Source organism: Microbacterium sp. AC035, from assembly GCF_979258485.1.
Genome location: NZ_OZ409858.1, coordinates 1131495 through 1245121, shown reverse-complemented (window position 1 = coordinate 1245121; position 113627 = coordinate 1131495). Strand labels below are relative to the sequence as shown.

105 protein-coding genes, 3 tRNA genes and 1 pseudogene (2 of these 109 cut by a window edge) are annotated in these 113627 nt (G+C 66.5%); 85 read left to right on the top strand and 24 right to left on the bottom strand.

Annotation, left to right across the window (positions count from 1 at the left end; all coding sequences use genetic code 11):
- From ACZ0AA_RS06065 to ACZ0AA_RS06000, 14 genes are all read left to right on the top strand, one after another.
- A protein-coding gene (locus ACZ0AA_RS06065; protein WP_463512408.1) for a hypothetical protein crosses the window boundary here: on the top strand, positions 1-373 show its 3' portion. The gene continues 164 nt to the left of window position 1, outside the view; only the last 373 of its 537 coding nucleotides appear in the window; its start codon lies off the left edge, out of view; it ends in the stop codon at positions 371-373.
- A 1-nt stretch (position 374) separates the two neighbouring features.
- Entirely contained in the window at positions 375-1340 is a 966-nt protein-coding gene (locus tag ACZ0AA_RS06060; protein ID WP_463512407.1) for an AAA family ATPase, read from the top strand.
- Complete coding sequence (locus ACZ0AA_RS06055) at positions 1337-2596, top strand: DUF58 domain-containing protein (protein ID WP_463512406.1); 1260 nt, start codon at positions 1337-1339, stop codon at positions 2594-2596. The genes ACZ0AA_RS06060 and ACZ0AA_RS06055 overlap by 4 nt, the downstream gene beginning before the upstream one ends.
- Positions 2593-3117, top strand: a complete 525-nt coding sequence (locus tag ACZ0AA_RS06050; RefSeq protein ID WP_463512405.1) for a hypothetical protein — start codon at positions 2593-2595, stop codon at positions 3115-3117. The genes ACZ0AA_RS06055 and ACZ0AA_RS06050 overlap by 4 nt, the downstream gene beginning before the upstream one ends.
- Before the next feature lie 65 nt (positions 3118-3182).
- On the top strand, positions 3183-6071 hold the full coding sequence (gene uvrA, locus ACZ0AA_RS06045; RefSeq protein ID WP_400859787.1) for an excinuclease ABC subunit UvrA: 2889 nt from the start codon (positions 3183-3185) through the stop codon (positions 6069-6071).
- Complete coding sequence (uvrC, locus tag ACZ0AA_RS06040) at positions 6071-7987, top strand: excinuclease ABC subunit UvrC (RefSeq protein ID WP_463512404.1); 1917 nt, start codon at positions 6071-6073, stop codon at positions 7985-7987. Before uvrA ends, uvrC begins: the two co-directional genes overlap by 1 nt.
- 30 nt (positions 7988-8017) lie before the next feature.
- The gene (rapZ, locus tag ACZ0AA_RS06035) at positions 8018-8890 is read left to right on the top strand and encodes an RNase adapter RapZ (RefSeq protein ID WP_400859790.1); all 873 of its coding nucleotides are present in this window, start codon (positions 8018-8020) and stop codon (positions 8888-8890) included.
- Between the two features lie 68 nt (positions 8891-8958).
- Positions 8959-9936: a DNA-binding protein WhiA gene (gene whiA / locus ACZ0AA_RS06030; RefSeq protein WP_042540784.1), complete on the top strand. Its 978-nt coding sequence runs from the start codon at positions 8959-8961 to the stop codon at positions 9934-9936.
- A gap of 188 nt (positions 9937-10124) precedes the next feature.
- A complete protein-coding gene (locus ACZ0AA_RS06025; RefSeq protein ID WP_311259274.1) occupies positions 10125-10751 on the top strand; it encodes a superoxide dismutase in 627 nt (208 codons plus the stop codon).
- A 115-nt stretch (positions 10752-10866) separates the two neighbouring features.
- Positions 10867-11877, top strand: coding sequence for a type I glyceraldehyde-3-phosphate dehydrogenase (gene gap, locus ACZ0AA_RS06020; protein WP_463512403.1), 1011 nt, complete (start codon positions 10867-10869; stop codon positions 11875-11877).
- Between the two features lie 10 nt (positions 11878-11887).
- Entirely contained in the window at positions 11888-13102 is a 1215-nt protein-coding gene (locus ACZ0AA_RS06015) for a phosphoglycerate kinase (protein WP_463512402.1), read from the top strand.
- Entirely contained in the window at positions 13093-13884 is a 792-nt protein-coding gene (gene tpiA / locus ACZ0AA_RS06010; protein ID WP_363569894.1) for a triose-phosphate isomerase, read from the top strand. The genes ACZ0AA_RS06015 and tpiA overlap by 10 nt, the downstream gene beginning before the upstream one ends.
- An 83-nt stretch (positions 13885-13967) precedes the next feature.
- Complete coding sequence (secG, locus tag ACZ0AA_RS06005) at positions 13968-14216, top strand: preprotein translocase subunit SecG (protein ID WP_042540779.1); 249 nt, start codon at positions 13968-13970, stop codon at positions 14214-14216.
- Positions 14216-14569, top strand: a complete 354-nt coding sequence (locus ACZ0AA_RS06000) for an RNA polymerase-binding protein RbpA (protein WP_042540778.1) — start codon at positions 14216-14218, stop codon at positions 14567-14569. The genes secG and ACZ0AA_RS06000 overlap by 1 nt, the downstream gene beginning before the upstream one ends.
- Positions 14570-14644: 75 nt before the next feature.
- Here the strand turns inward: ACZ0AA_RS06000 and ACZ0AA_RS05995 are convergent, their stop codons facing one another.
- Both ACZ0AA_RS05995 and ACZ0AA_RS05990 read right to left on the bottom strand, forming a co-directional pair.
- Entirely contained in the window at positions 14645-15850 is a 1206-nt protein-coding gene (locus tag ACZ0AA_RS05995; protein WP_463512401.1) for a hypothetical protein, read from the bottom strand.
- Between the two features lie 116 nt (positions 15851-15966).
- Positions 15967-16037 (bottom strand) — tRNA-Gly (locus ACZ0AA_RS05990).
- Between the two features lie 110 nt (positions 16038-16147).
- Between ACZ0AA_RS05990 and ACZ0AA_RS05985 the strand changes: the two genes are divergently transcribed.
- The 11 genes from ACZ0AA_RS05985 to ACZ0AA_RS05935 all read left to right on the top strand — a co-directional run bounded on the left by ACZ0AA_RS05985 (position 16148) and on the right by ACZ0AA_RS05935 (position 26090).
- Positions 16148-16221, top strand: a tRNA-Pro gene (locus tag ACZ0AA_RS05985).
- Between the two features lie 62 nt (positions 16222-16283).
- On the top strand, positions 16284-17810 hold the full coding sequence (tig, locus tag ACZ0AA_RS05980) for a trigger factor (RefSeq protein ID WP_463512400.1): 1527 nt from the start codon (positions 16284-16286) through the stop codon (positions 17808-17810).
- Positions 17811-17891: 81 nt separating this feature from the next.
- Entirely contained in the window at positions 17892-18389 is a 498-nt protein-coding gene (locus ACZ0AA_RS05975) for a tetratricopeptide repeat protein (RefSeq protein WP_463512399.1), read from the top strand.
- Positions 18390-18470: 81 nt separating this feature from the next.
- Positions 18471-19067 (top strand): ATP-dependent Clp protease proteolytic subunit, encoded by a 597-nt coding sequence (locus ACZ0AA_RS05970; protein WP_053096644.1) that lies wholly within the window; start codon positions 18471-18473, stop codon positions 19065-19067.
- Between the two features lie 20 nt (positions 19068-19087).
- Positions 19088-19729: an ATP-dependent Clp protease proteolytic subunit gene (locus tag ACZ0AA_RS05965; RefSeq protein ID WP_215172909.1), complete on the top strand. Its 642-nt coding sequence runs from the start codon at positions 19088-19090 to the stop codon at positions 19727-19729.
- Between the two features lie 155 nt (positions 19730-19884).
- Complete coding sequence (locus ACZ0AA_RS05960) at positions 19885-20820, top strand: sugar-binding transcriptional regulator (protein WP_400859800.1); 936 nt, start codon at positions 19885-19887, stop codon at positions 20818-20820.
- Positions 20817-21818, top strand: coding sequence for a deoxyribose-phosphate aldolase (deoC, locus tag ACZ0AA_RS05955; protein ID WP_079113056.1), 1002 nt, complete (start codon positions 20817-20819; stop codon positions 21816-21818). Before ACZ0AA_RS05960 ends, deoC begins: the two co-directional genes overlap by 4 nt.
- A 10-nt stretch (positions 21819-21828) precedes the next feature.
- Positions 21829-23271, top strand: coding sequence for an aldehyde dehydrogenase family protein (locus tag ACZ0AA_RS05950; protein ID WP_463512398.1), 1443 nt, complete (start codon positions 21829-21831; stop codon positions 23269-23271).
- A complete protein-coding gene (locus ACZ0AA_RS05945; RefSeq protein ID WP_463512397.1) occupies positions 23268-24119 on the top strand; it encodes an aldehyde dehydrogenase family protein in 852 nt (283 codons plus the stop codon). Before ACZ0AA_RS05950 ends, ACZ0AA_RS05945 begins: the two co-directional genes overlap by 4 nt.
- A gap of 169 nt (positions 24120-24288) precedes the next feature.
- Positions 24289-25557 carry an ATP-dependent Clp protease ATP-binding subunit ClpX gene (clpX, locus tag ACZ0AA_RS05940; protein WP_400859807.1) on the top strand — a complete coding sequence of 423 codons (1269 nt, stop codon included), beginning with the start codon at positions 24289-24291 and terminating at the stop codon, positions 25555-25557.
- On the top strand, positions 25554-26090 hold the full coding sequence (locus ACZ0AA_RS05935) for an NUDIX hydrolase (protein ID WP_463512396.1): 537 nt from the start codon (positions 25554-25556) through the stop codon (positions 26088-26090). The genes clpX and ACZ0AA_RS05935 overlap by 4 nt, the downstream gene beginning before the upstream one ends.
- 23 nt (positions 26091-26113) lie before the next feature.
- Here the strand turns inward: ACZ0AA_RS05935 and ACZ0AA_RS05930 are convergent, their stop codons facing one another.
- The gene (locus tag ACZ0AA_RS05930; protein WP_463512395.1) at positions 26114-28165 is read right to left on the bottom strand and encodes a M3 family metallopeptidase; all 2052 of its coding nucleotides are present in this window, start codon (positions 28163-28165) and stop codon (positions 26114-26116) included.
- 115 nt (positions 28166-28280) lie between these two features.
- Between ACZ0AA_RS05930 and ACZ0AA_RS05925 the strand changes: the two genes are divergently transcribed.
- Positions 28281-28904, top strand: coding sequence for an ArsR/SmtB family transcription factor (locus ACZ0AA_RS05925; protein WP_463512394.1), 624 nt, complete (start codon positions 28281-28283; stop codon positions 28902-28904).
- Positions 28901-29119 (top strand): hypothetical protein, encoded by a 219-nt coding sequence (locus ACZ0AA_RS05920; RefSeq protein ID WP_215172920.1) that lies wholly within the window; start codon positions 28901-28903, stop codon positions 29117-29119. The genes ACZ0AA_RS05925 and ACZ0AA_RS05920 overlap by 4 nt, the downstream gene beginning before the upstream one ends.
- A 76-nt stretch (positions 29120-29195) precedes the next feature.
- Here ACZ0AA_RS05920 and ACZ0AA_RS05915 read toward each other — a convergent pair whose 3' ends face one another.
- Both ACZ0AA_RS05915 and valS read right to left on the bottom strand, forming a co-directional pair.
- Positions 29196-29411, bottom strand: coding sequence for a hypothetical protein (locus ACZ0AA_RS05915; RefSeq protein ID WP_463512393.1), 216 nt, complete (start codon positions 29409-29411; stop codon positions 29196-29198).
- Positions 29411-32005 carry a valine--tRNA ligase gene (gene valS, locus ACZ0AA_RS05910; protein WP_463512392.1) on the bottom strand — a complete coding sequence of 865 codons (2595 nt, stop codon included), beginning with the start codon at positions 32003-32005 and terminating at the stop codon, positions 29411-29413. Before valS ends, ACZ0AA_RS05915 begins: the two co-directional genes overlap by 1 nt.
- Before the next feature lie 201 nt (positions 32006-32206).
- On the opposite strand from valS, the gene ACZ0AA_RS05905 reads away from it, so the two are divergent.
- The 5 genes and pseudogenes from ACZ0AA_RS05905 (at position 32207) to ACZ0AA_RS05885 (ending at position 37174) form a co-directional block, all read left to right on the top strand.
- A complete protein-coding gene (locus tag ACZ0AA_RS05905; protein WP_463512391.1) occupies positions 32207-33817 on the top strand; it encodes an ABC transporter substrate-binding protein in 1611 nt (536 codons plus the stop codon).
- A gap of 102 nt (positions 33818-33919) precedes the next feature.
- Positions 33920-34861, top strand: a complete 942-nt coding sequence (locus ACZ0AA_RS05900; RefSeq protein ID WP_463512390.1) for an ABC transporter permease — start codon at positions 33920-33922, stop codon at positions 34859-34861.
- Positions 34858-35670: an ABC transporter permease gene (locus ACZ0AA_RS05895; RefSeq protein WP_463512389.1), complete on the top strand. Its 813-nt coding sequence runs from the start codon at positions 34858-34860 to the stop codon at positions 35668-35670. The genes ACZ0AA_RS05900 and ACZ0AA_RS05895 overlap by 4 nt, the downstream gene beginning before the upstream one ends.
- Positions 35667-36868 (top strand): annotated as a pseudogene (locus tag ACZ0AA_RS05890) (ATP-binding cassette domain-containing protein); the annotation flags it as partial. The gene ACZ0AA_RS05895 and the pseudogene ACZ0AA_RS05890, both read left to right, overlap by 4 nt.
- A gap of 36 nt (positions 36869-36904) precedes the next feature.
- Positions 36905-37174, top strand: a complete 270-nt coding sequence (locus tag ACZ0AA_RS05885) for an ABC transporter ATP-binding protein (protein WP_463513826.1) — start codon at positions 36905-36907, stop codon at positions 37172-37174.
- Here ACZ0AA_RS05885 and ACZ0AA_RS05880 read toward each other — a convergent pair.
- The gene (locus ACZ0AA_RS05880) at positions 37164-37814 is read right to left on the bottom strand and encodes a pentapeptide repeat-containing protein (RefSeq protein WP_463512388.1); all 651 of its coding nucleotides are present in this window, start codon (positions 37812-37814) and stop codon (positions 37164-37166) included. The two genes, ACZ0AA_RS05885 and ACZ0AA_RS05880, sit on opposite strands and share 11 nt — an antisense overlap.
- 348 nt (positions 37815-38162) lie before the next feature.
- Here ACZ0AA_RS05880 and ACZ0AA_RS05875 point away from each other — a divergent pair, with 348 nt between their 5' ends.
- From ACZ0AA_RS05875 to ndk, 5 genes are all read left to right on the top strand, one after another.
- Positions 38163-38984: an endonuclease domain-containing protein gene (locus ACZ0AA_RS05875; protein WP_463512387.1), complete on the top strand. Its 822-nt coding sequence runs from the start codon at positions 38163-38165 to the stop codon at positions 38982-38984.
- A gap of 443 nt (positions 38985-39427) precedes the next feature.
- Positions 39428-42793, top strand: a complete 3366-nt coding sequence (gene ileS, locus ACZ0AA_RS05870) for an isoleucine--tRNA ligase (protein WP_463512386.1) — start codon at positions 39428-39430, stop codon at positions 42791-42793.
- A complete protein-coding gene (locus ACZ0AA_RS05865) occupies positions 42790-44142 on the top strand; it encodes a bifunctional folylpolyglutamate synthase/dihydrofolate synthase (protein WP_400859831.1) in 1353 nt (450 codons plus the stop codon). Before ileS ends, ACZ0AA_RS05865 begins: the two co-directional genes overlap by 4 nt.
- Positions 44139-44552, top strand: coding sequence for a DUF4233 domain-containing protein (locus ACZ0AA_RS05860; RefSeq protein ID WP_400859833.1), 414 nt, complete (start codon positions 44139-44141; stop codon positions 44550-44552). Before ACZ0AA_RS05865 ends, ACZ0AA_RS05860 begins: the two co-directional genes overlap by 4 nt.
- A gap of 1 nt (position 44553) precedes the next feature.
- Complete coding sequence (gene ndk / locus ACZ0AA_RS05855) at positions 44554-44970, top strand: nucleoside-diphosphate kinase (RefSeq protein WP_042537730.1); 417 nt, start codon at positions 44554-44556, stop codon at positions 44968-44970.
- Positions 44971-45042: 72 nt separating this feature from the next.
- On the opposite strand, the gene ACZ0AA_RS05850 is transcribed toward ndk, so the two are convergent.
- Positions 45043-45660, bottom strand: coding sequence for a vitamin K epoxide reductase family protein (locus ACZ0AA_RS05850; protein ID WP_400859835.1), 618 nt, complete (start codon positions 45658-45660; stop codon positions 45043-45045).
- Positions 45661-45941: 281 nt separating this feature from the next.
- Here ACZ0AA_RS05850 and ACZ0AA_RS05845 point away from each other — a divergent pair, with 281 nt between their 5' ends.
- Entirely contained in the window at positions 45942-48545 is a 2604-nt protein-coding gene (locus ACZ0AA_RS05845; protein WP_463512385.1) for an Rne/Rng family ribonuclease, read from the top strand.
- Here the strand turns inward: ACZ0AA_RS05845 and ACZ0AA_RS05840 are convergent.
- On the bottom strand, positions 48510-48776 hold the full coding sequence (locus tag ACZ0AA_RS05840; protein WP_400859838.1) for a DUF4031 domain-containing protein: 267 nt from the start codon (positions 48774-48776) through the stop codon (positions 48510-48512). The two genes, ACZ0AA_RS05845 and ACZ0AA_RS05840, sit on opposite strands and share 36 nt — an antisense overlap.
- 211 nt (positions 48777-48987) lie before the next feature.
- On the opposite strand from ACZ0AA_RS05840, the gene rplU reads away from it, so the two are divergent.
- The 11 genes from rplU to ACZ0AA_RS05785 all read left to right on the top strand — a co-directional run bounded on the left by rplU (position 48988) and on the right by ACZ0AA_RS05785 (position 56766).
- Complete coding sequence (gene rplU, locus ACZ0AA_RS05835) at positions 48988-49296, top strand: 50S ribosomal protein L21 (RefSeq protein WP_072591411.1); 309 nt, start codon at positions 48988-48990, stop codon at positions 49294-49296.
- An 18-nt stretch (positions 49297-49314) separates the two neighbouring features.
- Entirely contained in the window at positions 49315-49572 is a 258-nt protein-coding gene (gene rpmA, locus ACZ0AA_RS05830; RefSeq protein WP_028501603.1) for a 50S ribosomal protein L27, read from the top strand.
- 122 nt (positions 49573-49694) lie between these two features.
- A complete protein-coding gene (gene obgE, locus ACZ0AA_RS05825) occupies positions 49695-51197 on the top strand; it encodes a GTPase ObgE (RefSeq protein ID WP_400859840.1) in 1503 nt (500 codons plus the stop codon).
- Positions 51194-51979, top strand: coding sequence for a glutamate 5-kinase (gene proB, locus ACZ0AA_RS05820; protein ID WP_400859841.1), 786 nt, complete (start codon positions 51194-51196; stop codon positions 51977-51979). The genes obgE and proB overlap by 4 nt, the downstream gene beginning before the upstream one ends.
- Before the next feature lie 9 nt (positions 51980-51988).
- Positions 51989-53242, top strand: a complete 1254-nt coding sequence (locus ACZ0AA_RS05815; RefSeq protein WP_400859843.1) for a glutamate-5-semialdehyde dehydrogenase — start codon at positions 51989-51991, stop codon at positions 53240-53242.
- A gap of 66 nt (positions 53243-53308) precedes the next feature.
- The gene (locus ACZ0AA_RS05810; protein WP_042537709.1) at positions 53309-53533 is read left to right on the top strand and encodes a hypothetical protein; all 225 of its coding nucleotides are present in this window, start codon (positions 53309-53311) and stop codon (positions 53531-53533) included.
- Positions 53534-53539: 6 nt separating this feature from the next.
- Positions 53540-54142 (top strand): nicotinate-nucleotide adenylyltransferase, encoded by a 603-nt coding sequence (nadD, locus tag ACZ0AA_RS05805; protein WP_053096575.1) that lies wholly within the window; start codon positions 53540-53542, stop codon positions 54140-54142.
- Positions 54139-55305 carry a hypothetical protein gene (locus tag ACZ0AA_RS05800; protein ID WP_400859846.1) on the top strand — a complete coding sequence of 389 codons (1167 nt, stop codon included), beginning with the start codon at positions 54139-54141 and terminating at the stop codon, positions 55303-55305. Before nadD ends, ACZ0AA_RS05800 begins: the two co-directional genes overlap by 4 nt.
- Positions 55305-55688 carry a ribosome silencing factor gene (rsfS, locus tag ACZ0AA_RS05795; protein WP_042537705.1) on the top strand — a complete coding sequence of 128 codons (384 nt, stop codon included), beginning with the start codon at positions 55305-55307 and terminating at the stop codon, positions 55686-55688. Before ACZ0AA_RS05800 ends, rsfS begins: the two co-directional genes overlap by 1 nt.
- Before the next feature lies 1 nt (position 55689).
- Positions 55690-56379: an SDR family oxidoreductase gene (locus tag ACZ0AA_RS05790; protein WP_400859847.1), complete on the top strand. Its 690-nt coding sequence runs from the start codon at positions 55690-55692 to the stop codon at positions 56377-56379.
- 129 nt (positions 56380-56508) lie between these two features.
- Positions 56509-56766 (top strand): hypothetical protein, encoded by a 258-nt coding sequence (locus tag ACZ0AA_RS05785; RefSeq protein ID WP_463512384.1) that lies wholly within the window; start codon positions 56509-56511, stop codon positions 56764-56766.
- Between the two features lie 59 nt (positions 56767-56825).
- Here ACZ0AA_RS05785 and ACZ0AA_RS05780 read toward each other — a convergent pair whose 3' ends face one another.
- The 3 genes from ACZ0AA_RS05780 to ACZ0AA_RS05770 form a co-directional block, all read right to left on the bottom strand.
- A complete protein-coding gene (locus tag ACZ0AA_RS05780) occupies positions 56826-57008 on the bottom strand; it encodes a hypothetical protein (RefSeq protein WP_463512383.1) in 183 nt (60 codons plus the stop codon).
- 117 nt (positions 57009-57125) lie between these two features.
- Positions 57126-58268: an AI-2E family transporter gene (locus ACZ0AA_RS05775; RefSeq protein WP_463513825.1), complete on the bottom strand. Its 1143-nt coding sequence runs from the start codon at positions 58266-58268 to the stop codon at positions 57126-57128.
- A gap of 205 nt (positions 58269-58473) precedes the next feature.
- A tRNA-Ala gene (locus tag ACZ0AA_RS05770) sits at positions 58474-58546 on the bottom strand.
- Between the two features lie 108 nt (positions 58547-58654).
- Between ACZ0AA_RS05770 and ACZ0AA_RS05765 the strand changes: the two genes are divergently transcribed.
- The 6 genes from ACZ0AA_RS05765 (at position 58655) to ACZ0AA_RS05740 (ending at position 63476) form a co-directional block, all read left to right on the top strand.
- Entirely contained in the window at positions 58655-59095 is a 441-nt protein-coding gene (locus ACZ0AA_RS05765) for a GNAT family N-acetyltransferase (RefSeq protein WP_400859854.1), read from the top strand.
- 42 nt (positions 59096-59137) lie between these two features.
- Entirely contained in the window at positions 59138-60202 is a 1065-nt protein-coding gene (locus ACZ0AA_RS05760) for an NAD(P)-binding domain-containing protein (protein ID WP_400859856.1), read from the top strand.
- Positions 60203-60266: 64 nt separating this feature from the next.
- A complete protein-coding gene (locus tag ACZ0AA_RS05755) occupies positions 60267-61058 on the top strand; it encodes a hypothetical protein (protein ID WP_400859858.1) in 792 nt (263 codons plus the stop codon).
- Positions 61055-61582: a hypothetical protein gene (locus ACZ0AA_RS05750; RefSeq protein WP_463512382.1), complete on the top strand. Its 528-nt coding sequence runs from the start codon at positions 61055-61057 to the stop codon at positions 61580-61582. The genes ACZ0AA_RS05755 and ACZ0AA_RS05750 overlap by 4 nt, the downstream gene beginning before the upstream one ends.
- A gap of 45 nt (positions 61583-61627) precedes the next feature.
- Positions 61628-62284: an SDR family oxidoreductase gene (locus tag ACZ0AA_RS05745; protein WP_463512381.1), complete on the top strand. Its 657-nt coding sequence runs from the start codon at positions 61628-61630 to the stop codon at positions 62282-62284.
- Positions 62285-62288: 4 nt separating this feature from the next.
- The gene (locus tag ACZ0AA_RS05740; RefSeq protein ID WP_463512380.1) at positions 62289-63476 is read left to right on the top strand and encodes a glycoside hydrolase family 3 N-terminal domain-containing protein; all 1188 of its coding nucleotides are present in this window, start codon (positions 62289-62291) and stop codon (positions 63474-63476) included.
- 4 nt (positions 63477-63480) lie between these two features.
- On the opposite strand, the gene ACZ0AA_RS05735 is transcribed toward ACZ0AA_RS05740, so the two are convergent.
- Genes ACZ0AA_RS05735 through ACZ0AA_RS05725 form a run of 3 tightly spaced genes read right to left on the bottom strand, consistent with a single transcriptional unit; the run spans position 63481 to position 66059 of the window.
- Entirely contained in the window at positions 63481-64356 is an 876-nt protein-coding gene (locus ACZ0AA_RS05735) for a 3-methyladenine DNA glycosylase (RefSeq protein ID WP_463512379.1), read from the bottom strand.
- Position 64357: 1 nt separating this feature from the next.
- Positions 64358-65383 carry an App1 family protein gene (locus tag ACZ0AA_RS05730; RefSeq protein WP_400859863.1) on the bottom strand — a complete coding sequence of 342 codons (1026 nt, stop codon included), beginning with the start codon at positions 65381-65383 and terminating at the stop codon, positions 64358-64360.
- Positions 65384-65387: 4 nt separating this feature from the next.
- A complete protein-coding gene (locus ACZ0AA_RS05725; protein ID WP_400859866.1) occupies positions 65388-66059 on the bottom strand; it encodes a DedA family protein in 672 nt (223 codons plus the stop codon).
- 41 nt (positions 66060-66100) lie between these two features.
- On the opposite strand from ACZ0AA_RS05725, the gene ACZ0AA_RS05720 reads away from it, so the two are divergent.
- The 14 genes from ACZ0AA_RS05720 (at position 66101) to ACZ0AA_RS05655 (ending at position 83830) form a co-directional block, all read left to right on the top strand.
- Positions 66101-67435 carry an anthranilate synthase component I family protein gene (locus tag ACZ0AA_RS05720; RefSeq protein WP_463512378.1) on the top strand — a complete coding sequence of 445 codons (1335 nt, stop codon included), beginning with the start codon at positions 66101-66103 and terminating at the stop codon, positions 67433-67435.
- A gap of 33 nt (positions 67436-67468) precedes the next feature.
- Positions 67469-70045 carry a leucine--tRNA ligase gene (gene leuS, locus ACZ0AA_RS05715; RefSeq protein WP_463512377.1) on the top strand — a complete coding sequence of 859 codons (2577 nt, stop codon included), beginning with the start codon at positions 67469-67471 and terminating at the stop codon, positions 70043-70045.
- 116 nt (positions 70046-70161) lie between these two features.
- Entirely contained in the window at positions 70162-70779 is a 618-nt protein-coding gene (locus ACZ0AA_RS05710; protein ID WP_463512376.1) for a helix-hairpin-helix domain-containing protein, read from the top strand.
- 36 nt (positions 70780-70815) lie between these two features.
- Positions 70816-71169, top strand: a complete 354-nt coding sequence (locus tag ACZ0AA_RS05705) for a ComEC/Rec2 family competence protein (RefSeq protein WP_463512375.1) — start codon at positions 70816-70818, stop codon at positions 71167-71169.
- Between the two features lie 272 nt (positions 71170-71441).
- On the top strand, positions 71442-72227 hold the full coding sequence (locus tag ACZ0AA_RS05700; RefSeq protein ID WP_463512374.1) for a PDZ domain-containing protein: 786 nt from the start codon (positions 71442-71444) through the stop codon (positions 72225-72227).
- A 253-nt stretch (positions 72228-72480) separates the two neighbouring features.
- On the top strand, positions 72481-73524 hold the full coding sequence (locus tag ACZ0AA_RS05695) for a YcaO-like family protein (protein WP_463512373.1): 1044 nt from the start codon (positions 72481-72483) through the stop codon (positions 73522-73524).
- Between the two features lie 32 nt (positions 73525-73556).
- The gene (locus ACZ0AA_RS05690) at positions 73557-74642 is read left to right on the top strand and encodes a hypothetical protein (RefSeq protein ID WP_463512372.1); all 1086 of its coding nucleotides are present in this window, start codon (positions 73557-73559) and stop codon (positions 74640-74642) included.
- Positions 74626-75876 (top strand): MFS transporter, encoded by a 1251-nt coding sequence (locus tag ACZ0AA_RS05685; protein ID WP_463512371.1) that lies wholly within the window; start codon positions 74626-74628, stop codon positions 75874-75876. Before ACZ0AA_RS05690 ends, ACZ0AA_RS05685 begins: the two co-directional genes overlap by 17 nt.
- On the top strand, positions 75873-77381 hold the full coding sequence (locus ACZ0AA_RS05680) for an alpha/beta fold hydrolase (RefSeq protein ID WP_463512370.1): 1509 nt from the start codon (positions 75873-75875) through the stop codon (positions 77379-77381). Before ACZ0AA_RS05685 ends, ACZ0AA_RS05680 begins: the two co-directional genes overlap by 4 nt.
- Positions 77382-77409: 28 nt before the next feature.
- Positions 77410-78306, top strand: coding sequence for a hypothetical protein (locus tag ACZ0AA_RS05675; RefSeq protein ID WP_463512369.1), 897 nt, complete (start codon positions 77410-77412; stop codon positions 78304-78306).
- Positions 78303-78797, top strand: coding sequence for a hypothetical protein (locus ACZ0AA_RS05670; protein WP_463512368.1), 495 nt, complete (start codon positions 78303-78305; stop codon positions 78795-78797). Before ACZ0AA_RS05675 ends, ACZ0AA_RS05670 begins: the two co-directional genes overlap by 4 nt.
- A gap of 73 nt (positions 78798-78870) precedes the next feature.
- Positions 78871-80436 carry an AMP-binding protein gene (locus ACZ0AA_RS05665; protein ID WP_463512367.1) on the top strand — a complete coding sequence of 522 codons (1566 nt, stop codon included), beginning with the start codon at positions 78871-78873 and terminating at the stop codon, positions 80434-80436.
- Between the two features lie 98 nt (positions 80437-80534).
- Positions 80535-83114, top strand: coding sequence for a leucine--tRNA ligase (gene leuS, locus ACZ0AA_RS05660; RefSeq protein ID WP_463512366.1), 2580 nt, complete (start codon positions 80535-80537; stop codon positions 83112-83114).
- Between the two features lie 116 nt (positions 83115-83230).
- On the top strand, positions 83231-83830 hold the full coding sequence (locus tag ACZ0AA_RS05655; protein ID WP_463512365.1) for a ComEA family DNA-binding protein: 600 nt from the start codon (positions 83231-83233) through the stop codon (positions 83828-83830).
- A gap of 68 nt (positions 83831-83898) precedes the next feature.
- Here the strand turns inward: ACZ0AA_RS05655 and ACZ0AA_RS05650 are convergent, their stop codons facing one another.
- Entirely contained in the window at positions 83899-84504 is a 606-nt protein-coding gene (locus ACZ0AA_RS05650) for an adenylyl-sulfate kinase (protein ID WP_463512364.1), read from the bottom strand.
- Between the two features lie 68 nt (positions 84505-84572).
- Complete coding sequence (locus ACZ0AA_RS05645) at positions 84573-85364, bottom strand: NAD-dependent epimerase/dehydratase family protein (RefSeq protein WP_463512363.1); 792 nt, start codon at positions 85362-85364, stop codon at positions 84573-84575.
- A gap of 387 nt (positions 85365-85751) precedes the next feature.
- Here ACZ0AA_RS05645 and ACZ0AA_RS05640 point away from each other — a divergent pair, with 387 nt between their 5' ends.
- Together ACZ0AA_RS05640 and holA are read left to right on the top strand one after the other, a co-directional pair.
- A complete protein-coding gene (locus ACZ0AA_RS05640) occupies positions 85752-88043 on the top strand; it encodes a ComEC/Rec2 family competence protein (RefSeq protein WP_400859878.1) in 2292 nt (763 codons plus the stop codon).
- 40 nt (positions 88044-88083) lie between these two features.
- Positions 88084-89121 carry a DNA polymerase III subunit delta gene (holA, locus tag ACZ0AA_RS05635; RefSeq protein WP_400859880.1) on the top strand — a complete coding sequence of 346 codons (1038 nt, stop codon included), beginning with the start codon at positions 88084-88086 and terminating at the stop codon, positions 89119-89121.
- A 166-nt stretch (positions 89122-89287) separates the two neighbouring features.
- Here holA and rpsT read toward each other — a convergent pair whose 3' ends face one another.
- Entirely contained in the window at positions 89288-89548 is a 261-nt protein-coding gene (gene rpsT / locus ACZ0AA_RS05630; protein ID WP_400784974.1) for a 30S ribosomal protein S20, read from the bottom strand.
- Positions 89549-89799: 251 nt separating this feature from the next.
- On the opposite strand from rpsT, the gene ACZ0AA_RS05625 reads away from it, so the two are divergent.
- Positions 89800-91065 (top strand): MFS transporter, encoded by a 1266-nt coding sequence (locus ACZ0AA_RS05625; RefSeq protein WP_400859882.1) that lies wholly within the window; start codon positions 89800-89802, stop codon positions 91063-91065.
- Here ACZ0AA_RS05625 and ACZ0AA_RS05620 read toward each other — a convergent pair.
- From ACZ0AA_RS05620 to ACZ0AA_RS05600, 5 genes are all read right to left on the bottom strand, one after another.
- Positions 91016-91783 carry an alpha/beta fold hydrolase gene (locus ACZ0AA_RS05620; RefSeq protein ID WP_463512362.1) on the bottom strand — a complete coding sequence of 256 codons (768 nt, stop codon included), beginning with the start codon at positions 91781-91783 and terminating at the stop codon, positions 91016-91018. The genes ACZ0AA_RS05625 and ACZ0AA_RS05620 overlap by 50 nt on opposite strands.
- Before the next feature lie 83 nt (positions 91784-91866).
- Positions 91867-93579, bottom strand: coding sequence for an ABC transporter family substrate-binding protein (locus ACZ0AA_RS05615; protein WP_311259339.1), 1713 nt, complete (start codon positions 93577-93579; stop codon positions 91867-91869).
- Positions 93580-93696: 117 nt separating this feature from the next.
- Positions 93697-95628, bottom strand: coding sequence for an ABC transporter ATP-binding protein (locus tag ACZ0AA_RS05610; protein ID WP_400859887.1), 1932 nt, complete (start codon positions 95626-95628; stop codon positions 93697-93699).
- Entirely contained in the window at positions 95625-96542 is a 918-nt protein-coding gene (locus ACZ0AA_RS05605; protein WP_400859888.1) for an ABC transporter permease, read from the bottom strand. The genes ACZ0AA_RS05610 and ACZ0AA_RS05605 overlap by 4 nt, the downstream gene beginning before the upstream one ends.
- Positions 96542-97525: an ABC transporter permease gene (locus tag ACZ0AA_RS05600; RefSeq protein ID WP_400859889.1), complete on the bottom strand. Its 984-nt coding sequence runs from the start codon at positions 97523-97525 to the stop codon at positions 96542-96544. Before ACZ0AA_RS05600 ends, ACZ0AA_RS05605 begins: the two co-directional genes overlap by 1 nt.
- 240 nt (positions 97526-97765) lie before the next feature.
- Between ACZ0AA_RS05600 and lepA the strand changes: the two genes are divergently transcribed.
- From lepA to hemW, 3 genes are all read left to right on the top strand, one after another.
- Entirely contained in the window at positions 97766-99619 is a 1854-nt protein-coding gene (lepA, locus tag ACZ0AA_RS05595) for a translation elongation factor 4 (RefSeq protein WP_060926148.1), read from the top strand.
- 70 nt (positions 99620-99689) lie between these two features.
- Positions 99690-100343 (top strand): DUF1990 family protein, encoded by a 654-nt coding sequence (locus ACZ0AA_RS05590; RefSeq protein WP_400859891.1) that lies wholly within the window; start codon positions 99690-99692, stop codon positions 100341-100343.
- A 16-nt stretch (positions 100344-100359) separates the two neighbouring features.
- The gene (gene hemW, locus ACZ0AA_RS05585) at positions 100360-101577 is read left to right on the top strand and encodes a radical SAM family heme chaperone HemW (RefSeq protein WP_400859893.1); all 1218 of its coding nucleotides are present in this window, start codon (positions 100360-100362) and stop codon (positions 101575-101577) included.
- Positions 101578-101590: 13 nt separating this feature from the next.
- Here hemW and ACZ0AA_RS05580 read toward each other — a convergent pair whose 3' ends face one another.
- The gene (locus tag ACZ0AA_RS05580; RefSeq protein ID WP_463512361.1) at positions 101591-103006 is read right to left on the bottom strand and encodes a carboxylesterase/lipase family protein; all 1416 of its coding nucleotides are present in this window, start codon (positions 103004-103006) and stop codon (positions 101591-101593) included.
- 90 nt (positions 103007-103096) lie between these two features.
- On the opposite strand from ACZ0AA_RS05580, the gene hrcA reads away from it, so the two are divergent.
- The 9 genes from hrcA (at position 103097) to ACZ0AA_RS05535 (ending at position 111108) form a co-directional block, all read left to right on the top strand.
- Positions 103097-104128 (top strand): heat-inducible transcriptional repressor HrcA, encoded by a 1032-nt coding sequence (gene hrcA / locus ACZ0AA_RS05575; protein WP_400859897.1) that lies wholly within the window; start codon positions 103097-103099, stop codon positions 104126-104128.
- Between the two features lie 39 nt (positions 104129-104167).
- Complete coding sequence (gene dnaJ / locus ACZ0AA_RS05570; protein WP_400859899.1) at positions 104168-105283, top strand: molecular chaperone DnaJ; 1116 nt, start codon at positions 104168-104170, stop codon at positions 105281-105283.
- A 14-nt stretch (positions 105284-105297) separates the two neighbouring features.
- A complete protein-coding gene (locus ACZ0AA_RS05565; protein ID WP_463512360.1) occupies positions 105298-106026 on the top strand; it encodes a 16S rRNA (uracil(1498)-N(3))-methyltransferase in 729 nt (242 codons plus the stop codon).
- Positions 106027-106070: 44 nt separating this feature from the next.
- A complete protein-coding gene (locus ACZ0AA_RS05560) occupies positions 106071-106418 on the top strand; it encodes an HIT domain-containing protein (RefSeq protein ID WP_463512359.1) in 348 nt (115 codons plus the stop codon).
- 64 nt (positions 106419-106482) lie between these two features.
- Positions 106483-107508 (top strand): PhoH family protein, encoded by a 1026-nt coding sequence (locus ACZ0AA_RS05555; RefSeq protein ID WP_400864546.1) that lies wholly within the window; start codon positions 106483-106485, stop codon positions 107506-107508.
- A 16-nt stretch (positions 107509-107524) separates the two neighbouring features.
- The gene (ybeY, locus tag ACZ0AA_RS05550; RefSeq protein WP_042537641.1) at positions 107525-107983 is read left to right on the top strand and encodes an rRNA maturation RNase YbeY; all 459 of its coding nucleotides are present in this window, start codon (positions 107525-107527) and stop codon (positions 107981-107983) included.
- The gene (locus ACZ0AA_RS05545; protein ID WP_400859904.1) at positions 107980-109275 is read left to right on the top strand and encodes a hemolysin family protein; all 1296 of its coding nucleotides are present in this window, start codon (positions 107980-107982) and stop codon (positions 109273-109275) included. The genes ybeY and ACZ0AA_RS05545 overlap by 4 nt, the downstream gene beginning before the upstream one ends.
- On the top strand, positions 109268-110164 hold the full coding sequence (gene era / locus ACZ0AA_RS05540) for a GTPase Era (RefSeq protein WP_463512358.1): 897 nt from the start codon (positions 109268-109270) through the stop codon (positions 110162-110164). The genes ACZ0AA_RS05545 and era overlap by 8 nt, the downstream gene beginning before the upstream one ends.
- Positions 110164-111108, top strand: coding sequence for a quinone oxidoreductase family protein (locus tag ACZ0AA_RS05535; RefSeq protein ID WP_463512357.1), 945 nt, complete (start codon positions 110164-110166; stop codon positions 111106-111108). The genes era and ACZ0AA_RS05535 overlap by 1 nt, the downstream gene beginning before the upstream one ends.
- On the opposite strand, the gene ACZ0AA_RS05530 is transcribed toward ACZ0AA_RS05535, so the two are convergent.
- A complete protein-coding gene (locus ACZ0AA_RS05530; protein WP_463512356.1) occupies positions 111105-111743 on the bottom strand; it encodes a hypothetical protein in 639 nt (212 codons plus the stop codon). The genes ACZ0AA_RS05535 and ACZ0AA_RS05530 overlap by 4 nt on opposite strands.
- A 197-nt stretch (positions 111744-111940) precedes the next feature.
- Here ACZ0AA_RS05530 and leuA point away from each other — a divergent pair, with 197 nt between their 5' ends.
- On the top strand, positions 111941-113627 hold the 5' portion of the coding sequence (gene leuA / locus ACZ0AA_RS05525) for a 2-isopropylmalate synthase (protein WP_400859910.1). 68 nt of this gene lie beyond the right edge of the window; the window shows 1687 of its 1755 coding nt (coding positions 1-1687); it begins with the start codon at positions 111941-111943; its stop codon lies beyond the right edge, outside the window.

Below are 113627 nucleotides of genomic sequence, written 5' to 3'. Positions count from 1 at the left end.
CGCCCCGCGAATAGCGACGGAACCCGATCGCCGCCCGACCGAGATCTCCCGCATGGCGTGGGCCCTGAATACCCACACGGGGATCGCCGGCCAGCAGATCACGCGCCGCGTCACCGGGATCCTGCGCCATCGTCTGCTGCGCCAGGGGATCGATCCGGATGACTCTGAGGACAGGGCGCGTCTCAGCGCGGCGATCGGAGCCGAGCTCTGGGATCGGCTGACCGGGCCCGCCCCGACGATCATCGACATCGAACGGGCCCTGGATGCCGTCGATCGATTGAGCCCCACAAACCCCGGCGAGCTGTCGCTCGCGCCGCACGCCCCGGCCACCGGCCCGGGGCAGCCCTCGCTGTTCCGTCGATCAAGGAGATGACATGACGAGCCCCGCAGAGATCGCCGAGACCGGAGCCAGGATCCTCGACGCGGTGAGGACCGTCGTGGTGGGCATGGACGACCCCGTCGAGATAGCGCTCGCGACGATCCTCGCGGGAGGCCACGTGCTGTTCGAGGACGTGCCCGGACTGGGCAAGACCCTCGCCGCGCGCAGTCTCGCCTCCGCCCTGGGGCTGTCGTTCCGACGGTTGCAGTGCACCCCCGACATGCTCCCGGGCGACGTGACCGGATCGTACGTGTACGCACCGGACTCGGGAGACTTCGTCTTCCGGCCAGGGCCGATCTTCACCGGTCTGCTGCTCGCCGACGAGATCAACAGGACCACGCCGAAGACCCAGTCCGCGATGCTCGAGGCGATGGCGGAGCGACAGGTGACGGTCGAGGGCAACAGCTTCGCGTTGCCAGCGCCGTTCCATGTGATCGCGACGTCGAATCCGATCGAGTACGAAGGCACCTACGCGCTTCCCGAGGCGCAGCTCGACAGATTCATGGTGCGGCTCTCCGTCGGCTATCCCGAGGCGGAGGGCGAGGCGCGGATCCTCGAGAGGCGGGTGAGCAGACGACAGGAGGCGACCCACGTCGCCCCCGTGATCGACGCGGCTCAGCTCGTCGATCTGCAGGACGCGGTCGAGGCTATCCACGTCGATCAGGACATCGCCCGATACTGCGTCGAGATCACCCGCGCCACGCGGAACGCGCCGAACGTCGAGGTCGGAGCGTCGCCACGGGGGTCACTCGGCCTGCTGCTGCTCGGACGAGCACTGGCGGCGCTGGACGGCCGCGACTTCGTGCGCCCGGACGACATCAAGCGGATCGCGGTGCCGGTGCTGGCCCATCGGCTCACCCTCACCCCGCAGGCGTGGGCTCAGGGGGCCTCCGCGGGCGATGTGGTTCGTGCGGTCGTCGGTCAGGTGGCGGTGCCGCCGACCGTCGGGGCGATCGGATGACGGATGCTCGCGTCGCAGGGCGTCGCGGGCCGTCGCTGTCCGTGGCGATCGGCGGCGCCGTCCTCCTCGCCGTGGTCGGCCTCCTGTCGGCCCGTCCCGACGTCGTGGCCATGGGCCTGCCCCTCGCCGTCTGGAGCGTGTTCGCGATCGCGCGCGGCGCCGCCGGAGGCGAGGTTGGCATCACGATCGAGGCGCTGCCGGGACCGGACGGCGAGCTGCTCACCTCGATCACCGTCGAGAGCGATGCGGAAGCCGTCGAGATGGCGATCGTGCAGTCGCAACGTCGCGTCAGACACGTGATCATGCCCGGTGGTGGTTCATCCGTGACTGCATGCAGCAGGGTCCTGCACTCCGGGCCGGCGATTCCCGTCCAAGTGGCGGCGAGAGGGTTCTCGTTCGAGGGAGCAGCGCTCTCGACGACGTCGGAGGTCGTCGCTGCCGGACGCCAGGTGGCGCCGCCCCGTCGCGCACTCGATGCTCTGCCGCTGCCTCGACGACTGATCGGGTCGCACGGCTCCCACGAGGGTCGCCGTCAGGGCCAGGGCGGTGACTTCAGGGACATCCATGCCTTCGCCCCCGGAGACGAGCTCCGCCGCGTGGACTGGCGGGCGACGGCGCGGATGGCCCGCAGGCCAGGGGATCTCCTGGTGCGTCGCACCAACACCCTCAGCGACTCCTCTGTCGTGATCGCGATGGACACCTCAGAGGATCTCGGCGAGGTGGTCTCGTCGTGGGGGAGCGACGACTTCGAACGCAGCGGCGTGACGTCGCTCGACCTCGCGCGGGAGGCCGCGCGAGCGATCGCGGACTCGGCCATCGGCGGGGGCGACCGCGTCGCGCTGCATGTGCTCGTGCACGGAGGGCGATCGCTGCGCAGCGGCAGCGGATCGAGGCACCTCTCCCGCGTGGTGGCGGCCATCGCGTCGACCGGTCAGGCACGAGACGATGCGACCTTCCGTCGGACGCCTCCTGTCCCGCATGGATCCGTCGTGTTCGTGCTGTCGACCTTCTTCGAGGGCGCGGCGGCACGGACGGCGCTGATGTGGAGGGCGAGCGGTCACAGGGTCGTGGCGGTCGACGTGCTCCCACCGCTCGACCGTACGCGCCTCACGCGCGCGCAGCTCATCGGGCTCCGTACCGTCCTCGCCGAGAGGGAGAACGTGTTCGCCGATCTGCACGGTGCAGGAGTCGACGTGGTCTCCTGGGCCGTTGATCCGTCATCGGCGCTGCTCGCGATATCGAGGGCGCGCCGATGAGGGCGAACGACTCGCTGCAGACCGGTCCGGCCGTCTCCTGGCTCGTCGTGCGAGGCGCGCTGGTGGTCGTCGTCGCGGTCGGCTCCGCCGTGCTGTGTCCGCTGATCGGGTGGCAGATCGCCGCGATCGTGCTCGCGGTCGTCGCCGCGGCTGTTCCGCAGACGTTCGCGGCGTGGGGGTCCGTCGGATGCTTCGTGGTCGGGATGCTGATCTCGGAGCCCGATCTGGGGCGCGCGATGCTCGCGGTGCTCGTCGTGCAGCTGATCCACGTGCTGACGTCGCTGTCTCTCGTGATCCCTGCGGGTTCCCGCGTGGTGATCGCCGCCCTCCGGCCCAGTGCGCTGCGGCTGCTCGCCGTCCAGGCGATCGCCCAGCCGGCGACCGTCGCGATCATGCTCCTCGTCGCGGCCTCCGCGCAGGGATCGCCGCCGACCGTGGCGTGGGCCGTCGTCGCAGGAGCGGCAGCCGTCGTCACGCTCGCCGTCACCCTCCTCGTGCGCGCGAATCGTCGCGCATCGTGAGGGCGTTCGCCTTGTCTGTGAGCCCTCACGGAGCCAATGTCGGTAGCCCCTCGTAGACTTGATCAGTGCCTATCGTCCCGGTTGCAACCCCAGGAAAACTCAGTGTGCGCGGTGCCCGCGTCCACAATCTCAAGAACGTCGACATCGACATCCCACGCGACTCGCTCGTCGTGTTCACCGGCCTGTCCGGATCGGGAAAGTCCAGTCTCGCGTTCGACACGATCTTCGCCGAAGGGCAGCGTCGCTACGTCGAGTCGCTGAGCGCCTACGCGCGCCAGTTCCTCGGCCAGGTCGACCGACCAGACGTCGACTTCATCGAGGGGCTCAGCCCCGCGGTGTCGATCGACCAGAAGTCGACCAACCGCAACCCGCGGTCGACGGTCGGAACGATCACCGAGATCTACGACTACATGCGCCTGCTCTGGGCGCGCATCGGCATCCCGCACTGCCCCGAGTGCGGTGAGCGGATCCAGCGACAGACCGTGCAGCAGATCGCCGACCAGCTCATGGAGCTGCCCGAGCGCACGCGCTACCAGATCGTCGCGCCCATCGTCTCCCAGAAGAAGGGCGAGTTCGTCGATCTGTTCCGCGAACTGGGCGCCAAGGGATACTCCCGTGCGATCGTCGACGGCGACCTGATCCAGCTCGCCGAGCCCCCGACGCTCAAGAAGAGCTACAAGCACGACATCGCGGTGGTCGTCGACCGTCTGGTCGCGGCTGATGACATCCTCGGTCGTGTCACCGACTCGGTCGAGACCGCACTGGGACTCGCCGGCGGAGTCGTGCAGGTGAACTTCGTCGATGAAGAGGGTGACGACGCCTGGCAGTCGTTCTCCGAGAAGCTCGCCTGCCCGAATGGGCATGCTCTGTCCCTCACCGAGATCGAGCCACGCACCTTCTCGTTCAACGCGCCGTTCGGCGCCTGCCCCGCCTGCTCGGGTCTCGGCACGCGCATGTCCGTGGACATCGACCTCATGCTCGGCGACGAGGAGCTCTCCATCCGCGAGGGTGCCATCGTGCCCTGGACCACCCAGGGCAAGGGGCTCTTCCAGTACTACGAGCGACTGCTGGAGGGGCTGGCCGACGACCTCAAGTTCTCGCTCGACACTCCGTGGCAGGACCTCAGGGTCGACGTGCAGGATGCGATCCTTCGGGGCGACAACTACAAGGTCACGGTCAAGTTCAAGAATCGGTACGGACGCGAGATGCGCTACGCATCCGGCTTCGAGGGCGTGGTGCCCTACATCGAGCGTCAGTACGCGCAGGCCGAGTCCGACACGCAGCGCTCGCGGTGGGGCGAGTACCTCCGCGAGGTCCCGTGTCCTGTGTGCGACGGCAACCGGCTCAAGCCCGAGGTGCTCGCGGTGCAGGTGCACGGCCACTCGATCGCCGAGGTGTCCCACCTGAGTCTCGCCGACGCGCGCTCGTTCATGGAGACGCTCACTCTCACCGATCGCGAGGCGAAGATCGCGGCCCAGGTGCTGCGCGAGATCCGTCTGCGGCTCGACTTCCTGCTGCAGGTCGGGCTCTCCTATCTCAACCTCAGCCGCTCAGCCGGATCGCTCTCGGGCGGCGAAGCACAGCGCATCCGCCTCGCCACGCAGATCGGCTCCGGTCTCACCGGTGTGCTCTATGTGCTCGACGAGCCTTCGATCGGTCTGCACCAGCGCGACAACCGCCGGCTGATCGACACTCTTCTGAAGCTCCGCGACCTCGGCAACACGCTGATCGTCGTCGAGCATGACGAAGAGACCATCGAATCGGCCGACTGGGTCGTCGACATCGGGCCGGGCGCGGGGGTGAACGGTGGCGAGGTCGTGCATTCCGGCTCGTACTCGGCACTCCTGAACGAGCCGAATTCGATGACGGGACAGTACCTCTCCGGTCGTCGCGAGATCCCCACCCCTGCCAAGCGCCGCAAGCTCGACAAGAAGCGGATGCTCAGCGTCGTCGGAGCCCGCGAGAACAATCTGAAGAACGTCAGCGTGAACTTCCCGCTGGGTGTTCTGACGGCGGTCACCGGGGTGTCCGGCTCGGGCAAGTCGTCGCTGGTCAACGACATCCTGTACCAGGTGCTCGCCTCGCGGCTCAACGGGGCCCGCACGGTCCCCGGAAAGCACACCCGCGTCTCGGGACTCGACAATCTCGACAAGGTCGTGCACGTCGATCAGGCGCCGATCGGCCGCACGCCGCGCTCGAACCCGGCCACCTACACCGGCGTCTTCGACCGCATCCGCTCGCTCTTCAGCGAGACGCCGGAGGCCAAGGTCCGCGGTTACCAGCCGGGACGCTTCAGCTTCAACGTCAAGGGCGGTCGCTGCGAGGCATGCTCGGGCGACGGCACGATCAAGATCGAGATGAACTTCCTCCCGGACGTGTACGTCGACTGCGAGGTCTGCCACGGCAAGCGCTACAACCGCGACACGCTGTCGGTGCACTACAAGGGCAAGAACATCGCCGAGGTCCTCGAGATGCCGATCGCCGAGGCGGCGGAGTTCTTCGAGCCCATCCAGGCGATCCACCGCTACATGAAGACGCTCGTCGACGTGGGCCTCGGCTACGTGCGTCTCGGTCAGTCGGCTACCACCCTGTCCGGCGGCGAGGCGCAGCGCGTCAAGCTCGCCACCGAGCTTCAGCGCCGCAGCAACGGCCGCAGCATCTACGTGCTCGACGAGCCGACCACGGGGTTGCACTTCGAAGACGTGCGCAAGCTCCTCGAGGTGCTGAACGGACTCGTCGACAAGGGCAACACGGTGATCGTCATCGAGCACAACCTCGATGTGATCAAGTCCGCCGACTGGGTGATCGACCTCGGACCGGAGGGTGGGTCCGGCGGTGGTGAGATCCTGGCCACGGGAACCCCCGAGCAGATCGCGCGAGTCGAGGACAGCCACACGGGCCAGTTCCTCGCCGAGATCCTGGGTGAGGGGCGCTCCGCGCGGAAGGCCAGCTGATGGCCGACGTCCTGCCGTACAAGCCGCGGGTTGGTGAGATCCCCACCAACCCCGGCGTGTACCGATTCCGCGACGCCGATGGACGCGTGCTCTACGTCGGCAAGGCGAAGAACCTGCGTCAACGTCTGTCGAACTACTTCGCGCCGTTGCGCACTCTCCACGAACGCACCAGACGCATGGTCACCACGGCGTCTTCCGTCGAATGGACCGTCGTCTCGACCGACGTGGACTCGTTGCAGCTCGAGTACATGTGGATCAAGGAGTTCGATCCGCCGTTCAACGTCCGGTACAAGGATGACAAGTCCTACCCGTTCATGGCCGTGACCCTGGGCGATGAGGCGCCGCGAGTGATCGTCACCCGCAACCACAAGATCCCGGGTGCACGCTACTTCGGTCCCTACCCGAAGGTCTGGGCGGTTCACGAGACGATCGACCTGATGGTGAAGGCGTTCCCCATCCGCACCTGCAGCGACTCCAGCTACAAGCGCGCGATGCAGACGGGGAGACCGTGCTTCCCCGGACAGATCGGCAAGTGCGGCGGACCGTGTTCGATGACGGTCACCATCGAGGAGCATCGTGCCATGGTCGACGACTTCGTCGCGTTCATGGCCGGCGGCGACGAGCGCTTCACCCGAGAGCTGACGAAGCGGATGCTGGCTGCCTCCGCCGCGATGGACTACGAGGCCGCCGCCAGATTCCGTGACAAGCTCACCGCGATCGAGGCGGTGCTCGGCAAGAGCGCGCTGGTGCTCGCGACCGATGAGGATGCCGACCTGTTCGGAATCGCGGAGGACGAGCTCGCCGCGGCCGTGCAGCACTTCGTGATCCGCGGCGGACGCGTACGCGGCGTCCGCGCGATGACGATCGAGAAGGAGATCGACATCTCGACCGCCGACCTGGTCGATCAGGTGCTGCAGCGCGCGTACGGAGATGCCCAGGATGTGCCGCGCCGCATCATCGTGCCGACGCTGCCCGACGACGCAGCCGAGCTCGAGGTGTGGCTCCGTGAGCGGCGAGGCAGGAAGGTAGAGATCGCCGTCGCTCAGCGCGGTCAGCGCGCCGATCTCATGCGCACCGCGACACTCAACGCGCAGCAGTCGTTGATCCGCTACAAGACCCGTCGTACGAGCGACTACATCGCGCGCACGCAGGCTCTGACCGACCTGCAGGAGGCGCTCGGGATGTCGGAGGCGCCACTGCGCATCGAGTGCTTCGACATCTCGCATCTCGGCGGCACGAACGTGGTCGCATCGATGGTGGTCTTCGAAGACGGGCTGCCGCGAAAAGACCAGTACCGTTCGTTCAACATCGCAGAGACCACAGACGACACCGACTCGATGTACCAGGTGCTGCGTCGTCGTCTGGCGTACCTCGATCGCCCCGAGGAGGTCGAAGAGCTCGCAGCGGCCGTGGCGGTTCCCGAAGAGTCGGGAGACGACCTCGAGGAGGTCGTCGTCGAGGTCAAGCGCAAGCCCCGCTTCGCCTACCCGCCGCAGCTGCTGCTGGTCGACGGCGGGCAGCCGCAGGTCGAGGCGGCCGCGCGCGCCCTCCGAGATGCGGGTCACACCGAGATCGCGGTGTGCGGCATCGCGAAGAGACTCGAGGAGATCTGGCTCCCCGGCGATGACTTCCCGGTGATCCTGCCGCGCACCAGCGAGTCGCTCTATCTGCTTCAGCGTCTGAGAGACGAAGCGCACCGATTCGCGATCACGCACCAGCGCAAGCGCCGCCGAAACGACATCACGTCGATCCTCGCCGAGGTGCCGGGGCTCGGTGCGTCGCGCATCAAGGTCCTTCTCAAGCACTTCGGTTCCGTCACCGCGCTCCGCTCAGCTCCTCCTGAGGCGATCCAAGAGGTGCAGGGGATCGGACCCGTGCTCGCTCAGAACATCCATACGCATCTCTCCACTCGCTAGGCTGGGACGAGCGGGGGAGAGGGAGTAACCATGACTGACGGGGACAAAGGCGAGTTCCTCATCGTCACGGGCATGTCGGGCGCGGGGCGCACGACGGTCGCCAACGCACTCGAGGACCTCGGCTGGTACGTCGTCGACAACCTGCCGCCGCAGATCCTGCGTCCGCTTCTCGACCTCACGGACATGGGCGGCGATGCCCTGCCGAAGGTCGCAGCGGTGGTCGACGTGCGAGGTCGCAATCTCTTCGACGACTTCCCCGGCGTGGCGAGGGCGCTGAGATCACGCGGATCCGTGCGCGTGCTGTTCCTGGATGCGTCGGACGATGTGCTCGTTCGGCGGTTCGAGTCGGTGCGCAGGCCGCATCCGCTCCAGGGCGACGGCACGTTGCTCGACGGCATCCGGATCGAGCGCCTCCGACTCGCGCCGATCCGCGAGTCGGCCGACCTCGTGGTCGACACCTCCGCGCTCAACATCCACCAGCTCGCCACCCAGGTGTCGGACCTCTTCTCCGAGGAGGGCGCGGCGCGGCATCGGGTGACGCTCATGAGCTTCGGGTTCAAGTACGGATTGCCGACGGATGTCGACCTCGTCGCCGACATGCGTTTCCTCCCGAACCCGTTCTGGAACGAAGAACTGCGCGGACTCACCGGCAAAGACGAGCCGGTCAGAGACTACGTGCTGTCCCGTGAAGGCGCCGCAGAGTTCCTCGACGCCTATACCGCCGCGCTCGCCCCGGTCCTCGAGGGGTATCAGCGCGAGAACAAGAGCCACTCGACGATCGCGATCGGCTGTACCGGCGGCAAGCACCGCTCCGTCGCCATGGTGGAAGAGCTTGCTCGTCGCCTCGCGTCCGTGCCGGGAGTGGCGGTCAACGTGCGTCATCGGGACCTCGGCAGGGAATAGCAGGAGCCTCCGTCAGAGTAGGCTGGAGGTTTGCGCCGCGATCCGGCGCGTGAGCGTAGAGGAGTGTCGTGGCACTAACCACCGACGTCAAAGCTGAGCTGGTCAGCATCCGTAATGCACCCCCGACGGTGCGTGTCGCGGAGGTCACCTCTATCCTCCGGTTCGCCGGCGGACTGCACTCCATCGCCGGGCGGGTCGCCGTCGAGGCGGAGGTGGATGCCGAGATCCTCGCGCAGCGTGTCGCGCGCGATCTCGCGGAGATCTACGGTGTTCGGCCCGAGATCGCCCAGGTGCAGTCGAGCACCGCGAACGACGGAGCGCGGTGGGCAGTCAGGGTGATCGCGTCAGGGGAGACCCTCGCGCGCCAGACGGGTCTGCTCGATCAGCGTCGTCGCCCGGTTCGAGGACTGCCCAACCGTCTCACCACCGGCTCGCGCGCCGAGGTGGCCGGTCTGTGGCGCGGAGCGTTCCTTGCGGCGGGCACATTGAGCGAGCCGGGCCGCTCGGCCATGCTCGAGGTCGCCTGCCCCTCGTCCGAGGCCGCCATGGCGCTCGTCGGTGCTGCTCACCGCCTCGGAGTGGCCGCGAAGGCGCGCGAGGTGCGCGGCATGCCCCGCGTCGTGGTCCGCGAGGGCGAGGCCATCCGCACGATCCTCAGCGAGATGGGCGCGCAGAAGACCGCTGTGGCCTGGGAAGAGATGCGCCAGCGCCGCGAGGTGCGCGCGGGTGTGAACCGTCTCGTGAACTTCGATGACGCCAATCTGCGTCGTTCTGCGCAGGCCGCGGTCGCCGCCTGCGCCCGTGTGGAGCGCGCTCTCGAGATCCTCGCGGACGAGGTGCCCGACCACCTCAAGGTCGCCGGCGAGCTGCGCCTCGCTCACCGGGATGCGAGCCTCGATGAGCTGGGTCACCATGCGGACCCGCCGATGACGAAGGATGCCGTCGCCGGCCGCATCCGCCGCCTTCTGGCCATGGCCGACAAGCGCGCCCAGCAGGAGGGCATCCCCGGAACCGAGGCCGCCGTGCCCGCAGGGCTCGACGTCTGACCACCACCGGATTCTCCTGAGCGAGGCGGCCCCGATCAGGGGCCGCCTCGCTTCGTCATACGGAGGAAGGATCCAGGACAGTCATGCGTTGTCGTCACTAGGATGAGTTACGTCCGCTCTTCGCCGCACATCGGCGGCGCAGAGGATCGGCAAGCGCCGCGGCGCGGCGCGGATTGGATGAAAGCGACATGGCGACTTATACGCTCCCCGACCTTCCCTACGACTTCGCAGCCCTCGAGCCGCACATCAGCGGCAAGATCATGGAGCTGCACCATGACAAGCACCACGCGACCTACGTCGCGGGCGCCAACACCGCGCTCGAGCAGCTCGCTGAGGCGCGCGACAGCGGCAACCTCGCGAACGTGAACAAGCTCGAGAAGGACCTCGCGTTCAACCTCGGCGGTCACGTCAACCACTCCATCTTCTGGACCAACCTCTCGCCGACCGGTGGCGGACAGCCCGAGGGCGAGCTCAAGGCGGCCATCGACGAGTTCTTCGGCTCGTTCGAGAAGTTCCAGGCGCACTTCACCGCCAACGCACTGGGAATCCAGGGCTCCGGCTGGTCTGTGCTCAGCTGGGACTCGATCGGCCAGCGTCTGATCATCCAGCAGCTGTTCGACCAGCAGTCGAACACCGCGGCCGGCACCGTGCCGCTGTTCCAGCTCGACATGTGGGAGCACGCCTTCTACCTCGACTACCTCAACGTCAAGGCCGACTACGTCAAGGCCGCGTGGAACATCGCCAACTGGGAGAACGTCGCGCAGCGCTTCGAGGTCGCCCGCGAGAAGACGAACGGCCTGCTGGTACTGTCGTAATCGGGTCGCGTCCCGACGGGCCAAGTCTCGTCGGGACGCCATCTCAGCCAAAAACCCCCGCGCATCGCGTAAGCACTTTTGCTGCGCACAGCGCACGAGAAACAGGGAGACCTGAGTGTCTGTCAAGATCGGTATCAACGGCTTCGGCCGCATCGGACGCAACTACTTCCGCGCGGCTCTCGCGCAGGGAGCGGACATCGAGATCGTCGCGGTCAACGACCTCACCGACAACAAGACCCTTGCCCACCTTCTGAAGTACGACTCTGTCGGCGGCGTTCTCGACGCTGACATCAGCTACGACGACGAGAGCATCACGGTCAACGGCAAGACGATCAAGGCGTTCGCCGAGCGCGACCCCGCAGGCCTCCCGTGGGGCGAGCTGGGTGTCGACATCGTCATCGAGTCGACCGGATTCTTTACCAAGGCCGAGCTCGCCAAGAAGCACATCGAGGCCGGCGCCAAGAAGGTGCTCATCTCGGCTCCCGGCTCGGGTGTCGACGGCACGTTCGTGATGGGCGTGAACGAGGACACGTACAACCCGGAGACGGATCACATCATCTCCAACGCCTCCTGCACGACCAACTGCCTCGCGCCGCTGGCCCAGGTCTTCAACGACGCGTTCGGCATCGACCGCGGCTTCATGATGACCGCTCACGCCTACACCGCAGACCAGAACCTGCAGGACGGCCCACACAGCGACCTGCGTCGTGCTCGCGCCGCGGCGATCAACATCACGCCGGCCTCGACGGGCGCCGCCAAGGCGATCGGCGAGGTTCTGCCCGAGCTTCAGGGCAAGCTGAGCGGCTCGTCGTACCGCGTTCCGGTTCCCACCGGATCGATCGTCGACCTGACGCTGATCACGGACCGCGAGAACCTCACGGTCGAAGAGGTCAACGAGGCCTACAAGAAGGCAGCTGCCGACGGTCGCCTCGCCGGCTTCCTGCAGTACAACGAAGACCAGATCGTCTCGAGCGACATCGTGCACAACCCGCACTCGTCGATCTTCGACGCCACGCTGACCAACGTCAGCGGCAACCTGGTCAAGGTCTCCAGCTGGTACGACAACGAGTGGGGCTACTCCAACCGTCTCGTCGACCTGACCGAGTACGTGGCCGAGCGTCTCTGAGACACCTCCCATGACTCTGCGCACCCTGGATTCACTGGGTTCGCTCGAGGGCAAGCGCGTCATCGTCCGTTGTGATCTCAATGTCCCCCTCCGGGACGGGATCATCACGGACGATGGCCGTGTCCGCGCCTCGTTGCCTACCCTCAACGCACTGATCAACGCGGGCGCCCGCGTCGTCGTGTGCTCGCACCTCGGACGCCCCGACGGTGCGCCCGACCCGCAGTACAGCCTCGCGCCGGTCGCCCAGCGACTGTCCGAGCTGCTCGGCAAGCCGGTCGCGTTCGCACGCGACACCGTCGGCGAGTCGGCGCAGGAGGCCGTGGCCTCGCTCGAGGATGGCGGCATCGTCGTCATCGAGAACCTGCGGTTCAACCCGGGGGAGACCTCGAAGGACGACGCAGAGCGCGGCGCCTTCGCGGCTCAGCTCGCTGAACTCGGAGACGTGCTCGTCTCCGACGGATTCGGCGTCGTGCACCGCAAGCAGGCGAGCGTCTACGACCTCGCCGAGCTGCTGCCTTCGGCTGCCGGTCTGCTCATCGCAGCCGAGCTCGACGTGCTCGACCGTCTCACCGAGAACCCGGAGCGCCCGTACGCGGTCGTGCTCGGCGGCTCGAAGGTGAGCGACAAGCTCGGAGTCATCTCGCACCTGCTGCCCCGCGTGGATCGCATCCTCGTCGGCGGCGGGATGCTGTTCACCTTCCTGAAGGCGCAGGGCCACGCCGTGGCATCCAGCCTCCTCGAGGAAGACCAGCTCGAGACGGTCCGTGGCTACATCGCCGAGGCGGAGAAGCGCGGTGTCGAGCTGGTGCTTCCGACCGACGTCGTGGTCGCATCCTCGTTCTCGGCAGACGCCGAGCACGAGGTGACGGCCGCGGACGCCATCGAGAGCACTGCTTTCGGCTCCTCGGGCATCGGTCTGGACATCGGGCCGGAGACCGCCGCACGATTCGCGGAGGTCATCCGCGAGTCGAAGACGGTGTTCTGGAACGGTCCGATGGGCGTGTTCGAGTTCCCGGCGTTCGCCGGTGGGACCAACGCCGTCGCGCAGGCGCTCACCGAGGTCGACGGTCTCAGCGTCGTCGGCGGCGGCGACTCGGCTGCGGCCGTGCGTCAGCTCGGCTTCACCGACGACCAGTTCGGTCACATCTCGACCGGCGGCGGCGCCAGCCTCGAGTTCCTCGAGGGAAAGAAACTACCCGGCCTGGAGGTGCTCGGATGGGCGTGAACACTCGTACCCCGCTGATCGCGGGAAACTGGAAGATGAACCTCGACCACCTGCAGGCGGTCGCGTTCGTGCAGAAGCTGCACTGGACCCTCAAGGACGCCAAGCATGAGGACGGATCGGTCGAGGTCGCGGTATTCCCGCCCTTCACCGACATCCGCAGCGTGCAGACGCTGATCGACGCGGACAAGATCCCGTTCGCGCTGGGCGCGCAGGACATCTCGGCTCACGACTCCGGTGCGTACACCGGCGAGGTGTCCGGTGCGTTCCTGGCGAAGCTCGACGCGAAGTACGTCATCATCGGCCACTCCGAGCGCCGCGAGTACCACGCGGAGTCGGACGACGTCGTGGCGGCCAAGACGAAGGCAGCGCTCAAGCACGGCCTCTCGCCGGTCATCTGCGTCGGCGAGACCGCTGAAGACCTCGAGAAGTTCGGCGCCAGTGCGGTTCCGGCCGGGCAGCTCGAAGCCGCTCTGCAGGGGCTCTCGAAGGATGCCGACATCGTGGTGGCGTACGAGCCGGTCTGGGCCATCGGCTCCGGACAGGCGGCGACGCCTCAGCAAGCGCAGGATGTCTGCGCCGCGCTGCGCAAGGTGATCGCCAAGGTCCTCGGTGACGACGCTGCGGCGCGCACCCGGATCCTCTACGGCGGATCGGTCAAGGCAGCCAACATCGCCAGCTTCATGCGGGAGCCGGATGTCGACGGCGCACTGGTCGGAGGCGCGAGCCTCGTGGTCGACGAGTTCGCTGCGATCATCCGCTTCGAGAAGCACGTCGGCGTGTGAGTGTGTGGCGGGGCTTCGGCCCCGCCGCACCGTATACTTGACCGTTACCGGGGCAATCCTGCCCCAGCGAAAGGCTCTTCCTCGTGGAAATTCTCGAGTTCGTCCTGCAGGTGGTGCTGGGCATAACCAGCGTCCTGCTGACTCTCCTCATCCTCCTCCACAAGGGTCGCGGTGGCGGCCTCTCCGACATGTTCGGTGGAGGCATGACGTCGGCCGTCGGCTCGTCGGGTCTCGCTGAGCGCAATCTCAACCGCTTCACCGTGGTCCTCGCTCTGGCGTGGTTCGTGGCGATCGTGGCGCTCGGTCTCATCACGAAGTTCGAGGTGATCTGATGGCTACCGGCGGCAACGCGATCCGAGGGACCCGAGTCGGTTCCGGCCCCATGGGCGAGCAGGACCACGGCTACCACGCCGACCGCATCGCGGTTTCGTACTGGGACGGCCTCGGCAACGAGACGGTCCGCTACTTCGCCGCGGGGCTCCCTGAAGAGGAGATCCCCGAGACGATCGATCACCCTCAGTCCGGTCTTCCTGCCGGCCGCGACAAGGCGAACCCGCCCGCGCTCGCGAAGCCGGAGCCTTACAAGACCCACCTCGCCTATGTGAAGGAGCGTCGCACCGACGCAGAAGCGGTCCAGCTTCTCGAGGACGCGCTCACCCAGCTTCGTGAGCGTCGGGGCCAGTGACCTCGATCTGATCTCTCATGAGAGGAGCCGCCGCGATTCGATCGCGGCGGCTCCTCTCGTCTGCGACGCGGGTGCTCAGCGGCATCCGTACGCGGCGTCGATGTAGGACTGGGGCGGATAGCCGTAGGCCCAGACCCCGTTGGCGTCGTCGCTGAAGCCCATGCTGATCGCCCAGGCGGTCGCCCATTTCTCGATGCTGTCCTGCGTCGACGAGTCGTACATGTCCTCGCACTTGACACTGATCGCGTGGCCGACCTCGTGGGCGACGAGAGCCTTGCTCCGGTCGGCCGGCCATTGCTCTGCGACCGAGTCGGAGAGCTCGATGGCCGCCCGGTCGGGGTCATCCCACCACCACGTGGTGAGGCCGCCCATGCTTCCGTTGTAGCCCGCGTTGTTGACGATCTGGTTCCAGTCGAACTCGAGCAGCACGCCGGGGGCGAGCGAGCGCGCGAACGCCTCGATCTCCGTTCGCGCGGTCTGCAGAGGTCCTGTCTTCTCGGCGAGCTCGGCCTGTTCGGTCGTCACGACCTGCGCCGCCGCGTCCTGCAGTGACACGAGCGCCTCGACGGCCGATTCGTCGAGGACCGTCGTGTCGGACGCACTCGACGCCGCTTCCCGCAGTGCGATCACCGCATCGTTCTTGGCCGAGAGATGCGCAGACTCGAACGCGGGGGCCGCCTCGGCCGCAGAACGGAGCAGAGCGACGCCCGCCTCGGTCACGGCGGTGCCGGCGGCACTCGTCGCAGGCGTAGCCGCGTCGAGGTCGGCGGCCAGATCGTCGAGATCGCGTGTCTGCGCAGCCAGTTCGGCGGATGCGGCGAACAGCTCCCAGAAGGCGCCGGGTTTCGCGTCTGCGGCGGGCAGATCCCGGTCGAGAAGGCGCTCGGCGGGCGTCATGGCGCTGCGGGCGTCGGTCGTAGCGGCAGACAGCACCTCTCGCGCAGCTGGAGCGACGAGCACACCGGAGTCGGTCTGCACCAGAAGGTCGGCGATGCCGAGCGTGGAAGTGAGCGAGTCGAGCTCCTGTCGGAGGGTCTCGCCGGTGTTCGCGGTCGTGGTGCGGCTGGCGTCGAAGCCGGTGCGCGCCTCGTCATAACCGAGATTCGCGGTGATCTGCAGCAGCCCGACCGTCGCCGCGGCGACCGTCACCGCGACAACGCCCACCGTGAGCCAGGGGCGTCGTCTCCGGGTCCTCGATGTCGCGTCGACCGCGCTCGCGAAGCGCAGGGGGAGCGCGTGGCCTCCACCGGCGGAGGAAGCCACGTCGACGGGTGCGGTCATGCGGTGGGGACCTCCGTGGGGAACCGACGTATCACGACTCTAATGAGTGCGCCGCCTCTCGCGAGAGCTTCCGGAGAAGACCGAAAGGCCCCCGCATCGCGGGGGCCTTTCTCATGAGGGGCTGACGAGAATCGAACTCGCATCATCTGTTTGGAAGACAGAGGCTTTACCACTAAGCTACAGCCCCGATATCGGCTGGAGACCTTGCGGTCTGTACCGACTCATCGATCATAGCGGACTGACGCGGGTGCTCGTGTCCGTTAGACTCGGTGGGGCTGAATCTGCAAGCGGATTCCCCGGGGCGTAGCTCAGCTTGGTAGAGCGCCCGCTTTGGGAGCGGGAGGTCGCAGGTTCAACTCCTGTCGCCCCGACATGGCTTCAACGGCCTGACAGCCGCGATTCAGCGCGGAAATCACAAGGAGAGCACACCAGAATGGCGAACAGCACCGTCGAGAAGCTGACCCCGACCCGGGTCAAGCTCAGCATCACGGTCACCCCCGACGACCTCAAGCCCAGCATCGCGCACGCCTACGAGCACATCGCTCAGGACGTGCAGATCCCCGGCTTCCGCAAGGGCAAGGTCCCCGCTCCGATCATCGACCAGCGCATCGGGCGCGGTGCGGTCATCGAGCACGCGGTCAACGAGGGCCTCGACAAGTTCTTCCGCGACGCGACCGTCGAGCACAAGCTCCGCGTCGTCGGGCGTCCGGCTGCCGACATCACGCAGTGGCCGAACGAGAAGGACTTCTCGGGCGACCTGCTCGTCGACATCGAGGTGGACGTCCGTCCCGAGATCGAGCTGCCGTCGTACGACGGCATCACGGTCACCGTCGACGCCGTGGAGGCTGACGAGGCGGCGCTCGACGCCGAGCTCGAGAACCTGCGCGCCCGCTTCGGCACGCTCGTTCCCGTCGACCGCCCCGCAGCGAAGGGCGACTTCGTCGAGCTCGACCTCGTCGCCACGATCGACGGCGCCGAGATCGACCGCGCAGAGGGCGTCTCCTACGAGGTCGGTTCGGGCGAGCTGCTCGAGGGCATCGACGACGCCATCGAGTCGCTCACCGCAGGCGAGGACACGACGTTCCGCTCCGCACTCGTGGGCGGCGACCACGCCGGCTCCGAGGCCGAGGTCGCCGTGACCGTCAAGGCCGTCAAGGAGCGCGAGCTTCCCGAGGCCGACGACGACTTCGCGCAGATCGCCAGCGAGTTCGACACGATCGCCGAGCTCCGCGCGAGCCTCGCCGAGCGTGTCTCGCAGCAGGGCGTGTTCGCTCAGGGTTCCGCAGCGCGCGACAAGCTCGTCGAGGCGCTGCTCGAGCAGATCGACATCCCGGTGCCGCCGAAGCTCATCGAGGACGAGGTGCACAACCACCTCGAGGGTGAGAACCGCCTCGAAGACGACGTGCACCGCGCCGAGGTGACCGAGGCCAGCGAGAAGCAGTTCCGCACGCAGGTGCTGCTCGACACGATCGCCGAGCAGGCTGACGTGCAGGTCTCGCAGGAGGAGCTCTCGCAGTACCTCATCCAGTCCGCATCGCAGTACGGCATGGCTCCGCAGGAGTTCGTCGAGGCTCTGCAGTCCTCCAATCAGCTTCCCGCGCTCGTGGGCGAGGTCGCCCGCAACAAGGCCCTCGCCATCGCGCTCGGCAAGGTGAAGGTCGTCGACACCAACGGCAAGCCGGTCGACCTGTCCGACTTCGTCGTGACCGACGACGAGGCTGAGGCTGAGGCCGAGGAAGCTGCCGATGAGAAGCCGGCCAAGAAGGCTCCGGCGAAGAAGGCCCCTGCGAAGAAGGCCGACGACGCCGAGGCGGCTGAGAAGCCCGCTGCGAAGAAGCCTGCTGCGAAGAAGGCCCCTGCGAAGAAGGCTGACGACGCCGAGGCGGCTGAGAAGCCCGCCGCGAAGAAGCCCGCAGCGAAGAAGGCTCCGGCCAAGAAGGCTGCCGACAAGGCTGAGTGATCGAAGACGATCTCGTGGAAAGGGGTGGATGCTGCGGCATCCGCCCCTTTCTCGTGAACGGAACAGATGAGGAGCGAGGACATGACCAAGACCTGGGATGAGCGCGTCGATGAGGTGTGGGCCGATGCGACAGGCGAGGAAGTCGGCGACGAGACGATCGCTCGAATCGACGCGCTGGCTGCCGAGCGTGGTACCGATGACGCACGCGCGGAGTTCGAGCGGGCCGGCGCGCGAGACTCGGCCGGACGCCCCGCCGAAGCGGTCGAGCTGTATCGGCGCGCGCTCGCGCTGGGACTCGACGACGAGCATCGCCCGCAATGCGTGATCCAGTTGGCGAGCTCGCTGCGCAATCTGGGCGAGTACGACGATGCACTGAGGGTCATCCGCGCAGAGGAGGAGCTGTCTGCGGACGGCCCCTACCGTGATGCCGTCGCCACCGTGCACGCGCTGATCCTGGCCAGCTCCGGACGCCCGGCGAGCGGTCTGTCCGTCGCGCTGCTCGCCTTGGTTCCGCACCTGCCGCGCTACCACCGCTCCATGACCGCCTACGCGCACGAGATCGCCGAACTCGACGCCTGATATGCCGACGGCGAACACGGCCTGAGCGCTGCGTTGTCGCCGGTAGATTCGAATCACTGAAACACGGAATCAGGAGCTGACATGGCTGCAGAACCCCTCCTCGCTACGAGCGTCTTCGACCGACTGTTGAAAGACCGCATCATCTGGCTGGGATCGGAGGTGCGCGACGACAATGCGAACGAGATCTGCGCGAAGATCCTCCTTCTCGCCGCAGAGGACTCCGAGAAGGACATCTACCTCTACATCAACTCGCCCGGTGGGTCGATCACCGCGGGTATGGCGATCTACGACACGATGCAGTTCGTTCCGAACGACATCGTCACGGTCGGGATCGGCATGGCCGCATCGATGGGTCAGCTGCTGCTGACCGCAGGCACGAAGGGCAAGCGTTACATCACGCCCAACGCCCGCGTGCTGCTGCACCAGCCGCACGGTGGCTTCGGCGGCACGTCGAGCGACATCCAGACGCAGGCGCAGCTGATCACCTCGATGAAGAACCGCCTCGCCGAGATCACCGCGGCGCAGACCGGCAAGTCCGTCGAGCAGATCAACGAAGACGGTGACCGCGACCGCTGGTTCACCGCTGACGAGGCGCTGGAGTACGGCTTCGTCGACCACATCCGCGATTCGGCCACCGACGTCATCGGCGGCGGCGGAACCGACCAGGACATCAAGTAACGGAAAGCGAAAGGACTCTCATGTACGCACCCACCTTCCGCTCTGCCGGCGATCTGCCCTCCAGCCGCTACGTGCTCCCTCAGTTCGAGGAGCGCACGGCATACGGCTTCAAGCGTCAGGATCCCTACAACAAGCTGTTCGAAGATCGCGTGATCTTCCTCGGCGTCCAGGTCGACGATGCGTCGGCCGATGACGTGATGGCCCAGCTTCTCGTTCTCGAGAGCCAGGACTCCGAGCGGGACATCACGATGTACATCAACTCGCCCGGTGGTTCGTTCACCGCGATGACGGCGATCTACGACACGATGCAGTACGTCGCACCCCAGATCCAGACAGTGGTGCTCGGTCAGGCGGCTTCGGCCGCGTCCGTCCTGCTCGCAGGCGGTCACCCCGGCAAGCGCCTCGCCCTGCCCAACGCCCGCGTGCTCATGCACCAGCCGGCGATGGGTGAGGCAGGACACGGCCAGGCATCCGACATCGAGATCCAGGCTGCCGAGATCCTCCGGATGCGCACCTGGCTCGAGGAGACGATGGCTCGCCACACCGGCAAGCCGGTCGAGCAGGTCAACCGCGACATCGACCGCGACAAGATCCTGTCCGCCGCTGAGGCGCTGGACTACGGCATCGTCGATCAGGTGCTCACCTCGCGCAAGCGCATGTAAGCATCTCGATGAGAGAAGGACGTCGACCCCTCGGGTCGGCGTCCTTTCGTCGTATCCGGCGAATGTGCGACGACCGCAGCCAGGATTGCTCATAAGAGCAGACCGATGCGCGAACGGTGATGTCGACGTAAGCTGGTCGAAGGAAGGAGGATGCCATGGAGGAAGAACTGGTCATGGTCCGCGTTGCCGAGCTCTACTACGACGAGGACAAGACGCAGGACGAGATCGGCGCCCTCCTCAAGCTCTCCCGTTGGAAGGTGGGACGGCTTCTCACGCAGGCTCGAGAGCGCGGCATCGTCCGGATCGAGATCGTGCACCCGCGCGCGCGCAGACTCGGACTCGAGCGCCAGCTCGTCGAGCGCCACGGACTCGTTGCCGCGGTCGTCGTTCCGTCACCCGACGGTGACGACGGCACGCTCGAGCGCGTCGCTCAGGCGGCCGCCGACTATCTCACCGCAATGCGCCCTGTGCCTCGCACGCTCGGTGTCAGCTGGGGCCGCACGCTGCGTGCCGTGGCCGAATCGCTGCCCGACGGGTGGGCGACCGGCGTCACGGTGGTGCAGCTCAACGGGGGAGTGAGCCTGAATCGACGCTCTGGCGGAGCCGCAGGCCTCGCCGTCACGATCGCGCAGCGCGCATCCGGACACGTCTCCCTCCTGCCGAGCCCTGCCATCCTCGAACGTGTCGAGACGAAGCAGGCGATCGAAGCCGACCGCACCGTCGCGGCAGTGCTCGTCGAAGCAGCCGAGGCGCAGGCGTTCCTGTTCACAGCCGGCCCCTGCGACGCGAGCTCGGCCCATGTCGAGAACGGCTACCTCACGGCATCCGACGTCGAGGAGCTCGCCCGCCGCGGCGCCGTCGGCGATGTGCTCGGCCGCTACATCGACGCCGACGGCAACATCGTCGATCCGCAGCTCGATGCGCGAACCGTCGGTGTGGAACTCGGCCGACTGCGCGCAGCGAAGCGCTCGATCTTCGTCACCGCCGGTGACGCCAAGCATGACATCGCGCGCACGGTCGTGACCAGCGGCCTGTGCAGCGTTCTGGTGACAGATGAGACCACAGCACGAGCATTGTTGGAGGAACGATGACGACCCAAGAACTCAGCCGCAGGACGGCGGTGGACGTTCTCGGCGGTGAGCCGGACGACGCCACGCTCCGCCGGTTCCTGCACGGACTCCCCGGCGTCGACGCTGTCGGACTCGAGCAGCGCGCTGCCGGCCTCGGCACGCGTTCGATCAAGACGACGTCGAAGGCCTGGGCCCTCGACACGATCATCAAGCTGATCGACCTGACCACGCTCGAAGGCTCGGACACCCCGGGCAAGGTGCGGTCTCTGGTCGCCAAGGCCAAGAATCCGGATGCCGCTGATCCGTCGACCCCCAAGGTCGCCGCGGTCTGCGTCTACGGAGACATGGTCGGCGATGCCGTCGAGGCGCTCGGTGCCCTGCACGGAGACCCCGACGACGGTCTGATCTCGGTCGCGGCCGTCGCCACGGCCTTCCCGAGCGGCCGGTCGTCGCTGGCGATCAAGCTCGCCGATACGGCAGAAGCAGTCGCGGCAGGTGCCGACGAGATCGACATGGTCATCGACCGAGGAGCCTTCCTCTCCGGTCGATACGGGCTCGTCTACGACCAGATCGCGCAGGTGAAGGAAGCCTGCCGGCGAGCTGACGGCTCCTACGCCTCGCTCAAGGTGATCCTGGAGACCGGCGAGCTGAACACCTACGACAACATCAAGCGCGCGTCGTGGCTCGGCATCCTCGCGGGCGGAGACTTCATCAAGACCTCCACGGGCAAGGTGCAGCCGGCGGCGACGCTTCCGACCACGCTGCTCATGCTCGAGACGGTGCGCGATTGGCACCGCGGCACGGGTGAGCGCATCGGCGTGAAGCCCGCCGGCGGAATCCGCGCCTCGAAGGATGCGGTCAAGTACCTCGTCACGGTCGCCGAGACCGTGGGGGAGGAGTGGCTTCAGCCGCACCTGTTCCGCTTCGGCGCATCGAGCCTGTTGAACGACGTGCTTCTGCAGCGTCAGAAGCTCACCACCGGCCACTACTCCGGCCCCGACTACGTCACGATCGACTAGGAGCCCGCATATGTCATTCCTGGAATACGCTCCGGCGCCGGAGTCGAAGGCCGTGCTGAACCTCAAGGACAGCTACGGGCTGTTCATCGACGGCGAGTTCGTCGACGGTTCGGGTGCGAGCTTCACGACCATCTCACCTGCCGATGAGAGCCGCATCGCCGAGATCGCCACGGCGAACGACGCGGATGTCGACCGTGCGGTCGCCGCCGCACGTCGCGCCTACGAGAAGACCTGGTCGAAGATGAGCGGTCGTGATCGGGGCAAGTACCTGTTCCGCATCGCGCGCCTCGTGCAGGAGCGTGCCCGCGAGCTCGCCGTAGCCGAGAGCCTCGACAACGGCAAGCCGATCAAGGAGAGCCGCGACGTCGACGTGCCTCTCGTCGCGTCCTGGTTCTTCTACTACGCGGGGTGGGCCGACAAGCTCGACTACGCCGGGCTGGGCGCGAACCCGCGCGCGCTCGGCGTCGCCGGTCAGATCATCCCGTGGAACTTCCCGCTGCTGATGCTCGCGTGGAAGCTCGCTCCTGCTCTGGCGGCCGGCAACACGGTGGTGCTCAAGCCCGCGGAGACCACTCCGCTGACGGCGCTCATCTTCGCGGAGATCCTGCAGCAGGCGGATCTTCCAGCCGGTGTCGTCAACATCGTCACGGGTGCCGGCGCCACCGGTGCCACCCTCGTGCGTCACCCCGACGTCGACAAGGTCGCTTTCACGGGGTCGACCGGTGTCGGACGGGACATCGCCCGAGCTGTCGCAGGGACCGACAAGAAGGTCACGCTCGAGCTCGGCGGCAAGGCCGCCAACATCGTGTTCGACGACGCGCCGATCGATCAGGCGATCGAAGGCATCGTCAACGGCATCTTCTTCAACCAGGGGCACGTGTGCTGCGCCGGAAGCCGGCTGCTCGTGCAGGAGTCGATCCACGACGAGGTCATCGATCGGCTGAAGAGCCGCCTGTCGACGCTGCGTCTCGGCGACCCGCTCGACAAGAACACCGACATCGGCGCGATCAACTCGGCGGCGCAGCTCGCCCGAATCCGTGAGCTCAGCGACATCGGCGAGGCCGAGGGCGCAGAGCGCTGGACCGCGGACTGCGCGATCCCCGACAAGGGCTTCTGGTTCGCTCCGACGATTTTCACCGGCGTCGAAGCCTCGCACCGCATCGCTCGGGACGAGGTGTTCGGGCCCGTGCTCTCGGTGCTCACGTTCCGCACGCCGGCCGAGGCGATCGCGAAGGCGAACAACACGCCGTACGGTCTGTCGGCCGGCATCTGGTCGGACAAGGGCTCGCGCATCCTCGCGGTCGCCGACCGTCTGCGCGCGGGTGTCATCTGGGCGAACACGTTCAACCGATTCGATCCGTCGAGCCCGTTCGGCGGCTACAAGGAGTCCGGATACGGCCGCGAGGGCGGACGTCAGGGTCTCACCGCCTACCTGAAGGGGGCCTCCGCATGAGCAAGCGATTGACCGTTCCGAAGACCTACAAGCTGGCCATCGGCGGTGCGTTCCCTCGCAGCGAGTCCGGCCGCACCTACGAGGTGCTTTCTGCGAAGGGGGCGTTCCTCGCGAACGCCGCGCAGGGCTCGCGCAAGGACGCACGGGATGCCGTCGTCGCCGCACGTGCCGCAGTGAAGGGCTGGTCGGGCGCCACCGCGTACAACCGCGGGCAGGTGCTCTACCGGGTCGCCGAGGTGCTCGAAGGGCGCCGTGCGCAGTTCATCGACGAGATCGCCGCGCAGGAGGGGGTCTCGTCATCCGCCGCCGCCGCGCAGGTCGACGAGGCGATCGATCTGTGGGTCTGGTATGCCGGGTGGTGCGACAAGTACGCGCAGGTCGCCGGCAACGCGAACCCGGTGTCGGGGCCGTACTTCAACATCTCCGTGCCCGAGCCGACCGGTGTCGTCGCGATCGTCGCGCCCCAGGACTCAGCACTGCTCGGTCTCGTCTCGGTCGTGGCGCCTGCACTGGTGGCAGGCAACACGGTCGTCGTGATCGCGAGCGAGCGGTTCCCGCTGTCGGCCATCAGCCTCGCCGAGGTGCTCGCGACGAGCGATGTGCCCGGCGGTGTCGTCAACGTGCTCACCGGCTCGCCCGCCGAGATGGCGCCCTGGCTCGCCTCGCACCAGGATGTCAACGCGCTCGACCTGGCCGGTGCCGGCGATCTCGAGTGGATCGACATGCAGATCGCTGCCGCAGAGACGCTCAAGCGAGTGCTTGCACCGGGAGCGGTCACCGCATCGCCCGAGCGCATCGGAGCCTTCACGGAGATCAAGACCGTCTGGCACACCAAGAGCATGGTCTGACGCGCATCAGGAGTACGAGGCCCGTCATCTGCGACAGCAGGTGGCGGGCTTCGCTCTATGCAGGGCGATGCGGACTCGAGATGTACGACGCCGCGCCAATGCGTCCCGGTGTCGGATGCAGCGGTTAGGCTCAGTAGACGATCTCAGGATCCCCCCTAGGAGGACGCGCATGGCCCGTATCGGCGAAAGCGCTGACCTGTTCAAGTGCTCATTCTGCGGAAAGAGCCAGAAGCAGGTGCAGCAGCTCATCGCAGGACCTGGTGTGTACATCTGCGACGAATGCGTCGAGCTGTGCAACGAGATCATCGAAGAGCGGATGGCCGAATCGTCGGCCGACGGCACGGCGGACTTCGAACTCCCCAAGCCGCGCGAGATCTTCTCCTTCCTCGAGGAGTACGTCGTCGGGCAGGAGCCTGCCAAGAAGGCGCTGGCCGTCGCGGTGTACAACCACTACAAGCGGATCCGCGCGCACGGCACCCTCCAGACGGCCGAGCAGAAGGCCGAGAGCGTAGAGATCGCGAAGAGCAACATCCTGCTCATCGGGCCGACCGGCTGCGGCAAGACCTATCTGGCCCAGACCCTCGCGAAGAAGCTCAACGTGCCGTTCGCGGTCGCGGACGCCACGGCGCTCACCGAGGCCGGCTACGTCGGCGAGGATGTCGAGAACATCCTTCTCAAGCTGATCCAGGCCGCCGACTACGACGTCAAGCGCGCCGAGCAGGGCATCATCTACATCGACGAGGTCGACAAGATCGCCCGCAAGGCCGAGAACCCCTCGATCACCCGCGACGTCTCGGGCGAAGGTGTGCAGCAGGCCCTTCTGAAGATCATCGAAGGCACGGTCGCCTCGGTTCCTCCGCAGGGCGGGCGTAAGCATCCCCACCAGGAGTTCCTGCAGATCGACACGTCGAACGTGCTGTTCATCGTCGCGGGCGCTTTCGCCGGCCTCGAGGACATCGTGTCGGCCCGCGTCGGCAAGCACGGCATCGGTTTCGGTGCTCCGTTGCATGACAAGGGCAAAGACCTCGACCTGTTCAGCGAGGTGCTCCCCGAGGACCTGCACAAGTTCGGTCTGATCCCCGAGTTCATCGGTCGTCTTCCCGTGGTGACATCGGTGTCGCCGCTCGACCAGGATGCGCTCATCGACATTCTCACAGGGCCGCGCAATGCGCTCGTCAAGCAGTACCAGCGCATGTTCGAACTCGACGGCGTTCAGCTCGAATTCGAAGAGGGGGCGCTCCGCTCGATCGCCGACCTCGCCGTCGAGCGCAAGACCGGTGCTCGCGGACTCCGCGCGATCCTCGAAGATGTGCTCGGTCCGATCATGTTCGAGATTCCGTCGGCCGACGACGTCGCCAAGGTCATCGTCACTCAGGCCGCCGTCGACGAAGGCGCCCCGCCGACCATCGTGATGGAGCGCAAGCGCAAGAGCGCGTGAGCCCCGCTCCCTCGCCCTGGCGAGTGGTCGGCAGCGAGCTGATTCGCGCCGACCGGTGGATTCGTGTGCGCGCGGACGACTGCCGCGACGAGCGCGGGCGCTCCATCACCCCCTATTACGTGCTCGAGTACGGAGACTGGATCTCGGTGCTCGCGCTGGATTGCGAGGGCCAGGCGATCGTCGTCGAAGAGTATCGGCACGGGGCGGGGATCGTCGCGGTCGGCACGATCGGGGGCGCCGTGGAGGCAGGCGAGACACCGGAGGATGCCGCAGTCAGAGAGCTGCGGGAGGAGACCGGGTACGAGGCCGATGAGATTCTCGACCTCGGCGCCACCTGGGCGAACTTCGGGAACCACACCAATCGGGTGCATCACTTCCTCGCACGGGGCTGCGTACGCGTCGCAGAGCAGTCGCTGGATGACAGCGAGGCGATCACCGTGCACCGAGTGGCTCTCGACGGTCTCGGTGAACATCTCGCGCAGAGCTATCACCAGCTCACCTGGTACAAGGCAATGGAGCACCTCGATCGCTGACCCCGCGCCTCCGGCGGATGAGGTCAGGCTTCGAGGCCGCGGCGCCTCAGCAGGGGGGCGATCTCGGCATCGCGACCGCGGAAGTCGCGATACGCCTCGAGAGGGTTCTTCGAGCCGCCGACGCCCAGCAGGCGGGAACGGAAACGATCGCCGTTCTCGCGCGTGAGTCCGCCGTTCTCGCGGAACCAGTCGACCGTGTCTGCGTCGAGCACCTCGCTCCAGATGTACGAGTAGTAGCCTGCGCTGTATCCGCCGGAGAACACGTGGGCGAAGTAGGTCGACGAGTAGCGTGTCGGCACGACAGGGTCGTCGAGGCCGATGTCTGCGAGGGCGGCGGCCTCGAACGAGGCGACGTCGGTGATCTCGGACTCCGATGTCACCCGGTGCCATGCCTGGTCGAGCCAGGCGGCCGCGAGGTACTCGCTGGTGTCGTGGCCCTGGTTGAACGTCTCCGTCGCACGCAGTCGTTCGACGATCGCGGGGTCGAGCGGCTCTCCCGTGTCGTGGTGCCGCGCGTAGTTGTCGAGCACCTCCGGCCAGAGGATCCACATCTCGTTGACCTGGCTGGGGAACTCGACGAAGTCGCGGAAGACATTGGTTCCCGAGAAGTGCGGGTAGGTGACCACCGCGAACAGGCCGTGCAGTGCGTGGCCGAATTCGTGGAAGAGCGTCGTCACCTCGTCGAGAGTGAGCAGCGTCGGCTCACCGTCCCCGGGCAGCGGGACATTGAGGTTGTTGACCACGACGGGCAGCGTGCCGCGCAGGCGGGACTGGCTCACGATCGGATTCATCCACGCGCCGCCACGCTTCGAGTCGCGGGTATAGAGGTCGAGCACGTACAGACCCAGAGCGCTGCCGTCTGCGTCATGCACCTCGAACACCCGGGCTCCCGGGTGGTAGGCCACGAGGTCGTGCCGCTCGGTGAAGGTCACGCCGTACAGCTGCGTGGCGGCGAAGAACACGCCGTCCTGCAGCACTCGCTCGGCCTCGAACCACGGACGCAGCGCGCTCGTGTCTATGTCGTAGCGAGCAGTGCGCACCTTCTCGGTGTAGTACGCCCAGTCGTGCGCCTCCACCGCGAACGGGTCGCTCTCGGTCTCGTCGACGATGGCCTGGAGCGTCTCGCGTTCGGCGCGGGCGTTGCGTGCTGACGGCGCGGCGAGTTCGCGGAGCATCCGTTCGACGGCCTCCGGGCTGCCGGCGGTCTCGTCTGCCGTGACGTACGCGGCGTGAGAGGGGTAGCCGAGGAGAGCGGCGCGCTCCGAGCGGAGCCGGACGATCTCTCGCAGTACTGGACGGTTGTCGTTCGCATTGTCTCTCGACGCCCGCACGCGGGACGCGTCCATGATGCGACGTCGTGATTCCCGATCGCGCAGCTGCGCAAGGTACGGATGGCCGGTGAACAGCGGCAGCGAGACGACGTACCTGCCCTCGAGGCCGCGGTCGGCGGCGGAGCGGGACGCGGCGGAGAGCTCACCGGTGCTCAGGCCCGCGAGCTCGTCGGGGGAGTCGAACACGACAGCGAGGTCGTTGGTGTCGTTCAGCAGATTGCGCTCGAACGTGTTGTTCAGCGTCGAGAGCCGCTGGTTCAGGGCGGTGAGCCGCGCTTTGGCGTCGTCATCGAGAGCGGCTCCGGCGTGGCTCATCTCGCGGTGGTGACGCTCGACGAGATACCGCTGCTCGTCGTCGAGCTCGAGGTGCTCGAGCTGCGCGTACACCTGCTGGACACGCCAATACAGTGCGCTGTCGAGGGTGATCGCGTCCTGGTGTGCGGCCATCAGGGGCGCGAGCTGTTCGTCGACCTCCTGGATCGCGGGGGTCGCGTCGGCCGAGGCGACGGTATAGAACGCGTGAGCGACGCGATCGAGCATCTCGCCGGACCGTTCGATCGCTTCGATGGTGTTCTCGAATGTGGGCATGGAGCGCACCATGGTGATTCGAGAGATCTCGTGAAGGTGCTCGTCGAACGCCGCCTGGAATGCGGGGAGGTAATGCTCGGGGCTGATGGCCGCGAAGTCGGGAAGTCCGTACGGGAGAGTGGACGGCTGGAGCAGCGGGTTCGAGACGTCGGTCATCTTCCGAGCCTATCCACCGTGCTTCGCGGCACGAGCGACCTCTGCCATGGCGAGCCTCAAGCCGATTGCAAAGAAACTGTTGCAAAGAAGCCTTTGCAACGGTATATTTGCATGCATGACGAAAGACGAGCAGATGCGACGGCTGGATCCGGGTGCCCTCAAGGCGCTCGCGCATCCGCTTCGGGTGCGTATCTTCGATCTGCTCAGCGCTCACGGGCCCCAGACGGCGAGTTCACTGGCTGCGATGCTGGGGGAGACGTCCGGCTCGACGAGCTACCACCTGCGCACCCTCTCGGCGCACGACCTGATCAGAGAGGTCGAGGGTCGTGGCACCGCTCGCGAGCGCTGGTGGGAGCTTCCACAGGGGCGGATCGACATTCCCGGCCCGAGCGAGGCGATGTCGCCGGCGAACCGCGCTGCCGCGCAGATCGTCTCGTCCGAGTTCTTCCGTCTGCGACACGAGACGCTGATGTCGTGGGTGAATCGCCCCGATTCCGATGTTCCCGAGGGGTGGAAGGACACGGGCCTCATCGCCACGACGCTCCTCGAGGTCACGTCGGCGCAGATGGAAGATCTCAAGGCCGAGCTCATGACCGTGGTAGATCGGGCTGTCGAGCGCTACCGGGGTCAGACAGGACCGGATGTGCGCCGAGTGTCGATGCGCACGGAGCTCTTCGACCTTCCCGCATCGGGCCCGGTCCTAGCAGATGCCGCAGACACCAGTGTGGAGGAATCATGACCAGCGCGACCATTCGCCTCGTCGCCCCGACTCAGGTCGAGCGACGACTGCTCGGCCTCGCCGACGTGCTCACCGCCTTCGTGCAGCATCGCATCGAGCGGCGTGCCCGGAAGCGCGAACTCGCACTCGATCTCCTGCGCGAGCAGCAGACGCGTCGCCAGGACCCGCACGCCGTCGATCACATGCTCGCCCAGCTCGGGCTTCCGCGGCGCTGACCCGGACCGTCGGGGACGACGAAGCCCCCTGCCGCAGATGCGGACAGGGGGCTTGCGTGCACGAAAAGTCGCGCAGTCAGTCCTCGAACGGACGGGCGATCACGTCACCCGACCCGGTCTGGACCACTTCCCAGCCCGCGTCGAGCTCTGCGATCGCGCGGCCCTCGAGCCACGTGAGCGTCCAGTGTCCGGAGAGACCTCGCGATTCGACCCCGGCGATCGCCGGACGAAGCGCGGCAGGAACGGATGCCGGCGGCTCGGAGCCGGTGGCCCACCGCGTGCCCAGTTGCATCAGGCGCCCTCGACCGGGGCGAGTTCGATCGCGGTGACCGCGAACTCGTCTCCTACAGCGAGTCCCAGCTCGGCGATGCGCCCGACAGCCGACAGGTCGGCGGCGGCCGCTCGCAGCGCCTCGTACTTCTCGGCAGGAGCGGTGATCATGGCGCTCGCGACCGGGGTCTTCTGCGATGCCTTCGCCTCGGTCTTCGCGCGCCGGATGCTGATCAGAGCCTCGCTGGCCACGGACAGCACCGCGGGGTCGCCCTCGATGCCGAGCGGCTCGGGCCAGGATGCCGTGTGCACCGAGCCCTCCTCGAACCACGACCACACCTCTTCGGTCGCGAACGAGAGGATGGGGGCGAGCAGGCGCAGCAGCGTCGAGAGCGCGAGCCGCAGAGCGAGTGCGGCGGATGCCTGTCCGACGTCGTTCTGGTTGTAGGCGCGCTCTTTCACGAGCTCGAGGTAGTCGTCGCAGAACGTCCAGAAGAACGCCTCGGTGACCTCGAGCGCCTTGGCCTGGTCATAGTTCTCGAACGCCTTCGTCGCCTCGACGACCACGGAGTCGAGAGCGGTCAGCATCGAGGCGTCGAGTGCATGGGTCACCTGCGCGCCCTCTGGCACGGGGAACGACAGCACGAACTTCGCCGCGTTGAGCACCTTGATCGCCAGGCGGCGTCCGATCTTGACCTGGGTCGGGTTCTGCGGGTCGAACGCGGCGTCCATGCCGAGGCGGCTGGAGGCGGCCCAATAGCGCACCGCATCCGATCCGTGGGTCTCGAGGATGTCCGCCGGGGTCACCACGTTGCCCTTGGACTTCGACATCTTCTTGCGGTCGGGGTCGACGATGAAGCCCGAGATAGCGGCGTTGCGCCACGGTGAACGGCCGTCCTCGAGAGTCGAGCGCAGCATGGTCGAGAAGAGCCAGGTGCGGATGATGTCCTGGCCCTGGGGACGCAGGTCGAACGGGGCGGTGAGCTGCCACAGCTCCTCGTCGCGCTGCCATCCGCCGGCCAGCTGCGGCGTGAGCGACGAGGTCGCCCAGGTGTCGAGGATGTCGGCCTCGGCCTCGAATCCACCGGCCACTCCGCGCTGATCCTCGGTGTATCCCGCAGGCACATCGGTCGTCGGATCGATGGGGAGGGTGGCGTGGTCGGGCGCGAGCACGCGGTCGTAGTCGCGGTCGCCGTTCTCGTCGAGTCCGTACCAGAGAGGGATCGGTACACCGAAGAATCGCTGGCGCGACACGAGCCAGTCGCCGGTCAGTCCGCCGACCCAGTTCTCATACCGCACCCGCATGAAGTCCGGGTGCCAGGCCAGCTGCGTGCCGCGCTCGAGCAGCTCGTCACGCAGCTTCGTGTCGCGCGCGCCGTTGCGGATGTACCACTGGCGCGTCGAGACGATCTCGAGAGGGCGGTCGCCCTTCTCGAAGAACTTCACCGCGTGGTTGAACGGCTTGCCGACAGCCGTCATGTCGCCGGTCTCCTGCAGCTTCTCGACGATCGCCTTGCGTGCCGAGAACACGGTCTTGCCGGCGAGCTCGCCGGCATACCAGTCGTTGGCCTCGGTGTTCGCCACGATCGACGGGGCGGTGGGAAGGAAGCGCCCGTCGAGACCGATCGTGGTCATGTTCGGAAGGTGGTCGCCTGCCGCCGTGCGCAGCTCACGCCACCAGATGATGTCGGTCACGTCGCCGAACGTGCAGACCATGGCGGCGCCGGTGCCCTTGTCGGGCTGTGCGAGGTGGTGGCCGTGGATCTCGATCTCGGCGCCGAAGAAGGGGGTGCGCACCTTCGTGCCGATCAGGTGCTTGTGGGGGCCCTCGGGGTGCGTCACGATCGCGATGCAGGCGGGAAGCAGCTCGGGGCGGGTCGTCTCGATCGTGATCGAGCCGGAGCCGTCTGCGAACGGGAAGTCGATGGTGTGATACGCGGCCTGCTGGTCGCGATCTTCGAGTTCCGCCTGCGCGATCGCCGAGCGGAAGTCGATGTCCCACAGCGTCGGAGCGAGCGACTGATAGGCCTCGCCGCGCTCGAGGTTGCGCAGGAACGCGAGCTGGCTCTGGCGGATCGTGTCATCTGAGATCGTGCGGTACGTCTGTGACCAGTCGACCGAGAGGCCGAGCTGGCGGAACAGGGCCTCGAACTGCTTCTCGTCTTCGATCGTCAGGCGCTCGCAGAGCTCGATGAAGTTGCGGCGGCTGATGGGCACCTGGTCGGCGGCGCGGCTGGACTTGTTGTCGCCGCCCTCGAACGGCGGCGTGAAGCCGTCCTGATAGGGGAGCGAGGGATCGCAACGCACGCCGTAGTAGTTCTGCACCCGGCGCTCGGTGGGGAGGCCGTTGTCATCCCAGCCCATCGGGTAGAACACGTTCTTGCCGCGCATGCGCTCGAAGCGAGCCTTGACGTCGGTGTGCGTGTACGAGAACACGTGTCCGATGTGCAGGCTGCCGGATGCGGTCGGCGGGGGAGTGTCGATCGAGTAGACGCCCTCACGGCCTGACTCCGCGGCGCGGATGCGGTCGAACAGGTACGTGCCCTGTGCGGACCAGCTCTCACCCCACTTCGCTTCGAGACCTTCGAGTACGGGCTTGTCGGGAATGGCGGACATGAAGGTTCTCCTCGAGCGATGTATGCGGCACTGTGTGAGCGTGCCTGAGTGTGGATTGTGTCCCACAGTCTAATCGCCCTCGCGGGGGAGCACGCGGCGCGGGCCGCAGAGCCCATTGCCACCACGGAGGATCTAGAATTGGATCGAGTCCAAGAACTGATGCATCCGCGTCGTCTTCCGCATTCCCTCCCGAGGAACAGCATGCCTATCTCCTTCCTGCGCCGCGCCATCCCGCTCGGTGCGACCGTCGCCGTGAGCGCACTCCTGCTCAGCTCCTGCGCTGCACCGTCATCCGAGTCCGACGGCGGTGAGCTCGTCTGGTCGATCGAAGGTGCGAACCTCTCGGCGGGGCACATGGATCCGCAGGTGAGCCAGCTCGACGTCTCGGGCATGGTGCAGCGCGCCGTGCTCGACTCGCTGGTGTTCCAGGAGAACGACGGCTCCTTCACCGCGTGGCTGGCGAAGGACTGGTCCGTCTCGGACGACAGCACCGAATACACCTTCATCCTGCGCGACGACGTGACGTTCTCCGACGGCGAACCGTTCGACGCCGAAGCTGTCAAGGCGAACTTCGATCGCATCGTCGACCCTGAGACGGAGTCCGCGCAGGCCGCGAGCATGATGGGGGCCGACTTCTACGAGGGCACTGAGGTCGTCGACGAGCACACGGTGAAGGTGAGCTTCACTCAGCCGTATGCGCCGTTCCTTCAGGCGGCGAGCACGCCACAGCTCGGCTTCTACTCACCGGCCGTACTTGCCGAGTCCGCCGATCAGCTGAAGGCCGGAGGCCCCGACGTCACCGTCGGCACCGGTCCGTTCGTGCTCACCGAGTACACGCCAGACCAGGAGCTCGTGTACACCCGCAACGACGACTACGCCTGGGGGCCGCACGGCGAAGACGCACCGAAGGTCGAGACGCTGCGCGTCGAGATCCAGCCGGAGGCCTCCGTGCGCACGGGCGTGGTGCAGAGCGGCGAGGCGGATCTCGCGAGCAACATCCCGCCGAACCTCGCCGGAGACCTCGGAGACGGCATCACCGTCGACTCGATCGAGTACCCCGGTCTGCCGTACTCGCTGTACCTCAACGAGAAGTACGGCGTCTTCGCCGATGAGAAGGTCCGTCAGGCCTTCGCTCTCGGCATCGACGTGGACGCGGCAGTCGAGGAGATCTTCTTCGGACAGTTCCCGCGGGCCTGGAGTGTGCTCGGTTCGACCACTCCCGGGTACGACGCCTCCCTGGAGGACGCTCGTCCGTTCGACCCGGATGCGGCGAACGCGCTCCTCGACGAGGCCGGGTGGACGGAGCGCGACTCCGACGGCATCCGTATGAAGGAGGGCCAGCGTCTGTCCGCCCGCTGGATCGCGTGGACCCCGGTTCCCGACGATCGCGCGGCTCTGGCGAACGCGATCCAGTCGGACCTCAAGACGATCGGCTTCGAGGTCGTGCGCGAGACGCTCGAGCCCGGCGCGTACAACGAGCAGTACGGACCGAAGACCTTCGACCTGACCGACTGGGGATTCTCCGGCGTCGATCCCGACTTCCTGCGTGCGCACCTGCACACCGAGGGGTTCCAGAACGCCTCGCAGGTCTCCGACCCGGAGATCGATGCGCTGCTCGAGCAGGCGGTCGCGTCGAACGATCAGGATCAGCGCGATGACATCTACACGCAGCTGCAGGAGTGGAACGCCGACTACACGGCGATCGTGCCGCTCTACAGCCCATCGGCGATCACGGCCGTCGGGGAGCGGGTGGACGGGCTCGCCTACGACCTCTACGGTCGCCCGCTGTTCTACGACGTGAGCGTCGGCTGACGCCCGAATCGTCGAGCGCCCCTCCCGCGAGCACTGCGATATCTTCATGAGCGCGCGCCGTGAGCCGAGGGGCGCTCAGGATCCGTCGAGAGGGCGTCCACGGTGAAGGCAGCGCTTCTCAGGGTCGCCGGACTCGCGGCATCCGTCGTCATCGTCCTCTGGGGGGCGGCGACGTTGGTGTTCCTCGCGTTCCGGGTGATCCCGGGGGATCCGGTCTCGGTCATGCTCGGACCGCAGGCGCAGGTGAGCGATGAGGTCAAAGACGGCATCCGCGCGGAACTGGGGCTCGATCGTCCTCCGCTCGAGCAGTACGTCACGTTCATCGGGCAGCTCGCTCGGGGTGACCTCGGCGAGTCCTATCAGCTGCGGATGCCGGTGACCGAGGCCATCGGACGCCAACTCGGTTCCACGCTGCAGCTCGCCGCGCTGGCGCTGCTCGTCGCAGTGGTGCTGGCTCTGGCCATCGCGCTGCTCGTGAGAGGGCGCACCGGGCGCACCGTCGCCGCGGCCGTCGAACTCGTCATCCTCTCGTCTCCCGTCTTCTGGATCGGCCTGATCCTGCTCAGCGTCTTCGCGTTCGGACTCGGCTGGTTCCCGGTGTCCGGCGCGCGCAATCCCGCGACGATCGTGCTCCCGGCGATCACCCTCGCGCTGCCGGTGGCCGCCCTGCTCAGTCAGGTGCTGCGCGACGGACTCGTGCAGGCGGAACGGATGCCGTTCGCCGAGACGGTTCGTGCGCGGGGTGCGAGCCCGTCGTGGTTCACCCTGCGGCACGGCCTCCGACACGGCGCAGCCAATGCGGTGACTCTCGCCGCCTACCTGACCGGATCGGTGCTCGGCGGAGCCGTGCTCGTCGAGACCGTCTTCGCCAGGGCAGGCCTCGGGCGGGTCACCCTCGCGGCCATCACCAACCGCGATCTCCCCGTGATCACGGGGATCATCCTGCTCAGCGCCATCGTGTTCGTGATCGTGAACCTCATGATCGAGCTCCTGCATCCGCTCATCGATCCGCGTCTGCGCACGGAACGCGGGGGTGTGCGATGAAGCGTGCGCAGGTCGTGCTGCTCTGGTGCGCGGTGGCCGTGCTGCTGACACTCGCGTTCGCTGCGGCCTTCCCCGGAGCTCTCGCCACGCACGACCCGCTCCAGACGGATGTGCGTGCGTCGCTGCTGCCGCCGAGTGCCGAGCACCTGTTCGGCACGGATCAGAGCGGCCGAGACGTGTACTCGCGGGTGGTCTACGGAGCCGGGCGCTCGATCGGCATCGGAGTGCTCGCCACCGGCGTCGCCCTCGCTGGCGGACTCCTCGTCGGAGCCGTGGCCGGGCTCTCGCCACGAGGCGTCGACGCCGCGCTCATGCGTGTGAACGACGTGCTGATGGCGTTCCCCGAGTTCCTGGTCGCGCTCGTGGTGGTGGCGGTGCTCGGGCCAGGCCCGGTGAACATCGCGATCGCCGTCACCCTCGCGGCGGTTCCCGTCTACATCCGCCTCGCGCGCGTGCAGACGCGCACATTGCGCGGCGCAGAGCATGTCGAAGCCGCCCGCATCCTCGGAGTTCGCCCGGTTCCTGCCTTCGTGAGGCACGTCGTGCCGGGAGTGCTCGGCTCGCTGAGCGTGCTCGCGACGATCGGCATCGGATCGAGCATCCTCGCAGCAGCCGGGCTCAGCTTCCTCGGCCTCGGTCCCTCGGAGCCGACGCCCGAGTGGGGGCTGATGCTCGCCGGCGGGCGCAACGTGCTGGGCCAGGCCTGGTGGATCGCCGTGTTCCCCGGCATCGCGATCACCGTGACCGTGATCGCAGCGACGGTCGTCGGCCGGCTCCTGCGTGCCAGGGCAGACGGAGTGGCCCCATGACCGCGGCGCTGGAAATCGAGGGTCTGCGCATCGACTTCGGGGGGACGCCCGTGGTCGACGGGGTGTCGCTGTCGGTCGCACGAGGGGAATGCGTGGCGATCGTCGGAGAGTCGGGAGCCGGCAAGACACTCACAGCCAGGGCACTGCTCGGGCTCGCCCCACAGGGCGCGCGCGTCGCATTCGAGAGGCTCGTCATCGACGGGACGGACGCGGCCCGTCTCGGGGAGCGCGGATGGCGGGCGCTGCGCGGAGCCCGCATCGGGCTCGTGTCGCAGGACGCGCTGGTGTCTCTCGACCCGCTGCAGCAGGTGGGATCGGAGATCGCCGAGCCGCTTCGTCTGCACAGGATCGCGTCAGGGCGGGCCGCGCTCGAGGAACGGGTGCAGGACCTGCTGCACCGCGTGTGGATGCCTGATGCCGCGCGACGGGCACGGCAGTACCCGCATCAGCTCTCCGGGGGGCTGAGACAGCGGGCGCTGATCGCGTCGGCCATCGCCGCAGGGCCGGCAGTCCTCGTCGCCGACGAGCCGACCACCGCCCTGGACGCGACCGTGCAGGCGCGGATTCTCGGGCTGCTGCGAGAGATCGCCGACGCCGGCACCGCCATCGTGTTCATCAGTCACGACTTCGCCGCCGTCCGGCGGATCGCGGATCGGGTGCTGGTGATGCGCAACGGCATCGTCGTCGAGTCGGGGCCCGTCGATGAGGTGCTCGAGAAGCCACGGCACGAATACACCCGGCAGCTCATCGACGCGACGATCCACGAGCCGCGTGCAGAGCAGGACGGAGCCGCCGCGACGGTGCTCGTCGCCGCCGGGGTCACGAAGGCCTTCGGCGATCTCGTCGCGGTGCAGGACGCGTCGTTCGCCGTGTCGGCGGGCCGTACTCTCGGAATCGTCGGGGAGTCCGGATCCGGCAAGACGACTCTCGCCCGCATGATCGTGGGCGTGGAGAATGCGGATGACGGCGCGCTGCGGTGGATCGGTGAACACCGGGTGCAGCTCGTGCCCCAGAACCCTCTCGGTGCCTTCGACCCGCGCTGGACGATCGGGAGATCGCTGCGGGAGGCGCTCGCCGCCGGGGGTGTACCTCGCCAGCAGCGCGCAGGCCGAGTATCGGCTCTCCTCGCGGAAGTCGATCTCGATCCCGTGCTCGCGAGCCGTCGACCGATCGCCCTGTCCGGGGGCAGCGCCAGCGCGCGGCGATCGCTCGGGCGCTCGCCGCCGACCCCGAGGTGCTGGTCCTCGACGAGCCGGTGTCGGCTCTGGATCCCTCGGTGCGCGAGAAGGTGCTGCAGCTGCTGCTGCGCCTCCAGCGTGAACGCGAGCTGACGATGATCTTCGTGTCGCACGACCTGGATGTCGTCGGCGCAGTGGCTGACGAGGTGCTCGTGATGCAGGATGGCGTCATCGTCGAGCAGGGCGCGGTCGGCGACGTGTTCGCTGCACCGCAGCATCCGTTCACCCGCGAGCTCCTCGAGGCGAACCGGCCCGTCAGTCCGTGACCTGGATGCCGATGCCTGCGGCGAGCAGCGGCGCGAGCTGCTGCACCTGGAACCCTGTGAGCGTCGTGCCTCGCAGGCTGTTCGCGTCGAGGAACGCCGCGGCGTCGAGTCCTCGGAGGTCGACGTGCGTGGCGCGCATGCCTCGTGAGTCCACCTCATCGGACCGAGTGCCGGTGAAACGGACCCGAGCGAGTTCCGCCTGAGGCATGTCGAGTGTGCGAATGCCGCAGTCACGGATCTCGACGTCGCTGGCCTTCGCCGCCCCGAGATTGAGATAGTCGATCCGCACATCACCGAGCAGGAGCTCGTCGATGCGTGAGGTGCTCAGATCGAGTGTGCCGATGCGACCCCCGCTGATGCGCAGGCGGCGAATGCTCGCATCCCGCATCTTCAGTGACGCGATCCGGACGCCGACGAGATCGACGTCGATGAGCGTGGCGCCGGTCAGGTCGACGCTGTCGGCGTCGGCGGTGATCGTGCACTGCTCGAGCGCGGCATGGGCGAGGTCGACCGTGCCGTCGAGATCGAGGCTCGCAGCGATCAGATCCACGCTGCGACGTGCTGCAGCGGGCGTGAAGACCCGCGGAAGGTCGGGCGGCGAGACGCGGGGAGCCACGGGGGACTCGGGGGAGCGGGCCATGCTCCGAGGGTACGGGGTGGGTGCGACACTCCCTGCCCCGGCCGCGCCTGCCCCTGCCCCGGCCCCGGCCCCCTGCCCCTGCCACGGCCGCTCCTGCCCGGCCAAATTCACCTCACTCGGCCCGTTGCGCGGAATCGGACCGAGTGAGGTGAATTCGGCCGAGCGAGAGTGGGAGCACGAGCGTGGGGTGAGCGAGCTACGGACGTGCCACCCGTTGCCCGTCGGGGACGCCTCGACCGCTCCTGCACGGAACACCCCGGGACACCGTTGTCCACATAAGCCTGGAACCGGGGGCGACGCGCAACCGGTACGTCCCAGACTGGCTGGGTGCGGAGAACGTCAGAGGACTTGCTTGAGACGATGATGGAGCTCGGCGGCGTCGTGCGTGTCACTGTTATCGACGAGCGCGGATTTGCTCGGAGCCTGGTCGCTTCGGCGGTCGAACGCGGTGTGCTGATCCGGCCGCGACGAGGATGGCTCGCGGTGCCTTCCGCCGACGGGATGCTGATCAGTGCCGCGCGCCGAGGCGTCGTGCTGACCTGTCGTACTCAAGCCGCTCGACTCGACCTCTGGCTGCACGACCATTCGGGCGAGCCGCACGTCGCTGTCGGACCGAACGCCGCGGGGAGGCGGCGTTTAGACGCACAGGTGCACTGGGGAAGTCCGATCGTGCAGCGTCATCCGGATGTGCTTGTCGATCCGATCGAGAATGTGCTGGCGTACATCGCCGAGTGCGAGCCCTTCGAGCGGGCGCTCGCAACCTGGGAGTCAGCGCTCAACAAGTCACTCGTCACGATGGAAGCTCTGCGTGGATACTCGTGGAAGCCAGCGGCGCGGCGGATTCTCGTTCGGGCGACTCCTTTCGCCGACGCGGGGCTGGAGACCTACTTTCGCGTGCGGCTGCGGTGGTTGAGAGAGCCGATCCGCGTGCAGATCTGGATCGAGGGTCACCGCGTCGACACGCTGATCGGCGACCGATTCGTCGTACAGATCGACGGAGCCCACCACGTCGGTGCGCAGCGATCCGCAGACATCCGGCACGATGCCGAACTGCGACTGATGGGGTATCACGTGATGCGCGTGTCGTACACGGACGTCATGTTCGATTGGCACATCGTGCAGGACCTGATCATGCGCGCGGTAGCGCAGGGACTGCACCGCTCGGCGTGAGCGACCCGCCACCCACCCAGCTATCCACCCACCCAACTATCCCGCCACCCACCCAAGCACTTCGCTCCGTCGGACAGATGGTCTTGCCTCGGCCGAATTTCCGCAGTCTGGCCGACGGACGTGCATTCGGCCGACACAGGCGCGGGCCCCGGAGACATACCGGACCTCGGAAGCGCATACGGTCCTCGGAAGCGCACGCCCCGCACCGCGCGTACAATGGATGCCAAGAGCATCGATCCGGACATCACCGGGGAGCTCTCGGAAGAACGGTCGGTCTCGCAGAGTCCGACTCAGTAGAACCGAGCGGGGCAGGCCCGTCACAGCCGCAGTGAGAGTGGCTCCGCCGTGAGGCGCAGCACGCGAGGTGGTACCGCGGTTCCCGGGATGACATTCCCGACGGATCGTCCTCGCAGCAGCATCCGCCACGACTCCTGCGAGACGACATGACCTATCCGCGTTCCTCCTTCGGCCCCGCCGCCGACCAGGCTGCCTCCGTCGCCCCGAGCCCTCGGTTCCCTCAGATCGAGCGCGACGTGCTCGACTTCTGGGAGACCGACCAGACCTTCCGTGCGTCGATCGAGCAGCGCGAGGGCAACGACGAGTGGGTCTTCTATGACGGCCCGCCGTTCGCCAACGGACTGCCGCACTACGGGCACCTGCTCACCGGGTACGCCAAGGATGTGTTCCCGCGCTTCCAGACCATGATCGGAAAGAAGGTCGATCGTGTCTTCGGCTGGGACACCCACGGTCTGCCCGCCGAGCTCGAGGCCATGAAGCAGCTGGGCATCACCGAGAAGAGCGAGATCGAGGCCATGGGCATCGACGTCTTCAACGCGAAGGCGAAGGACTCGGTGCTCAAGTACACGCACGAGTGGCAGGACTACGTCACGCGTCAGGCCCGCTGGGTCGACTTCGAGCGCGGATACAAGACCCTCGACCTCGGCTACATGGAGAGCGTGCTCTGGGCGTTCAAGACGCTGTTCGACAAGGGCCTCGCCTATGAGGGATACCGGGTGCTGCCGTACTGCTGGCGCGACGAGACCCCGCTGTCTGCGCACGAGCTGCGCATGGACGACGACGTGTACCAGAACCGACAGGACCCGTCGGTCACCGTGACCTTCCCCCTGACCGGGGCGAAGGCGGAAGCCCTCGGACTCACCGCCGTGCGCGCACTGGCCTGGACCACCACGCCGTGGACGCTTCCCACCAACCTCGCGCTCGCCGTCGGACCCGACATCGAGTACGTCGTGCTCCCGGCCGGCCCCGGCGGTGCGGCCGACGTGCACCAGATCGCCGGAACGACGGATGCAGCCGTCGAGGCCTCCGCCCACCGCTACCTCCTCGCCCGCGAGCTGCTCGGCGGCTACGTGAAGGACCTCGGCTACGAGAGCCTCGACGACGCGCTCGCCGCAGTCGACGCGACCGTGCGTGGAGCCGAGCTCGAAGACGTCACCTACGACCGCCTCTTCGACTACTACGCCGACGCCGAGACCTACGGCACCGAGAACGCCTGGCGCATCCTGGTCGACGACTACGTCACGGTCAGCGACGGCACCGGCATCGTCCACCAGGCGCCCGCCTATGGTGAGGACGACCAGCGGGTCGCCGGCGCCGCCGGCATCCCGACGATCCTGTCGCTCGACGACGGCGGACGATTCCTGCCGAACGTGACCGACGTCGCCGGCCAGCTCTGGATGGATGCGAACACGCCGCTCATCCGTCTGCTGCGCTCCGAGGGGCGTCTGCTGCGCGAGCAGAGCTACGTGCACTCGTACCCGCACTGCTGGCGCTGCCGCAACCCTCTGATCTACAAGGCCGTGTCGAGCTGGTTCATCCGCGTCACCGACATCAAGGACGACCTGCTCGCGAACAACGAGCAGATCACCTGGGTGCCCGAGAACGTCAAGCACGGCCAGTTCGGCAAATGGCTCGAGGGTGCGCGCGACTGGTCGATCAGCCGCAACCGCTACTGGGGCTCGCCGATCCCGATCTGGAAGAGCGACGACCCCGAGTACCCGCGCGTCGACGCTTACGGCTCCCTGGAAGAGATGGAGCGCGACTTCGGCACGCTCCCGCGCAACCCCGAGGGCGAGATCGACCTGCACCGCCCGTACATCGACGACCTCACACGTCCGAATCCTGACGACCCGACCGGCAAGAGCACCATGCGCCGCATCGAGGACGTCTTCGACGTGTGGTTCGACTCGGGCTCCATGCCGTACGCGCAGGTGCACTACCCGTTCGAGAACCAGGAGTGGTTCGACACGCACGCACCCGCCGACTTCATCGTCGAGTACATCGGGCAGACGCGTGGCTGGTTCTACGTGATGCACGTGCTGTCGACCGCGCTCTTCGATCGTCCGGCGTTCACCGGCGTCAGCTGCCACGGCATCGTGCTGGGCAACGACGGATACAAGATGTCGAAGTCGCTGCGCAACTATCCCGACGTCTCCGAAGTCCTCGACCGCGACGGCTCCGACGCGATGCGCTGGTTCCTCATGTCGAGCTCGGTGCTGCGCGGCGGCAACCTCGCGGTCACCGAGGAGGGCATCCGCTCCGGCGTCCGCGAGTTCCTGCTCCCGCTGTGGAACTCGTGGTACTTCTTCGCGACGTATGCGAATGCGGCGAAGCCCGGGGGCTACGAGGCGAGCTGGCGCACCGATTCCACGGACGTGCTCGACCGCTACATCCTGGCCCGTCTGGGCGACCTCGTGCGCGATGTGCGCGCTGACCTCGAAGGACTCGACTCCACCACGGCCTCGGCTCGTCTGCGCGACTTCGCGGAGGTGCTCACCAACTGGTACATCCGCCGGTCACGCGATCGGTTCTGGGAGGGCACGAGCACCGACGCGTTCGACACGCTCTACACGGTGCTCGAGACGCTCACGCGCGTCGCGGCTCCGCTGGTGCCGCTCATCAGCGAGCGCGTCTGGCAGGGCCTGACCGGCGGACGCAGCGTGCACCTGCAGGACTGGCCCGACGAGACAGCATTCCCCGCGGCCGACGAGATCCGCGACGCGATGGATGCCGTGCGCGAGCTGTCGAGCGTCGGCAACGCACTGCGCAAGAAGGAGAAGCTGCGCGTGCGCCTGCCGCTCGCGCGCCTCACGGTCGTGTCGCCGCTGGCTGCGACGCTCGGTCAGTTCGAAGACATCCTCCGTGAGGAGCTCAACGTCAAGTCGGTCGAGCTCGTCGAGGCGACGGAGAACACCGCCGCCGACTACGGAATCGATCATCGCCTCAGCGTGAACGCTCGCGCAGCGGGCCCCCGTCTGGGCAAGGACGTGCAGAAGGCCATTCAGGGCGCGCGGAACGGGGATTGGTCCGAGGTCGACGGTGTCGTGACGGCCGGGGGCATCTCACTCGAGCCGAGCGAGTACGACCTCGTGCTCGAGACCACCGGCCGACCGGAGGGTGAGGCACTCGCGATCGTCCCGAGCGGCGGATTCGTGCTGCTCGACACGCAGACGACCCCCGAACTCGAGGCCGAGGGGCTTGCGCGCGACGCCATCCGCGTCGTGCAGGAGGCCCGCAAGAACGCGGATCTCGACGTGAGCGACCGCATCGTGCTCGCGCTCAACGTGAGCCCCGACGACGCCGAGGCGCTGCAGGCGCACGCGGACCTGATCGCGGGGGAGACCCTGGCGGTCGCCTTCGCTGTGCAGGCCACCGACGAGATGAGCACGCTCGTGCAGGACGTCACCAGTCCGGGAGACGGCGTCTTCCGCAGCGGGGCGACCGCGCTGGGCGCCGACAAGCGTCCGATCATCGTCACGATCGACGTCACGACGAAGGAGCCCGCCGCATGAGTGCCCGTGACAAGGCCGACGCCGTCTACGACAAGCTGCTGAGCCGCGCGGGGGAGCGCTGGGTGCAGCCCCGCAAGGAGCGCACCGCGCGCATCCTCACGTACCTCGACGACCCGCAGCGCACCTATCGCGTCGTGCACATCACGGGCACGAATGGGAAGACGTCGACCGCACGGATGATCGAGACGCTGCTGCGCGCCCACGGTCTGCGCACGGGACTCTTCACCAGCCCGCACCTCGAGCGGTTCACCGAGCGCATCATGATCGACGGTGAGCCGATCGACGATGCGGCGATCGTCGACGCCTGGAACGAGATCGAGCCCTTCGTCGAGATCGCCGACGCGGAGCTCGAGGCCTCAGGCGAAGAACCGCTGACCTTCTTCGAACTGCTCACGGTGCTCGCTTTCGTGGCCGTGGCCGACGCTCCTGTGGACGTACTCGTGCTCGAGGTGGGCATGGGGGGCGAGTGGGACTCGACGAACACGGCAGACGGCGATGTGGCGGTCTTCGCGCCCATCGACATCGACCACGCGGATCGTCTCGGTGGCACGATCGCCGAGATCGCGAAGGTCAAGGCAGGGATCATCAAAGAGGGCGCGGCCGTCGTCTCGGCGCAGCAGCCCGCGGAGGCCGCGGACGTACTGCGCCGTGTCGCGGCCGAGAAGAACGCCACGATCGCGTTCGAGGGCGAGGAGTTCGGACTCGCCGACCAGAAGCTCGCGGTCGGCGGACAGCTGCTCACCATCCGCGGACTCGCAGGTGCCTACGTCGAGGAGTACCTGCCCCAGTACGGCGCGCACCAGGGTCACAACGCGGCCCTCGCCGTCGCCGCGGTGGAGTCGCTCATCGGAGGCGCCGAGCAGCCCATCGCAGCCGACATCATCTCGGAGGGGCTCCAGGGCGCGACGTCTCCCGGACGCCTCCAGCTGCTGGGGATCGCGCCGACGGTGATCGTGGATGCCGCGCACAACCCGCACGGGGCTGCAGCGCTCGTGCAGGCGATGGACGACAGCTTCGACTTCGATGAGTGGGGCGTCGTGCTGGGCGTCCTGGCCGACAAGGACGCCGCGGGGATCGTCGCGAAGCTCGCGCCCGCAGCTGCTCACGTCTTCGCCACTGCGCCGGAGTCCGATCGCGCGAGCGACGCGGATCTCATCGCCGACCTCGTCGAGGCGACGGGGCAGCGAGCCACCGTGCACCCGACCCTCGCGGAGGCCGCGGACGCCGCACGCGAGTGGGCGGCGTCCTCCGATCGACGAGCCGTCGTGATCGCGGGATCGGTCGTGCTCGCGGGCGAGGCGATCGCTCTCGCCGAGGCAGAGGACTGGAAGTCCGGGTGGCGCGCATGACCGCCCCCTCCCCGGCTGCTCGCCGTCCGCGTGCGCCCCGCACACTGGTGCAGAAGCTGGCGCCGATCGTGCTCGGATTCGAGTCGATCGTCGTCTTCCTGGCAGGGCTCACGGTCTTCGGGCTGAAGACGCTGCCTGCCGGCATCCCGCAGTGGTGGGGCATCGTCGGGGGTGCGGTCGTCGGACTCGCCTGCATCGCCGTGGCCGGCATGATCACGAAGCCCTGGGCGATCACCGCGGGGTGGATCCTGCAGGTCGTCATCGCACTGGCGGCTATCCTGGTGCCCGCGATCCTGCTCGTCGTCGTGGTTTTCGGCGGCATGTGGGGGTATGCGACGATCATGGGGGCCCGATTGGACGCACGACGTCCAGCCGAGCCCACGACTGAGACTCAGACAGAGAGTGAATGACATGGCCACCGAAGAAACCCTCGTCCTCGTAAAGCCCGACGGTGTCGCCCGCGGCCTCACCGGCACGATCCTGGCGCGCATCGAAGCGAAGGGATACTCCCTCGTCGACATCCGCCTGGTCGAACCCGACCGTGACCTTCTCGCCGAGCACTACGCCGAGCACGAGGGCAAGCCGTTCTACGAGCCGCTCCTGGAGTTCATGCTGTCCGGCCCGTCCGTCGCGATCCGCCTCGCGGGCAATCGCGTGATCGAGGGCTTCCGCTCGCTCGCCGGCACGACCGACCCCACCACCGCCGCTCCCGGCACGATCCGCGGCGATTTCGGTCGCGACTGGGGCCTCAAGGTGCAGCAGAACCTCGTGCACGGCTCGGACAGCCCCGAGTCGGCCGCACGCGAGCTCGGCATCTGGTTCGACTGACCGATCCGCTCACGACGAAGCCCGCCGCACGAGATCGTGCGGCGGGCTTTCGTCTGTTCCGGGATCGGGTGATCAGAAGATGATGCGGGCCATCTCGCCGAGGAAGTCGAGACCCTGCAGCTGAGCCATCATGATGATGACGGCGTAGGCCAGGATGGTCGCGAGCGGAACCCAGACCATGAGCTTGTCTGCGCGCTCGCGCGTCTTCTCATTCCGGGTGAAGGTTCCGTTGCGGGTGAGATGCAGCATCGTCGCGAAGAAGGTCGGGATGGTCACAGCCCAGGTCACCATGCACCACGGGCACAGCACTCCGAGGTTCGATGCATACAGGCTCTGGCCGATCAGCCAGCACACGAGTCCGAATGCGAATGTGATGCCGGCGCCGAATGCAGCCCAGAACCACCGGGGGAAGCGGGCTCCGGCGAGGATCGCGACGCCGATGACCAACGGCGCCATCCATCCGGTCAGTCCGAGCAGCGGGTTGGGGAAGCCGAAGATCTCGCCCTGCCACGACCCCAGGTTCTTGCTGCACTGGATGAATGGGCTGACATCGCAGGCCAGGGCATCGGTCGGGTTCTCGAGAAGGACGAATTTCTCGACCGTGAGCTGGAACGCGGCGAACCAGCCGATGACGCTCGCGATGATCAACCACACGGCATAGACGACGGGGCGGGTGCGCTGCTCGCTCATGTGTGGATTCTCTCAGCGATCGCTATGTATCGGGCGTGAGCGCGCCGGAGAAAACGACTCGGGGTCGCGACGATGCCGCGAACCGGCGCACTTGGTGCGATAATGGCCTGTGATGCATCGCTCGACCCTGTCGTGGCGGGCATCGACGCAGACTTCGGGGCCGTATGCCCTTCGTGATCAGAGCCATGAGCCGGTCGCACACCGAATGAGTTCGCGGCACCTGCGGGTGCCGCATGAGAGTTAGCGGAACACGAAGTGTCCGCGCGAGGAGCAAGCCAGAGATGGCCGATGACAACAATGACTACGACGCCCCTACCCTCGATTTCTCTGCGGATGCTGATGCACCCGCAGAGGTAGTCGCCGACGCTCCGGAGACCGACGGCATGTCCGACGCTCCGGAAGACGGCGCGGGTCCGACCGGCGAGACCTCCTCGACGGAGGAGGCTCCTGCCGAGGATGCTCCGGCCGAGGATGCTCCGGCCGAGGATGCTGCCGCTGCCGAAGATGCTCCGGTCGAGGATGTTCCTGCTGCCGAGGACGTTCCCGCTGCGGATGTTCCTGCTGCCGAGGATGTTCCTGCTGCCGAGGATGCTTCTGCTGCTACCGATGCTCCGGCCGAGGATGCTCCTGCTGCCGAGGACGCTCCTGCTGCCGAGGACGCTCCTTCAGCTCCCGCTGCCGAGGACGCTCCTTCAGCAGACGCGACCGTCGCCGAGTCTGCTCCGGAGAAGCCCGAGGCGTCGAAGCCCCTCACGGCTGTCTCACTGGGTCTCCTTCCCGAGGTCTTCGTCTCGCAGGTCTCGACGCAGCTGCACTTCTACGCACCCGAGGTGCTGCCGCTTCCGGCTCGCCCCGGTCGTGAGCGCGTGTTCGACCGCATCGCCGAGCGCGAGCCGGAAGAGCCGGCCGGTCGCCGTGGCCGTCGCCGTCGCGGCGGTTCAGACGATTTCGAGCCGCGTGATCAGCGCGAGCCGCGCGAGCAGCGTGAGCCGCGTGATCAGCGCGACGAACCGCGTCAGCCCCGCCAGCGCGTCGTCGAGTACATCACCGAGCCCAAGGCGATCAAGGGATCCACGCGCCTCGAGGCGAAGAAGCAGCGCCGTCGCGACGGGCGGGATGCCGGTCGCCGGCGTCCGGTCGTCACCGAGGCCGAGTTCCTCGCGCGTCGGGAGTCGGTCGACCGCAAGATGGTCGTCCGTTCCAAGAACGGCCGGACGCAGATCGGTGTGCTCGAAGACGGTGTGCTCGTCGAGCACTATGTCGCGCGCAACCAGGACGCCTCGCTGATCGGCAATGTCTACCTCGGCCGCGTTCAGAACGTGCTGCCGAGCATGGAGGCCGCGTTCGTCGACATCGGCCGTGGCCGCAACGCGGTGCTCTACTCCGGCGAGGTCGACTGGGACGGCGTCGAGACCGGCAACCAGCCGCGTCGCATCGAGCTCGCTCTCAAGGCCGGCGACCGCGTCCTGGTGCAGGTCACCAAAGATCCGATCGGGCACAAGGGTGCGCGCCTGACCAGCCAGATCTCCCTCCCGGGTCGCTACCTCGTCTACGTGCCCGGCGGATCGATGAACGGCATCAGCCGCAAGCTGCCCGACAACGAGCGCACGCGCCTCAAGCGCATCCTCAAGGAGGTCCTCCCCGAGTCCTCCGGTGTGATCGTCCGCACCGCGGCCGAAGGCGCCACCGAAGACCAGCTGACGCGCGATGTCCAGCGGCTCACCAGCCAGTGGGAGCACATTCGCAAGCAGGTCGAGAGTCAGCAGGCTCCTGCGCTGCTGCACGCCGAGCCCGACCTTCTCGTCAAGATCGTCCGTGACGTCTTCAACGAGGACTTCACCAAGATGCTCATCCAGGGCGAGGAAGCCCAGCGCACGATCCGCGCCTATCTCGAGAGCGTCGCACCCGACCTGCTCGAGCGCGTCGAGTCGTACGAGGACGAGAGCGATCCCTTCGACGTGTTCCGCATCACGGAGCAGATCGAGAAGGCCCTCGACCGCAAGGTCTGGCTGCCTTCGGGTGGCTCGCTGGTCATCGACCGCACCGAGGCCATGACGGTCGTCGACGTCAACACCGGCAAGTTCGTCGGCTCGGGCGGAAACCTCGAGGAGACGGTCACCAAGAACAACCTCGAGGCCGCGGAGGAGATCGTCCGCCAGCTGCGTCTGCGCGACATCGGCGGCATCATCGTCGTCGACTTCATCGACATGGTGCTCGAGTCCAACCGCGACCTCGTGCTGCGGCGCCTGATCGAGTGCCTCAGCCGCGACCGGACGAAGCATCAGGTCGCCGAGGTCACGTCGCTGGGGCTCGTGCAGATGACCCGCAAGAAGCTCGGACTCGGCCTGCTCGAGACGTTCAGCGAGGCGTGCGACGTCTGCGCCGGTCGTGGCGTTATCGTGCACCACGACCCGGTCGTGAAGCACCGCTCCAGCAGCAACGGCAACAGCAACGGCAACTCGCAGTCCAACCGTCGCCAGCGCGGCGGCAACGGGCAGTCGCAGAACTCGGCTCCCGCCGCGGTGACGACGCACAGCATCCCCGAGGGGGCGAAGTCCGCCCTCGCGCAGATCGCCGCCTCGACGCGGGTTCCGAATGCCGATGAGGCGACCGAGGTCGTCGCTCCCGCCGCAGAGGCGACGGAAGCATCTGCCCCTCAGGAACGTGCCAAGAAGCCCCGCAAGAAGCGTGGATCCGACCGCAAGTCGCCCAAGTCGCCGGCCGAAGCGCTGCTCGATTCGGTGCTCGATGCTCTTCCCGAGCCGAAGGCCCCGGGTCAGGGACGCGGTCGTCGCCGTGTGTCGACCGCAGCGCTCACAGGCACCCCCATCTCCGTGAACTCGGAGCCGTCAGCGCCGGTCGCGGGCGGGGATTCGCAGTCCTGAGGCGATCAGTCGCCTGACCAGCTCCTTGCCGCCGACATGCTGTGCGCCGGCGGCGAGGAGCCGGGGGATGAGCTCTTCGGGGACGTCGTAGTGGTCGAGGTCGAAGGCGCGCGCAGGAACGTCGTGCGACTTCGCGAAGGCGTGCAGCTCCTGCAGGTTGTCGTCGCTGACGAGATGAGCCCACAGCCGCCCGTGCGCGGGCCATACGGGGTCATCGACGAGAACGGTCATTCCTTCAGCCTATGACCGGACACACCAGGCGGCGCGTTTTGCCACAGTGTCCTGCATCCGGTAAAGTAGTCCCTTGGTGCGTATGCCGCGTCGTCCTGGACGGTCGAAGCGGAGAGTCTTGCGTTCGTGCCCGTCGCCCTGCGTCGCATGCAAGCAACAGTCTTCCCGTGAGATATCGGAGCCGCGAGCTCCCCAACGAAACAGGTATGAAGTGGTTTACGCAGTAGTGCGCGCCGGTGGGCGGCAGGAGAAGGTCGAGGTCGGCACGATCGTTCAGCTCGACCGTGTCAAGGCTGCCCAGGGCGAGAAGATCGAGCTGGCCGCAGTGCTGCTCGTCGACGGCGCCTCGGTGACCACCGACGCCGATTCGCTGGCGAAGGTCAAGGTCACGGCAGAGGTCATCGGCAACCTCCGCGGCCCGAAGATCATCATCCAGAAGTACAAGAACAAGACCGGCTACAAGAAGCGCCAGGGCCACCGTCAGGAGCTCACGCGCGTCAAGATCACCGGCATCAAGTAAGACCGAGGAGACCAGGACATGGCACATAAAAAGGGCGCAAGCTCCACCCGTAACGGTCGTGACTCCAACGCTCAGCGACTTGGCGTCAAGCGCTTCGGTGGACAGCAGGTTCTCGCCGGCGAGATCATCGTCCGCCAGCGCGGCACGCACTTCCACCCCGGCGTGAACGTCGGCCGTGGTGGCGACGACACGCTGTTCGCTCTGGCCGCCGGTGCGGTGCAGTTCGGCGCGAAGGGCGGCCGCAAGGTCGTCAACATCGTCGCCGCTGCTGAGTGATCACAGCACGACAGTAGTCATGCGATTCGGGGCGGGCTTCGGCCCGTCCCGAATTTGCGTTTCAGGCCGGAATGCCGGCCGAATTCTCGGTTCAGGCCGAGTTCGTTATTGAGGAGAGAGACATGGTCAGTTTCGTCGACACCGTGACGCTGCACCTGCGTGCGGGCAAGGGCGGCAACGGCTGTGTCTCGGTGCACCGCGAGAAGTTCAAGCCGCTCGGCGGCCCAGACGGAGGCAACGGCGGTGACGGTGGCGACATCGTGCTCATCGCTGACACGCAGACCGGAACCCTTCTCTCGTATCACCACTCGCCTCACCGCAGCTCCGGCAACGGTGGACCCGGCATGGGCGACCACCGCGCGGGATTCATGGGCGAGGATCTCGAACTTCCCGTTCCCGTCGGCACGGTGGTGCGGAATGCGGCCGGCGACGTTTTGATCGACATGATCGAGCCCGGCGAGCGATTCGTCGTCGCCAAGGGCGGACATGGCGGACTCGGCAACGCCGCCCTCGCGACCCCGAAGCGCAAGGCGCCCGGTTTCGCCCTTCTGGGCACCCCCGGAGACGAGAGCGATGTCGTCCTCGAGCTCAAGACCGTCGCAGACGTGGCACTGGTCGGCTATCCCTCCGCAGGCAAGTCCAGCCTGATCGGAGCGATCTCTGCGGCCCGCCCGAAGATCGCCGACTACCCGTTCACCACGCTCCACCCGAACCTGGGAGTCGTGCAGGCGGGGGAGTCGCGCTACACCGTCGCCGATGTCCCGGGGCTCATCGAAGGAGCGAGCGAGGGACGTGGTCTCGGACTCGAGTTCCTCCGTCATGTCGAACGCTGCACTGCTCTGCTGCACGTCCTCGACTGCGCGACCCTCGAGCCCGGTCGTGATCCGATCTCCGACCTCGACGTCATCCTCGGAGAGCTGGCCGCGTACGAGGTTCCCGAGGGGCAGACTCCTCTGCTCGATCGTCCTCAGCTCATCGCGCTGAACAAGATCGATGTGCCGGAGGCCCGCGACCTCGCCGACATGGTGCGTCCCGATCTCGAAGCTCGCGGATTCCGCGTGTTCGAGATCTCCACCATCTCGCACGAAGGCCTGCGCCCGCTGACCTACGCGCTCGGCGAGATCGTCGACAAGCACCGCGCCGAACTCGCCGCGACCGAGGTTCCGCGTGAGCGCGTCGTCCTTCGTCCGAGGGGCCCCAAGAAGGGCTTCGAGATCCGTGTCGAAGGCGGCAGCTACGGCAACATCTACCGCATCCTCGGCGAGAAGCCGGTGCGCTGGGTTCAGCAGACCGACTTCCAGAACGAGGAGGCCGTGGGGTATCTCGCCGACCGTCTCGAGAAGCTGGGCGTCGAGGACGAGCTCTTCCGCCTCGGTGCAGTGCAGGGGTCGACGGTCGTCATCGGCGAGGGCGAGAGCATCGTCTTCGACTGGGAGCCGACCATGACTTCCGCGGCTGAGCTCATGACGGCGCCCCGCGGCACCGATCCGCGACTGGCGCCCAACGCCCGTCGCACCACCTCCGAGCGTCGTGAGAACTACTACGAGCGCATGGATGCCAAGGCCGAGGCTCGCGCCGAGGTCGAGGCTCAGCGGCTCGCGGCATACCGCGAGGACGGGGAGTGACCGCTCGCACGCGGGCGGATCTCGCCACCGCCTCGCGGATCGTCGTCAAGGTCGGCTCCTCCTCGATCAGCGGGGAGTCGTCCTGGCGCATCCCCGTGCTGGTCGAGGCGCTGGCAGCGGCGCACGGTCGTGGTGCAGAGGTGATCCTGGTCTCATCCGGAGCGATCGCCACGGGCATTCCGTTCCTGCGTCTCGACGCGCGACCGACGGACCTGGCCACGCAGCAGGCCGCGGCAGCGGTCGGACAGAACATCCTCGTCTACCGCTACCAGGAATCCCTTCGCCCCTTCGACATCGTCGCGGGGCAGGTGCTGCTCACGACGGGCGACCTCGAGAACCCCACGTCGCGCAGCAACGCGCGACGGGCCATGGAGCGGCTTCTGGGTCTGCGCATCCTGCCGATCGTGAACGAGAACGACACGGTCGCGACGCAGGAGATCCGCTTCGGCGACAACGACCGCCTCGGGGCACTCGTCGCCCAGTTGATCGAGGCCGACGCTCTGATCCTGCTCAGCGACATCGAGTCGCTGTACACCAAGCCACCGTCCGACCCGACAGCTCAGCCCATCGATGTGGTCGCGCCCGACGCCGATCTGTCGGGCCTCGAGTTCGGCTCGACCGTCGTCAACAGCGTCGGCACCGGGGGAGCGGCGACCAAGGTCTCGGCTGCACGCCTGGCCGCCGCGTCCGGGATCGGTGTGCTCGTGACAAGCGCCGACCTCGTCGACAAGGCCCTCGCCGGAGCTGACATAGGGACCTGGTTCGAACCCGCGCTCTCCTAGACTGGGCGGATGACCGACCAGACCCCCCAGGCGCGCCTGGAGCGCGCCAAAGAGGCGTCCCGCGCCACGGCCAGGCTGACCAGCGACGACAAGGCGCGTGCTCTCGAGGCCATCGCCGTGGACCTCGAGCGGAATGCCGCCTCGATCATCGGGGCCAACGGTCGAGACATCGAGCGAGGTCGCGCCGACGGCATCGGCGAATCGCTGATCGACCGGCTGCGCCTCGACGAGAAGCGCGTCGGCGCCCTCGCCGCGGCCGTCCGCCAGGTGGCGGCGCTTCCCGACCCCGTCGGTCGAGTGGTGGGAGGGCACCGGATGCCCAACGGTGTGGCGCTCGAGCAGGTGCGGGTGCCCTTCGGAGTGGTCGGCGCGATCTACGAGGCACGTCCTAACGTGACCGTCGACATCGCCGCGCTCGCTCTGCGCTCGGGGAACTCCGTGGTTCTGCGCGGGGGCAGCGCCGCGCGTGAGTCGAACTCCGTGCTCGTCGAGATCATGCGGGGTGCACTGCAGGCCGCAGGCGTCACGCCGGAAGCCGTGCAGACGGTCGATGACTTCGGTCGCGACGGCGCGACCGCACTGATGCACGGTCGGGGATTCATCGACGTGCTCGTGCCGCGGGGCAGCGCAGGCCTCATCGAGACCGTCGTCACCGAGTCGACGGTGCCGGTGATCGAGACCGGCGCAGGCAACGTGCACATCGTGCTCGACGAGACCGCCCCTGATGACTGGGCGCAGGACATCGTCGTGAACGCGAAGGTGCAGCGTCCCAGCGTCTGCAACGCCGTCGAGACGGTGCTCGTGCTCCGTCAGGCCGCGCCGCGGCTGGTTCCGCTCGTCGCGAGCGCGCTGCAGAGCGAGGGTGTGGCGATCCACGGTGACGACATGGTGGCGGGGCTCGTGTCGAACGTGATCCCGGCGACGGAGGAGGACTGGGCGACGGAGTATCTCAGTCTCGACATCGCGATCAAGGTCGTCGACACGCTCGAGGACGCGATCGATCACATCCGTCGATACAGCACCGGCCACACCGAGTCGATCATCACCACTGATTCGCGCAACGCGGAGCGTTTCCTGGCCGAGGTCGACTCGGCGGTCGTGATGGTGAACACCTCCACCCGATTCACTGACGGGGGAGAGTTCGGGTTCGGTGCCGAGGTCGGCATCTCGACGCAGAAGCTGCACGCGCGGGGTCCCATGGGGCTTTCCGAGCTGACCAGCACGAAATGGCTGGCGCGTGGGGCAGGGCAGACGCGCGGCTGAGGGCTAGACTAGGTGGCGCTGTGGCTCTTCGTGAGCCATGCCCGCCAGCCACGAAACGGAGCCAGGATGAACCTCGTCGCACAGATCGCGATGGTCGCTGCTGAAACCGAGCACCACGGCAATGTGCAGCTCGAGACGCTGATCTTCGGCGTGATCGCGATCATCGTCTTCGCGTTCCTCGGGCTGGTCACGCTGTCGTACAAGAACGTCGCAAACCGTCACTCCGCCAAGGCCGACGCCTGGGCGGCGAAGCACGGCAAGGACGGCCACGAGGCAGGGCACGGCCACTAGGCCCGTATGAACGACACGACCTCGCGTCCGGCGCGCATCGGTGTGATGGGCGGTACCTTCGACCCCATCCACCACGGCCACCTGGTCGCCGCGAGCGAGGTCGCCCACTCGTTCGATCTCGACGAGGTCGTCTTCGTACCCACCGGCCACCCGTGGCAGAAGTCGGATGTCACCCCCAGCGAGCATCGCTACCTGATGACGGTCATCGCGACGGCATCCAACCCGCAGTTCACGGTGAGCAGGGTGGATATCGATCGTGAAGGGCCGACGTACACGATCGACACCCTCCGCGACCTGAAGGAGAAGCGTCCGGACGCGGAGCTCTTCTTCATCACGGGTGCTGACGCCGTGGCGCAAATTCTCAGTTGGAGGGACCATGATGAACTGTGGGAGTTGGCCCACTTCGTCGCGGTCTCGCGTCCAGGACACGTCCTGAGCACTGACGGCCTCCCGAGCGACAACGTCAGCCAACTGGAGGTGCCGGCGCTGTCCATCTCGTCGACGGCCTGCCGCGCACGGGTCCGCGACGACGAGCCGGTCTGGTACCTCGTCCCCGACGGAGTCGTTCAATACATCGCGAAGCATCATCTGTATCGGAGCAAGGCATGAGTACATCGGATCAGCAGGGTCACGGTCCGCTGACGCGAAAGCAGCTGCGTGAGATCCGGCTGACGGGTTCCACACCGGTCATCTCAGCGGAGGAGGCTGCGGCCGCCGCCGTCGCGACACCACCCGCGCCGCCGAAGCCGGAGGTTCCGGAATCCGTCGAGGATGCGCCAGCCCCCCAGCCGTCGGCAGCCGCCGTCGAGCCCGACGGCGAGGCCTCCGGGGGCGCCACGCCGCTGACACGTCGTCAGGTCCGGGAGCGCGAGCGCTCTGTGACGGGGTCCGTCCCTGTCGACGAATCCGTTGCTGCGGACGGATCGGTCGACGAGGAGGCCGCCGAAGAGGTGCCGGTCACCGAGCCCATCTCCGAGCCGAAGAGCGAGACCCCCGCATCCGATGCGCCTGCGGCGTCCGATGACGATGATGACGATGCTGCCGACGACGACGACGACGATGCTGCCGACGAGGACCTTCCCGCTCCCGTCAGCGCGTCGACTCCGCTCGAGGCTTCCGGAGACGACGATCCGATCGCTTCCGACACGGGCGACACCTCCGCTGCCGTTGCCGAGCTCGGTATCGATGCAGAACCGACAGAGGCGAACGATGACGTCCTGGCCGATGTCGCGGAGTCCGACGACGTCGACATCGCCGAAGGGGAACGCCCCACGGTGAACTCCGCCTTCGGGCAGGGCCTGCTCAGTGACGATGCCGAGTCCCGCAAGCCCTTCTCTCCGTCGTTCGATGAGCTGCTGACCGTCGGCGACTCGACCGGATCGCAGCATCTCGCTCCGAACACGCTCATCTTCAACCCCTCCCCGGGAGACGGGTCGCTGTCGGGTCCTGTCGCCTCCACGGGCGAGATCCTCGTGACCGGCTCATACGAACTGCCCAAGGGCCTCGGTTCGCAGGGCCATGCGCACGGCACCACAGACGGCAAGGACGTCGATGCCGTGCTGATCGACGGCGAGCTGCCGCCCGCATCCTCTCCGACGCCGATCGCCGCCAGCGCGGCCGTCAGCACAATCAAGCCCGCCGGCGAGGTCATCCGCCCGCCCGCCCCCGAAAAGGGCAACAAACTCATGCTCATCCTCGCGATCGTGGCGGGTGGTCTCGCGCTCGCGCTGGGCGTTTCCCTGATCGTCGCCTTCACCACGAATGTGTTCTGATGCAGTCACCTGAAACCGCCGAAGAGATGCTCCAGCTCGCGGCCGACGCCGCCGTCTCGAAGGGCGGTGAGGATCTTGTCGCGCTCAACGTGTCGGAGCCCCTACCGCTCGTCGACATCTTCCTGCTCGTCACCGGAAACAGCGAGCGCAACGTCGCCGCCATCGCCGATGAGATCGAGGACAAGCTCATCGAAGCCGGCCATAAGCGGGTCCGCCGTGAGGGTCGTGCGGAGGCCCGCTGGGTGCTCCTCGACTTCGGCGACCTGATCGTGCACGTCTTCCATCAGGAGGAGCGGGTCTACTACGGCCTCGAGCGCCTCTGGAAGGACTGCCCGGTGGTGCCGTTCGAGCTCGCGGACTCCGCCGCGGCAGACCGCGACTGACGTGAGCGTCCACCTGATCACCGGTGCCGGATCCGGCATCGGCTTCGCTGTCGCGCGCCGTCTGCTCGACCGGGGTGATCAGGTCGTCCTGCTGGCCCGTGATGCGGGTCGCGCCAAGGAGATCGCCGCGGCGCTGCCGGGTGCGTCGGCGATCGTCGGCGATCTGGCGCAGCCGGGGAGGCTCTCGTGGGCGTTGTCCAAGCAGGCGCTCCCCGAACGGATCGACTCGCTGATTCATGCGGCGGGTGTCGTCGATCTCGGGCCGGTCGCCGATCTCCCGGCCAACCTGTGGGAGCGTCAGCTTGCGGTGAACCTCGTGGGCCCCGCAGAGCTGACGCGTCTGCTGCTGCCGCTGCTGCGCGTCTCGCGCGCTCGGGTGGTGTTCGTCAACTCCGGCGCAGGACTCCACGCGCACGCAGGCTGGTCTGCGTACGCTGCGTCGAAGCACGGTCTCAAGGCTCTCGCAGACTCTTTGCGCGCCGAGGAGGCAGAGCACGGTGTGCGGGTGACCTCGATCTACCCCGGTCGCACTGCGACGCCCATGCAGGAGCGTGTGCACCAGCAGGAGGGTCGCGACTACGATCCGCAGCGCTTCATCACGGCCGACTCGGTGGCGACGACGATCCTCACTGCGCTCGACCTGTCGGATGACGCCGCTCTCACCGATCTGACGATCCGTCCCCGGGGCTGATCCTCGTCCCTGCAGTCTCTCTCGCAGCTGTCAAGCCCCTGTGGCCTTCGCGCGGTGACGTGGAAGATGTGCAGTGGGGGAGAGAGTCTTGGAGGGAATCACATGTCCGGAGATCCAGATCCTAGATACGTGCTGCATCGTGTCACGCCATCGGAGTGGGTGATCAACGACCGGCGGTATGAATCGCAGGATCCACGGCACGTGGTGGCCAGCGTCTACGAATACGCCGACACAGAGGTCGAGGTCGTGTGGCTTCGCGATCTGCCTCTGGCGGTGCGGTACACCACGGCTGCCGAGGTTCTCGACGAGGTGATGCGAGTGCAGGATTCGAGTCGGGCGACGCGGCCCATCGCGATCCCGCACCTGCCTCCGTTACTCGCGACCTGAACAGACTGCGCGGCAGGACCCGGGGAGGGACCTGCCGCGCAGGCGTGCTGGACGAGGACTCAGGAGTCCTCGTCCAGCGGCTTCTCCGCGGCCAGACGATCGGCAGAGGCACCGTCTACCTGGTCGGCATCCGCGTCTGTGTCCAGTACGGGCTCCCCGTCGACTTCGCGGTGAGGGACACCGTCGATCGCTCCTTCGTCGTCCGGTCGGGGGACGAGCGGGGGTATCGGGTTGTTGGTCATCGTCGACTCCTCTCGTGAGATGTGCGCGCCACGCTAAGGTGTGCACCCGGAGAGGGGGAGCGGGTTGACGGCGGCCCTCCGGAGGAGTACTCCTCGGCCTCAGATGAGCGCGTGAGGTCAGACCGTCTCGGGACGCTTCTTGCGGAACGGCTTCGCCGGCGTGTGCGGGCCATCCCACACGGTGATGATCCCCCATGCGACCGCGGCGATCGGCACCGACAGCACCGCGCCGACGATCCCGCCGAGGATCGTCCCCGTGGTCAGGGCGAGGAGGATGACGAGGGCGTGCAGCTTAAGCGAGCGAGCCATCACGACGGGCTGCAGGAAGTTGCCTTCGAGCTGATTCACGAGAACCACGATGCCGACGACGATGAGGGCGGCCACGGGGCCGTGCGTGACCAGAGCCACGAGCGCTGCCAGGATGCCGGCTGCGGTCGCACCTACGAGCGGGATGAAGGCCGTGAGGAAGACGATCACGGCAAGGGGCAGTGCCAGAGGGATCTGCAGGATCGCGAGACCGATTCCGATGCCCAGGGCGTCAGCCGCTGCGACGATCGAGGTTCCGCGGATGTATCCCCCGAACACGTCGACGGTCTTGTCGCCGATGCGGCGGGCGCGCTCGTAGCTGGTCCCGGTGAAGGGACGCAGCAGGAACTCCCAGATGCGCGGTCCGTCCTTGAGGAAGAAGAACAGCACGACGATCATGAGAGCGAGGCCGGTGAAGAAGCTCGCCGTGGCCGAGACGCCGGCCAGGGCGCCGCGTCCGAACGAGGCGCTCGTCAGGAAGTCTCCGAGGCCCGCCCACACCTCATCGAGGTCGAACGACGCGAAATTGAACGGCAGAGTGTCGAGCCATGCCGTCACCTGGGTGATGCCGTCCGTGGCCGAGTCGATGAGGTCGTCCCATTGCGAGCGGACCGTCAGTACGATCACCCAGACGATTCCGCCGAGAATCGCGAGAATTCCGATCAGTGCGATCCACGTGGCCAGGATCGACGGCACCCCGCGGCGGCGCATGAAGGCGACGAGCGGATGGATGGCTGAGGCGAGGATCAGCGCGATCGTCACCGGGATGAACACCAGCGAGAGCTGGGTGATCACCAGGACGCCGATGGCGACCAGGGCGAGCACCGACAGCGTCTGCAGGCTCCGAGTGGCGGCGAGCCCGAAGCCGCGCGACCAGAGGCCGTGTTCTGCGATCGGCCGCGAGCCACCGGATGGTGGGGCGGACGTGATCCCCGGTCGTCGGAACAGTCCCAGCACGTGCGTCCTCCACCTCGTCGAAGGCCGTCTCACTGACGAAGACGGCCTCGCCTTTCTATCCGGCCCAGCGGATGATGGCAAGTCCCTGGCGCTGCGCCTCCTGATGACCTCTCGACCATGCGCCCGCGACGAGCCTGCGCGGACGCTGAGTCAGGGTAGACGAAAAGAAGGCTCCGCGATCTCTCGCGGAGCCTTCTGTACGTGGACCTGGGGGGACTCGAACCCCCGACCCCCTGCATGCCATGCAGGTGCGCTACCAGCTGCGCCACAGGCCCAGAACTGCTTCCTCACTGCTCGAAGCAACTTGAACAGAGTACTACACGGATCGCGCGCAGCACCAATCGGCGAGGGGCTCCCGGGCGCGTCGCATTAGGCTGAACGGCATGACGACGATCAGCGCGATCACGCAGGCCGATTTCGACGAATGGTCGGGGCTGTGGCGCGGATATCTGACGTTCTACGGCACCGAGCTCGCGGAGGAGATCACGGCCGAGACCTTCAGGCGGCTCGTCGAGGATCGGGAGCTGCACGGCGCTGTCGCTCGTGATGACGCCGGGCGGGCGATCGGCATCGTGCATTGGCTCACCCACCCCGCTACATGGAGCAAAGGTGCGTACTGCTACCTCGAGGATCTCTACGTCGATGCCGAGTCTCGCAGATCCGGCGCGGGGAGACGGCTGATCGCGCACGTGCGGGAGTGGGCCGCGGAGCGCGGTTGTCAGAAGGTCTACTGGCTGACCCAGGAGACCAACATGACGGCTCGCGCACTCTACGACAGCGTTGCGACGCATACCGGATACACCCACTACCAGATCGTGCTCTGAGCACTGCGGAACAACGGTGCGACTGCGGGTGTTGTCACCACCGTGAGCATCCTGGACAGCGTCGTGATCGGCGCCGGTCAGGCCGGTCTGTCGGCCTCCTTCCACCTGACCCGTCTGGGCATCTCTCATGCCGTGCTCGACTCGGACTCCGAGCCAGGGGGAGCATGGCGGCACCGGTGGGATGCGTTGACGATGCGCGACGTGCACGGGGTGGCCGAGCTGCCCGGGGAGTCGCCTCCTCCGCGTGACGGACAGCGTGCCAATATCGCCGTCCCGGCATACTTCGCCGCCTACGAGCGTGCTCACGACCTGCCTGTGATCCGCCCGGTCCGCGTCGACCGGGTGCTCGACGACGACGGGCTCCTGGTGGTCCACACGGGGGAGCGGCAGTGGCGCACTCGCACCCTCGTCAACGCCACCGGCACCTGGACGCATCCGTTCCTGCCGCACTACCCGGGCATGGAGACCTTTCTCGGCGAACAGCTCCACACGGTCGACTACCCGGGTCCCGAGCATTTCAGGGGCAAGCGCGTCCTGGTGGTCGGCGGCGGCGCATCAGCCGTGCAGTTCCTCGGTGCGCTCGCGCCACTCACAGACACCCTGTGGGTCACGCGTCGTGAGCCGGTGTGGCGCAACGATGACTTCACCCCTGAGGCCGGGGCAGCTGCCGTCGCTCTCGTCGAGCAACGCGTCGCACAGGGGCTTCCTCCGCAGAGCGTCGTGAGCGTGACCGGGCTCATGCTGCGCACTCAGGAGCACGAGGCCGAGCGTCTCGGGGCATACGCCTCCCGGCGCCCGATGTTCGCTCGCGTCGAGCCAGACGGCGTCCGCTGGGCGGACGGCTCGTTCGAACGCGTCGACGTCATTCTCTGGGCGACAGGGTTTCGACCCGCGATCGCGCACCTCGCACCTCTGCACCTGCGCAGTGCGGCCGGTGGAATCCAGCTCGACCGTGGAGGCCGCGGGACGACCGCGGTGCAGGACCATCGGGTGCAGCTGGTCGGCTACGGTCCATCCGCGAGCACGATCGGTGCCAACAGGGCAGGGCGCTCGGCCGCGAAGGGCGTGCAGCGAGCACTCACGTCAGCATCCGTGCGCTCCGTCTGATCGGGCGGGGGGCGTGCTCTCGCGCCGCGTGATCCGGGACACCTGCCATCGATACGCTGTGTGCATGATCCGCATCGTGCTCCTGATCATCTGGCTGCTGCTGTCGGCCTGGCTCGTCATCTGGACGGGCGAGGGCCTCTTCGGCGTGAACCAACGTGAGTCGATCCTGCCGTTCGCCGGGGAGGACACGCTCGGCGGTCCGATCATCATCGGCGTCGCGTGGGGGCTCATCCTCACCTTCGGCGGAACGCTGACGGGTCTCGGCCGCCGCAGCAAGCTGAAGGGGGAGTCGCGGATCGGGGTGGGCCGCCTCCTCGAGATCTCCCGAACCGGTCTGACGGTGAACGATGTGCCTCAGTACGACATGTTCATCCGAGTGACTCCTGGCGGGGGAGACGACTTCGTCGGGCAGCTGCGGATGCTCGTCGATCACAGCGACATCGCCGCACTGCAGGTGGGCCAGCCGGTTCCCGTCAGGTACAGCCCCACCGATCACGACACCGTGGAACTCGCGGACATCACCGATCCGCAAGTCCGAGACGCGATGCTGCAGTGGCGCATCGAACGAGGACTCATCGACCCTCGCCTTGTGAAGGCACGCACGACAGGCACGCAGGTACCCGCGTCGGTGCTCGAGGTGCGTCCGACAGGGCGACGCCTCGAAGGGCAGAGCGAGCTCAGCCTCAAGGTGCTCATGGCTCCGGAGGGCGCCGCGACCTGGGAGGCCGACACGACCGTGTTCGCATTCCCCGAGGCGATCTCGCGGTTCCAGGTGGGCGCGCCGATCTGGGCGTTCTATCGCCGGGAGGATCCCCAGACCGTTGCCGTGACGATCGAGAAGGAGGCCGGACGATGAATGTCCTCGACACCCTGATCTGGTTGATCAACTTCCCCGCCGCGCACGGATACGCGATGGTCTTCATCGCCGGGTTCTCGATCCTCGGTCTGTTCGCGATGTCGGCCGCCGGAGCGACGCCCGGTGTCTCTCTCCGACGCATCCGCGAGCGCGAAGGCCTCCTTGGCAGTGAGAGCGCCTCACGCGGACGGGTCGGGGGCGCGACCAGACGGATCGTGTTCCGAACTCTCGCCATCCTCATGCTCGCGAACCTCATGATCGGCATCCTGAGCCTCACCGGCGTGCCGGTCACACGCGCCTACATCTACGAGCACGGCCAGCCGACGACCGGAACCCGAGACGGCGACTGGGTCACCTTCACCGCCGCCGACGGGACCGAGTACACGATCGAAAGCAACTTCTTCACACCGGCTGTCTACCCGGATCGCGACGTATACCTTCCCTCGGGTGAGCCGGTGGTCGTCAGATACCTGCCCGGTCACCCGCAGGCGTTCGTCATCGACAGCTCGCAGGGCCCTCGCTGAGAGGATGCCCGAGCCGACGTCGGCGCAGACGCGTAGGGTGAAGACATGTCGCGAATCATCGTCTTCGGCGGCCATGGCCGCATCGCACTCCTCCTCGCTCCCCTCCTCGTCGCCCGCGGCGACGAGGTGACATCGGTCATCCGCAATCCCGACCACGTCTCGGAGGTCGAAGCGACGGGTGCGCACGCGCTTGTCGCGGACGTCGAGACACTCGACACCGACGCGCTCGCGGAGATCATCCGTGAGCACGACGCCGTGGTCTGGTCGGCCGGCGCCGGTGGAGGCTCTCCCGAGCGGACGTACGCCGTCGACCGCGACGCCGCGATCCGCACCATGGACGCCGCCGAGTCTGCCGGAGTGAAGCGTTACGTCATGGTCTCCTGGCTCGGATCGAAGGCTGACCACGGAGTGCCCGAGAGTGACGGTTTCTTCGCGTATGCCGATGCGAAATGGGCGGCGGACGAGCACCTGAGATCGACTGGCCTCGACGGCACGATCCTCGGACCGGGCACGCTCACCTTCGACGAGCCCACGGGTCGTATCGTCCTCGACCCCGAGGACAAGGGCGAGGTGTCCCGCGCGGACGTGGCAGCGGTGATCGCCGAGGCCGTCGGCAACCCGTCGACCTATGGCCGCACCATCAGATTCGGGAACGGCACGGACGACACCTCGGTGCCGATCGTCGACGCCCTCAGCGCCTGACCCCATGCTGCGGCGTCGCTTCGGGGCGGTCGGGGCGGCGGTGATCATCGCGCTGGCCGCGGCATCTGCACCGGCCGCCGCCGCCGAACACGACTCGGCGCGTGCCGGTGACTCGGGATCGGATGTCGCCTCCTCCGGCACCGACGAGCGCGCAGCGGATCTCGTCGCCGACATGACGACGACCGAGCAGGCGGCGAGCATCGTGATGGGGCACATCCCGACCACGGATGCCGCCACTCTTCACGCGTACATGCAGCAGGGCCTCGGCGGGTTCATCCTGATGGGCGCGAACATCCCCGCGCCGGACGAGGAGCTGCCGACTCTCACCGCCGCTCTCACCGTCGATCCCGCGCTGCCTCCGCTCGTCGCCATCGATCAGGAAGGCGGGTTGGTGTCGCGCCTCGGCAGCGACGGGTTCCCTGCCTCGAACAGTCTCAAGTCGTTGCCGGTCTCCGACTCATCTGCGGCTTTCTCGGCCAGGGCCGCGCTGGTGGCGAAGGCCGGGATCAGCGTGAATTTCGGCACGGTCGCAGACGTCACGTCGGAGTCGTCGTCGTTCATCTTCGGCAGGGCGCTCGGAACCGATCCTCAGTCGGCCGCCGAGCGGGTCGCGGTCGCGACGGTGGCGCAAGAGCAGGTCGTAGCCTCCACGCTGAAGCACTTCCCGGGTCACGGCGCGGCGCCCGGCGACTCCCATCACGCCATCCCGACGACGGGCGAGACCCTCGACGAGTGGCGTGCGACCGACGCGGTGCCGTTCGCCGCCGGTGTGGACGCCGGAGCCTCGCTGCTGATGTTCGGACATCTGACCTACGCCTCGGTGGATCCGGCTCCTGCGTCTCTCTCGGCGCGCTGGCACGAGATCGCCCGGGAAGAACTGGGGTTCGACGGCGTGATCGTGACCGATGACCTCGGGATGCTGCAATCTTCGGGGGTCCCAAAGTACGCCGACCCCGTGGCCAACGCCGTCTCGGCGGTCGCGGCTGGCACTGATCTCGTGCTCATGATCGCCGGTTCCACGCCCGACACCGCGGGTCAGATCGTGCAGGGGCTCGTGGCGGCGGTGGATGCGGGAACCATCCCCGCCGATCGCCTCACCGAGGCGGCGACTCGCGTGATGTCGCTGCGTCTGCAGTCGATGTCGGCGCCCGCGGACTGGGCGTTGTGCCCGGAGTGTGAGCCTGCGGACTGACGCGTCAGCCAGCGATCTCGGCGGGCTCGACCGAGCCGAGCCAGGCGTGCAGAAGCTCGCTGCGAAGACGAGTGCCGCGCTCTGCGAAGACGCGCTGCTGTCGCACGTACTCCGCCTTGCCCTCGACCGTCTCGATCGGAACGGGGACGATGTCCCACGGTGCCAGATCATACGGTGCGGCCTGCATGTCGAGAAGACGGATGTCCCTGGCGAGCTCGAACGCGTCGAGCAGCAGCTCGCCCGGCACGAGGGGGCCGAGCTTGACCGCCCACTTGTACAGGTCCATGCCGGCATGCAGACAGCCGGGCTGCTCGAACAGAGGCTGGTCGTCACGGGTGAGCTCCGTGCGGTTGCGGGGCACTGCCGCGGGGGTGAAGAACCGGAAGGCGTCGAAGTGCGTGCACCTGAGGTCATGGCTCTCGACGACCAGGTCGGTGCCCGCCTGGCCGAGACGCAAGGGCACCGGGTGTCTGTGCTCATCTGCTCGGTAGACCATCGCCCACTCGTGCAGTCCGAAGCAGCCGAATTGGCCTGGGCGCGAGGCGGTGCGGCGCAGCATCCGTTCGATCAGACCGGCGAGGTCTGCCTTCTCATGCGCGAACCTCGCGGCATCGGGCGTCACACTGCCTTCGGTTCCGCCGGGGGAGTACCAGCGCCATGTCAGCCGCTCGGAGGCGTGCTCCAACTCGATCGCGGCACCCGGGTGCCAGCGGCGCAGCTGGGCGGGCTTGTAGCTGTAGTAGGTGAAGAGGAAGTCCCACACCGGGTGCTTCTCACCTCGGGCCGCGCGCTCCCGGTGCGCTGCCGTGAGCGCATCCGCCCTCGCCTGGTGCGCTCGCTCGCGCTCCAGCCAGTCGGTCCGCGGAAGCGACGTGGTCATGTCAGTCGAGGATGCCGGCTTTGCCGAGCAGGTCACGGAGTCCCGCGCCGTCCTCGGCGCTGACCCAGGGAGCGACGCCTTCCGCATGCGGCTCGTGACCGGCGCGCCCACCGGCGAGCACCGCCTCGGCCGGCAGCAGTCGTCGGATGGCGACACCGGCGACGGAGGCGGGGTGCTCGTCCATGAACTCGGAATAGATCGACTCGTCGTGCTGACCGTCATCGCCGATAAGCAGCCACTTCACGTGCGGGAACTCCGTTGCCAGCCGACGAAGATTGGTGAGCTTGTGCTCTCGTCCGCTGCGGAACCATCGGTCGTGCGTGGGGCCCCAGTCGGTGAGGAGCATCGAGCCTGCCGGGAACAGGTGCCGTCCGAGGAATCGCCGAAGCGTGGGGGCGACGTTCCAGGCGCCGGTCGAGAGGTAGACCATCGGCGCACCAGGGTACTCGCGGAGCACCTGGTCAAGAAGCACGGCCATGCCCGGCACGGGGATGCGCGCGTGCTCGTCGACGACGAACGAGTTCCAGGCGGCGATGAACGGACGGGGGAGAGCCGTGACCATCACCGTGTCATCGACGTCGGACACCACGCCGAAGTGCGTCGACTCGGCCACGATGAACGCGGTCGTCTCGACGGGATCCTGGCCCTCGACGGAGAACGTGAACGTCTGCCACCCCGGCTCGAGATCGGTGTGCACGACAGAGTCGATCACGCCTCCCCGGTCGGCGACGACGTAGTGCGTCGAATCGCCGATCTGCACGGCGACCTTGGCGAAGCTCACCGGGATGCCGACGAAGCTCCGCCAGCCGCGGACGCTGGCCGGCTCACCGTCTTTCGTGCTCCGTGCGGGCGGGACGATGAGCACGCGTCCGACGACACGCACCCACCCCGGGCCGCCGTAGCCGGGGAACGGGAGGATGGTCGCGGTTCGACCGCGACGGCGCGCTCGTCCCTCGCGCCACACGTGGAGGCGGTGTTCTAGGCGCGCGAACCAGTGGATCCGGGGCGCCGGGGGTGACGAAGCCATTGCTTCAGTCTTTCACGTCGGTCGAGTCCTTCGTGTCGGAGATGTCGAGATGACGCGACTCGAGGCGCGAGATCACCTTTTTGCCGACGAATACGGCGACGAGGAACAGAGCGATGATGCCGACGAAGATGTATCCCGCGTAATGCACTCGATCGGCGAGCTCGTCGAAACTGCCGGCGGCGAGAGACGTGATGCTCACGTAGGCCGTCGCCCACAGCAGACAGGCGGGCGCCGTCCACGCGAGGAACCGGCGGTACGAGTAGTGGCTCATGCCCACTGTCAGGGGCACGAGAGAGTGCAGCACGGGCAGGAAGCGCGACAGGAAGATGGCGATGCCACCGCGGCGGGCGAGATAGCGCTCGGCTCGCACCCAGTTCTCCTCGCCGACCCGACGTCCGACCCAGGATGCGCGGATGTGCGGACCGATCCATCGCCCGAGCCAGAAGCCGATGCTCTCGCCGATCAACGCACCGACGACGACGGAGACGACCATCGCCACGGCCTGGGGGACGCTGGTGATGCCGATGGATGCGACGAGCACCACTGTGTCGCCGGGGAACACGAGGCCGATCAGCACGCTGGTCTCGAGCATCACGGCTAGCCCCGCGACGAGCGTGCGGGCGACCGGGTCGATGGACCGCATGAAGTCGATCAGCCACGGCACGAACTCGTCCACCCCTTGAGAATACGGGACTGGTCGCGGCCTAGGCTGAGAACGTGCCCGAACCTCTGAGCGCCCGCGTCCTCCGCGACCGAGTGGTGCCCGAAGCGCTCTTCCTCGCGCTCGAGCGCGAGTGCGCCGACGTGTTCTGGCTCGACGCCGGCGCCGACGCGCCAGAGGGGTGGAGCTTCATCGGGACCGGCGCTCCGTCATCTCTCCCCGGCGAAGTCCGGCTCGACGCTCCCACTCTCGATCCAGCCGCCGCCGACGCGGGTCCGCCGCTGCGGGGAGGATGGGTCGGCTGGTACGACTACGAGAGCGGGGCACGAGCAGCAGGTGCTCCCGTGTCGGATGCTGCCGACGTGCCAGGCGGGGCCTGGTTGCGCATCTCCCGACTGGCCGCGTTCGATCACACGACCGGCGTCGTCTGGGTGGCGGCGGTCGAGGCAGACCTCGACGAGTGGAACGTGTTCGTGACGCGCGTCGCGGCGACGACGGCGCCGTACGACGATCCGGCCGCGAACGAGGCCGGATCGAGGCGCGTCGTGTCGCGTCACACTCCGACCGAGTACGCAGCACTCATCGAGCGCTGCCGCGAGCTCATCCGCGCGGGGATCGCCTACCAGCTGTGCCTGACCACTCGTTTCACCGTCCCCGGGGTGCACGACGGCGTCGCGGTGTATCGACGACTCCGAGCGGCCACCCCGGCGCATCACGGTGGCTTCATCCGCATCGCCGGCCGCTCACTGCTCAGCGCGAGTCCCGAGCAGTTCCTCCATGCGGAAGGCGGCGTCATCCGCACCCGCCCGATCAAGGGGACGCGACCGCGCGGCACGGATGCCGCTCGCGATGCCGAGCTCGCCTCCGAGCTCGCCGCCGACGTGAAGGAGCGTGCCGAGAACGTCATGATCGTCGACCTGATGCGCAACGACCTGTCGAGGGTCTGCGAACCGGGGTCGATCCGTGTCGACGCGCTATGGGCCGTCGAGACCTATCCGGCCGTGCATCAGCTCGTCAGCACGATCAGCGGCACGGCGGCCGCGGGCACCACGGCGACCCCTCTCCTGGAAGCGTCCTTTCCTGCGGGCAGCATGACCGGGGCGCCTAAGCTCTCCGCGATGACGCGTCTGCACGATTTGGAGGGCGCACCTCGGGGCGTCTACGCCGGATGCTTCGGATACATCGGTGATAACGGTTCGCTCGACCTCGCGATGGTCATCCGCAGCATCGTCATCGACGGTGCGCATGCGGTCGTCGGGGCCGGCGGTGGAATCACGTGGCGGTCGGTCGCCGAATCGGAGGTCGCAGAGGTCGCGACGAAGGCGCGGGCACCTCTCGCGGCGCTGGGAGCGGAAATGCCCGCGGCCTGGGCTTCCGATATCCTGAACTGATCCCCTTTTCCCTTCAGATTGGTCGTGCGTTCGTTGTCTGAGAACCTGTCCACCTCTCCCGTCGACGAGGAGACCTCCTCGGCGCACGCTATCCAGGCCAAGTGGCAGAAGTACTGGGCGGAGAACGAGACGTTCCTCACCGGCGGCGACGACGACAAGCGGCCTCGCCGTTACGTGCTGGCGATGTTCCCGTACCCCTCCGGTGACCTGCACATGGGGCACGCCGAGAACTACCTGTACTCCGACATCGTCGCCCGGTTCTGGCGCCACCGTGGGCACAACGTGCTCAACCCGATCGGCTGGGACTCGTTCGGACTGCCCGCCGAGAACGCCGCGATCCGTCAGGGCGCCGATCCGCGCGAGTGGACTTACCAGAACATCGCGCAGCAGAAGCAGGCGTTCCAGAACTACGGAGTGTCCTTCGACTGGAGTCGTGTGCTGCACACGTCCGACCCCGAGTACTACCGCTGGAACCAGTGGCTGTTCCTGAAGCTGCACGAGCGCGGTCTGGCCTACCGCAAGAAGAGCGCCGTGAACTGGTGCCCCAACGACCAGACCGTGCTCGCGAACGAGCAGGTCGTCGACGGGCGCTGCGACCGCTGCGGAGCAGAGGTCATCAAGAAGAAGCTGACCCAGTGGTATTTCAAGATCACGGACTACGCCGACCGTCTGCTCGATGACCTGAACCAGCTCGAGGGATTCTGGCCGCACAAGGTGCTGCAGATGCAGCGCAACTGGATCGGCCGCTCCATCGGCGCAGACGTCGACTTCCGCATCGAGGGGCGCGAGGAGCCGGTCACCGTGTTCTCGACGCGTCCGGACACGCTGCACGGGGCGACCTTCTTCGTGGTGGCCCCCGACTCCGACTTGGCGTCGGAGCTGGCTGCGGATGCTCCTGTCGAGGTGCGCGAGCGCTTCCAGAAGTACCTGTCCGATGTGCAGAAGACCACGGATGTCGACCGTCAGGCGACGGATCGCCCGAAGACCGGCGTCTTCCTCGAGCGCTACGCGATCAACCCGGTCAGCGGCGAGAAGCTGCCGGTCTGGGCAGCCGACTACGTGCTGGCCGACTACGGGCACGGAGCGGTCATGGCCGTGCCTGCGCACGACCAGCGTGACCTCGACTTCGCGCGTGCCTTCGACCTGCCGGTCAAGGTCGTCGTCGACACGACGGCGCCGATCACCGGCGCCATGCCCGTCATCGAGGTGGACGAAGAGGGCGTGCCGATCGATACCGGCGCAGCACTCGACGAGCAGAACCCCGCCTCTACGGGCATCGCTCTGACCGGTGAGGGACGGATGATCAACTCCGGACCTCTCAACGGTCTGTCGAAGCGCAACGCGATCGCCCGCGCGATCGAGCAGCTCGAGGCCTCGGGCACCGGTCGGGCTGCGAAGAACTACCGACTGCGTGACTGGCTGATCTCGCGTCAGCGCTTCTGGGGCACGCCGATCCCGATGCTGCACGCCGAGGACGGCCGGATCATCCCTGTGCCGGAAGAGCAGTTGCCGGTGAAGCTGCCCAGCGTCGAGGGACTCGACCTGAAGCCCAAGGGATCCTCGCCTCTCGGTGCGGCGGAGAGCTGGGTGCGCACGGTGGATGCCGCCAGCGGCGACCCGGTGCTGCGCGACCCCGACACGATGGACACGTTCGTCGACAGCTCGTGGTACTTCCTGCGCTTCCTCTCGCCGAACAGCGACACCGTGGCCTTCGATCCGGCTCAGGCCGCACGCTGGTCGCCGGTCGATTCGTACATCGGCGGCGTCGAGCACGCGATCCTGCACCTGCTCTATGCGCGATTCATCACCAAGGTGCTGTTCGACATGGGGCTGATCGACTTCACCGAGCCGTTCTCGAACCTGATCAACCAGGGCATGGTCCTGCTCGACGGCGCGAAGATGTCGAAGAGCAAGGGAAACCTGGTGCTGTTCGAAGAGGAGCTCGACGCGTACGGTGCCGACGCTCTGCGTGTGGGCCTCGCGTTCGCCGGCCCGGTGGAAGACGACAAGGACTGGGCCGACGTCTCGACGACCGGTGCGCAGAAGTTCCTGGCGCGTGCGCTGCGGGTGGCCCGCGAGGTGTCGTCCCCGGTGGAAGTGGTCTTCGCCGGAGGCGATTCGGCGCTGCGCCGCGCGACGCACAAGCTGCTCGCCGATGCTCCGTCCCTGGTCGAGCAGACGAAGTTCAACGTCCTGGTCGCGCGTCTGATGGAGCTGGTCAACATCACCCGCAAGACGATCGATGGAGCTGCGGGTGCCGGTGATCCGGCTGTCCGTGAGGCTGCCGAGACGGTTGCAGTGATGCTCGATCTGATCGCGCCGCACACTGCCGAGGAGATGTGGGAGATCCTCGGCCACGAGCCCTCCGTCGGACTCGTCACGTGGCGCTCCGCCGATCCGGCTCTGCTCGTCGAAGACACCGTGACCGCTGTGGTGCAGGTGGGCGGCAAGGTCCGCGCGCAGCTCGAGGTTCCGGCGCGCATCGGCGAGGCCGAGCTCGAGGCGCTGGCTCGCGCCGACGAGCGCGTCATCCGCTCGATCGGCGACCGGGAGATCATCAAGGTCGTCGTACGTGCTCCGAAGATCGTGAGCATCGTCGTCAAGGGCTGATCCCTCGCGACGTCTCGGCGACGCATCCGCTCTGCACATCCGGCCGCCCGCGGGGTTTCTCCCCGACGGGCGGTCGGATGTCTCCGCCCTCTCCCCGCGCGGTCTAGCGTGGCGGGATGTCCGACTCCCCGCCTGTGTCTGCGCCTGTGTCCGGGGAGACGGCTCCGCGACGGTTGAGGCTCGGTATCGGCGCTGCCATCGTCCTGGCGCTGGTCGTGCTCTCTGCCGCGGTCGGACTCGGGCTGATGCGTGGACAGGCCGCTCCGACAGACTCCGTGCCGCTGCCCGCTGCTGGCGGTGCTTCTGCGGGGCCGTCAGGCGAGCTGTACGTGCATGTGCTCGGCGCTGTCGCGAGTCCCGGGCTCTACGTCCTCGACCTCGACTCGCGCCTGGTCGACGCCGTCGCCGCAGCTGGCGGGACGACCGAGGAGGCTGACCTCACGGCGATCAATCTCGCGCGAGTGCTGACGGACGGAGAGCAGATCATCGTGCCTGCCTTCGGCGCCGCCGCGGGAGGTCCGGGAGCTGTCGCGCCCGCGGATGATCTCATCGACCTGAACACCGCGGACCAGGCAGCACTCGAGAGCCTCGCGCGAATCGGCCCGGCGCTCGCTGAGCGGATCATCTCCTGGCGGGAGGAGAACGGCCGGTTCACGTCCGTCGACGATCTGCTGTCCGTGCCCGGGATCGGCGAGAAGCTGCTCGCGGGCATCCGCGACGGTGTGCGCGTGTGAGGCACGATCACGACATCTCGGCTCTCGCTCGCGAGAGTGGTTTTCAGTAGTCTTCGATCATCGAAGCGCGATTTCCCCCCCATCCTCGGTCGCGCGCCTGAGCTCGCGAAGCTCAGCGCGGCGCTGGGCAGCGCCCGAAACCGCACCGCGTCCGTGGTCGATGTGTCGGCATCGGGGGTGTTCGCGGTCGCCGCGGGCTTGCGCAGTGTGTTCATCGAGCGGTCCACACATCTCCCCGAACCCGGAGCGGGTCTTCTCCCCGGTCTCGCGGTGGGGGACACCCGCGCGGTGTCGACCGAGCTGAACGACGACATGCGCACCAGCGGACTCAGCCACCTGACCGCCGTCAGCGGGGACAACGTCGGTCTCATAGATGGGTTGGAGGAATGACGCGGCTCGGGCGAGAGATGCTGCCGGCGGAATCCGTACTCACGCCGCGTTGAGTGGCATTCCGGCTCCAGCGACCCCTCACCGTAGTTGGCGTTGAGTTGTCGCTCCTGCTGAGTGGGGATCCATAGCACCGAGTTAAGCAGGCGTTGTCCCCCAAAGTACCTACAGACGAACGCGAGCGATAGAGCGTACGGTCGAGACCTCGGCATCGAAGCGCTGGACACGGAGCCGCGACATATCAGCACGGACGTCAGTAGATCTCAGGGAGAACGATGCCTCGAAACATCAAAAAGTCGGGACTCACGATCGACTTTGTTCAGCATATTCGCGCGACGAAGGAAGAGATCTGGGAAAAATTGACCACCGAAGACGGCGTCAATTCTTGGCTCAAATCTAGCTCAGTAACGATGCCGTCGACGGTTGGTGAGCGATTCTCCATTGGCACCCGTCTGTACGGTATGCAGAGCGGCCTCGATTGGTATGAGTACAATGGCGAGATCCTGGAGTACATCGAGAATCAGCAACTGACTTTGAGCTGGCAGATTCCAGAACTCCATGTTCCGACAACAGTGTCGCTGTCGGTCGACCCTTCATATTTCCCTCTGGGCGTGGAATACGAGCGTGATGTGGATCTGAGGCTGATTCATACGGGCTTTCCGTCAGAGGGTCGTGGCGTGTTTGAGTACGATGGCTTTTTCCGGCACTGGCGTCAAGCGCTCGGCGATTTGGCGGCCCAGCTGGAGGGAAGACCTGGAAAGCCAACTCCCTATGCCTTGGTCGGTCTGACGTACGTAGGCGGTGCTCCGGGAAAAGGACTTCTTGTGCGAGACGTCATCATCGACTCTCCTGCATCTCAGGCAGGCATCCGTCCCGGCGACCGTATCCTCTCCGTCGAAGGCCGCGAATTGGAAAGTCTGGACGAGTTTCATGACTGGATCGACGAGCGTCAGCATGGCGAGTCTGGGCTCTTCGTACTTCAGGACCGTGAGGTCACGGTGACAGTTGAGGGCGTCGAACATGCATTCGCGAGACGCCAACTGCAGCGAAGCGGACACTGACTTCACATGACTGCTCCTCCGTCTGAAAATGGGGAGCAATCGAAGTGCCTGCGTCCCGTGGGCATTGATTGAACCGGAGGAGGTGATTCAGGTGGAGAACGACAAGAACGAAGCGGTAGTTACTTGGGATCTCGGTGAGGTTGCCGAGGCTTCGAAGGAATACGCAACGCTACTCACGCTCGACAACAGCTACTAAGGGACAGTCCCTCCGTGCGGGCTCTCCGCGGCGAGCCCGCACGGAGGTGGATAGGCGATGAAGACGATAGAACTGCTCGACGGGGCATTAACGATGGCCTGGGCAACGGACAGGGACACAGGGATTTCTGGGGCCGGCTGTTCCAAGGATCCACGCACGGCGATGCGTAAGGCCGAAGCTGAGGTATCTGAGCGAGTCGCTCTAGCCGCCGCAGAAGGACGATCCGTTGCACGCGAAGCGCTCGCAGACGAGGCCGTACTCATCGATGACCTCGCAGGTCTGGAGGGCAGCACCCGTTGGATTAGATGCTCGAACCCTGTCTTGAGCAACTCGGGCCTGTCTCTTCAGTTGTCAAGAGAGTGGGTTCCGAGCGAGGCCGTCGTAATCGATCCAGCCATGTCATCTTCGGGAACTCGCCGCGACTTTTTTCCGACCACGTGCGGTACCGGTCGTTCCGACACCGTTGAGGGGGCGCTATCGCACGGTTTGCGCGAGATTTTCGAGCGAGTGCTGATCCAGAAGGTGTGGAGTGGCGATCTCGTGGATCTCGAAGTGGCGGCCCCTGAAGATTCGAACGCGCTCTTGAGCGCGGCAAATCTGGAGCTCGCCCACGCACTGAGTCGTCACCCCGTGCGCGTCCGATTCCTGGAGGTTGGCTTTCGTGGCATCGTCTCCACGGTTTGTGCAATCACTGATATGACGAAGACGTCCACGACGTTCGGAGCCGCTTGCCGTTCGCGTCGCCGTTCGGCGATCGAGCACTCGATTCACGAATCGCTCCAGGTTCGTCTTGCTCTATCGAACTTGGTCGACAGTGGGCTGCCGGTCGCACAGCACGCAAAGAGGTTGAAGGAAGAGTCGGCGCTTCAGTGGTCCTTCATGGATAGCGGACGCGCGACCGGGGAGGTGGAGTACGTCGACCACGATGCGTGGTCGCAGCTCAGACTCTTGGGCGATCTGATAGGTCGCAAACCGAAGATCGTGGAGGTGGATCGGTCGGACGGGTTCTTCACACTTAAAGTGATCGCTCCTAATAGTGGCGTTAATTCGAGCGAGCGCGGGGAGCCGATGGCGAGCGGGATCCACTACCCACTTCTATAAAGTCGAATCACTCCTCTTAAAGGTGGTGTTTAATGCAACAATCGCACTGGAGACATATCCTCCTGACAAAAACCAGTTTCGACGAAGTGCCGACCGCGGCGCCAGTGGTTGCGACAAAGGGGGTTGGCGAATTGCTTTCGCTTTTTGGCCAGCCACCAACGGAGGGATCTCTACCACTCACTTCGATCTTACTTGTGAGTGGGTTGCGATCGCAGCTTCTGGAGGAGTATAACGAACACGCAGACCTCATCGTGGGTCATGGCGAACCGCGAGGAAAGCAAACTCTATGCAGCATTGGCGAGAGAACTCGAGACTACGTGAAGAGATATCCAGAGCTCGACACCGCAGACAAAGCGCGATCGGTAGCGATTCTGAACCTGCTTACAGAGCAGAATCTCCTCGTCCAAATCGTTGGCGATTCTCTCGAATTGAAGCCGGGGGATCTGTCTGGCGAGTTTCTTGCCCTCGAGATTGCTCGCGGCCTCCACAGAGTGTTGCATGATCGCACAAAGCCTAGAGAGATGTTCAGTACCCTAGCAAGAAAGGGCAAATCTCCTGTGGTCCAAGCCGTCGCGTCAGTGCAGCTGAGCGCATCATTGCTTAGAGACCGGATCGAGGACGAGATGATCGACGAGCACTTCGCCCTCGCTGCGTCGGCGATCGATAGGGTGCACGAGGGATTCCTTCGAGAATTGTTGCTCAGTCGGACGCTTCGTGCTCGCGCATTGGCGGAGTTCAGACACGTGGAGCTAAGGAAACGGGTCTTCGACGACGGAGCAGCACTTGTCCAGGCTTTGGCATTCGGAGAGAAGGCAGCAAAAGTGGCTGCCTCATCGTATGAACGGCACCTCGCGGAGGAGAATCTTAAGATCGTTTGGGAGTCGACGTTGAAGGCGTCGATCGCACTGAATCACGCGGAACTGTTCGAGAAGTCCTTTGAATCACTAAAGAAGATGGATCCCAACGATCCATCTCTCTATGCTCTCGCCGCGCGAGCGGGCTCTTCACTGTTGCCGTCGGATGCGCGACTAAGACTTCTGCGCGAGGGGGCAGGATTAGGGTCGCCGCTTGCTGCCCGCGCCCGGGAGCTAGTCGCGGAGCATGAGGTTCGTTCGTGAGAGGTCGGAGTTCTTAGACGTGCGCGTAGCTCTCATTCTTGCAATCTCTGGTATCGCGCTGAGTAGTCTCGGGAACGAGATTTTCGAGTACGTTCTCCTCGAGGCTGGAGGCGTTCGACTGCCTGTTAGCCCTTTCCTCCTCGGCGTGGTGCTTGCTGTCGTCGCGTTGTTGGTGCCGTGGCTGAATGTATGGCTCACTCGTCGTCTCGGCTCCGTGAATCGCGTGCTGGTTGCGGTACAGGTGGTGGCAGGGGCTATGGTGTGCGGACTCGGTGTGGTTTGGTCTGGCGTCGGCGATTCTGCCCTAGCAGTCACGGCGTACAGTATCTGCTCCGTTTCCACCGCTGCCTCGATGCTCGCATCAGCGTGCATCACCATCGTCGTGCGAAATGCCGGAGACGACGGGAAGTTCACCGACAGAACAGCCATACGACTCATATCATTCGCTGGTACCAGCTACGCATTCGCTTCCATCGCGGGACCGTTGGTTGGAGTGCTTGTTTCGGAGGTTGTGCCGGAATCGGGACTTATCGTCGTATCGGGTGCGCTCGCGGTTGCCGCAGGTCTGGCGGCACTGCCTGTGAGCGGTGTACGAGGAGAAGATAGGGGCGCGCGTGCTCAATCGAGCGTTCGGTTGGGGATTCGCAAAGTGCTTGGCGACAAGGTGATCGCCGCCATGCTGCTCGGCCTCTCGGTTTCCAATCTCACCATGTTCGGATTGATCTTCGCGCTGCCTTCGTACTCTCGCGATCTAGGAAGCGCGCAACTTCTCGCGTTGCTGCTCACCGCCCCTGTGATTGGCACTCTTCTCGGTAATCTTCTCGCCGGACTAATTCCGAGCCGCAGGTTTCTCGTGTACATCACGGTCTTCGATGCCGCACTACGGGGCTTCTGCGTCCTAACGCTCGGGGTCTCGAGAAGCATCTCGCTCAGCGTTGCCGTGTTGGCGGTCGCCGGGCTTTCACAGGGACTCTCGCGCGTAGGGAGACAAACACTGCTCCTGGACAGACTCCAACGAGAGGATCGTGTGCTCGGTATGAGTGCCTATGCATCGGCTAACCGCGTGTTGCTTCCCCTGGGCCCCGCAATCTTTGCGATGACGATGTATTGGGCGGGCTCCGCGGCGATCACGATCCAGATTATTGGTGTCTGTTTGCTTGTGATTGGCGTTCTCGTCGCTTCACGGCTCTTCGCGCCGCTGAGAATGATTCAGCAGGGAGCGACACGCTCATGAAGGTGATGCGCGCCGGGAACAAATCAGGAACACTCACGGCAGCCCTTCCTGAGCCCTTCGCCCGCGGTCAGATCCGGGCGGGTCGCGGAACATATGCCCTTGTGTCCAGTTCCGTACTTGCGCTGGTCGACTCGTTCGGGGATGTCGGTGTTGCTGACCTCCGCAGCCCAGGCATAAGAGCGGGCACGGTGCCGGTCGATTCGCGATTTGGCATGTCGGAGACCGGCGACGCTCGCGCAACGTTGTGGGTGCGCGAGCGGTCTCCCGGTGATGCTATCCAAGGCGACCTTCGAGGTGTATACAAACGGAGGGACTTGTGGGGGCTCGACTGTCGAATGTCATCGCGAACGGCTGACGTCCTTGAGGTTGTGCAGGACCAGGGGATCCGGGTCCTGCAGGCTGGCTTGTTACGTGTGCGGCTCACCGGAGGAATGAGAGTACTCGCGGCTACGGTCTCTCCGGATGGATCTCTCCTCGCGCTCACCGTCTCGCGTAGAGGGGGCAGTGTCAGCCGAATTTTCGATATCGTGCGCGGGGCGATGGTTGGGGAGTTACCGATCAAAAATGGAGTGGTCGCTGCGTGGCTCGACAACACGAGAGTTCTGGTCACCGCATGGGAATGGCCAAACTCGGCGATAGTCGAGTTCGACGTCCTGACGGGGTCTTCAAGAACGCAACTCGTTATTCATCACCGCACCGCCGATGACGTGACAATCGCCGAAAACTCCATCGCCTTCACTCTCACCGGAACCGCGGAGCCACGGCAACTGGTCTCAGGAACTTACAACGAACTCCGAGAAGACTCTGCGAAAGCCTCGACGCCGGATGGTGTTTTGCACACACGAGTGGGACCGCGAAAGCTTCCAGTCATCGTGATGGAACCTACCATGGAGCTCAGAGGCACCGTTTACCTTTTCCACGGCGGACCGGGGGGACGATGGGAGCCGAAGTACAGTCCTCTATCGGAGTCGCTCCGCGAGATGGGCTTTCAAGTCGTCATGCCTAATCTGTCGAGCAGCTCGCTTCCTGAGACATCCGCGCAATGGAGCAAGAGCTCGCGATTGGGAGAGTCAGATGTGGAAGATGCCATCGCAGTGATCAAGGCAACTGCCAGAGGAAAGAAGATAGTCGTGGGCGGGCAAAGTTACGGTGGCTTCGTCGCTTGGCAGGTAGGGCGTGCCATGGAGAACATTCACGGGGTCTTCTGCCTTGGAGGCTTTCTCTCCCCGGACAACCTTCGACGCAGCGCTCATCGTGAGACCCGCGAACTCCTCGCGACAGGACTGTTCAGCACGGTGGACGCCGGGCGACGATTGCCTCCCCTATTTGTTGCGCACGGCGGGCGCGACACGCGGATACCTTCGGAGGACTTGCTCGAGTACATTCACGATCTTGGCATCGAAATGACGGGCCTCGTGATAGACGAGATGGGTCACGGCGTCACATCAGACAGCGATGCTGCCCAGATATACCCGGAGATGTTCTCGTGGATTCGGAATGTCTGATTCTGCTGCTTCGATATAAGGAGAATACGTGGACGTGAGCACCACCTTAGAACCGCTGGATCTCCCGACACTTAAGGCGCTATTTAGCGCCGAGTCAGCGTGGGCTGAGCCTCGCGATGACTCAGACCTCAAACAGTTACAGCGCTCCCTACGCTCGAGCGAGCAAACTGACGAGAAGATATCTGCCGTCAAAGGGTCTCTCACGGCCTACGACTCGTTGCCACTCGACTATTTGATTGAGAGGCCCGGCGTGATCGTGAGCGACTACCTTCACGTGTTCCTGCATGGGATGGTGAATCGGCGGGAGTACCGTCCGCCGATGTTCTATCGCAGGGCAAGCTCTCGCCGCACGCGCGGAGTTTGTCTCTTTCTTAGTGACCCCGTCTTCCACGTCTCCGAGGACGCCGGAGTCGGATGGTATCTATCAGCATATTCCAAGCTGCGGCCTGCAATCGAAACACTTATCGCTGAGATTTGCGCCCGACACGGCTTAAACGGAATCGTATGGCACGGGACGTCCAGTGGTGGCTATGCAGCAATTCGTATGGCATTGGACAGTTCCATGCCGAGCGTCGCGTTGGCAGCAGCGCCTCACAATGACCCCCGAGATGCGCCGCACTGGCACGTGTACGAAGAAATCAAGTCGATCGCTAACGGAACAGATCCCGTGCCTCTGAGTGACCTGCTCGAGACGACAGCGAACGCACGCTCTGGCGTTGTGACCCTTATCAACGACCGTGATTGGCATCACCTCTATGCACATCTACCACATATCATGATCGCGAAAGGTGTCACATTGCGCAGGCACTACCTGGCGCGATCGGGGTTGGGTCACTTCGGGTATAGAGAATCTGACTACTGGGAAGCGTACGAGGCTGCGATCGCGATGCTGTCTGATCTCGTGAAGCGAAAGACCGGGGCATGACTCCTTTGATATCTCCGCTCGTGATCGTTGATTTAGATCCGGCGACAGCGGCGCTCCTCACCAACGCGGGGTCGACTACGCAACTGCTCTCAACCGTGACCAGGACAACGATCGATGTGCTCGTCGTGCACGCCGGGCCGGTCGTGCGGACTATCGAGAACGCGTTCGCGTACGATCGGGCACGCCCTGCCGGCAAGATTATGATTCGAGAGTCGATCTTGTACGCAGGTGCGGATCCAGTTTCTCGTAATTTGGTGTTGCATTCGTCACAACCAACAAGCTGGTCGACCGCTGTCGCGCAGCCCATCGGGACTCAATTAGCTAACGCAGGGGTGGTGCCGACGCGACAGATCCTGAATATCGGCCAGGATCGAGAGACTGGGTACGCGGCGCGGGAGTATGTATTAGTAATTCCAGCCTCGCAGGAGGCTGCCTACATCCGCGAGGTATTTCATCCGAACGTCGCGCCAATGCCCCAGAAAGGATCGTGAAGATCGCATGACGAGTAATAGCGACCTCGCCTTGGCTGAATTCTTTCGAGCGGGTGGTCTAGACCCTGACTTGATGCTCGTTGACTATGTGTTCGCGTGGGCGTCTCGTCACCCGCGGCGTGTGGCCCTTGTGGATGATGCGGGACAAGTTAGTTACGAAGAACTGGCTGCAGATATCTTGCGAATGGCCGATGCATTGCGCGGCCTTGGTCTAGTGCCCGGAGACTATATATCAATCGCTCTTCCAAACTGTCGTGAATGGGTGGTGGCGCATCTCGCAGGAATGTTGATCGGTTTAGTTACGAACCCAATTTTGCTTATTCATCGTGAACGAGGGATTGCGCAGGCGTTGTCGAGCGTTCAAAGTCGCATACTCATCACCGTAGATAGCTATCGTGGATTCGACTATGTAGATGCCGTGCTGCGTTCACGGGCCAATGCACGGAGCCTCGAACACGTCGTAGTTGTGGGTGGGCGTGCGTCGATGCGTGAGGGTGTCACCCCTTGGAAGGAGCTCATGGCTGTTGGCCAGATAGTTTCTCCTGAGGATCTGAGGTCGTTGAAGCCGACCGCGGACTCCGCGGCCGTGGTCTTTTATACCTCCGGAACGACAGGTTCCCCGAAGGGAGTCGTTCACTCGCATGCCGCCCTGATTGGCGCCTCAGTGCCCTGGGTGGACCGCCTAGGGATGTCGGACGGCGACGCTATTCATATGACTTCTCCTTTTGGTCACCTCATGGGATACCAGTTCGGCGTATCGCTCCCGCTCATTCTTGGTGGCACCGGAGTCTTTCAAGCGGAATGGGATCCGGAGCTTTTTATCGCACTGGTTGATGAATGGCGAGTTGTGCACACGTCTGGCGCGACCCCTTTTTTGTTTGATCTTCTCCGGTCTTTGAAAGATCCGACGCGTGTGTCGTCGCTCAAACGTTTTCTTTGCGCAGGTGCTCCGATTCCCCGAGCGCTTGTCGAAGAGGCGGCGCATAAATTACCGATGCTCGATGTGCTCGGCGCTTGGGGGCAGACCGAATGCGGGTTGATCTCGATGTGTCTCCCATCAGACAGGGAGGTTAAGCGTCGTACAACCGATGGGAGCGCGCTGCCGGGGGTGAAGATCCGCGTGCAGGGCGATGACGGTGCTCCGCTGCCACCTGGGTCCCCAGGGAATTTGCATGTGCAGTCGCCATTCTTGTTTCGTCAGTATTTGGGAGATCTCGCAGGCACGGTTGATGCTTTCACGCCCGACGGTTGGTTCATTACGGGCGATCTTGGCACGGTCGACTCCGATGGATTCGTTCGCATCTCGGGACGTGCGAAAGACCTCATCATCCGTGGGGGCGAGAATATCCCAGTAGTCGAGATTGAGGACGAACTGCTTCAACACGCTCAGATCCGTGACGTGGCGATCGTTGGTGTTCCACACGAGCGGCTCCAGGAGATTGCAGCTGCATGCGTTGTCCTGGAAGATCCTCTTGGCGCTCTTCGGCTCGAAGATGTTCAGGACTATCTGCGGTCGCGCGGGGTGGCTAAGAATTATTGGCCAGAGATTTTGGTCATCAGAGAGTCGCTCCCCAGAACTGCTGTTGGCAAAGTTCAGAAGTTCATGTTGCGACGTGCCCTGGAGACGGCGGTTCGCTAGGCGCGCTCAGCGTGGGCGGCGCCCCGCCCGCGCTAGCGCGATGTTCCTTTCGGTTAGTGTGATGGCATCCCTTTCCCTTCAGATTGGTCGTGCGTTCGTTGTCTGAGAACCTGTCCACCTCTCCCGTCGACGAGGAGACCTCCTCGGCGCACGCTATCCAGGCCAAGTGGCAGAAGTACTGGGCGGAGAACGAGACGTTCCTCACCGGCGGCGGCGGCGACGACGCACGCCCGAGGAAATATGTTCTCGGCATGTTTCCGTACCCCTCGGGCGATATGCACATGGGCCACGCGGAAAACTACGCGTATGTAGACATCGTGGCCCGCTATTGGCGGCATCGTGGATTCGCCGTTCTGAACCCGATCGGCTGGGACTCCTTCGGTCTGCCGGCTGAGAACGCGGCGATCCGTCAGGGGGCGGATCCGCGCGAGTGGACGTACCAGAACATCGCTCAGCAGCGACAGAGCCTGACGGAGTTCGGTACGTCCTACGACTGGTCGCGTGTGCTGCACACGTCCGACCCCGAGTACTACCGCTGGAACCAGTGGCTGTTCCTGAAGCTGCACGAGCGCGGTCTGGCCTACCGCAAGAAGAGCGCCGTGAACTGGTGCCCCAACGACCAGACCGTGCTCGCGAACGAGCAGGTCGTCGACGGGCGCTGCGACCGCTGCGGAGCAGAGGTCATCAAGAAGAAGCTGACCCAGTGGTATTTCAAGATCACGGACTACGCCGACCGTCTGCTCGATGACCTGAACCAGCTCGAGGGATTCTGGCCGCACAAGGTGCTGCAGATGCAGCGCAACTGGATCGGCCGCTCCATCGGCGCAGACGTCGACTTCCGCATCGAGGGGCGCGAGGAGCCGGTCACCGTGTTCTCGACGCGTCCGGACACGCTGCACGGGGCGACCTTCTTCGTGGTGGCCCCCGACTCCGACTTGGCGTCGGAGCTGGCTGCGGATGCTCCTGTCGAGGTGCGCGAGCGCTTCCAGAAGTACCTGTCCGATGTGCAGAAGACCACGGATGTCGACCGTCAGGCGACGGATCGCCCGAAGACCGGCGTCTTCCTCGAGCGCTACGCGATCAACCCGGTCAGCGGCGAGAAGCTGCCGGTCTGGGCAGCCGACTACGTGCTGGCCGACTACGGGCACGGAGCGGTCATGGCCGTGCCTGCGCACGACCAGCGTGACCTCGACTTCGCGCGTGCCTTCGACCTGCCGGTCAAGGTCGTCGTCGACACGACGGCGCCGATCACCGGCGCCATGCCCGTCATCGAGGTGGACGAAGAGGGCGTGCCGATCGATACCGGCGCAGCACTCGACGAGCAGAACCCCGCCTCTACGGGCATCGCTCTGACCGGTGAGGGACGGATGATCAACTCCGGACCTCTCAACGGTCTGTCGAAGCGCAACGCGATCGCCCGCGCGATCGAGCAGCTCGAGGCCTCGGGCACCGGTCGGGCTGCGAAGAACTACCGACTGCGTGACTGGCTGATCTCGCGTCAGCGCTTCTGGGGCACGCCGATCCCGATGCTGCACGCCGAGGACGGCCGGATCATCCCTGTGCCGGAAGAGCAGTTGCCGGTGAAGCTGCCCAGCGTCGAGGGACTCGACCTGAAGCCCAAGGGATCCTCGCCTCTCGGTGCGGCGGAGAGCTGGGTGCGCACGGTGGATGCCGCCAGCGGCGACCCGGTGCTGCGCGACCCCGACACGATGGACACGTTCGTCGACAGCTCGTGGTACTTCCTGCGCTTCCTCTCGCCGAACAGCGACACCGTGGCCTTCGATCCGGCTCAGGCCGCACGCTGGTCGCCGGTCGATTCGTACATCGGCGGCGTCGAGCACGCGATCCTGCACCTGCTCTATGCGCGATTCATCACCAAGGTGCTGTTCGACATGGGGCTGATCGACTTCACCGAGCCGTTCTCGAACCTGATCAACCAGGGCATGGTCCTGCTCGACGGCGCGAAGATGTCGAAGAGCAAGGGCAACCTCGTCGAGTTCGCGTCGAGTATGGTGTGGCCCGGTGCCGACGTAACACGCGTAGCAGTAGTTTTTGCCGGTCCGGTGGAGGACGATATTGATTGGGAGAATGTTTCGACGGCCGGGGCGCAGAAGTTCCTCGCGCGTGCGCTGCGCATCGCGAACGAGGTCTCGTCTCCGGTCGACGTGGTCTTCGCGGGAGGCGATTCGGCGCTGCGCCGCGCGACGCACAAGCTGCTCGCCGATGCTCCGTCCCTCGTCGAGCAGACGAAGTTCAACGTCCTGGTCGCGCGTCTGATGGAGCTGGTCAACATCACCCGCAAGACGATCGATGGAGCTGCGGGTGCCGGTGATCCGGCTGTGCGCGAGGCCGCCGAGACGGTTGCAGTGATGCTCGATCTGATCGCGCCGCACACTGCCGAAGAGATGTGGGAGATCCTCGGCCACGAGCCCTCCGTCGGACTCGTCACGTGGCGCTCCGCCGATCCGGCTCTGCTCGTCGAAGATACGGTGACCGCCGTGGTGCAGGTGGGCGGTAAGGTCCGCGCGCAGCTCGAGGTTCCGGCGCGCATCGGCGAGGCCGAGCTCGAGGCGCTGGCTCGCGCCGACGAGCGCGTCATCCGCTCGATCGGCGACCGGGAGATCATCAAGGTCGTCGTACGCGCACCGAAGATCGTGAGCATCGTCGTCAAGGGCTGATCCCTCGCGTCGTCTCGGCGACGCATCCGCTCTGCACATCCGGCCGCCCGCGGGGTTTCTCCCCGACGGGCGGTCGGCTGTCTCCGCCGTCTCCTTGCGCGGTCTAGCGTTGCGGGATGCCTGAAGCCCCGCCTGTGTCCGCGCCTCCACGACGGCTGAGGCTGGGGATCGGCGCGGCGATCGTGCTCGCTCTCGTCGTGCTATCAGGGGCGGTCGGACTCGGGGTGATGCGTGAACAGGCCGCTCCGACTGACTCCGTGCCGCTGCCCGCTGCTGGTGGTGCTTCTGCGGGGCCGTCAGGCGAGCTGTACGTGCATGTGCTCGGCGCTGTCGCGAGTCCCGGGCTCTACGTCCTCGACCTCGACTCGCGCCTGGTCGACGCCGTCGCCGCAGCCGGCGGGACGACCGATGAGGCTGACCTCACGGCGATCAATCTCGCGCGAGTGCTGACGGACGGAGAGCAGATCATCGTGCCTGCCATCGGCGCCGCAGCGGGCGGTCCGGGAGCCGTCGCGCCCGCGGATGATCTCATCGACCTGAACACCGCGGACCAGGCAGCACTCGAGACCCTCGCGCGAATCGGCCCGGCGCTCGCTGAGCGGATCATCTCCTGGCGGGAGGAGAACGGCCGGTTCACGTCCGTCGACGATCTGCTGTCCGTGCCCGGTATCGGCGAGAAGCTGCTCGCGGGCATCCGCGACGGTGTGCGGGTGTGAAGGCCGATCTGCGGCTGTCGCCGATCGCCGGCCAATCCGTCGCGGCGGAGTGATGCACCCTCGCGACCTCACCCGAGTCTGCGACGCCAGTCGGCTCCACCGCGTCGTGCCTCTTCTATCGCGGCCCGCACGCGCCGAGACCCCTCCGCGGTCGAATGGATGCTGGTGTCGATCGCGACGTCCGGATTCATGCAGAGAGACTCTTCGGGCCAGCTCCGGTAGATCCTGCTGAGAAAATCATGCTCCCTCGAAATCCCTCTCGACGGGTCCGATTGAGCTCGAGCGAATGCGATCTCGAATGTCGTGGTGGTCGCGACCGTGACGACCACTGCGCTGGACGGAGCTTGGCTACGGAGTCGCGACACCTCGTCTTCCGAGCCGGACCCCTCGGCGACGACGCACGTCAGTTCCGTTCTCGCCCACAGCCCGGTGGTCACTTCGAAGACGCGGTGCGCTGCCTCCCAACTCGGAAGGGTAGGTTGAGCCATCTCCGCGATCCGATCGAGTTCGACCAGCGCGACACGTTCGCCCCGCTGCCGCAGGTCCGCACTCAGGGCTGCGGCCAACGTGCTCTTGCCGGAGGCTTGCGGCCCGGCGACGATGACCAGCGCGAGCGGACTGGCGACGTGAGGATCGGTCAACGCGTCGACTCCGTCAGCGCGGTACTCGGGCAAGTCACGGGGATGGCTATGGGGAACGGCTGGCGCACGGGTTCGAAACCCGGTTCTCTGTCCGGCACGCGTTACCGTCGCATCCGATCGGTCGAATATGCCGGGGTCGCGTAGACCCCGCCCTGGGGGACTTCGGCGTCGATCGGCTCGACCTCACCCCATCGAGCGGCGTCGTCTCGGGGTGCGAACCCGACCGTCGACCCGGTGTCGAGATCCCACCATCCGCCGGTGTTCGCGGACACGGCATAGAACACAGCCGTGTGTTCGGTGGTGGTCATCGCCGCAGTGAACGCGCGCACGGCGTCGGCGGGGCTGAGCCACGTCCGCTGCTCCCGGGCAGACCCCGGTCGCGGCTCGTAGCTGCCGATGCGGAGCGAGATGGTGCTGATGCCGAACTTGTCCGCATACAGCCGACACAGCGCTTCCCCGGCGACTTTGGACACGCCGTAGAACCCGTCCGGGCGGGGCGGCATGTCCGGCGTCACGTGACGGTCAGAGGCGTACAGGCCTGTCAACCGGTTGCTGCTCGCGTAGACGACTCGGGGGACACCGGCCCGCCGCGCGGCCTCGAGGACGTGATAAGTCCCGACGATGTTCACCTCGGCCAGGTCGTGGAAGTCGGCCTCGTCGGGTATCCCGCCGAGGTGGATCACACCGTCCGCACCGGAGAAGAGCTCGACCAGCGCATCCAGGTCGGCAAGGTCCGTCCGGACGACGGACTCCTGCGGTCCGAGCGGAGTCATTGTTCGGATGTCGGTGGAGATGAGCACCGCCTCCCGATCGAGTAATGCGGAGCGGAGTGGCGAACCGATGTTCCCGGCCGCTCCTGTGATGACCCAGCGGGTTCCAGCGATCTCTGCCATCGTGCGATCGTACAGGGCGAGGTAATCGTCCGACTTGGCCGGGCCCGGATGAGCTCAACTGCCGGGGGCCTGATTCGATGCCCCATTCGTCGAGAGCAGGGGAGCGCCCGAACTCCTCGAGATTCCCGGAAACCGGGCGCGAACGTATGGCAACACTTCGCGATACCCAGCAGTCGCTGGGCCTCTGCGCCACGAGCACCGTCGGGTGAAGCAGTGCCTCGCGGCTTCGCATCCGCGGCTCCTGCACGCCGCACAGGTATTGATAGGTTCTCCACTCACCTGGTGGCGGGTGCGCTGCGGGACGGTCGCACGCACCTAGGTTGACCTGATGCACTGGCCGACGATGAGGAGCGACGCGCGCGCTCGGGCGCTCTACGGCGCGCCGGTATGAGGCGCGATCTTCGGCTGCTGCCGATCGCCGGGGCTGTGTGGGTGGTCGCTCTCGTCTGCGTGTTCGTACCTCCAGCCGCAGGGTGGTGTGTGCTCGCAGGCGCGCTCGGGGCGGTGGGATCGCTGGTGTGGATGCTGCGGCATTCTTCGGGTTCCGCGTCCGTGGCCGGGCTGGTGCTCGTGATGCTCGCCGCGATCGCCGCTGTCTCGATCACGGTCATGGCTGCATCGCCGGCTCGCGACAGCGCGGCCTCCTGGGATGGGCGTGTGGTCGAGGCGACGGGGGAGATCACATCGTCGGCGTCGGTCGGTCGCGACGGGCGGCTGTGGATGGAGGTGCAGCTCACGGGCATCGGATCACCGGGGTCGGTGCGCGCGGCATCCGCCCCGGTGCGAGTCGGCATCGATCCGGCCGACGGATTCGATCTCGGTGCCACAGTCAGAGTGAAGGGCGAGGCAGCGGCGACGGATCCGGGGGAGAGGTCTGCGCTCGTCGTGTTCGTGAGCGCCGCATCGGTTGAAGTGCCGGCATCGGGGGTGTTCGCTGTTGCCGCTGGCCTGCGCAGCGCCTTCATCGAGCGGTCCACGCATCTCCCCGAACCCGGAGCGGGTCTTCTCCCGGGGCTCGCGGTGGGGGACACCCGCGCGGTGTCGACCGAGCTGAACGACGACATGCGCACCAGCGGACTCAGCCACCTGACCGCCGTCAGCGGGGCGAACTGCGCCATCGTCGTCGGTGCCGTCTTCTGGCTGGCCGCATTGTGCGGGGCCGGACGAGTGACTCGTATCATCGCGGCGGCGGTCGCCCTCGCGGGATTCGTCGTGCTGGTCACACCGGAACCCAGCGTGATCAGGGCTGCGGTCATGGCCGGTGTCGCGATGCTGTCGCTGCTGCTCGGCCGACCGAGCGCCGGGGCCGGAATGCTCGCGCTCAGCGCGAGTGGCATCCTCATCGCCGACCCGTGGCTGGCGTCCACCGCAGGATTCGCGCTGTCGGTCGCCGCATCCGGGGCGCTGATCATGCTCTCGCCGTCGCTCACCCGCGGACTCGCACGATGGATGCCGCAGCCTCTCGCTCTCGCGATCGCCGTGCCTACGGCAGCGCAGTTGGTGTGCGGTCCCGTCATCGCCCTGTTCGCCGAGCAGCAGTCGCTCGTCGGTCTCGCGGCGAACCTGTTGGCCGCACCTGCGGCGCCGATCGCCACGATCATCGGTCTCCTCGCGTGCCTCGCGGCTCCGGTGCCAGTGCTCGCAGACCTCTTGGCGGCCTCCGCGTGGTTGCCGGCCGCCTGGATCGCTCACACCGCAACCATCACCGCTCGACTTCCGTTCGCCCAGGTCGCGGTGGCTCCCGGCGTCGCAAGCGCGGCGCTCGTCGGCATCGTGAGCGCGGCGGCCGCAGTGGTTCTGACCGACGGGTGCCGCACGATCCCGGTCATCAGAGGGGCTGCAGCATCCGTTCTCGCAGTGATGCTCGCACTGGGCGGCGCCCACGTCGTCCTCAACGGGCCACTCGCGAGCGCGACCAGCCCGGATGACTGGTCGGTCGCCGCCTGCGACGTGGGTCAAGGAGACGCGCTGCTCGTCAGATCCGACAGCCGGATCGCGCTGATCGACACGGGCCCGGAGCCCGAGCCCCTCGCCGCCTGCCTGCGCAGTCTCGGAGTCGAGCACATCGACCTCCTCGTTCTCACGCACTTCGACCTCGATCACGTGGGCGGCGTCGAGGCCGTACAGGGGAGAATCGGGGCAGTGCTGCATGGGCCGCCGGGGGAGACCGCTGACGAGCGGATGCTGCAGCGCCTGACCGACGGCGGCGCGACGGCCACCCTCGCCGGAGCGGGGATGCAGGGCGAGCTGGGCGCATCCTCATGGCAAGTGCTGTGGCCGCAGCGCGGATCCGAAGTGTTCCCACCGGGCAACGACCAGAGCGTGGTGCTCGAGATCGAAGGAGGCGGGGTGCCGCGGGCACTCTTCCTGGGCGATCTGTCGGCGGAGGCGCAGCGCATGCTGATGCGCACCGCGCATCTTCGAGGCAGCTACGCCGTGGTCAAGGTGGCGCATCATGGCAGCGCCGACCAGGACCTGCAGCTGTACCAAGACCTTCACCCCGCTGTCGCGCTGTTCAGTGCCGGCGTCGACAACGACTACGGGCACCCTCGGGCCGAGACGCTCGCAGCGCTCGCGTCTGCCGGGGCCGCGGTGCTGAGAACCGATCAAGAGGGACGGCTGCTGGTGGGCATCCGTGACGGCGAGCTGCAGCTGTGGACAGAGAGACAGCCGCCGTGACGACGAGGGCGACGTCTGCGGCCCCCGGTAGTCTTGAGGCATGGCTGCTTCTCGTACCCCCTCCCGCGGCGGGACCAAGGCAGCCAAGATCGCGCAGGTGTCGTGGCGCGATCCTCGACCCGCCCCCGTGGTGCTCGTGTTCGGCCCCGAAGAGGTCTGCGCAGAGCGTGCGATCGCCGGGGTCCGCGACTATCTCCGCACCGAAGACCCCGCGCTCGAGGTGACCGACGTCCGGGCTGACGACTATGCGCCAGGCACCCTGCTCTCGCTCACGTCGCCGTCGCTGTTCGGCGAACCGCGCCTCGTGCGGGTGTCGGGTGTCGAGAAGTGTTCGGACGCCTTCCTGCAGGAGGCGGTCTCGTACCTGGAACATCCCCAGGAAGGCGCGACGGTCGTCCTGCGGCACACCGGGGCGAGCGTGCGCGGAAAGAAGCTGCTCGACGCTCTGCGCGCAGGCACTGGCGACGGCATCGAGATCCCGTGCCCGGCGATCAAGCGTGACGGAGATCGCGTCGACTTCGCGGCAGGCGAGTTCAAGGCGGCGAAGAAGCGGATCGCACCGCCCGCGCTGCGTGCGCTGGTCTCGGCGTTCGCCGATGACCTCACCGAGCTTGCCGCGGCATGCCAGCAGCTGATCGCCGATGTCGAGGGCGACATCACCGAAGACGTCGTCACGAAGTACTACGGCGGGCGCGTCGAGGTGTCGGCGTTCGTCGTCGCCGACACGGCGATCGCCGGCCGCTACGGCGAGGCCCTGGTCGCACTGCGGCATGCGCTCGCATCCGGTGCCGATCCGGTGCCGATGGTCGCCGCGTTCGCGATGAAGCTGCGCACCATGGCGCGCGTCGCCGGAAACCGTGAGCCGAGCCGTCAGCTCGCGCAGCGCCTCGGTATGAAGGACTGGCAGGTCGACCGTGCGCGGCGCGACCTCGCCGGGTGGAACGAGCGCTCGCTCGGCATGGCGATCCAGGCGACTGCGCGCGCCGATGCCGAGGTCAAGGGTGCGGCGCGCGATCCGATCTTCGCGCTCGAGCGCATGCTCACAGTCATCGCGACGCGTCAGCCGTTCGGCGAGTGAGCGCCGCCGCGGTCGTGCGGCTCCATCACTGACATCACGGTCGTCGCCACGTCGACAGTGCGCTGTCACGCGCACCCGACGTGTCGCCGAGGGCCTCAGCACACGCGAAAGAGCCCGCCCCGCGAACGGGACGGGCTCTTGTCACACCGTCAGGCGTGGAATCAACTCAGAGAGCGGAAACCTGCTTGGCGATGGAGGACTTGCGGTTCGCAGCCTGGTTCTGGTGGATGACACCCTTGCTGACGGCCTTGTCGAGCTTGCGGGAAGCAGCCTTCAGAGCCTTCTCGGCTGCAGCCTTGTCACCGGAGACGACAGCGGCGCGCGTCGCGCGGATGTGCGTCTTCAGCTCGCTCTTCACGGCCTTGTTGCGCTCGTGAGCCTTGTCGTTGGTCTTGTTGCGCTTGATCTGCGACTTGATGTTTGCCACGTGTGGACGCTTTCTGTACGGAGTTGTTAGGAAATGCCGGCAGAAGAAGAGGGCTTCCACTCGGCGGTCGTGAGGGAAGAACCCACACGCAAGCCAAGAACCAACTCTACCAGCATGTGAGCGGTTCGCCCTACACGGTGGCGGCGTCCCCTCGTGCGGGTTGCGGATGCGGGATGCGGCGTCGGCGCATGCGGGTGCACAATCATCAGTATCCCGACACTCGTGTCGCGACATCGACGTCAAGGAGCGACATGAGCCCCGCCCTCCCACCTGCCTCGCCGGTGTCGACCCTGCGCAGGGTCGGGCCACGATGGATGACCGTGTTCACTCTCGCCTGGCTGGCCATCTGGACGGTGCAGCTCACGCCCGTGCAGTTGCTCCTCCCGCTGCAGCTGAACACCTCCGAGGAGGACTGGATCCCCGGGGTCATCTCATCCGGGCTCGTGCTCGGTATCGGAGGGCTCGCCGGGATCGTCGCGGGTCCGGTGGCCGGTGCCCTCTCGGACCGGGCGGGCGCCGGGCGTCGGCGTCGGCGCTCCTGGGCGGTGGGCGGCGCGCTCGTGACAGCGCTGTTCCTGGTCGTGACGGGCTTCAGCGAGGGACCTTGGGCTGTCGGAGGAGCGTGGGTCGGGGTGTCGATCGGCGTCGCGGTGTCTTCCGCAGCTTTCACCGCACTGATCGCCGACCAGCTCCCGGCGACTCAGCGTGGTGCGGCATCAGCCGCCGTGGGCTCCAGCCAAGCGGTGGGGATCGTCCTGGGGGTCGGTCTCGTGGTGCTCCTCGGCCTCGGCATCCGCGACGGCTACCTTCTGCTGGCGGCGATCATCGCGATCGTGGGAACCAGCGCGGCGCTGCTGCTGCCCGATCCTCCGACACTCGTCGACGCCTCTCCTGCGAGGCGGGATCGTCGACTGTTGGCATCGCTGCGCGATCGCGACTTCGCCTGGATGCTGTCCGGCCGGCTCGTGACCAACATCGGCAACGCGCTGGGCACCGCGCTGTTCCTCTTCTTCCTGCTCCACGGGCTGCGCCAGGAGACGACGGTGGCGCAGGACAACCTGCTGCTCCTGATCGTCGTCTACACGCTGTTCGTGGTGCTCGCGTCCGTGTTCACGGGCGTGCTGTCCGATCGCACCGGCAACAGGCGCGCCCTCACCATCCTGGCCACGTTCGTGCAGGCGGCCTCCGGTGTCGTGATCGCAGTCATCCCGACGTTCGAGGCGACCATGGTCGCGGCGGCACTCATGGGGCTGGGCTACGGTGCGTTCTCCACTGTCGGACTCGCCTTCGCCGCCGATCTCCTGCCCGATGAGAAGGATCACGCCCGTGATCTCGGGATCGTCTACGTCACCGCCGCGCTCGGCCAGCTGATCGGTCCTGTGCTCGGCGCAGGTCTCGTGGCGCTGGTCGGCGGGTTCTGGCTCGTGTTCATCGTCGCCGCCGTGCTGTCGCTCGTCGGCGGCGGGCTCACCGCTCTCGCGAGGCAGCCTGCTCGGGATCCACTGCCCCAGCGGTAGCTCCCGACTCGACGGTCGCCACGGCCAGCCGCAGCACAGCATTGAAGATCTGCGGACGCATCGCGGTGACGAGATGCGTGGTGCGGGGCACGACGATCAGCTCGGCGTGCGGCGCGAGCCGTCGGAAGAGGGCTTCGTTGACCCGCAGCTGATCCCATTGCCCGTTCACGAACCACAGCGGCACGCTGATGCGGGCAACGGCCGTGGCGAGATCGAGGGTCGCGAGATCCCGGAGCGCGGTGTCCTGGGTGTCGAGCGCATACCCTCCGGCTGCGAAGTCGGAGCGCGTCTCCTCGGGGATCGTCGCTTCGAGGATGCGCTTGGTGATCCACATCCCGCGGTCTGGCAGGCGGTCGACCGCCCGGGCGATGGCGCGATAGGCCGCGAGCCCGGCGCCGCGGGGGAGCGAGGTGCAGGACGCAGCCACCAGACCGGCGACTCTCGGCGCCGCGGCGCCGCCCACATAGGCGAGCGACAGCAGACCGCCCATCGAGTGCCCGACGAGAAGCACGGGCCCTCGCGCGGCAGCGTCGCGCACGGCGACGTCGATCGTGTGGAGCGCCTCGTGCAGGGTGAAGTCCTCGTCCATCCGCGTGCCGTGGCCGGGAAGATCGACAGCGACCGCGGGTATGCCCTGTTCCTCGAGGAATGCGAGCTGCGAGCGCCACATCGTCGCAGACGTGCGGATGCCGTGCACGAAGACGATCTGGACGTTCACGCCTTCAGCATAGAGAAAGGCGGGGCCGGTGGAAGAACCACCGACCCCGCCGCGAAGCCCTGACGAGTCAGGCTCCGAATGGATTACTTCTCGTATCCCACGTTCTCGACCGGCGTGATGCCGAAGAGGTCGAGACCCACGTAGGGCTCGGGCGTGAGGTTGGCGAGACCCTCCTTGACGGTCCAGATCTCCGGGCCGTTGAGGACCGGGATGACGCCCCAGGTCTTCGCGAAGATCTCGGACTCCATCTCCATGGCCTTTTTGGTCTGCTCGACCGGGTCGGAGATCGTCTCCAGCTCATCGTGGATCATCTTGTCGATCTCCTCGGTGCCGGTGCCCGAGAGGTTCAGGCCGCTGTCCGAGCAGTACAGCTGGCAGAACCAGGCAGCACCGAACGGGTCGGACGACGTGAAGTTGAGGAAGAAGATGTCACCGTTCTGCGTGGTGTAGTCCTCTGCGAAGTCCGCCGACGGGCGCTGGTCGATGACGACCTCGACACCGACCTCCTTCAGCTGCGCCTGAACCGCGAGCGTGCGGGCACGAGCGGTCTCGGTGTCGGAGTGGTTCGGGAACACGAGCGACAGACGCTCGCCGTCCTTCTCACGGATGCCGTCGGCACCGGCGACCCAGCCGGCCTCGTCGAGGAGCTTGTTGGCACCCTCGGTGTCGCCGTCCTTGCGGCCGGCTTCTTCCAGCGCGTTGATGTAGTTCGGCTGGAACGAGAACAGCGTGAGGGACCCGGCGGGCTCCTCGGTGTAGTTCAGACCGTTGAAGACGATGTCCTTGACCTGCTCGATGCTGATGGCCTCGAACACGGCCTTGCGGACCTCGAGGTCGGCCAGCACCGGGTTGGTCGAGTTCAGCGTGAAGATCGCGTTCGCGGTGGCCTGACCCTTGTAGGTCTTGACGCCTTCGAGGCCTTCGACCTGTGCGAGCAGCTCGGCGCTGCCGGTCTCGGCCATGTCGACCTCGCCGTTGCGCAGGGCGTTGACCGCAGCGGTCGGCTCCATCTGGATGAAGGAGACCTTGTCGAGCAGCGGAGCGTTGCCCCACCACTTCTCGTTCGGAACGAGCGTGACGACGCCACCGGTCTTGTCGAAGTTCTCGACCGTGTAGGGGCCAGCGCCCCACTCCGGGTGCCAGTCGCCGAGGAAGGCGGTGTTGAAGAGCTCAGGCGTGTTGACCGCCGGGTGCAGGAGCTGGGAGTAGACCATCTCGGGCCAGGCGAACTCGCCCTTGAAGGTGACGATGACGTCGCGGTCGTTCTCGCCGGCCTCGACGGACTCGATCTCCTTCCAGCCGTCGGTCGCGTTCGGCTGGTACTCCTCGTTCTCGCCGTTCTGGGCTTCCCAGGTGGCCTTGAACGCGGTGACGTCGATCGGCGTGCCGTCGTTCCAGACAGCCTTCTCGTTGACCTTGAAGTGCAGGACGGTCTTGCCGTCTTCGACACCGAAGGAGTAGTCGTCGAGGTACGCGTCGTTCTTCTTGACCGTGCCGTCAGGATCCATGAGCAGGATCTGCGGGCGGAACCACGTGCCGACCTGGGTGACGCGAGCGTCGCCGTCGCTGTGGAAGTAGTTCAGCTGCTCGGCGATGTTCGAGATCGGGATGCGGAGTTCGCCACCCTCTGCGAGGTTCTCACGGGGCTGCGGGTTGTAGTCCGCGCCTTCGACCGTCTGAGCTTCGCCTTCGCCGCTGTTGCCGCCGCCGTTGCCTGCCGGTGCACACCCGCTCATGACGAGTGCGAAGGCGGCGCCGAGAGCAGCGATGCCCATCAGCTTCTGATGCCGTTTCATGGTACTCCTTAGTGCCTGTCGGCCTTACTTGGGATAGGGGCAGACTAACCCCGCAACTCGCGGGCTAAACCCCAGGGACACGGAACCGTTACCGGACTGTGCACATCGATATGCGGATCAGCTGGCGGCGATCGCCTCGGCGTCGAAGCCCTCGACGGGGAGGATGATCCGCTCGCGCGTGCGCTCGATGTCGGGGTCGGGAATCGGGATCGCCGAGAGCAGCGCCTTCGTGTACGGATGCTGCGGATCGTCGAACACCTGATCCACGTCACCGTGCTCGACGAACGAGCCCTTGTACATCACCGCTACCCGGTCGGCGATGTGCCGCACGACCGCGAGGTCGTGGGCGACGAACAGGTACGACAGGCCGAGCTTCGCCTTCAGCTCGTCGAGCAGGTTGATCACGCCCGCCTGGATCGACACGTCGAGCGCCGATACGGGCTCATCGAGCACGACGATCTTGGGGTTCGTCGACAGGGCGCGGGCGATGCCGATGCGCTGACGCTGACCGCCCGAGAAGGCCTGGGGGAATCGATCGCTGTGCGCCGGGTCGAGACCGACGAGCCCCATGAGCTCTTCGACGCGGTCGAACACGTCGTCCTTGCTCATGCCGATCGCGAGCATCGGCTCCGCGATGATGTCCCACACCGTCATGCGAGGGTCGAGCGCCCCCATCGGATCCTGGAACACGATCTGGAGGTCGCGACGGATCCTGCGCTCCTCCGAACGGTTCTTGATGTCGGCGACGCTCGTGCCGCCGATCCGGATGTCGCCGTCCTCCTGGGTGACGAGGTCCATGATCTGCAACAGGGTCGTCGTCTTGCCGCTGCCCGACTCGCCAACGATCGCGAGGGTCTCGCCCTGGCGGATATCGAAGCTGATGCCCTTGACCGCGCGCACCTCGCCGACCTTGCGCTTGAAGAAGGCGCCCTTCATCAGCGGGAACGTCTTGTTCAGGTTGACGGCCTCGAGGGTGATCGGGCGATCTTCCCGCGGGACCTTGGCGAGAGAGCTCTCGGGGATCTCGGGGATCGGGAAGACCGGCAGGCCGCCGATTCTGCCGTCGTCGTCGATGTCGTTCGCACGGATGCACGCCACGGAGTGATCCGAGTGGCCGCTCGTGGTGATGGGCAGCAGGTCGGGCTCGCGCTCACGGCACGCGTCGATCGCGATCGGGCAGCGCGCCGCGAAGGGGCACGCGTCCGGCAGGTTGATCAACAGCGGCGGGTTGCCCTTGATCGGGATCAACGGCACCTTCTCGGTCTTGTCGACGCGGGGGATCGCACCGAGAAGGCCGATCGAGTAGGGCATCCGAGTGCGGTAGAAGAGCTCGCGCACGGGCGCCTGCTCGACGGGCTTGCCCGCATACATCACGAGCACGTCGTCGGCGGTCTTCGCGACCACGCCCATGTCGTGCGTGATGATCATCATCGCGGCGCCGGTCTCCTCCTGCGCCTTCTCCATGAGCTCGAGGATCTGCGCCTGGATGGTGACGTCGAGCGCGGTGGTCGGCTCGTCGGCGATGATCAGCTTCGGGTCGTTGGCCATCGCGATGGCGATCACGACGCGCTGACGCATGCCGCCCGAGAACTCGTGCGGGAACGCCTTCATGCGGCGTTCGGCCTCGGGGATCCCCACGAGCTTCAGCAGCTCGACCGAGCGGTCCCACGCCTCCTTCTTCGACAGTCGACGATGCACCGTCAACGCCTCGATCAGCTGGTCACCGATCGTGAAGACCGGGGTGAGCGAGGTCAGCGGGTCTTGGAAGACCATGGCCATGCCGTTGCCGCGGATCACCGAGAGCTGCTTGTCGGACTTGCCGAGCAGCTCCTGGCCGTCGTAGATGATCGAGCCGGTGACCTTGGCGTTGTCGTCGAGCAGGCCCATGATCGCGAGCGAGGTGACGGATTTGCCCGAGCCGGACTCGCCGACGATGCCGAGCGTCTTGCCCGCTTCGAGATCGAACGAGACGCCACGGACGGCGTCGACGCGACCCGCTTCGGACGGGAAGCTGACCTTGAGGTCGCGGACGGAAAGGACAGTACTCATGCGCGACCTCCAGCCGCCGAGGTCGGATCGAGGGCGTCGCGCAGACCGTCGGCGATGAGAGCCATCGAGACGGTGAGCAGCGTCAGCGCCGCCGCGGGGAAGTAGAACAGCCACGGAGCACTCACGAGCGTGCTCGAGCCGTAGCCGATGAGCGCGCCGAGCGAGACATCCGGCAGCTTCACACCGAACCCGAGGAACGACAGGGCGGTCTCGGTGAGTACCGCCGAGACGACGCCGAGGGTGAAGTTGATCACCAGCAGCGAGCCGATGTTCGGCAGCATGTGGCGGACGACGATGCGCATGCCCGACAGGCCGGCGTAGCGGGCGGCGTGGACGTACTCACGTTCGCGGATCGACAGCGAGAGCGTCCAGATGACCCGCGCGGGGAAGAACCAGCCGACGATGAAGATCATCACGAGCGAGATCACGAGCCAGTTTCCGCCGGCGTCGTTCGAGATCATCGCGAGGATGAGGAAGTTCGGCACCACCATCATGAAGTGGATGATGGCGAGCATCACGCGCTCGTAGCGTCCGCCGAAGTATGCGGCGGTCGCACCGACGATGGCCGAGACCACGGTGGTGCCGATCGCCACCAGCGCAGCGATCATCATGGAGCGCTGGAGACCCACCGCGACCTGGGCGAAGTTGTCGTTGCCCGATCCGTTCGTCCCGAACCAGTGCTCGGCCGACGGGCCCGTGCGCAGCGCGAGGAAGTCGAGGTCGGTGTGCGAATACGGCGAGATCAGCGGACCGACGATGGCGAAGACCACCAGCAGAGCGAGGATGACGACGCCGATCAGCGCGCCGCGGTTGCGCATGAAGCGACGCGTGTAAAGCGTCAGCATCGAGGTGCGCTTGCGGTTCTTCGGCTTGTCTGCGATCTCGGGGGAGACCCCGATGCTTTCCAGAGCCATCAGCTCACCCGCACTCTCGGATCGAGGACGACCACGGCGATGTCGGCGAGGATCGCGCCGATCGCCGTCATCAGGGCGCCGAATGCCGCGACCGCGACGACGCCGTGGATGTCGTTGTTGTTGAGGGTCTGGATGAAGTAGCGCCCCATCCCGTTCCAGTTGAAGATCGTCTCCGTCAGCACCGCACCGGTGAAGACCGCCGGGATCGTGAACGCGACCTGTGTCGTGACGGGGATCAGCGAGGTCCGCAGCGCGTGCTTGCGGATCGCCTGCTGCTTGGTCAGCCCCTTCGCCCGCGCCGTGCGCACGTAGTCGGCCTTGATGTTGTCGAGCAGCAGCGAGCGCTGCAGGAAGTGGATGCCCGCATACCCCGTCAGGACCAGGGCCAGCGTGGGGAGGGTCAGATGCTGCAGCACATCTATGAGGACGGGGAAGAAGCCCTCCACCCCCTGACTGGACGAACCCACGACGTAGAAGACGGTCGTGCCGACCGCGTTGTTGAAGTTGATCGCCAGCAGGACCAGAGCGAAGCCGGCGACGACGGTCGGGATGTTCATCGTGATGATGCTGGTGCCCTGACCGATGCGATCGGCGAGCTTGTACTGCCGCGAGGCGGTGTACACGCCGAGGGCGATGCCGAGGATCGTCGTGATGATCGTCGCACCGAGGACGAGCTCCGCACTGATCCAGACGCGGTAGGCGACCTGCTCGTTGATGGACTCGCCGGTCGGGCTGAGGCCCCAGTTCCAGTGGAAGAGGATGTTGGAGAACCAGGTCCACCACCGCTCGAGCAGGGGAACCGACTCGCTGAGGTTGCGCGGACGCAGGAGCCCGTCGATCTGTTCTGGGGAGAGAGGAGGACGCCGTCCGACGTAGTTGTTCTCGGGGTCGAGGTACAGCCACGCGAGGAAGTAGGTGATGTTCGTCGCGATGACGATCATCAGCACCCAACCCAGCAGGCGGCGCAACAGATACTTGATCAAGGTGATGATTCTTTCTCTTTTACAGACGCGCGCGGGTTTTGCCGACGCAACGCTGAGCCGGGAAGACAGTCAATCACCATCAGCCGATCTGCGCGACACGACGCCTGCACGTGGTCTGTGACGGAGTCTTATCGCTCACGGGATCCGGTGTCACGGATGGCTCCCGGGCAACCTCGGCAGAATATCACCGGATCACACGAAGCGGGCATTAGCCTCGCCTCACCGTAGAATCGTCAGGACATGTCACCACGCGCCCTCACTCCGCTTCAGCCTGCCGCGACGCCTTCGGCGCAGATCCGCAATTTCTGCATCATCGCGCACATCGACCACGGCAAGTCGACTCTCGCCGACCGCATGCTCCAGATCACCGGCGTGGTCTCGGACAGAGACATGCGTGCGCAGTACCTCGACCGCATGGACATCGAGCGCGAGCGCGGCATCACGATCAAGAGCCAGGCCGTGCGGATGCCGTGGGAGATCGACGGCGAGACCTTCGCGCTCAACATGATCGACACCCCCGGCCACGTCGACTTCACCTATGAGGTGTCGCGCTCTCTCGCCGCGTGCGAGGGAGCCATCCTGCTCGTAGACGCCGCACAGGGCATCGAGGCCCAGACTCTCGCCAACCTCTATCTGGCGCTCGAGAACGACCTGCACATCATCCCGGTGCTGAACAAGATCGACCTGCCGGCGGCTGACCCCGACAAGTACGCGAAGGAGCTGGCATCCCTCATCGGTGGCAAGCCCGAAGACGTGCTGCGCGTCTCGGGCAAGACCGGCGTGGGGGTCGAGGAGCTGCTCGACCGCCTGGTCAAGGAGATCCCGGCACCCGTGGGCGACGCCGACGCGCCTGCCCGAGCCATGATCTTCGACTCCGTCTACGACGCGTACCGCGGTGTCGTCACCTACGTCCGCATGATCGACGGCAGCCTGTCGCCCCGCGAGCGCATCCAGATGATGTCCACGGGTGCTACCCACGAGGCGCTCGAGGTCGGCGTGTCGAGTCCCGAGCCGGTGCCGACCAAGGGTCTGGGTGTCGGCGAGGTCGGCTATCTCATCACGGGCGTGAAGGACGTGCGGCTCTCCAAGGTCGGCGACACCGTCACGACGGCGCGCAGGCCCGCAACCGAGGCCCTCGCCGGCTACACCGATCCCAAGCCGATGGTGTTCTCGGGGGTCTACCCGATCGACGGCAGCGACTACGCGGAGCTCCGCGAGGCGCTCGACAAGCTCAAGCTCTCCGACGCCTCGCTGCAGTACGAGCCTGAGACGTCGGTCGCGCTCGGTTTCGGTTTCCGCTGTGGGTTCCTCGGTCTTCTGCACCTCGAGATCATCACCGAGCGGCTCGAGCGTGAGTTCGGTCTCGACCTCATCACCACCGCACCCAGCGTGATCTACGAGGTGCTCACGAGCGACACGGGCGAGACCGTGACGGTCACGAACCCGAGCGAGTACCCTGACGGGCGCATCGGTTCGGTGTCGGAGCCCATGGTCAAGACGGCCATCCTGCTGCCGAAGGACTACGTCGGCACCGTGATGGAGCTGTGCCAGTCGCGTCGCGGAGCACTGCTGGGCATGGAGTACTTCTCCGAGGAGCGCGTCGAGCTCCGCTACATGATGCCGCTCGGTGAGATCGTCTTCGACTTCTTCGATCAGCTCAAGTCGAAGACCCAGGGCTATGCCTCGCTCGACTACGAGCCCGCCGGACAGCAGGAGGCGGACCTGGTCAAGGTCGACATCCTCCTGCAGGGTGACAAGGTCGACGCGTTCAGCTCGATCGTGCACCGCGACAAGGCGTACGCCTACGGCACGCTGATGACGGAGCGACTGCGCAAGCTGATCCCTCGCCAGAACTTCGAGGTGCCGATCCAGGCCGCCATCGGCGCCAGGATCATCGCCCGTGAGACGATCAGGGCGCTCCGCAAGGACGTGCTCGCCAAGTGCTACGGCGGTGACATCAGCCGTAAGCGCAAGCTCCTCGAGAAGCAGAAAGAGGGCAAGAAGCGCATGAAGATGGTCGGTCGGGTCGAGGTGCCGCAGGAGGCGTTCATCGCCGCGCTCTCCGGCGACGTCGAGGGCAAGGACAAGAAGTAGGAGCCCGCGAGCCGAGCGTCTTCGGCGCGTGGGGGCGATCGTCCAGGGAACGGGAAGTAGGCTGGAAATCATGCGGCGCGGGACTTTCCGAGACGACACGGTTGACTATGCGGCCGTGGGTGCGACCCACGCGCCCGATCTGATGCAGTACCCGCCGGAGCGCAGCATCCCGGCGGAGAACTCCTGGCGGATCGGCAGCGGCCCCGAACGCTTCCAGTCCGCGGGCGAGGCACTGCTCAGCTGGACTGCGCAGCGCGCGTCCGGGCTCAGTGTCGAAGACGTGCGCCCCGCGCCAGGGCCGGCCTACGCCGGCGTCAGCTTCGACGCCGAGGGCACGCCGATCGCTCCGAGCAAGAACGACGTCGAACAGCGCTTCGATGCGGAGGGCACACCGTTCGCGGGTCCGGGGATGACCTTGCGCCTGCACGGCCGGGTCGCGAGCATGCGAGCGGATGCCGAGCTGCGTGTGATCTCCGTGACCGAGGAGAAGCGTCGGATCGGCTTCGTGCTCGGCACCGTCGGTGGGTCCGTCGTGCGCGGTGAGGAATCCTTCGACATCGACTGGCGCGAGGACAATGACGAGGTCTGGTTCACGGTGCGAGCGTTCGACGCGCCGAACTCTCTGCTCTACAGGGTCGTCCCCGCTCTCGTGAAGCGCCGCCGCCGTGAGCTGTTCGCACGCTATCTGCGGGCGATCTCGCCGCTGTACGCGACTCCGGTCTGATGGCCGCACCTCTCTGATGGCCGGCCCGCTTCCCCTCGGCGATCCGGCACCGGCCGACGGCCGCCTTCCGTCCGATCTGCCGGTCGATCCGTCCGCAGCCTTCTCCGCCTATCTGCACGTCCCGTTCTGCCGGGTGCGCTGCGGCTACTGCGACTTCAACACCTACACCTCTGGAGAACTCCGCGGTGCGAAGCAGGAGGACTACGCCTCGACGCTGATCACGGAGATCGACCTCGCCAGGCGAGTGCTCTCGGATGCCGGCGCGCTGCGCCCGATGGACACGGTGTTCTTCGGAGGTGGCACCCCCACCTTGCTGCCGGCGGGCGATCTCGCCCGGATGCTCGACGCCGCGACAGACGCGTTCGGTCTGGTCGACGGCGCCGAGGTCACGGTGGAGGCGAATCCCGATACGGTGACGCCCGAGGTCGCTCGAATCCTGGCGGACGCCGGCGTCACCCGGCTGTCGATCGGCATGCAGTCGGCGGTCCCCCATGTGCTCGCTGCCCTCGACCGCACTCACCGTCCGGAGAACGTGACGACCGCTGTCGCAGCCGCGAAGGATGCGGGTCTCGCAGTCAGTGTCGACCTCATCTACGGAGCACCGGGGGAGTCGCTCGACGACTGGGAGACGTCGCTCGATGCGGCCCTCGCGTTCGAGTCGGACCACATCTCGGCCTACGCGCTGATCATCGAGGACGGCACGAAGCTCGCGCGGCAGATCCGTCGAGGTGAGGTGCCGATGCCGGACGACGACCTGCAGGCCGACATGTACGAGCTCGCCGATGCGCGTCTCGCAGCGGCGGGCTTCGACTGGTACGAGATCAGTAACTGGTCGCGAAGCGTCGAGCAGCGCTCGCGACACAACCTCGCGTACTGGCGCGGGAGCGACTGGTGGGGTTTCGGTCCCGGCGCGCACAGCCATGTGGCTGGTCTGCGCTGGTGGAACGTGAAGCACCCGGCCGCGTACGCTCAGCGTCTCGCGGCTTCGGAGTCACCGGCAGCGGGCACCGAGCGACCGGACGAGAAGTCCAGGACGCTGGAGCGGATCCTGCTTCTGAGCCGCATCCGCGAGGGGATCGCCGTCGCCGACCTGCAGCCGGACAAGCGCACCAGGGTCGCGGGTCTGATCGCAGACGGTCTCGTCGATGCCGGCGCCGCAGTGCGCGGACGAGTGCAACTCACTCTGCGCGGTCGGCTGCTCGCCGACGCCGTGGTGCGCGAGCTCACCGACTGAGCAGAGACCCGGGCTACGGAAGCAGGTCGAGCGCGTCCGTGCGACGCTGCGGCACCGTGGCGCTGTCCGTGTCGAACAGGCGCGTGTTCCGCTCCGGGCCGAATACCGGCCACCCGGGGTCACCGGTCTTGATGAACGAGATCCACGCCGAGTGCATCTCGTCTGCGAGGTTCTGCGGCGCATCGGTCCCGGCGAGCCGCTGCGCTTCGGGGTCGCCGAGACGGTCGAAGACGAAGCCCAGTTCCAGCGCGTGCGCGGCACGGAGATCTCGAACCGGACTCCGCCAGGCGAACTCGTAGACAAAGGTCGGCGCCGTGCGCGCCCGGGCCAGTCGGGTCAGGGGCGCGCGCAGCATGATGTCGGTCGCGAGCTGGCCGAAGATCTCGCCGGTGGTCGCGCCGGGGAAGGCCGACCGATAGGCCGCCACCGCTCGGCGGGGGATCCGCAGAGCGAGGCGTGCCAGCAGCAGTTTCATCTCGCTGATCCCGGCGAGGGCCGCGGGCGGGAACCAGAGCCGGTACTCGTCGGTATTGCTCCCGATGAGGAGCGGCACGTCGGTGTCGGCGAGCACCTCATGCGGCGACCGGGGCAGCGACCCGGCATCCACCGCGAACTGGAACCCGGGGGCTCCGCCGAGCGGAGACGACCCTGCGGCCTGCTGTAGCCGTGCCTCGAGCAGCTGCTCGGGGGAGATCGTCGCGAAGCTCGCTCGGTCGGCGGCGACCTCGAGCCGCTTCGCGAGCTGGGCGGTCACGCGGCCGGCCTTCTTCGCCGTCTGCGCTTCGAGAGGCCCTGATTCGATGATGGCCCGAGCGATCTGCGCACGCGACGATTCACTCGCGAGCAGTCCCGCGACGATCGCACCGCCCGCGGACTCGCCCATGACCGTGATCTGTCCGGCATCTCCGCCGAACGAGGCGATCTCGCTGTGCACCCAGGCGAGGCCCGCCGCAGCGTCCTGCAATCCGAGGTTCCGGGGAGCGTCGTCGAGAACGGAAAATCCTTCGGAGCCCAGTCGGTAGTTGATCGAGGCGAAGACGATCCCGGCACGCGCGAACCCGGCGCCGTCGTACAACGGCAGCGCCGCGGTGCCTCGCTCGAGCGCGCCACCGTGGATCCAGAGGACGACCGGGGCTCGGTCGGCATCCCGCGGCGCCCAGATGTTGACGGAGAGGATGTCCTCACCGGGGATCTCCACCGAGCCCAGCAGCTCGCCTATGGCACCGGCGTACGGAAGCTGGGGTGCGGTGGGTCCGAATGCCGTGGCATCGCGGATGCCGGCCCACGAGAGAGCCGGCTGAGGCTCACGGAAGCGGTTCGGCCCGAACGGCGCCGCCGCGTACGGGATGCCGAGGAAGCGCCGAACGCCGTCGATGGCCTCGCCACGCACGATTCCGGCAGACACGGCGACCTGTGGGGCGACACTCATGGGCTCATCGTATGGCGATCAGCACCTGGTCGGCGTCGGCGGGTAGAATTGGCACTCGTAGCCAGTGAGTGCCAAGAGGAGGGAGTCGCGATGGTCAGTGAAAGAGGCCTTCAGGTTCTCCGCGCGATCGTGCAGGACTACGTCGAGACCCACGAGCCCGTCGGCAGCAGGTCGATCGTCGACCGCTACTCGTTCGGCGTGTCCGCGGCGACGATCCGCAACGACATGGCTCTTCTCGAAGACGAAGAGCTGATCGCCGCCCCGCACACCTCTTCCGGCCGAGTTCCCACAGACAAGGGCTATCGGGTCTTCGTCGACCACCTCGCGCAGTTGCGGCCGCTCTCGGTCGCCCAGCGCACGGCCATCGAATCCTTCCTCACCGCACCCTCCGACCTCGACGACCTGATGGTGCGCACCGTCCGTGTGCTCACGCAGCTCACGGGCCAGGTCGCTCTCGCACAGTACCCGTCGTTCGCCCGCGCGCATCTGACGCATCTCGAGCTCGTGGCGCTCGCTCCCAATCGACTGCTCATCGTGCTCGTCACCGACGCGGGCGGCGTCTCACAGCGGATCGCGCCCTTGCCCGTCGACGTCGACGACGCCGACATGGCCCTGCTCCGTGCGCGCCTGTCGGCGCTGATCACCGGCAGGGCGGTGAGCGATGCGGCCGAGCGGCTGCAGACGCTCCTGACCGACGACGACCACACGCACGACATCGTGCTCCGCGCACTCGCGACGATCGTGATCGACGAACTCGGCGCCTTCCGCCAGGAGCGCCTGGTGATGGCAGGCGCGGCCACCTTGGCTCGCCGTGAGCAGGACTTCCGCGGCAGCATCCATCCCATCCTCGAGGCGATCGAGGAGCAGGTGACGCTGCTGCGCCTGATGAGCGAGATGGAGGCGGACTCGCATGGGCTCGCCGCCAGCATCGGCACGGAGAACGCGTCTTTCGGACTCGGCGAGGCGTCGATCGTGGCCAGCAACTACGCCGCTCCCAGCGGCACGGCGCGCGTCGGCGTGATGGGGCCGACGCGCATGGACTATCCGAGCAATCTCGCGGCGGCACGGGCAGTGGCCCGCTACCTGTCTCGGATGCTCGACGAAGACGAGGCGGCCCGCTGACGCGGCCGCCCAGATGACAGCACACGCAGAAGGGCCATTGTGGCAGACCACTACGAGGTACTCGGCGTCTCTCGTGACGCCTCCACCGACGAGATCAAGAAGGCGTACCGACGCCTCGCCCGTCAGCTCCACCCCGACGTGAACCCGGGTGACGACGCCGCAGAGCGTTTCAAGCTCGTGACGCACGCCTACGACGTTCTGAGCGACGACGACTCCCGTCGCCGATACGACATGGGCGGGGGAGACGGAGCAGCGAACGACTTCGGCGGCTTCGGCGGCTTCGGCGACATCTTCGAGACGTTCTTCGGCGCAGGTCAGGGCGGCGGACGCGGTGCGCGGCCGCGCTCGCGTCGGGAACGCGGCCAGGACGCGCTGGTGCGGGTGAACCTCGATCTCGGCGACGTGGTCTTCGGAGCGCATCGCGACATCGAGGTCGACACGGCCGTGCTGTGCGAGACCTGCAACGGATCGTGCTGCCAGGAGGGGACGTCGCCCGTCACCTGCGACATCTGCGGCGGCTCCGGTCACGTTCAGCGTCAGGTGCGGAGCCTGCTCGGCAACGTCGTGACGTCTCAGCCCTGCGGCACCTGCGAAGGCTACGGCACCACCATCCCGTACCCGTGCGGCACCTGCGGAGGACAGGGGCGGGTGCGGTCCCGCCGCACTGTCTCCCTCGACATCCCCGCCGGCGTCGAGACTGGTCTGCGTCTGCAGCTTCCCGGGTCCGGCGAGGTCGGCAAGGCGGGTGGCCCGAACGGCGACCTGTACGTCGAGGTCTCCGTCAACCCGCATCCCTCGTTCAGCCGTGACGGTGACGACCTGCTCGCCACGCTCGAGGTGTCGATGCCTGATGCTGTCCTCGGCACCGAGACCACGATCCAAGGACTCGACGGCGAGGTCGATCTCGAGATCCGCTCGGGCGTGCAGTCGGGCGACGTCCTGACCATCAAGGGTCGCGGCATCACCCCTCTGCGGGGAAACCAGCGCGGCGACCTGCGCGTCGGCGTGCAGGTGGTCACGCCCACGAAACTGGATTCGGCGCAGCGCGCGCTGATCGAGGACTTCGCGAAGAAGACCAAAGCACCGGGCCCGCAGCTCGCGCAGTTCCAGCAGGGACTGTTCTCGAAGCTCCGCGACCGCTTCCGTTCGCACTGATCCGGACGGCGCTCATGGCACTCCATTTCCTCGTCGAGAACTCGTCGGATGCCGCGGTCGGCGATCTGGTGTCGCTCACCGGCGCGGAGGCGAAGCACGCCGCAGTCGTCAGGCGGCTCCGCGTCGGTGAAGCGGTCACCGTCGGAGACGGCTCGGGTGTCTGGCTCACGGGCGTCGCAGAGGAGGTGTCGCCGTCTCGCGTCGACGTCCGTGTGTCGGAGCGGTCCGTCGACCCCGCACCCACTCCTCGTCTCGTCCTCGTGCAGGCGCTCGCGAAGGGTGATCGCGACGAGCTCGCAGTGCAGGCCGCCTGCGAACTCGGCGTCGACGAGGTCGTGCCGTGGCAGGCGAGCCGCAGCATCTCCAGATGGGAGGGCGCTAAGGCCCTCAAGGGCCGAGAGCGCTGGTCGACCATCGTCCGCGAGGCCGCCAAGCAGGCGCACCGTGCCTGGGTGCCTGAGGTGTCGGCTCCCGCGTCGACCGCAGATCTCGTGAAGCGCGCGTCTTCCGAGCGCGTGCTGCTGCTCGACCCGAGCGCGACCACCCGGTTGTCGGAGCTCGAGCCCGACGGTCGAGACATCGTGCTCGTCGTCGGACCGGAGGGCGGCATCTCGGACGACGAGCTGACGAAGCTGTCCGACGCCGGGGCCGAGCGCGTGCTGCTCGGAGACACGGTGCTGCGCACCTCGACGGCCGGCCCCGCAGCCATCGCGGTCCTGTCCGTGGCGCTCGGGCGCTGGTGATCTCGCGACGGGCCCTGCCAGGCTGCGGTCAGTAGACTGGGAACATGTCCGAACCCTCGATCTTCACGCGCATCCTGAACGGCGACATCCCGGGTGAGATCCTGCTGGACACCGACCGCGTGTTCGCGATCCGCGACATCGATCCGCAGGCGCCGCTGCACGCGCTCGTGATCCCGAAGACCGAGGACTATCGCGACGTCACCGAGCTCGCTCAGGGCGATCCTGGGCTTCTCGCCGAGATGGTCGCCGTCGCGAAGCAGCTCGCCGCAGAGCACGCCAACGGCGAGTATCGCCTCATCTTCAACAACGGCGCGAGCGCCGCCCAATCCGTCTTCCACGTGCACGCCCATGTGCTCGGCAATATCGAGGAGAACAAGCTCGTTGGCTTCTGACGAAAACGACCCTGCCACCGCATCCGACATCGCTGTCGAGAAGATCTACGCCGACGGCGTCGCCATGGTGCAGCTGCTCGGACCGCAGGACCGCCTGCTGCGGATGCTCGAGAAGGAGCATCGCGACGTGCAGGTCCTCGTCCGCGGCAACGAGATCACTCTCACCGGCTCGGCGGATGCCGTCGCGAAGGCCAAGAACCTCGTCGACGAGCTGATGACGATGACCAAGGCCGGCCACGACCTCGCTCCGAGTGATGTCACGAGTTCGGCTCGCATGCTCCGCAACGACGGAGGACCCCGCCCGAGCGAGGTGCTCGGCGAGGCGATCCTGTCGACCCGCGGGAAGGTCATCCGGCCGAAGACCCTGGGCCAGAAGGAGTACGTCGACGCGATCGAGGAGAACACGATCGTGTTCGGCATCGGTCCGGCCGGAACGGGCAAGACCTATCTGGCGATGGCGAAGGCCGTCCAGGCGCTGCAGCGCAAGGAGGTCACGCGGATCATCCTGACGCGTCCCGCAGTCGAAGCAGGCGAACGGCTCGGCTTCCTCCCCGGAACCCTCACCGACAAGATCGACCCGTACCTGCGTCCGCTCTACGACGCGCTCAACGAGATGATGGACCCCGAGATCGTGCCTCGTCTGATGGCGACGGGGACGATCGAGGTCGCACCGCTCGCGTACATGCGCGGACGAACGCTGAACGACTCGTTCGTGGTTCTCGACGAGGCGCAGAACACGACGCCCGAGCAGATGAAGATGTTCCTGACTCGTCTCGGCTTCGGCTCGAAGATGGTTGTCACGGGCGACATCACCCAGGTCGACCTCCCGCAGGGATCCTCGGGGCTCCGCCTCGTGACTCGCGTGCTCGACGGCATCGACGACATCCACTTCGCGCGACTCACGAGTGAGGACGTGGTGCGTCACTCTCTTGTCGGCCGCATCGTCGACGCGTACAGCGAGTACGACGAGCGCCGCACGGCGCAGCGTTTCGAGCGCGAGCAGGCGGCGGAGTTCGCCAATCGCGCAGAGCGACGCGGCGCGCAGAGACCAGGGCCCCGAGACCGGACGCCGAAACGAGGCCTCTCCTGATGAAACGAGCACAGCCATGATCGAGATCAACAACGAGTCCGCGATCGATGTCGATGAGACCGTGCTGCAGCGACTCACCGACTTCAATCTCGCCCAGATGCACGTGAGCCCGGATGCCGAGGTCGCGATCGTCCTCGTTGACGAGGGTGCCATGGAGGCCCTCCATGTGCAGTGGATGGATGAGCCGGGCCCTACCGATGTGCTCAGCTTTCCGATGGATGAGCTGCGCCCCGGCACCGAAGACCGCCCCACAGCGCCGGGGCTGCTCGGAGACATCGTGCTGTGCCCTCAGGTCGCGGAGGCCCAGGCGCAGGCGGCCGGCCACACGCTCATGGACGAGCTGATCCTGCTCACCACGCACGGGCTGCTGCACCTCCTCGGCTTCGACCACGCCGAGCCCGAAGAGGAGCGCGAGATGTTCGGACTGCAGAAGGAGCTCATCCAGGGCTTCGCCGCGGCTGAACGTCGACGATGACCGCGGCTCTCCTGCTCGCAGGCGCCGTCCTGCTCGTCGCCTTCGGCGGACTCATGGCGGCGATCGACGCGGCCTTCGGCGTCACGTCGCGCTCGGATATCGAGGAGATGGGCGCCGAGGGGCGCAACGGCCCTCAGCTGGTGCGAATCGCGGCTGACCCGGACGCACACGTCAACGCCGTCGCGTTCATCCGCGTGCTCGCGGAGACGGCTGCCGCCGTGCTCGTCACGGTCGCGTTCAGCATCCTGTTCGACAACATCTGGTGGGCGATGCTCGCCGCGGCCCTGCTGATGACGGGCATCAGCTTCGTGCTGGTGGGGGCGAGCCCTCGCTCCTTCGGCCGGCACCACGCCGAGGGGATGCTCCGTGCGAACGCGCGGATCGTCCGTGGGCTTCGCATCATCCTCGGTCCGCTCGCCCAAGGGCTGGTGGTTCTCGGCAACCGCGTGACCCCCGGACGCGGACGCAGCACTTTCACCTCCGAGGAGCAGCTGCTCAGCATGGTCGACGAGGCCGCCTCGAACGACCTGATCGAGGCCGACGATCGCGACCTCATCCACTCGGTATTCGACTTCACCGATCAGTTCGTCCGCGCGGTGATGGTGCCGCGCACCGAGATGGTGACGGTCGACGCGACTGCGACGACGAGCGAGGCGATGACGCTGTTCCTGCAGCGTGGCGTGTCGCGCATGCCGGTGGTCGACGACGACGCCGACGACGTCGTCGGCGTGCTGTATCTGAAAGACCTCGTGCTGTTCGCCTTCCGTGATGAGAACGCCTGGCGCACCGCGTCCATCCGTCCCATCTCGCGGCCGGCGACTTTCGTGCCCGAATCCATGCGAGCCGAGACGCTGCTTCAGCAGATGAAGCGCGACGCCGTGCACGTATGCCTCGTGATCGACGAGCACGGCGGCATCTCCGGACTCGTGACGCTGGAGGACCTCATCGAGGAACTCGTGGGCGAGATCTCCGACGAGTACGATCAGGTATCGGCCGAGGTCGTCGAACTGGGCGACGGACGCTACCGCGTGAGTTCCCGACTCTCGCTGGAGGACGTCGGCGACCTGTTCGGCCTCGAACTCGAGGACGAGGACGTGGACTCCATCGGCGGGCTGCTGGGCAAGGCACTCGGCCAGGTTCCGCAACCAGGATCCACAGCGACGGTGGAGGGACTGACCCTCACCGGCGGCGCGTCTCGAGGGCGAGGCCGTGGAATCGCGACCGTGTTCGTCGAACGCGCCGCAGACGATGCGGGACACACCGCCGATGAGAGAGACGGAAACGATGACTGAGCAGACGCGGAGCGGGTTCGTGACCTTCGTGGGGCGGCCCAACGTCGGAAAGTCCACTCTCACGAACGCGCTGGTGGGCGAGAAGATCGCGATCACCAGCGAGAAGCCGCAGACGACTCGTCGGGCGATCCGTGGAATCGTGAACCGCCCGGAGGGACAGCTCGTCATCGTCGACACCCCCGGCATCCACAAGCCCCGTACTCTTCTGGGTGAACGCTTGAACGACCTCGTCGAGCAGGTGCTCGGTGACGTCGACGTGATCGGCTTCTGCGTGCCGGCGACCGAGAAGGTCGGTCCGGGCGATCGCCGCATCGCGGCCTCGCTCGATGGATATCGCCGGGCCAAGAAGATCGCGATCGTCACCAAGACCGATGCCGCAGGGCGCGACGAGATCACCGAACGCCTCCTGGAGGTCGACGCACTGCGCGAGGACTGGGACGCAGTGATCCCGATCTCCGCGCTCACGAACGATCAGCTCGAGGTCCTCGCCGATGAAGTCCTCGCCCTCATGCCGGTGGGGCCCGCTCTCTACGGCGAGGGAGTCACGACCGACGAGTCGGAAGAGGACCGCATCGCCGAGATGATCCGGGAGGCGGCGCTCGACGGTGTTCGCGACGAGCTTCCCCACTCGATCGCGGTCGTGATCGACGACATCGCCCCCCGCGAGGGAACCGACCTGACCGATGTGCACGCGTCGATCGTGGTGGAGCGCGACAGCCAGAAGGCGATCATCATCGGCCACAAGGGCAAGCGTCTGGCCGACGTCGGACGCCGTGCTCGCGTCGGCATCGAAGAGCTCCTCGGCACTCGCGTGTTCCTCGGGCTTCATGTGAAGGTCGCGAAGGAATGGCAGCGCGACCCGAAGCAGCTCGGACGTCTCGGATTCTGATGGCGCGCCACTGGATCGCCACCTCGTGGGGCTCGCCTGATGCCTGGCAGTTCGTCGAGTACGAGGTGCCGAGTCCAGGCCCAGGTGAGGTCACCATCCGTGTGCGCGCCGCCGGAGTGAACCCGGCGGATGCGAAGCATGTAGCGGCGGCCAGGCCTGGCGCCGAACTGCCGGTGCCGATCGGCTACGAGGTCTCGGGTGAGATCACGGCGCTCGGACCGGACACGAGGATCGGGTCGGGTGAAGCCGCGGTCGGCGACGAGGTCGTCGCGTTCCGCGTGAGGGGCGGGTACGCCACTGAGCTGACGATCCCGGCGGAGAAGGCCTTCAAGAAGCCGACCACACTCACGCATCCTGAGGCGGCGAATCTGCTTCTCGCCGGCACCACGGCGGCGGAGATGCTGAGTGTGACGGGTGTCGCTCCCGGCGAGACGATCCTGTTGCACGGCGCCTCCGGCGCGGTCGGGGTGAGCGTGCTTCAGCAGGCGGCGCTGCGCGGCATCCGGGTGATCGGCACCGCCAGCGGCGGCAGGTTCGATGTCGTCGAGCGATTCGGTGGCATTCCCGTGAGCTATGGATCCGGCCTCGCCGATAGGGTCCGAGACGCCGCAGCCGGGGAGCGCATCTCTGCGGGGCTCGATGCCGTGGGCACCGACGAAGCCGTCGACGTCTCGCTCGAACTCGTCGCCGACCGTGCCCGCATCGTGACGATCGCCGCTTTCGGAAGGGCGAACAGCGACGGCATCCGGGCGATCGCCGGATCGATGCTCGACAGCGCGCGCTTCCGAGATGCCGTTCGAGGACGACTGGTCGCGCTCGCGCAGGCCGGAGAGCTGGTCGTCCCGCTGGCAAGGACCTTCACGCTGGAGGATGCGCCGCCAGCGCTCGCGTTCCTCGCCTACGGGCACCCGGGCGGCAAGCTCGCACTGATCCCGTCGGACTAGTCGATCTCGCGCAGCGCCGAGGTCACGAACACGACTCTGTCGCCGTAGGTGGAGTCGACGGCATCCTGCAGAGTTCCGTCATCCCAGACGACCTGGATCCAGACATACCCGCGCTCGGTCCAGACGGTGAGTGCTTCGGTACCGAGAGACGCCGCGAGCTCGTCCCGTATCCGCGCGAGGTCGGCTTCAGCAGTCGTCCCCTCGATTCCTGCGGACGGGTCTTCAGGTCGGATCGGGTCGTACAGCGCGAGCATGATCGGGGGGTCGGAGACGGCGTACCGCTCGCCGTCATAGATCCCGTAGACGGCGTACGTCCCCCAGGTGGTGCCACCGCTGGTCTCGCTGCCGTCCACGTCGTCCCAGGTCCATCCGTCGAGCGGAATCCCCGAGCACTGTGGAGGGGCCGACTCTGGGACGATGCCGAGACACAGCTGCGGCTCACCCGCGACGTCGAGCACAGTGCCGGTGCCGATCACCCGCCCCTCGGGAGGCGCGATGCTCGCGGCGTCCCAGGCGAGCGAGCCGGCGTCGGTCGGTGCGGGGGAGGCGCCGGAACCTGCGGCGCATCCGGCGATGCAGAGCACGCCAGCGAGGGCGGCTGCGGCGAGAAGCATGCGACTGTGCGTTGTGCTCATGCCTGACAGTGTCTCGCCTCGCATGATCGTCTCACGCTCGGTCCGACGGGAATCCGCATCCCTGCTACCATGGCCGCATGCCTTTCGGCGGTCTGCTTCTTCTTAGCTGCCGCGACGAGTCCTAAAGCTAGGGCCTTCCTCGTCGCGGCGCTTGTGTTGGCCCGTTCACAATTCTGACGAAGAGAAGAAGCCCCATCATGCAGAACACTCAGCGCCCGTCTGCGATGCCGATCCACAAGTATCGGCCGTACCACGAGCAGATCGCGGTCAACCTGCCTGACCGCACCTGGCCCGACGCCCGCATCACCGAAGCCCCGCGCTGGTGCGCCGTCGACCTCCGCGACGGCAACCAGGCTCTCATCGATCCGATGTCGCCGGAGCGCAAGCGCGTGATGTTCGAGCTGCTCGTCAGCATGGGATACAAGGAGATCGAAGTCGGGTTCCCGTCGGCAAGCCAGACCGACTTCGACTTCGTCCGTCAGCTCATCGAAGAGAACCTGATCCCCGACGACGTCACGATCCAGGTGCTGACGCAGGCGCGTGAGCACCTGATCGCCCGCACCTACGAGTCGATCGCCGGGGCCAAGCAGGCGATCGTGCACCTGTACAACTCGACGAGCGTTCTGCAGCGCGAGGTCGTGTTCCGCACCGACAAGCAGGGCATCATCGACATCGCCCTCGAGGGCGCACGCCTGTGCCGTCAGTACGAGAAGACGATCCCCGACACGAAGGTCTATTACGAGTACTCGCCCGAGAGTTACACGGGCACCGAGCTCGAGTTCGCCGTCGATGTCTGCAACCAGGTGATCGAGGTCTTCGAGCCGACGCCCGACCGCAAGGTGATCATCAACCTGCCTGCGACCGTCGAGATGGCCTCGCCGAACGTCTACGCCGACTCGATCGAGTGGATGAGCCGCAACCTCGCTCACCGCGAGAACGTCATCCTGTCGCTGCACCCGCACAACGACCGCGGCACGGCGATCGCCGCGGCCGAGCTCGGGTACATGGCCGGCGCCGACCGCATCGAGGGCTGCCTGTTCGGCAACGGCGAGCGCACGGGCAACGTCGACATCGTGGCGCTGGGCATCAACCTCTTCACGCAGGGCATCGACCCGCAGATCGACTTCAGCGACATCGACCAGGTCAAGCGCACGGTCGAGTACTGCAACCAGCTGCCGGTTCCGGAGCGGAGCCCGTGGGCCGGCGACCTCGTCTTCACCGCGTTCAGCGGCTCGCACCAGGATGCGATCAAGAAGGGCTTCGAGGCGATGGCCGCCCGAGCCGAGGCCGAGGGCGTCACCGTCGATGACATCGAGTGGGCCGTTCCCTACCTGCCGGTCGATCCGAAGGATCTCGGTCGTTCGTACGAAGCGGTGATCCGCGTCAACTCGCAGTCGGGCAAGGGCGGCGTCGCGTACCTGCTGAAGGCAGATCACGCGATCGACCTGCCGCGCAAGCTGCAGATCGAGTTCTCGGGGGTCGTGCAGACCAAGACCGATGCGGAGGGCGGCGAGGTCACGAGCGAGCAGATCTGGTCGATCTTCAACGACGAGTACCTGCCCGCCGCCGACACCGAGGCCAAGTGGGGCCGGTTCGAGCTGCTCTCGACGCAGACCCGCAGCGACATGTCGGGCGACGTGGTGCTCGATGTGACGCTGCGCGATGATGACCAGCAGGTTGCCGTCGCGGGCAACGGCAACGGGCCGATCGCGGCGTTCATCGAGGTCCTGCGCGGTCAGGGCTTCGACATCACGCTCTACGACTACGTCGAGCACGCTCTCAGCGCCGGCGGCGACGCGCAGGCCGCGGCCTACGTCGAACTGCAGGTCGGAGACCAGCGTCTGTGGGGCGTCGGCATCGACGGCGACATCTCGACCGCATCGC

Excerpts from the sequence above, each read along its gene's own strand:
- ACZ0AA_RS06060 (WP_463512407.1), top strand. The coding sequence starts at position 375 with ATGACGAGCCCCGCAGAGATCGCCGAGACCGGAGCCAGGATCCTCGAC.
- ACZ0AA_RS06055 (WP_463512406.1), top strand. The coding sequence starts at position 1,337 with ATGACGGATGCTCGCGTCGCAGGGCGTCGCGGGCCGTCGCTGTCCGTG.
- ACZ0AA_RS06050 (WP_463512405.1), top strand. The coding sequence starts at position 2,593 with ATGAGGGCGAACGACTCGCTGCAGACCGGTCCGGCCGTCTCCTGGCTC.
- uvrC (WP_463512404.1), top strand. The coding sequence starts at position 6,071 with ATGGCCGACGTCCTGCCGTACAAGCCGCGGGTTGGTGAGATCCCCACC.
- rapZ (WP_400859790.1), top strand. The coding sequence starts at position 8,018 with ATGACTGACGGGGACAAAGGCGAGTTCCTCATCGTCACGGGCATGTCG.
- ACZ0AA_RS06025 (WP_311259274.1), top strand. The coding sequence starts at position 10,125 with ATGGCGACTTATACGCTCCCCGACCTTCCCTACGACTTCGCAGCCCTC.
- ACZ0AA_RS06015 (WP_463512402.1), top strand. The coding sequence starts at position 11,888 with ATGACTCTGCGCACCCTGGATTCACTGGGTTCGCTCGAGGGCAAGCGC.
- tpiA (WP_363569894.1), top strand. The coding sequence starts at position 13,093 with ATGGGCGTGAACACTCGTACCCCGCTGATCGCGGGAAACTGGAAGATG.
- ACZ0AA_RS06000 (WP_042540778.1), top strand. The coding sequence starts at position 14,216 with ATGGCTACCGGCGGCAACGCGATCCGAGGGACCCGAGTCGGTTCCGGC.
- ACZ0AA_RS05995 (WP_463512401.1), bottom strand. The coding sequence starts at position 15,850 with ATGACCGCACCCGTCGACGTGGCTTCCTCCGCCGGTGGAGGCCACGCG.
- tig (WP_463512400.1), top strand. The coding sequence starts at position 16,284 with ATGGCGAACAGCACCGTCGAGAAGCTGACCCCGACCCGGGTCAAGCTC.
- ACZ0AA_RS05975 (WP_463512399.1), top strand. The coding sequence starts at position 17,892 with ATGACCAAGACCTGGGATGAGCGCGTCGATGAGGTGTGGGCCGATGCG.
- ACZ0AA_RS05970 (WP_053096644.1), top strand. The coding sequence starts at position 18,471 with ATGGCTGCAGAACCCCTCCTCGCTACGAGCGTCTTCGACCGACTGTTG.
- ACZ0AA_RS05965 (WP_215172909.1), top strand. The coding sequence starts at position 19,088 with ATGTACGCACCCACCTTCCGCTCTGCCGGCGATCTGCCCTCCAGCCGC.
- ACZ0AA_RS05960 (WP_400859800.1), top strand. The coding sequence starts at position 19,885 with ATGGAGGAAGAACTGGTCATGGTCCGCGTTGCCGAGCTCTACTACGAC.
- deoC (WP_079113056.1), top strand. The coding sequence starts at position 20,817 with ATGACGACCCAAGAACTCAGCCGCAGGACGGCGGTGGACGTTCTCGGC.
- ACZ0AA_RS05950 (WP_463512398.1), top strand. The coding sequence starts at position 21,829 with ATGTCATTCCTGGAATACGCTCCGGCGCCGGAGTCGAAGGCCGTGCTG.
- ACZ0AA_RS05945 (WP_463512397.1), top strand. The coding sequence starts at position 23,268 with ATGAGCAAGCGATTGACCGTTCCGAAGACCTACAAGCTGGCCATCGGC.
- clpX (WP_400859807.1), top strand. The coding sequence starts at position 24,289 with ATGGCCCGTATCGGCGAAAGCGCTGACCTGTTCAAGTGCTCATTCTGC.
- ACZ0AA_RS05930 (WP_463512395.1), bottom strand. The coding sequence starts at position 28,165 with ATGACCGACGTCTCGAACCCGCTGCTCCAGCCGTCCACTCTCCCGTAC.
- ACZ0AA_RS05925 (WP_463512394.1), top strand. The coding sequence starts at position 28,281 with ATGACGAAAGACGAGCAGATGCGACGGCTGGATCCGGGTGCCCTCAAG.
- ACZ0AA_RS05920 (WP_215172920.1), top strand. The coding sequence starts at position 28,901 with ATGACCAGCGCGACCATTCGCCTCGTCGCCCCGACTCAGGTCGAGCGA.
- ACZ0AA_RS05915 (WP_463512393.1), bottom strand. The coding sequence starts at position 29,411 with ATGCAACTGGGCACGCGGTGGGCCACCGGCTCCGAGCCGCCGGCATCC.
- valS (WP_463512392.1), bottom strand. The coding sequence starts at position 32,005 with ATGTCCGCCATTCCCGACAAGCCCGTACTCGAAGGTCTCGAAGCGAAG.
- ACZ0AA_RS05905 (WP_463512391.1), top strand. The coding sequence starts at position 32,207 with ATGCCTATCTCCTTCCTGCGCCGCGCCATCCCGCTCGGTGCGACCGTC.
- ACZ0AA_RS05895 (WP_463512389.1), top strand. The coding sequence starts at position 34,858 with ATGAAGCGTGCGCAGGTCGTGCTGCTCTGGTGCGCGGTGGCCGTGCTG.
- ACZ0AA_RS05880 (WP_463512388.1), bottom strand. The coding sequence starts at position 37,814 with ATGGCCCGCTCCCCCGAGTCCCCCGTGGCTCCCCGCGTCTCGCCGCCC.
- ileS (WP_463512386.1), top strand. The coding sequence starts at position 39,428 with ATGACCTATCCGCGTTCCTCCTTCGGCCCCGCCGCCGACCAGGCTGCC.
- ACZ0AA_RS05865 (WP_400859831.1), top strand. The coding sequence starts at position 42,790 with ATGAGTGCCCGTGACAAGGCCGACGCCGTCTACGACAAGCTGCTGAGC.
- ACZ0AA_RS05860 (WP_400859833.1), top strand. The coding sequence starts at position 44,139 with ATGACCGCCCCCTCCCCGGCTGCTCGCCGTCCGCGTGCGCCCCGCACA.
- ndk (WP_042537730.1), top strand. The coding sequence starts at position 44,554 with ATGGCCACCGAAGAAACCCTCGTCCTCGTAAAGCCCGACGGTGTCGCC.
- ACZ0AA_RS05850 (WP_400859835.1), bottom strand. The coding sequence starts at position 45,660 with ATGAGCGAGCAGCGCACCCGCCCCGTCGTCTATGCCGTGTGGTTGATC.
- ACZ0AA_RS05845 (WP_463512385.1), top strand. The coding sequence starts at position 45,942 with ATGGCCGATGACAACAATGACTACGACGCCCCTACCCTCGATTTCTCT.
- ACZ0AA_RS05840 (WP_400859838.1), bottom strand. The coding sequence starts at position 48,776 with ATGACCGTTCTCGTCGATGACCCCGTATGGCCCGCGCACGGGCGGCTG.
- rpmA (WP_028501603.1), top strand. The coding sequence starts at position 49,315 with ATGGCACATAAAAAGGGCGCAAGCTCCACCCGTAACGGTCGTGACTCC.
- obgE (WP_400859840.1), top strand. The coding sequence starts at position 49,695 with ATGGTCAGTTTCGTCGACACCGTGACGCTGCACCTGCGTGCGGGCAAG.
- ACZ0AA_RS05815 (WP_400859843.1), top strand. The coding sequence starts at position 51,989 with ATGACCGACCAGACCCCCCAGGCGCGCCTGGAGCGCGCCAAAGAGGCG.
- ACZ0AA_RS05810 (WP_042537709.1), top strand. The coding sequence starts at position 53,309 with ATGAACCTCGTCGCACAGATCGCGATGGTCGCTGCTGAAACCGAGCAC.
- nadD (WP_053096575.1), top strand. The coding sequence starts at position 53,540 with ATGAACGACACGACCTCGCGTCCGGCGCGCATCGGTGTGATGGGCGGT.
- ACZ0AA_RS05800 (WP_400859846.1), top strand. The coding sequence starts at position 54,139 with ATGAGTACATCGGATCAGCAGGGTCACGGTCCGCTGACGCGAAAGCAG.
- rsfS (WP_042537705.1), top strand. The coding sequence starts at position 55,305 with ATGCAGTCACCTGAAACCGCCGAAGAGATGCTCCAGCTCGCGGCCGAC.
- ACZ0AA_RS05780 (WP_463512383.1), bottom strand. The coding sequence starts at position 57,008 with ATGACCAACAACCCGATACCCCCGCTCGTCCCCCGACCGGACGACGAA.
- ACZ0AA_RS05765 (WP_400859854.1), top strand. The coding sequence starts at position 58,655 with ATGACGACGATCAGCGCGATCACGCAGGCCGATTTCGACGAATGGTCG.
- ACZ0AA_RS05755 (WP_400859858.1), top strand. The coding sequence starts at position 60,267 with ATGATCCGCATCGTGCTCCTGATCATCTGGCTGCTGCTGTCGGCCTGG.
- ACZ0AA_RS05750 (WP_463512382.1), top strand. The coding sequence starts at position 61,055 with ATGAATGTCCTCGACACCCTGATCTGGTTGATCAACTTCCCCGCCGCG.
- ACZ0AA_RS05745 (WP_463512381.1), top strand. The coding sequence starts at position 61,628 with ATGTCGCGAATCATCGTCTTCGGCGGCCATGGCCGCATCGCACTCCTC.
- ACZ0AA_RS05740 (WP_463512380.1), top strand. The coding sequence starts at position 62,289 with ATGCTGCGGCGTCGCTTCGGGGCGGTCGGGGCGGCGGTGATCATCGCG.
- ACZ0AA_RS05735 (WP_463512379.1), bottom strand. The coding sequence starts at position 64,356 with ATGACCACGTCGCTTCCGCGGACCGACTGGCTGGAGCGCGAGCGAGCG.
- ACZ0AA_RS05730 (WP_400859863.1), bottom strand. The coding sequence starts at position 65,383 with ATGGCTTCGTCACCCCCGGCGCCCCGGATCCACTGGTTCGCGCGCCTA.
- ACZ0AA_RS05710 (WP_463512376.1), top strand. The coding sequence starts at position 70,162 with ATGTCCGACTCCCCGCCTGTGTCTGCGCCTGTGTCCGGGGAGACGGCT.
- ACZ0AA_RS05700 (WP_463512374.1), top strand. The coding sequence starts at position 71,442 with ATGCCTCGAAACATCAAAAAGTCGGGACTCACGATCGACTTTGTTCAG.
- ACZ0AA_RS05695 (WP_463512373.1), top strand. The coding sequence starts at position 72,481 with ATGAAGACGATAGAACTGCTCGACGGGGCATTAACGATGGCCTGGGCA.
- ACZ0AA_RS05690 (WP_463512372.1), top strand. The coding sequence starts at position 73,557 with ATGCAACAATCGCACTGGAGACATATCCTCCTGACAAAAACCAGTTTC.
- ACZ0AA_RS05685 (WP_463512371.1), top strand. The coding sequence starts at position 74,626 with ATGAGGTTCGTTCGTGAGAGGTCGGAGTTCTTAGACGTGCGCGTAGCT.
- ACZ0AA_RS05680 (WP_463512370.1), top strand. The coding sequence starts at position 75,873 with ATGAAGGTGATGCGCGCCGGGAACAAATCAGGAACACTCACGGCAGCC.
- ACZ0AA_RS05670 (WP_463512368.1), top strand. The coding sequence starts at position 78,303 with ATGACTCCTTTGATATCTCCGCTCGTGATCGTTGATTTAGATCCGGCG.
- ACZ0AA_RS05665 (WP_463512367.1), top strand. The coding sequence starts at position 78,871 with ATGCTCGTTGACTATGTGTTCGCGTGGGCGTCTCGTCACCCGCGGCGT.
- ACZ0AA_RS05655 (WP_463512365.1), top strand. The coding sequence starts at position 83,231 with ATGCCTGAAGCCCCGCCTGTGTCCGCGCCTCCACGACGGCTGAGGCTG.
- ACZ0AA_RS05645 (WP_463512363.1), bottom strand. The coding sequence starts at position 85,364 with ATGGCAGAGATCGCTGGAACCCGCTGGGTCATCACAGGAGCGGCCGGG.
- ACZ0AA_RS05640 (WP_400859878.1), top strand. The coding sequence starts at position 85,752 with ATGAGGCGCGATCTTCGGCTGCTGCCGATCGCCGGGGCTGTGTGGGTG.
- holA (WP_400859880.1), top strand. The coding sequence starts at position 88,084 with ATGGCTGCTTCTCGTACCCCCTCCCGCGGCGGGACCAAGGCAGCCAAG.
- ACZ0AA_RS05625 (WP_400859882.1), top strand. The coding sequence starts at position 89,800 with ATGAGCCCCGCCCTCCCACCTGCCTCGCCGGTGTCGACCCTGCGCAGG.
- ACZ0AA_RS05615 (WP_311259339.1), bottom strand. The coding sequence starts at position 93,579 with ATGAAACGGCATCAGAAGCTGATGGGCATCGCTGCTCTCGGCGCCGCC.
- ACZ0AA_RS05610 (WP_400859887.1), bottom strand. The coding sequence starts at position 95,628 with ATGAGTACTGTCCTTTCCGTCCGCGACCTCAAGGTCAGCTTCCCGTCC.
- ACZ0AA_RS05605 (WP_400859888.1), bottom strand. The coding sequence starts at position 96,542 with ATGGCTCTGGAAAGCATCGGGGTCTCCCCCGAGATCGCAGACAAGCCG.
- lepA (WP_060926148.1), top strand. The coding sequence starts at position 97,766 with ATGTCACCACGCGCCCTCACTCCGCTTCAGCCTGCCGCGACGCCTTCG.
- ACZ0AA_RS05590 (WP_400859891.1), top strand. The coding sequence starts at position 99,690 with ATGCGGCGCGGGACTTTCCGAGACGACACGGTTGACTATGCGGCCGTG.
- hemW (WP_400859893.1), top strand. The coding sequence starts at position 100,360 with ATGGCCGGCCCGCTTCCCCTCGGCGATCCGGCACCGGCCGACGGCCGC.
- ACZ0AA_RS05580 (WP_463512361.1), bottom strand. The coding sequence starts at position 103,006 with ATGAGTGTCGCCCCACAGGTCGCCGTGTCTGCCGGAATCGTGCGTGGC.
- hrcA (WP_400859897.1), top strand. The coding sequence starts at position 103,097 with ATGGTCAGTGAAAGAGGCCTTCAGGTTCTCCGCGCGATCGTGCAGGAC.
- ACZ0AA_RS05565 (WP_463512360.1), top strand. The coding sequence starts at position 105,298 with ATGGCACTCCATTTCCTCGTCGAGAACTCGTCGGATGCCGCGGTCGGC.
- ACZ0AA_RS05560 (WP_463512359.1), top strand. The coding sequence starts at position 106,071 with ATGTCCGAACCCTCGATCTTCACGCGCATCCTGAACGGCGACATCCCG.
- ACZ0AA_RS05555 (WP_400864546.1), top strand. The coding sequence starts at position 106,483 with ATGGTGCAGCTGCTCGGACCGCAGGACCGCCTGCTGCGGATGCTCGAG.
- ybeY (WP_042537641.1), top strand. The coding sequence starts at position 107,525 with ATGATCGAGATCAACAACGAGTCCGCGATCGATGTCGATGAGACCGTG.
- ACZ0AA_RS05545 (WP_400859904.1), top strand. The coding sequence starts at position 107,980 with ATGACCGCGGCTCTCCTGCTCGCAGGCGCCGTCCTGCTCGTCGCCTTC.
- era (WP_463512358.1), top strand. The coding sequence starts at position 109,268 with ATGACTGAGCAGACGCGGAGCGGGTTCGTGACCTTCGTGGGGCGGCCC.
- ACZ0AA_RS05535 (WP_463512357.1), top strand. The coding sequence starts at position 110,164 with ATGGCGCGCCACTGGATCGCCACCTCGTGGGGCTCGCCTGATGCCTGG.
- ACZ0AA_RS05530 (WP_463512356.1), bottom strand. The coding sequence starts at position 111,743 with ATGAGCACAACGCACAGTCGCATGCTTCTCGCCGCAGCCGCCCTCGCT.